This window comes from Pseudomonas sp. WS 5412 (assembly GCF_012985615.1).
Taxonomy (GTDB): domain Bacteria; phylum Pseudomonadota; class Gammaproteobacteria; order Pseudomonadales; family Pseudomonadaceae; genus Aquipseudomonas; species Aquipseudomonas shahriarae.
In genome coordinates, this window is record NZ_JAARMB010000018.1 from 1 (window position 1) to 115,343 (window position 115,343).

Below are 115,343 nucleotides of genomic sequence, written 5' to 3' on the forward strand. Positions count from 1 at the left end.
TTAAACCACGATGGCCGCAGGCAGGTATTGCGCAGTGGGCACCCCGGCATGGATGCCGGGGTAGCCGCGACACGGCCATGGATGGCCGATCGCGGCGGGCCCACGGAGCAATGCCTGACTGCGGGCACACCGAGCCTAGGCGAGGTGCCGAGTGGTGGGGCAAGAGCCCTTTTGGTTACTTTTGGGGCTCTTTTCCAAAAGTGACCCGCCGTAAGGGCGGAACCAATAGCCGCCGTGACCGCAGCAATGGATATGTACACCGACCCAAAACCATCGCAGGCAAGCCGCCCCCTACAGGATCCCCCCGGCTGACACGTCTTGTTTCATATGCAACGCCATCATCCCGCTATCAATCAATTTTCCTTCCCCACCGAACCCCTTAAGCTATTCAGCATCTGTTTAATGTCCGTTGCGTTTGGCCGAAGGCATGTCCGAACCGTAATTTCTGATCCAGCACGCGCCAGGAACGGCACGGGATTGCTCACCACAGGTTGTATTTATGCACCGCAGGAATTTGCTCAAAGCGTCCATGGCCATCGCGGCCTACACCGGGCTGTCAGCCAGTGGCCTGCTGGCCGCCCAGGCCTGGGCCGGGAATCGTGCAGCCGATGGCGACGCCAAGGCGTTCGACTTCGACTGGCTCAAGCTGCAGGCCAAGCAACTGGCCGGTAAACAGTATCAGGACACCCGCCAGGTGCTGCCGCCGACCCTGGCGACCATGACCCCGCAGAATTTCAATGCCATCGGCTACGACGGTAATCATTCGCTGTGGAAAGACCTCAAAGGCCAGCTGGACGTGCAGTTTTTCCACGTCGGCATGGGTTTCAAGACCCCGGTGCGCATGCACAGTGTCGACCCCAAGACCCGCCAGGCGCGGGAGGTGCATTTCCGTCCGTCGCTGTTCAATTATGAAAAAACCACGGTCGACACCAAGCAGCTCAAGGGCGACTTGGGTTTTTCCGGCTTCAAGCTGTTCAAGGCCCCGGAACTGGACCGCCACGACGTGGTGTCTTTCCTTGGCGCCAGCTATTTCCGTGCGGTGGATAACACCGGCCAGTATGGTCTTTCGGCACGCGGCCTGGCCATCGACACCTACGCCAATAAACGCGAAGAGTTCCCCGATTTCACCCAGTTCTGGTTCGAGACGCCGGACAAGGACAGCACCCGTTTCGTGGTCTACGCCCTGCTCGACTCGCCGAGCGCCACCGGTGCCTATCGTTTTGATATCGACTGCCAGGCCACCCAGGTGGTGATGGCCATCGACGCCCATATCAATGCGCGCACGGCAATCCAGCAGATGGGCATCGCGCCGATGACCAGCATGTTCAGTTGCGGCACCCATGAGCGGCGCATGTGCGACACCATCCACCCGCAGATCCACGACTCCGATCGCCTGGCGATGTGGCGCGGCAACGGCGAGTGGATCTGCCGCCCGCTGAACAACCCGGCCACTCTGCAGTTCAATGCCTTCGCCGATAAAGACCCGAAAGGTTTCGGCCTGGTGCAGACCGACCATGAGTTCGCCAGTTACCAGGACACCGTCGACTGGTACAGCAAGCGCCCAAGTCTGTGGGTGGAGCCGACCACCGCGTGGGGTGAAGGCTCTGTCGATCTGCTGGAAATTCCTACGACCGGCGAGACCATGGACAACATCGTCGCCTTCTGGACCCCGAAAAAACCGGTGGCCGCCGGCGACTCCCTGACCTTTGGCTACAAGCTCTACTGGAGCGCCCTGCCCCCGGTCAGCACACCGTTGGCACAAGTCAACGCCACCCGCTCCGGCATGGGCGGCTTCACCGAAGGCTGGGCGCCGGGTGAGCATTACCCGCCGGTCTGGGCCCGCCGTTTTGCCGTGGACTTCAAAGGCGGTGGCCTCGACCGCCTGCCCGCAGGTACCGGGATCGAGCCTGTGGTCACCTGCTCCCATGGCGAAGTGAAAGACTTCAGCGTGCTGGTGCTCGACGACATCAAGGGCTACCGAATTCTCTTCGACTGGTACCCGACCAGCGACAGCGTCGCGCCGGTGGAGATGCGCCTGTTCATCCGCACCAATGACCGGACCTTGAGTGAAACCTGGTTGTACCAGTACTTCCCGCCCGCACCGGACAAGCGCAAGTACAGCTGATGCCCAACGTTCCCACGCTCATTGCGGCGTGGGAACGCCCCCACCCGGTTCAAAAACGCGAAATACTCCTCATCGCACCAATCAAATAACGCATGGCAATTTGATCGTTTTCGGTCAGGGCACGGTACTGCTCAAGCAACTGCGCCTCGTCCGAGCTCAACCGGCGGCCATGCAACGACAGCTTGCGGCTGAAAAAAAGCACCAGAACCCCTGCGACACCAATGGACTTGGCCATGGACTGTTTCTCCGTGTGATAAACAACAACTCCCGATGCCCATAACCCTGTCCGCGAAGTGCAATGCCTCAGCGCGTAAACAGACTGACTTCCTGGGCCAGAAGCCGTCTTACTTCAAGCGTAGAAACTATCCTGGCGCTTGTGAGATTTTTTTAGAGCATTCACTTAAATAATTGCCTTAAGGCAAAAGGCCTTCAGAAAATCCTCACGTACTGACCGCCGTGTACGCGCCTGATGCCGGACAGATCAGGGCAGCGGGCGATACAAGTGGATGTCATTGGGTTCCCGGTGGTACAGCTCGCTGTCGGGCTGCTTGAGCAAACGACAGCCGTGATGCAGATAAAAATCCACGGTGTTGCGCGACTCGGTGGCCGAGATATACAGCGCCTGCGCACCCAGCGTTACCCCGTGCGCGCAGGCCAGCGTCAGCAAGCGCCCACCCAGCCCATGTCCTCGGCCACTGTGGCTGACATGCAGGAACTTGAGCTGATGCATACGCAGGCCCTGGTTATGGATCACCCGGTTATCCACCACCGCTGCCGCCAGCAGCGTCGGACCAGCAAACACTCCATGCAACCACCCGCCGCGCAGCCAGCAGGCATGCAACTCCAGGGCATCCTGCTCGGCTTCGCCTTCGGGCCAACCGCGCATGTCGTGGTGAGCGGCGTAGAGCACCAACTCGCCGTGTTCTAGGCGATAGCACTCATCAATCTGCTCAGTGCGGTCAATCAACGCCAGCAGGGGAATGTCGCTTTCATTCAAATCACGTTCCACCAGCATCTTGGCCTCCAGTGTCCAGGACGCTCAGGATCGCTACTCCCCCGGCGACAGGCAAGAAAAAACCCACCGTGATCAGCGGTGGGTCTGGGTGACGAATGTAAAAAATCAGTCGCGCAAGTCAGACTCATGGATCGGCTGGTCGCGGTGGGTAGCCCGCTGGTACTGCGCCGGCCAGGTCGCCTTGCGGCCGCCCAGGTCGTCATCGGCGTGCAGCGGCCAGTACGGATCACGCAGCAGTTCCCGGGCCAGGAAGATGATATCGGCCTGGCAGGTGCGCAGAATATGCTCGGCCTGGGCCGGCTCGGTAATCATCCCGACCGTGCCGGTGGCCATGCCGGATTCCTTGCGCACGCGCTCGGCAAAGCGCGTTTGATAGCCGGGGCCGATAGGGATTTCGGCATTGGCGGCGGTACCACCGGAGGACACGTCGATCAGGTCCACACCCAGGTCTTTCAGGCGGCGTGCCAGTTCCACGGTTTCGTCGGGGTTCCAGCCGTCTTCCACCCAGTCGGTGGCCGAGACGCGTACAAACAGCGGCAGCTCTTGCGGCCACACATCGCGCACCGCCTGGGTGACTTGCAACACCAGGCGGATGCGGTTTTCAAAGGATCCACCGTATTGATCCTGACGCTGATTGCTCAAGGGCGAGAGAAATTGATGCAGCAGATAACCATGGGCGGCATGGATTTCCACCACTTGGAAGCCGGCGGCCAGGGCACGCCTGGCGGCGGCCACGAAGTCGGCGATCACTTGCTGGATTTGCCCTTCGTCCAACTGCCGGGGCGCGGTGTGCTGCGGGTCGAAGGCGATGGGAGACGGACCTACCGGCACCCAGCCACCGTCTGCGGGCTTGACGCTGCCATGCTTGCCGATCCACGGCCGATGGGTGCTGGCCTTGCGCCCGGCGTGGGCCAGTTGAATGCCCGCCACCGCGCCCTGGGCGCTGATAAAGCGTGTGATGCGCTGCAGCGGCTCAATCTGGGCATCATTCCACAGGCCCAGGTCCTGGGCGGTGATGCGGCCATCGGCAGTAACGGCGGTGGCTTCGCTGAAAATCAGCCCGGCGCCGCCAACGGCGCGGCTGCCCAGGTGCACCAGGTGCCAGTCGTTGGCCAGGCCATCGACGGCGGAGTACTGGCACATCGGCGATACGGCAATGCGGTTGAGCAGGGTCAATTGGCGCAGGGTGTAGGGTTCAAGCAACAGACTCATGGGGCACCTCTTCTCGTATCCGGTGGGCATTGGCTCCAGGGTTCTGTCTGACCGGTACGCGTGACGAGAAGATGAAAGGCCCGTCCCCTTCGGGCTAAAAAACAGACAAGGTCACAAGACCAATCACACAGTGCTTAGAGACTAGTCGACAACCGGGGATTGCACAGGGTTCAGCGCGGTTCGATGTGGGCAATCATCAATTGCACGGTTTCCTGGCCGCGGAACTCATTGACGTCGAGCTTGTAGGCCAACTCCACCCAGCGAATGGTCGGGTTCGGCCACACTTCGCGGTCGATGCCAAAGGCAATGCCATCGAGCTTCACCGCGCCGCACTCACTCTTGAGCACTACCTTGAGGTGCCGCTCGCCCACCACCCGCTGCTCCACCAGTTGAAACACCCCATGAAACAAAGGCTCGGGAAAGTGCTGGCCCCAGGGCCCGGCGTTGCGCAGGGCACGGGCCAGTTCCAGGTGGAACTCTTCCACCGCCAGGGTGCCATCGGACAACAGGCGCCCCGTCAGGTCTTCTTCACGCAGTTGCCGGCGTACTTCGGCGTCGAAGGCTTCGGCGAACAACGGGAAGTTGGCTTCAGGCAAGGTCAGGCCCGCCGCCATGGCGTGGCCGCCGTACTTGGCGATCAGGTTCGGGTGCTGGCTGGCCACCACTGCCAGGGCATCACGGATATGAAAGCCCGGCACCGAACGCCCGGAGCCCTTGAGCAGGCCATCACCGGCATCGGCAAAGGCAATGGTCGGGCGGAAATAGCGCTCTTTCATACGCGAGGCGAGAATCCCGATCACACCCTGGTGCCATTCCGGGTCGAACAGGCACAGGCCAAATGGCATCGACTCCACCGGCAAGTCCTTGAGCTGGGCCAGGGCCTCGCGCTGCATACCATGCTCGATGGCTTTGCGGTCTTGGTTCATGCCGTCCAACTGCGCGGCCATTTCCCGGGCCTGGGCGAAGTCGCTGGTGAGCAGGCATTCGATGCCCAGGCTCATGTCATCCAGGCGCCCGGCCGCATTCAGCCGTGGGCCGAGGATAAAACCCAGGTCGGTTGAGGTGATGCGTGCGTGGTCGCGCTTGGCCACTTCCAGGATCGCCTTGATCCCCGGCCGCGCACGCCCGGCGCGGATCCGCTCCAGGCCTTGATGGACCAGGATGCGGTTGTTGGCATCCAGCGGCACCACGTCGGCCACGCTGCCCAGGGCCACCAGATCGAGCAACTCGCCGATATTGGGCTGCGGCTGCTTGTCGTACCAGCCCAGGCTGCGCAGGCGCGCACGCAGGGCCATCAGCACGTAGAAAATCACCCCGACGCCCGCCAGGGCCTTGCTGGGGAACCCGCAACCGGGCTGGTTCGGGTTGACGATGGCATCGGCCGCCGGCAGTTCATCGCCGGGCAAGTGGTGGTCGGTGACCAGCACCTTGAGGCCCGCCGCCTTCGCCGCCGCCACACCCTCGACACTGGAGATGCCGTTGTCCACGGTAATCAGCAAGTGCGGCTCGCGCTGCAAGGCCACGGCGACGATTTCCGGGGTCAGGCCGTAGCCGTATTCGAAGCGGTTGGGCACCAGGTAATCCACATGGGCCGCCCCGAGCAGGCGCAGGCCGAGGGTGCCCACGGTGCTGGCGGTGGCGCCATCGGCGTCGAAGTCGCCGACGATCAGGATGCGCTGGCGCTGCTCCAGGGCCGTCACCAGCAAATCCACGGCAGCCTCAATCCCTTTGAGCTGCTGATAGGGAATCAGCCGCGCCAGGCTTTTATCCAGCTCATCCTGCGAGGTCACGCCACGGGCGGCGTAGAGACGGGTCAGCAACGGTGGCAATTCACCGAGGAACGGCAGGACAGCGGGCAATGGGCGGGGATCGATGCGCATGGGGTGATGGGGGCTTCTGTGCAATACAACGGTTAAAAAACACTATGAGTAACGACAAACATCAAATGTGGGAGCGGGCGTGTGTGGGAGCGGGCTTGCTCGCGAAAGCAGTGGGTCAGTCAACATCAATGCTTGCTGGGCCGACGTCTTCGCGAGCAAGCCCGCTCCCACATGTGATCTTCGCTGCTTTGAAGATTGCCTTCGCTTAACTGGCCAAGCCAGCTCCCACACAAACCCGTCCTGACAGGATCAGCCGCGTTCGCCGACCAGCCACTGCAGTTGCACTTCGTGCTGGCCGCGGTCATCGGTGACGAAAATTGTGCCTTCGCTGATCATCACATCCCACTTGATCACCCGTGGCATGTCCTTGGCCAGGGTTTCCAGGATTTCCTGGGGCACGGCGGCGATATGCACGTTTTTCAGGTTGTTGGCCACCGGCACCACCTTGCCTTCCCACACCCGCAGGCTGCCGTAGGCCAGCAAGCTGGTACGTTCGGTACGGCGCGAACACCAGGTCAGGCGGTCGGCATCGGGCTGGCCGACTTCGATCCAGTGCAAAACCCGATCATCCAGGCTTTTTTCCCACAGGGCTGGTTCGTCTACATCTGACAGTCCGCGACCAAACGACAACTGCTCGTTGTACCAAAGGGCGTAGGCCAGCAAACGCACGGTCATGCGTTCTTCGGTTTCCGAGGGGTGACGGGCGATGGTTTGCTTGACGCTCTCGTACACCGAACGATCGAGGTCGGTCAGGTTGAGTTCAAACTTGTAGGTCGTGGACGGCTGGGCCATGAACGGACTTCTAGAGACAGGGAAAGGCGGCCAGTCTAACCGATGGCGGGGTCATTCAACGAATCCTGCGCTGCATCATCCTTATCCCTGCAGCACTCGCCTATGTTAAAAGGCAATACATACCTTCCTGCGTTAGTAAGGATCCTCATGTCGTTTACCGCCAAACCGCTCGCCGGCCTGAAAGTCATCGAACTGGGCACCCTGATCGCCGGCCCGTTCGCCTCGCGCATATGCGCCGAGTTCGGTGCCCAAGTGATCAAGGTCGAATCCCCCGACGGCGGCGACCCGCTGCGCAAATGGCGCAAGCTGTATGAAGGCACGTCGCTGTGGTGGTTTGTCCAGGCGCGCAATAAACAGTCCCTGACCCTCAACCTCAAGCATCCCGAGGGGCTGGCGATCCTCAAGCAGTTGCTGGCAGACGCCGACATCCTGATCGAGAATTTCCGCCCCGGCGTCCTGGAAAAACTCGGCCTGAGCTGGGACACCCTGCACGCCCTCAACCCCAAGCTGGTAATGGTACGGCTCTCGGGCTTTGGCCAGACCGGGCCGATGAAGGATCAACCGGGCTTCGGCGCGGTCGGTGAATCCATGGGTGGCCTGCGCTACATCACCGGCTTCGAAGACCGCCCGCCGGTGCGCACCGGGATTTCCATCGGCGACTCCATCGCCGCGCTGTGGGCGGTGATTGGCGCGCTCATGGCCCTGCGCCATCGCGAGGTCAACGGCGGCCTCGGTCAAGTGGTGGATGTGGCGCTGTATGAAGCGATCTTCGCGATGATGGAAAGCATGATCCCCGAGTTCGATGTGTTCGGGTTTATCCGCGAGCGCACCGGCAACATCATGCCGGGCATTACCCCGTCATCAATCCATACCACCGCCGATGGCAAGCATGTGCAGATTGGCGCCAATGGCGATGCAATCTTCAAGCGCTTCATGCTGACCATTGGCCGTGAAGACCTGGCCAATGACCCACAACTGGCCAGCAATGATGGCCGCGATAGCCGGCGCGACGAGCTGTACGGCGTAATCGACCGCTGGGTCAACAGCTTGCCACTGGCCCAGGTGGTGGAGCAGCTGAACCAGGCCGAAGTGCCTGCCAGCCGGATCTACAGCGCCGAAGATATGCTGGGCGACCCGCAATACCTCGCCCGGGAAATGTTCCTCAAGGCCCAGTTGCCCGACGGCAAGGATTTCAAGATGCCCGGCATCGTGCCCAAGCTCTCGGACACCCCAGGCAGTTGCGAGTGGGTCGGGCCAGAGCTGGGCGAACACAATGCCGTGGTTCTGCAATCCCTGGGCTACGACAGCGACGCCGTGGCCCGTTTGCGCAAGGATGGCGCGATCTGATGCCCCGTGGAGCACTCTCAAGATAATGGCCGGCCGTTTTATCAGGGCGTTGCGGCGCCTATGGCTCATCGCCCCGCTGCTGGGGATGCTGCCGCTCTCGAGCCAGGCACAGGACACCCTGACCTGGCTGGTGCGTGACCTGCCGCCGATGACCATTTTCGAGGGCCCGCAAAAGGGCCAGGGCAGCGTCGATAAACTGCTGCCGCTGTTGATCGAGCGCCTGCCGCAGTATCGTCACCAGATCCTGCACGTCAATCGCGCCCGAGGCCTGCAAATGCTCAACACGCCCTCCTTCACCTGCGATCCATCGTTGGTATGGACCCCCGTGAGGGCCAGGAACATTGTGTTTTCCGCGCCGGCGTTCGCCGTGCTGAGCAATGGCATCGCGATTCGCCGCAACCAGCAGGGCGCCCTGGCAAGCTATGTGGTGGATGGCCAGTTCGATCTGGTGAGGTTTCTCGACCTGCAGCAGATGCGTCTTGGGATCGTCGCCGAGCGTAGCTACGGACCTGGGGTGGACGAACAGTTGAATCACGCCGATCCACTCAAGCTGGCCCCACATTACGGTAACGACGCACTGGGCAGTTTGCTGCAGATGCAGCGCCTGGGGCGGCTGGAAGCCGTGTTGGGCTACTGGACGGAAATCCGATACCAGGCAGCGCAACAGGGTATTGATCCGCAAGACCTGGTGTTCTATCCGATCAAGGGCACGGCGCGCTATCAGCGGATTCATATCGGTTGCTCGGACACCCCGATGGGGCGCGAGGCCATTACCCATATCAATCGCGAGTTGCAGAATATTCCCCAGGAGACATTGCGCCAGTCCTACGCCAACGGGCTGGACCCGCTGATGCGCGAGCAATACCTCAAGGACAACCCGAGGTTTTTCAGCGAAACGCCGCTGCCCTGATAAATCCAGGGCAAAAAGAAACCCCGAGCAGTGGGGAGACAACTCGGGGTTAAACGTGGCCTACAAAGACCAGTACAACAAGCTACAAGCACCGGAGCACAATGCTTGATCCTGCTGTTACATGGTCTGACTGGCCTTCCTGTAGGAAGGTTCCGAAGATAAAAATTTCTTCACGCCTGGACGCTGATGCGCGTCTGGGCTGCGTTGCGCAAGGCCGCGATTACCGAAGGTTCCAGGCGCCCTTCGGCGATTTTCAGGTCGCGGAGCAGGCAGTCCACCACGTCCACCAAGGCGCGTTTGTCGGTCAATTGCGCACGATCCACTTCGCGTTCGACCACGATTGCGCCCGTGGGGCTCTTCACTGTCACCAGGCTCTCGCCGTGTACACCCGAGGTAGTCAGCGTGACCTGATAAGGGCTCAGCGCTTCACCGAGCAATAGGCTGATACTTTCCATCTCGATCACCACTCAATCATGAGAAAAATAAATAACCAGTGTAGGCGCGAGCTTGCTTGCGAAAAACCTGAGAGCGCCACGTTCGTTCAGGATGCCCTACATTATCGTTGACGTTTTTCGCGAGCAAGCTCGCGCCTACAGATAAGTGACCTACTCCAAAAGCACAAAGTTCGCCTTTGAGCTGAGCTTATCGAGCATGCATGGCAAATATGACAGAGAGAAAACAGCCGCCGACAGGCTAGAATCTCCTGATTATTGCCGGAGTCCACCGTGAGAGACGCGTCTGAACAGCCCTTGCGTATTGTCATCGCCGACGATCATCCGATTTTCCTGATCGGTTTGCGGGCAGTGCTGGAGCGCGACGAGCAGGTGCGCATCGTCGGTGAGGCCACCTCACCCCAGGCCCTGGCCGCCCTGCTGCAACACTGCCCCTGCGATGTACTGGTCACCGATTTCATGATGCCCGCCGAACCCCAGGCCGATGGCCTGCGCCTGATCGAACACCTGCGCCGGCATTACCCGGACCTGCCGATTGTGGTGGTGACCATGCTCAACAACGCCGGCCTGTTCCACTCGATCCTGGAACTGGGGGTCATGGGTCTGTTGAGCAAGGCCAGCCTGGCCGACGAGTTGCCCGAAGCCATCGACAAGGTGCGCCAGCAGCGGCCCTATGTGGCCCGCACCATTGAACAGGCGCTCGCCCTGGCCGGTGCAGTGGGGGCTGATCGCCTGCACTCACAGCACCAGTTGTCACCCCGGGAACTGGAGGTGATCCGCTTGCTGGCAGGTGGCAAGACGGTGGGCGAGATTGCCGCGCACCTCAATCGCAGCAAGCAGACCGTCAGCGCGCAGAAAGTCAGTGCCATGCGCAAGCTGGGGCTGATCAGCGATGCCGCGTTGTTCATCTATGTGCAGGAACACGGGTTGGCCTAGGTTTGTGCAGCGCCCGGCTTGCCGGCTCCTACAAGGCAATCGCCGTAGATTTCGCCAGCCAGTGTTGCAGCGCCTGGGCACTCATCGGATGAGCGATCAGGCAACCCTGCAGCCAGGCCGGCCCCAGCGCGCGCACCGCGTCACGGTCGGCGGGGGTTTCAATTCCGGTCACGACCACGCCAACCCCCAGGTGCTGGGCCATGCTCATGGCCCCGGCGACCACCGCACACTTGCGTTCGTCACCCGCCATCCCGCTGGCAAACGCCGGGGGAATCTTCAGCTCGGTGAACGGCAGCTCCAGCAACCGTTGCAGGCTGGTACCGCCGATGCCGAAATCGCCAATGGACAGCTTGCAACCGATCATCCGCAAGCGCAGCAAACCGGTGACATGGGCGCTGTCGGTCTTCAGGCGCGAGGTTTCCACCAGTTCCAGGGTGAGGTTGCGCGCCGGGACGGCAAAGCGCTGCAGCAGGCCTTGCAGCGTGAGCGCGAAGTGTTCCTGATCCAGCAACCGCCCGGGAATGTTGACTGACACCGGCAGTTCCAGGCCCGTGTCCCGGGTCACCTGGGCGCATAGGCGCAACACCTGGTCCAGCACGTACCAGGTAAAGGCCTGCTCCAGGCCCGCCAACTCCAGCAGCGGCAGAAACTCGCTGGGCATCAACTGGCCATGCTCCGGGTCTTGCCAGCGCGCCAACGCCTCTACGCCTTGCAGATCACCGGCCTGGCTGACGATGGGCTGGTAGCAGACACGGGCGTAACGCTCAATGGCGGCCTCGCCGACCTCAGCGCAAAGTTTCTCGGTCGCGAATTCACTCACTCCCAGCATCTGGTGCACACGGTCCCAGGACAGCGCTTGCGGGCTCGGCCGCAAGCGTTGCCGGCAGGCATCGAGCATCTGCCCGATGGAAGTGGCGGAAGCCGGCTTGGGCATGCACCCCAATACGTTCAACCCCGCCTGACGCGCCATGCTCGCCACGCCTTCCAGTACATCCGGTTCGGCGTCGCTCAACAGGACCAGGACCTGGGCCTGGCTGTGCTCAGCCATTTCGCGGATCAGCCCCAGTGAGTCGCCATGCTCCAGGTACAGATCGCAGATGGCGATATCCACCGGCCCCTTGCTCGCCAGCGACTGGCGGGCGACCTCGACGCTGTCGGCCGTAAGCACGTTGAACACGCCGTTGGCGTTGAGCATCTGGTGCAGGGCCATCAGCTGGAACGGGTGATCTTCGAGAATCAGGACTTTGAGTGAGCGCATGGAAAACTCTGGGGCTGCGTGCAGGATGGCCCACATTAGCCAAAACCCGGACGCGACCACATAGGACGCGTCCTATTCTTGCTCCAGATAAGGCTGAATCTCCTCTCGCAGTGCCAACAATGCCTGCGACAAGGCTTGCCAGCGCACCGGCAGCTCAGCGTCGCGGTGTTCCCGCGCACTGCTTTCAAGGGCGATGCAGGCCTTGGCCAACGGCAGCGCATCCACCAGGCAACAAATGCCCTTGAGGCGATGCAGGCTGGCCCGCACCTGCACCAGGTCGTGCTCGGCCATGGCGCTGCCCAACAGGTGGTGCTCGTGCTCCAAATTGTTCGCCAACTCCTGCAACATGCTTTGCAGAATCGGCCCGTCGGCCTGGGTCATCTTGCGCAGGGCCTGCAGGTCGAAGGCCGGTACCGCCGTGACCCGGGCCAGCACCTGGGCCCACTGCTCCAGGGTCACCGGCTTGACCAGCAGCACATCCATACCCGCCTGCTGGCCGCGCTGGCTCTCGTCCTCCTGGGCCGCAGCGGTGCAGCCAATCAACGCGCAGCGCGGGCGCAGCTCCTGGGTTTCGATCTGGCGAATGGCCTCGGCCAGGGCATAACCGGACATGCCCGGCATATGACAATCAGTCACCAGCACGTCGAACGCCTCGCTGCGCCAACGCTGCAATGCGGCCTCGGCACTATTGAGGGCCACCACCTGGTGCCCGAGGAATTGCAACTGCTGGACCAGCACCAAGCGGTTGGCCGGCAGGTCGTCGACAATCAGCACCGACAGCACCCGGCCCCCAGCCAGCACCGGCGCGGCGGCCACCGGCGCCGGCAGGTCGTCACTGCCGACCCGGTCCAGGCGCAGGTCGATACACACGGTGGTGCCTTCGCCCAGGGCGCTGTGCAGGGTGATTTGCCCGCCCATCAGGTCCACCAGTTGCTGGCAGATACTCAAACCCAAGCCGGTGCCGCCATGTTCGGCAGCCGTCAGCGGGCTGCCCTGGATAAACGGCCGGAACACTCGTGCCTGCTGTTCGACGCTGATGCCGGGGCCAGTATCTTCGACGCACAGGTGCAAGTATTCATGCCCCTCACCATCCACCTGGCAGGCGACACGCATACGCACATCTCCGCGTTGCGTGAACTTCAGCGCATTGCCCAAAAGGTTATGCATGACCTGGCGCAGGCGCAGCGGGTCGAACCAGTAAAAGCCTTGGGCCTGGGGATCGAACGCCAGGGTCAGGTGCAGGCCCTTTTTCTGCGCAGTGGCTTCAAACAGGCGCTGGATGCCTTCGAAGAAACCTTTCAGGTCAGTGGTCTGTGGCGCCAATTGCAGATGGCCGGCTTCGATCTTCGCCAGATCAAGGCTATCGCCCATCAGGGCAATCAACTCCCGTGCCGAGCGATGGGCCACCTGCAACGCCTCGGAAACAGGGGCGCCCGAGGCCAGGGCGCGCTCCTGCTCCAGCTCCAGCAGGCCGATAATCGCCGTCATCGGTGTACGAATCTCATGACTGAGGTTCGACACAAAGGCACTCTTGGCGTAGTTCGCTTCATCGGCAGCGCGACGCGCGTCCATCAGTTGGGTTTCCAGGACCTTGCGCTCGTTGATATCGACCCAGCCCCCGAGCAAACCCCGCAACTGGCCCTGGGCATCGTAAAACGGCACGGTCCATTGATAGACATGGGCGATACCGCCGTTGAACTCCAGTTGGCGGTCGATAAACAACGACTGCTGCGTCTCCAGTTGCTCCATGTGCCCCACATGCAGGCGCAAGGCGGTGGCGGCCGGCAAAATTCCACTCTCCGGCAGGGTCAGGCCCTGGATCAGTTCAAGCCGGGTGGCCAACTGCTGTTCATAGCTTTTGTTGCAGGTGACCAAACGGCCAGCGAGGTCACGCACAAACACCGGGTTGGGCATGCCGTCGAGCAGGGCGCGCTTGAACGCCAGTTGGTCATTGAGCCGTCGCTCGGCCTCCACACGCTGGCGGATCTGACGCTTGAGCCGACTGTTCCAGACCAGGGATACCAGCACAAACAGCAGCGCCGTGGCGACCGTCCAATAGGCCCATGGCGGCACACGCTGCCAGGCGGGTACCGGGACCGCCACCGCGCCCATCCAGCGCAGGCGCAAAGCGCTCAGCTCGGCTACCGGCAAAGCTTCCAGGGCCTTGTTCAAAATACTCAGCAGCTCGGGATGGTCCTTGCGCACTGACAGGTTGTCACTGGACCACTTGCCATCGACACTGCGACCGACCCGCAACTCATCGGTCGGATAACTCTGCACCTCGACTTCACTCTGGATGGTCGCTGCCGCGTCTCCCCGGGCTACCAGGGCCCGAGCCTCGGTGTAGTTGGCCACCGAGCGCAGGCGGATCTGCGGGTATTCACGCCGGATGTAGCCTTCGAGCACATGCCGCGCCGGCAGCGCCAACACCTCGCCCGAAAGCTGGCTGAGGCTGGTCAGCGGTGGCGTATCAAGACGCTCGACAAACACCCAGCCGGCACCGCCAAACCCGTGGCTGAAATCCAGAAACCTTCGGCGTTCGGTGTTTTCCACCAGGGTAGTGCTCATATCCGCACTGCCATTTTCCAGGATTGCCAGGGTCTGCGCGGTGGAAAACACTTCCTCCATGACGAACTGCAAACCGGTCATGCGCGACAGGCGGTTGAGCAGATCGACATTCAACCCGACCCAGCGCCCGTCCTTGTCTTTGAACACATAGGGCGAGTATTGCTGGGACGCCACCACCACATGGGGATGCTGCAGCACCCAGGCCTGCTCGGCGGCCGACAGGGGAATACGCTCACCGACGACGTCCACCCCCAGCCCGGTGGTCCAACGGGCCAGGATCTCACGGCGCACCGAGTCATCAATGCTCTGCAACGCCCGGTCCATCATCTTGCCCAGCAAGGGATCGGCCTGGCGCGTGGCGAAGGCAAAACCAATCGGCGCCAGGCGGCTTTGCTCCTTGATCTGCATGCTCAGGTAAGGACGCAGGGACTTGTAGGCGCGCACGATCACTTCATTGCCGATAAACGCATCCACATCACCCTGCTCCAGGGCTTCGAGGCCGCTATAGAGATTGGGCGCCAGCATGATGTGGCTTTGCGGGTAGGCGGCATGCACGTTCTTGACGTTGGCGTAGCCATCGAGCAACACCACCTTCTTGTCCTGGAGTGCGTCGTTTGGCGTGGCGTCGGCACCGCGGGTCACCACCACCGAACGGTCGGGCATATAGTCCGCCGTAAAGGCCAGGCCGGGCACGTCACGTTCATAGCCGTTGGCGCTGGTGAGGATATCAATCGTCCCGGCGCGCAGGGCCTCCACGGCCTGGGCCCGCTCGGCGAAGCCCATCACCTGCATCGACACGCCGAGTCGCGCCCCCACCAGGCTCAAGTAGTCGGCACTGATGCCCTGGTAGCGATTGCGATCGCGGGTGATGTCGATGGGTTGGTAGTCATCAATGGAAATCCCCACCCTCAGGGTTCGGTGTTGCGCCAGCCACTGCCGCTCGGCGGGTGCCAGGGGGATGGGCGCCAGGGTGATAAACGCCGGCACCAGATTGAACGGCAGGCTGACGGCGGCCAGGCTTGCAGGCAGGTGGCCGAGCAGCAGCGCGCTCAGTAGGCACAGGTGCCATCGGGTCGTGAACCGCACCGTGGGGGTTTCCTTGTGGGTTATTTTTGGTTCGGTGGACATATCCGTTGCAGGGGTAACGGGGCGCCCTGGATCAAAAACAGGGCGCGATACCCGCCAAGAAAAACGGCGCTTCCCCATCTCTGGACAAGCGCCGTTTGCCTTATTCGTGCAGCCTTTCAGAACTCAGAGCGGCTTACCACGATTGCCATGCTGGCTGACGAACGCCTGAATAGCCTTCAGGTCATTAGGCAATACCGTGCAACGCTCTTCCCGCTCAAACAGGTCAGCCAGGTGCGGCGGCAGTTCCAGAGCCTTGCCGACACCGGCCTTCTGCACCGCCTCAGGGAATTTCACCGGGTGGGCCGTGCCGAGGATGACCATCGGAATGTCCAGGCTGCGCCGGCATTCGCGCGCGGCCTTGACGCCAATGGCGGTGTGCGGGTCCAGCAGCTCGCCGGTCTGGGCATAGACTTCAGCGATGGTCTCGCAGGTCTGGGCATCGTCCACGGCCAGGGAGTCGAACAGCTTGCGGGTCTCGGTCCAGCGCTCCTGATCGACGCTGAAACCACCACCCTGCTTGAAGCTGTCCATCAGGCCGGCCAGGGCCGCGCCGTTACGACCGTGCATGTCGAACAGCAGGCGCTCGAAGTTCGACGAGACCATGATGTCCATCGACGGCGACAGGGTCGCGTGCAGGGTTTCCTTGACGTACTGGTTGCCGCTCATGAAGCGGTGCAGGATGTCGTTGCGGTTGGTGGCGACGATCAACTGGTTGATCGGCAGGCCCATGTTGCGTGCCAGGTAACCGGCGAAGATATCGCCGAAGTTGCCGGTCGGCACCGAGAACGACACCGAACGCGCCGGCCCGCCCAACTGCAGCGAGGCGTGGAAGTAGTAGACGATCTGGGCCATGATCCGCGCCCAGTTGATCGAGTTCACCGCAACCAGACGCGTGCCTTTGAGGAAGCTCTGGTCAGCAAAGCTGGCCTTGACCATTTCCTGGCAGTCGTCGAAGTTGCCTTCGACCGCGATATTGTGGATGTTCTCGCCGAAGATGGTGGTCATCTGCCGGCGCTGCACATCCGATACGCGGTTGTGCGGGTGCAGGATGAAGATGTCGACGTTTTCGCAGTGCTTGCAGCCTTCGATGGCTGCCGAGCCGGTATCACCGGAGGTGGCACCGATGATCACCACGCGCTCGCCGCGTTTCTCCAGCACGTAATCCAGCAGGCGACCGAGCAGTTGCAGGGCGAAATCCTTGAACGCCAGGGTCGGGCCGTGGAACAGCTCCAGCACCCATTCGTTGCCGTTCAGCTGACGCAGCGGGGCGATGGCGTTGTGCGAGAACACGCCGTAGGTTTCTTCGAGGATCTTCTTGAAATCGGCATCGGGGATGCTGCCGGTAACGAACGGGCGCATGACCCGGAACGCCAGCTCGTGGTACGGCAGGCCGGCCCAGGAGGTGATTTCTTCCTGGGTGAAGCGTGGCAGGTTTTCCGGCACGTACAGGCCGCCGTCAGTGGCGAGGCCTGCGAGCAGGACGTCTTCGAAATTCAGGGCCGGTGCCTGGCCGCGGGTGCTGATGTAACGCATGACTGGCTCCTCTACAACATTCTTGAACAGAGGCCGCCGAACCTGCGGGGCCTCTGCAACCTATCGTTAGTTCAGGTGTTCGACGCGGATCCGCACCACCGGCCCGACCACGCCCTGCAGGGCTTCCAGCGCGGCAATGGCATCGTTCATATGCTGTTCCAGCACACGGTGGGTCAGCAGGATCATGGGCACCAGGCCGTCGTGTTCTTCGACTTCCTTCTGCATGATCGACTCAATGTTGATGCCGCGCTCCGAGAGGATGCTGGCCACCTGGGCCAACACGCCCGGGTGGTCCTTGGCCTGGATCCGCAGGTAGTAGGAGCTTTCGCAGGCTTCGATCGGCAGGATCGGGTGGGCCGACAGCGAATCCGGCTGGAAGGCCAGGTGCGGCACGCGGTTTTCCGGGTCGCTGGTCATGGCGCGGACCACGTCCACCAGGTCGGCGATCACCGACGAAGCGGTCGGTTCCATGCCGGCACCGGCGCCGTAGAACAGAGTCGAACCGGCCGCATCACCATTGACCATCACCGCGTTCATCACGCCATTGACGTTGGCGATCAGGCGGTCGGCCGGAATCAGGGTCGGGTGTACGCGCAGTTCGATACCGGCAGCGGTGCTGCGCGCCACGCCCAGGTGCTTGATGCGGTAGCCCAGGGCTTCGGCGTAGTTCACGTCGGCGGTGGTCAGCTTGGTGATGCCTTCGGTGTAGGCCTTGTCGAACTGCAGCGGGATACCAAAAGCGATAGACGCCAGGATGGTCAGCTTGTGCGCCGCGTCGATACCTTCTACGTCAAACGTCGGGTCGGCTTCGGCATAACCCAGGGCCTGGGCTTCGGCCAGTACGTCTTCGAAGGTACGGCCCTTCTCGCGCATTTCGGTAAGGATGAAGTTACCGGTGCCGTTGATGATGCCCGCAACCCAGTTGATACGGTTGGCCGACAGGCCTTCGCGGATCGCCTTGATCACCGGGATACCGCCAGCGACTGCGGCTTCGAACGCCACGATCACGCCCTTCTCGCGGGCCTTGGCGAAGATTTCGTTGCCGTGCACGGCAATCAGCGCCTTGTTGGCGGTAACCACGTGCTTGCCGTTTTCGATGGCCTTGAGCACCAACTCACGGGCGACGGTGTAGCCGCCGACCAACTCGATGACGATGTCGATTTCAGGGTTCGTGGCCACATCGAAGACATCGTTGGTAATCGCAATACCGGTCGTTTGGTACTGAGGCTTTGGCGTACGCATGGCAATTTGTGCCACTTCAATCCCGCGCCCTGCACGGCGGGAAATCTCCTCAGCGTTACGCTGAAGTACGTTCAAGGTGCCGCCACCGACGGTCCCTAACCCACAGATGCCTACTTTGACCGGTTTCACTGAAGAACTCCCCATGAAACGGCCGACTCAAGGTCGGCCGTGAAAAACAGCCGCACAACTGCGGCTCTCTGTTAATGACCCGTCGACGTGTCGGCGGGCCCGATCGTCAAAGGCTCGACAATACTGTTTATTTGGCACCCAGTGCCAGTTTGGCGACTTGTGGCGCAGGCTGGTAGCCCGGAATCACCTGGCCGTCGGCCAAGACGATGGCCGGCGTACCGTTCACCCCGATGGACTGACCCAGAGCGTACTGCTTGGAAACCGGATTGGCACACTTGGCGGACTTGATTTCTTTGCCATCGACCATCTTGTCCATGGCTGCTTTCTTGTCGGTTGCGCACCATACCGCTTGCAGTTGCTCGTCGCCCGGCGAACCGAGGCCCTGGCGCGGGAACGCTACGTAACGCACTTCGACACCCATCTTGTTCAGCGCAGGTATCTCGGCGTGCAGCTTGTGGCAGTACGGGCAAGTGGTGTCGGTGAACACAGTGATGTGGGTCTTGGTTTCGCCAATCGCGGGGTAGACCACGGTCTCGGCCACCGGGATACCGTTGATCAGCTTGGAGATCCCAACGCGCTCGGCCTTCTCGGTGAGGTTGACCGGCTTGCCGTCTTTCAACTGGAACAGGTAGCCCTGAACGATGTACTGACCGTCGGCGCTGGCATACAGCACGCGGCTGCCCTTGAGCTTGACTTCATACAGGCCGGCCATCGGGCTGGCGCTGATGCTTTCGACCGGAGTTTCGAGCTGGAGGCTTTCCAGACTCTTACGGATTGTCTTCTCGGCGGCGTCATCGGCGACGGCAAAGGTTGAAACCAACGCAATGGCTGCGGCGGCAAAAATCTGGGTCAAGCGCATGGGAACTCCTGAAGGCAGATGCAGGGACGAAGGCCAGGACGCCGATCTGGAAACACGGCTCGGGACCGTCCCCTTTGCAAACCGGCAAAGCCTACCACAATTGGGCGCCAGGGCAGACGCTGGCGGCCAAATTGGGGCCTGTCAGCCCCTTGGGTGATGTTTGGCATGCAGGTCCTGCAACCTTGCCCGCGCCACATGGGTATAAATCTGCGTGGTGGACAGGTCGCTATGGCCCAGCAGCATCTGCACCACGCGCAAATCCGCGCCATGGTTGAGCAGATGGGTGGCAAATGCATGGCGCAGGGTGTGGGGGGACAGCGACTTACCGATCCCGGCGACCTTGGCCTGGTGCTTGATGCGATGCCAGAAGGTCTGGCGGGTCATCTGCTCGCCGCGCAGGCTGGGGAACAGCACGTCACTGGGGCGCCCGCCGAGCAGCTCGCTGCGGGCATCGCGCATATAGCGCTCGACCCACACGATTGCCTCTTCGCCCATGGGCACCAGGCGCTCCTTGCTGCCCTTGCCCATCACCCGCAACACACCCTGGCGCAGATTTACCTGCTCCAGGGTCAGGCTGATCAGCTCGGTGACGCGCAGGCCGCAGGCATACAAGACTTCCAGCATCGCGCGGTCGCGCTGACCGATGGCTTCGCTCAGGTTGGGCGCAGCCAGCAGGGCTTCGACGTCGGCTTCTGACAGGGACTTGGGCAAGGGCCTGCCGAGTTGCGGCATATCGACTTGCAGGGTCGGGTCAACAGCAATCAGCTTTTCCCGCAGCAAATAGCGATAAAACCCACGCACTCCCGAGAGGAATCGCGCAGTGGAGCGCGGCTTGTAGTTCTGCTCAAGGCGCCAGGCCAGGTGATCGAGGATCAACTCACGCCCGGCGTGGCTCAGCTCAAGGTTTCTCTCCAGCAACCAGCCATTGAACAGGGCCAGGTCGCTGCGGTAGGACTGGCGCGTGTTGTCCGACAGGCCTTTTTCCAGCCAGAGGGCGTCGAGGAAGCGGTCGATCAGGGGATGGTCAATGGCGGGCATGGGGGCTCAGGCTGAGTACTTTAGTGTCTGGTAGATCCTATCGCAGGCAAGCCCGCGCCCCCTGGGAAATGCATGGCTAATGTGGGAGATGGCTGGCCTGCGATAGCGGCGACGCGGTCTCGGATCAGTCTACAAACCCAGGCAGCACTGGCACCGGGCGCTTATCGTCATCAATTGCGACAAAGCTGAACACACCCTGGATCGCCTTCTCGCGGCCATCGGCACTCATGCTTTCGACAAACACCTCCACTTCCACCTTGAGGCTGGTGTTACCGACTTTGATCACGCGGCCAATCAGCTCGACGATGGAACCGGCCGGGATCGCGTGATTGAAGTCGATACGGTCGGTAGACACCGTCACCAGCGGCAAACGGCAAAACCGTGTGGCGGTGATGAACGACACTTCATCCATCCAGGCCAATGCAGTACCGCCAAACAGCGTGTTGTGGTGGTTGGTGGTCGGCGGAAATACGGCTTTGGTTACATGGGTCACGGACAGGTCGGTGCGGCGCTGGATTTCTTCGAGGCGGGTGGTCATGAACGGGTTCCGGGCAAGGGGCAAATTTCAGGCACAAAAAAGCAGCCCGTAGGCTGCTTTTTTCTGCATCGGGAAGCTGGACTTAAGCCAGTTTTTCCTTGATGCGAGCTGCTTTACCGGACAGGTCACGCAGGTAGTACAGCTTGGCTTTACGTACGTCACCGCGACGCTTAACGGCCATGCTGTCGATTTGCGGGCTGTAGGTCTGGAAAGTACGCTCTACGCCAACACCGTTGGAGATTTTACGAACAGTGAAAGCACTGTTCACACCACGGTTACGCTTGGCGATTACGACGCCTTCGAACGCTTGCAGACGCGAACGGTCGCCTTCCTTCACTTTCACCTGAACGACAATAGTGTCGCCCGGGGCAAAGGTAGGGATCTCTTTGGTCATCTGCTCTGCTTCGAGTGCAAGGATGATTTTGTTAGTCATGCTGTGCTCCTAAGGTAGATCGTCGGATCTACCATCGATACGTTGTTAACTATCGTCCCGCGCGAGGATGTATTCCTCGAGCAGCTTCTTCTCTTCTCCAGAAAGCGAGCGGCTTTCCAGAAGATCGGCGCGTCGTTCATAGGTCCGACCAAGGGACTGCTGTAAACGCCAACGCCGGATGTGTGCGTGATTGCCACTTAGCAACACGTCGGGAACACGCTGATCCGCATACACCTCCGGTCGGGTGTAGTGCGGGCAATCCAGCAAACCATCCGTGAAGGAATCTTCCTCCGCGGAGTCCGCATGCCCTAAAGCTCCAGGCAGCAGTCGTGTAACCGCATCTATCAGGACCATCGCCGGCAGCTCACCGCCAGACAGGACATAGTCCCCAATCGACCACTCTTCATCGACATGAGCTTCAATAAAACGCTCGTCAATGCCTTCATAGCGACCGGCAATCAGGATCAGTGCTTCCTCATTCGCCAGTTCGCGTACCGCCGCCTGTTTCAGCTGACGGCCTTGAGGGGACAGGTAAATTACCTTCGCCTTCTCCCCTGCTGCTGCCTTGGCCTGAACCAGGGCGTCTTCCAGGGGCTTGATCTTCATCACCATGCCCGGGCCACCGCCAAATGGGCGATCGTCCACAGTGTGATGTCGATCCGTCGTGTAGTCTCGCGGGTTCCAACAAGTGAGCTGCAAGAGCCCTTGTTTCACCGCCCGACTGGTGATGCCGTACTCGCTGATGGCAGAAAACATCTCGGGAAACAAACTGATCACTTCAATGCGCAAATTAGCCACGCTTAGAAGTCCGCGTCCCATTCCACCTTCATCTCGCCCGCTGCCAGGTCGACGGCCAACACGCATTGCTCGGTATAGGGCAACAGGCGTTCGCGATCATCCAGGCTGCCAGCGCAAGGCTTGACCACCATTACATCATTGGCGCCGGTTTCCAGAAGATGGTCGATTTTCCCGAGCAATTGCCCGAGTTGATCAATAACCTTCAGACCTTCCAGCTGGTACCAGTAGTACTCGCCGTCGGTCAATTCAGGGAACAGGTTGCGCGGCACGCAGATCTCATAACCGGCCAGAAGACGCGCTTCTTCACGATCATCGAGACCCTTGAGCTTTGCGACCAGGAACTTATCGTTCCCACGTCCACTGACCAGCTCGACCTGTTTCACACTACCTTCGCGCTTGAGCGTCCAGGTCTTGTACTGCAACAGGTTTTCAGTCGGATCAGTAAAGGAATACACCTTCACTTCGCCGCGAACGCCATGAACAGAGTAAATCTTGCCGATAACGATCAAATCATCAGCAACAGCTGGCGTCGCGTTCATATTGCTCAGGCTGCGGCCTTAGCCGAGTCCTTCAACAACTTGGCAACACGCTCGGAAGGCTGTGCACCAACGCTCAGCCAGTAGGCTACGCGCTCTTGGTTCACGGACAGACGAACTTCTTGACCACGAGCAACAGGGTTGAAGAAACCAACCTGTTCCTTGTGCGAACCGTCGCGCGGGTTGCGGCTGTCGGTTACGGTCAAGTGGTAAAACGGGCGCTTTTTGGAGCCGCCAAGGGCAAGACGGATTGTTAGCATGTGAACATCGTTCCTGTAGTCGGTGCTGCAAATCTAAATGCACAGCGGGCATGGGTGCCCGAAAGGCCGCATATTCTAAGGAATATCCGGACTTTTGCAAATGTCTTTTTCCGGCGCCTGACCGCGGGCCATTCAGATCTGCTATAGAGCCGTCGGTTAAAACGGCGAGTCAGCTCCCGCCAACGGCGGGTTTGCTGGAGATCCCACATCCTTGTGGGTCTGCGCAAGAGCAAGCCCTTGCGCGAATTCTTTACATCTTCGGCATGCCACGGCCGGGCATCATACCGCCCATGCCGCGCATCATTTTGGCCATGCCGCCTTTGGCGGAGAATTTCTTCATCATCTTTTGCATCTGCTTGTGCTGCTTGATCAAGCGACCAATGTCCTGCACCTGGGTGCCGGAACCCATGGCGATCCGACGTTTGCGCGAACCGCTGATCAGCTCAGGGTCGCGGCGCTCGGCCGGGGTCATGGAGTTGATGATGGCTTCCATCTGCTTGAACTGCTTCTCTGCCGCACCCTGGGCATTGCCCATTTGCGCCAGGTTCACACCGCCGATGTTCGGCAGCTTGTCCATCAGGCCGCCGAGGCCGCCCATGTTCTTCATCTGTTGCAGCTGATCGCGGAAGTCTTCGAGGTCGAAGCCCTTGCCCTTTTTCAGCTTCTTGGCCAGTTTGTCGGCCTTGTCCTTGTCGAGGGTCTGCTCGGCCTGCTCGATCAGGCTGAGCACGTCGCCCATGCCGAGGATCCGCGAGGCGATCCGCTCAGGGTGGAACGGCTCGAGCGCTTCGGTCTTCTCGCCCATACCGATGAACTTGATCGGCTTACCGGTGATTGCGCGCACCGACAGTGCGGCACCGCCACGGGCATCACCGTCGACCTTGGTCAGGATCACGCCGGTCAGCGGCAGGGCATCACCAAAGGCCTTGGCGGTGTTCGCCGCGTCCTGGCCGGTCATGGCATCGACCACGAACAGGGTTTCTACCGGGTTGATCGCGGCATGCAGCGCCTTGATCTCGCCCATCATCTCTTCGTCGATGTGCAGGCGACCGGCGGTATCGACGATCACCACGTCGATGAACTTGAGCTTGGCTTCTTTAATGGCAGCGTTGGCGATGTCGACCGGCTTCTGGCTCAGATCGGACGGGAAAAAGGTCACGCCGATTTCACCGGCGAGCATTTCCAGCTGCTTGATCGCGGCCGGACGGTACACGTCCGCCGACACCACCATCACGGATTTTTTCTTGCGCTCTTTAAGGAAGCGCGCCAGCTTGGCAGCGGTGGTGGTCTTGCCCGCCCCCTGCAAACCGGCCATCAACACCACGGCCGGCGGCACGGCGCTGAGGTTCAGGTCTTCGTTGGCCGCACCCATCAGGCTTTCGAGCTCGGCCTGGACGACCTTCACAAAGGCCTGGCCCGGCGTCAGGCTGCGGGACACTTCAGTGCCGACCGCACGCTCCTTGACCGAGTTGACGAAATCCTTGACCACAGGCAAGGCAACGTCGGCTTCGAGCAACGCCATGCGCACTTCGCGCAGGGTGTCTTTAATATTGTCCTCGGTCAGCTTGGCCTTGCCGGTGACATGGCGCAGCGTCTGCGAGAGACGGTCAGTCAAGTTTTCAAACATGCGCGATCCTTTCAGGCCCTATTCATCGAAGTGCATCGGTAGACCGAGGTAATGGCGGCCCAGGCTGTGTAAATCGCTATTAAAAACAGCGCTTGGCGAGCCTGCGGCGTGGGCAGGTCGCGGATTATAGCGAAGACTGCCGTCATGCACACCCGCTGTCTGGCCCGCTGGTCTTTCGTGGAACGCAGGTGTGTGCCAAACTCATCGGCTTTCGGGCTTGCCTAACAGGATTTATGCTCCCTTTGTCACCCAGTTTGCTACCCAGTCTCGCCGCCGCACTCTTGTATGCCGCTGCGACCCTCTACCAGGGCACCCGTCTGGCCCAACGCGCCAGGGCGGACAAACGCCTGCTGGCCGGCCTCGGCGTGTTCGCCTTGCTGGCCCACGCTGCCAGCCTGTTCACCCACCTGATGACACCAGTGGGCCTGGGCCTGGATTTTTTCAGCGCCGCCAGCCTGATTGCCGCTGCGGTCATTGCCTTGACGCTGCTGGCCTGCGCGCGGATCCCGGTGGAGAACCTGCTGTTGCTGCTCTTCCCCCTGGGGATGCTGACAGTGCTGCTGGCGCAATTTGCCCCTACCGGCACGGTGCAGGTGATCGACGAGGAGCCGGGCATCCTCGCGCATATCCTGCTGTCGATCCTGGCCTACGGCATGTTCACCATCGCCGTGTTCCAGGCGTTGCTGCTGCTCTTGCAGGACCACCAGCTCAAGCACAAGCACCCTTCCGGGCTGATCAAGAACTTCCCGCCGCTGCAGACCATGGAAAGCCTGCTGTTCGGTTTCCTCTGGGCCGGCTGGACGCTGCTGTCGCTGTCGCTGATTTCCGGCTGGCTGTTCGTCGAGAACCTGTTCGCCCAGCACCTAGTGCACAAAACCCTGCTGGCGTGCCTGGCCTGGGTGGTGTTCAGCGTGCTGCTGTGGGGCCGCAATCGCCTGGGCTGGCGCGGGCACAAGGCGATCCGCTGGACCCTGGCCGGTTTCTGCCTGCTGATGCTGGCGTATTTCGGCAGCAAGCTGGTTCGCGAATTCATCCTGCATATCTGACGGGCGGCAATCATGCACAACTTGCCCCTTGAGCCGATGCTCGCGGTAGTCGCGCTGCTGGTCTTGTGGTCGGCGCTGTTTACCGCCATCGAGGCGGCCCAGCTCCATTTGCTGGCCCTGCGCCCCGGTACGCGCCAGGGCGACAAGGCCGCCGCCCGCCTCAACTTCCCGCGCAACAGCCTGATCCTGTGCAACACCCTGTGCCGCGCGGTGGTGGTGATTCTGTGCACCCTGCTGGCGATCTATGCCTGGGCCGAAAACGGTCCCTGGCTGGGTTGGCTGGTCTCCAGCGGGCTGTTGCTGGTGCTGGCCGACTACCTGCCGCGCACCCTCGCCACCCGCTATCCGCACGCGGTGCTGGGGTTTGGCAATACGCTGCTGGGTGTGCCGCTGAAAATCCTCTATCCCCTGGCCTGGCTGCTCAATGGCCTCAGCCTGCTGTTGCTGCGCCCTTTCGAACGCAAGTCGGGGATCGTCAAGAAAAGCGACGAGCCACAGAGCGACCCGTCCGACGAGCAAGCCTCTGACGCGAACGACGACCCTCGGCCGGGCATGCCGGGTATCCACGCCCTGGACAACATTACCGTCAATGACATCCTGGTGCCGCGCAGCGAAGTCGATGGCATCAACCTCGACGACCCTATCGAGGAGATCATCGAACAACTGCGCAGCTCCAAGCGCACGCGGCTGCCGGTGTTCCACAGCGATATCAACCAGGTCGAGGCGGTGCTCAACACCCGGCAGATCCAGCACCTGCTGCCCGATGCCAGCCTGACCAAGGAAGCCCTGCTCGCAGCCTGCCACGAGCCGTACTTCGTCCCGGAAAGCACGCCGCTGCAACTGCAATTGCTCAACTTCCACAAGCAGCAACGCCGCCTGGGCATGGTGGTGGACGAGTACGGTGAAGTGCTGGGTATCGTCACCCTGGAAGACATTCTGGAGGAGATCGTCGGCGAATTCGAAAGCGAGCAGAGCCTGGACAACCCGCTGATCCAGCCCCAGCCTGACGGCCGCTATGTGATCGACGGTGCCGTGTCGATCCGCGAGCTGAACAAGTGCCTGGGCTGGCACCTGCCTAGCGACGGTCCCAAGACCCTCAACGGCCTGGTGACCGAAGCGCTGGAGACCATTCCCGATTGCTCGGTGTGCGTGAAGATCGGCCGTTATCGCCTGGAAATCCTCGAAACTGAAGACAATCGGGTGAGCAAGGTGTTGATCTGGCATATCGGCTCAGCGCCGATTGCCACCTGACTCACGGTGGACAAGCCCGTGTGGGAGCGGGCTTGCCCGCGATAGCCTCACCTCAGTGTCACTGATACACCGAGGCGCCCGCTTCTCCCACATTTGATGTTTTCAGCCGCTAAGACCGCGCTCCAGCCCTTGTTTGCAGCGCAACCCCCTTCCTATAATCAATCGCGCTTACCCAAGCCCCGCCCGACCGCGTGCTATCCGCACTGAGCGTGTCCAGGCACCGCAACCCCGTGTCTGACCGGTACCCGCTCCCATCCCGAGCCAACGCCGCGCACTGCCCTGATCCATGGGTGCAAGACCAATAACAATCCGCGCCAAGCGCGCAATGACCATCAGGGATACCTCAATGAGCACCACCTATAACGAGGCCGCTCCCGCCGCCCCGACCAACTCGACCAGCCGGGTCGCCACCGCGAGCATCATCGGCACCGCCATCGAGTTCTACGACTTCTATATCTACGCCACGGCCGCCGCGCTGGTGATCGGCCCGGTGTTCTTCCCGCAGAGTTCCGGCACCGCGCAGATGCTGGCGGCGTTCCTGACCTTCGGTATCGCCTTTATCGCGCGGCCACTGGGTTCGGCGCTGTTCGGCCACTTCGGTGACCGCATCGGGCGCAAGTCGACGCTGGTGGCCTCCTTGCTGTTGATGGGCGTGTGTACCACCCTGATCGGCCTGTTGCCGGGTTACGACACCATTGGTGCCTGGGCCCCGATCCTGTTGTGCGTGCTGCGTTTCGGCCAGGGCCTGGGGCTGGGCGGGGAATGGGGCGGCGCCGCGCTGCTGGCCACCGAAAACGCGCCCAAGGGCAAGCGTGCCTGGTTCGGCATGTTCCCGCAGTTGGGGCCTTCCATTGGCTTTTTGGCGGCCAATGGGCTGTTCCTGATCCTGGCGATGAACCTGGACGATGAACAATTCCGTAGCTGGGGCTGGCGCATTCCGTTCCTGCTCAGTGCTGCGCTGGTGATGGTGGGCCTGTATGCGCGCCTCAAACTGCATGAAACCCCGGTGTTCGCCAACGCCGTGGCCAAGGAAAAACCGGTGAAAGTGCCGCTGGTGGAGCTGTTCAGCCAGCATTGGTTGCAGGTGCTGCTGGGCGCGGCCGCGATGGTGGTGTGCTATGCGCTGTTCTATATCACCACGGCGTTTTCCCTGAGCTATGGCGTGAGCACCCTGGGCTACAGCCGCGAAACCTTCCTCGCCCTGCTGTGCTTTGCCGTGTTGTTCATGGGCGCGGCCACGCCGCTGGCAGCCCTGGCGAGTGACCGCTATGGGCGCAAGCCGGTGTTGATCGTCGGTGCGGTGCTGGCGATTCTTTCGGGCTTCACCATGGAACCATTGCTGACCCACGGCTCGACCTGGGCGGTGGCGCTGTTCCTGTGCCTGGAACTGTTCCTGATGGGCGTGACCTTTGCGCCGATGGGGGCGTTGTTGCCGGAACTGTTTCCGACACGCGTGCGTTATACCGCGGCGTCGGCGGCGTATAACCTGGGCGGGATTGTCGGGGCTTCGGCCGCACCGTTTTTCGCGACCAAACTGGTGGCGATGGGTGGGCTGAGTTATGTCGGCGGGTATGTGTCGGCGGCAGCGTTGCTCAGTTTGATTGCGGTGCTGTGCCTGAAAGAGACGCGGGATAACGATTTGAACAAGGTCGCCTGATAGAGCGCTATCGCGGGCAAGCCCGCTCCCACACTGGAACGCCTTCCACATGTGGGAGCGGGCTTGCCCGCGATGCTTTTACAGCTCTACAACCACCGCTTGAGAAGCACGGGTCGCCTTGGCCCGGGCAGCCTCGATCGACTCATCCCGCGCCAACGCCACGCCCATGCGGCGCTGGCCATTCACTTCTGGCTTGCCGAACAGACGCAGTGCGGTATCCGGCTCGCTCAGGGCCGCGCCGAGGTTGGCGAACGCCGTCTGGGTCGATTGCCCTTCCACCAGAATCACCGCCGAAGCCGAAGGCCCGAACTGGCGGATCAATGGGATCGGCAGGCCAAGAATCGCCCGCGCGTGCAGGGCAAACTGCGACAAGTCCTGGGAAATCAAGGTCACCAGCCCGGTGTCGTGAGGGCGCGGCGAGACTTCGCTGAACCACACCTGGTCGCCCTTGATAAACAGCTCGACCCCAAACAGACCACGACCACCCAGGGCCTCGGTCACGGCTTTGGCGACGCGCTCGGATTCGGCCAGGGCCGCCGGGCTCATGGCCTGGGGCTGCCAGGATTCCTGGTAGTCGCCCTTCTCCTGACGATGGCCGACAGGCGCGCAGAAGGTGGTGCCACCGACGTGACGCACGGTCAGCAGGGTGATTTCGTAGTCGAAGTCGATAAACCCTTCGATGATCACCCGACCTTTACCTGCACGCCCGCCTTCCTGGGCGTAGTCCCAGGCTTTCTGCACGTCATCGGCGCTACGCAACAGGCTCTGGCCCTTGCCTGACGAACTCATCACCGGCTTGACCACGCAGGGGAAGCCGAGGTCTTCGACGGCCTTGCGGTAGTCTTCCACGGTGTCGGCAAAATGGTACGGCGAGGTCGGCAGATCCAGCTCTTCAGCGGCCAGGCGGCGGATGCCTTCACGGTTCATGGTCAACAGCGCCGCACGGGCGGTGGGGATCACGGTAAAGCCTTCAGCCTCCAGTTCCACCAGGGTGCCGGTGGCAATGGCTTCGATTTCCGGGACGATGAAGTGCGGCTTTTCCGCCTCGATCACCGCACGCAGGGCTGCGCCGTCGAGCATGTTGATCACGTGGCTGCGATGCGCCACCTGCATGGCCGGCGCGTTGGCGTAGCGATCCACGGCAATCACTTCAACGCCCAGGCGCTGCAGCTCAATTACCACTTCCTTGCCCAGCTCACCGCAGCCACACATCAATACGCGGGTCGCGGTTGGCGACAATGGAGTTCCGATTCGGGTCATCTCAGGTCCTCAGGGGAGCGGATCAGGGGGAGAAAGGCCGGCATTTTACATGAACGGCGGGCATTGGCCTCAGTTGGCGACACGCTGGCGCCGCAAACGCCAGGCCATGGCCAGCCAAACCACGGTGACCCCGGCAAATTTCGAGGCCAGGGCGGTACCGACCACCGCCGGCGTCAACGCGCCGATCAGGCCAAAAAAGATAAAGGTATCGAGGGGAATGCTCAGCGCCGAGCTGATCCACAGCCGGTCATGCAACGGGCGCTTGGTGATGCTGAAGACCAGCCAGTCGATGCACTCGGAGACCGCGAACGCCGTGGCGCTGGCCAGGGCGATGGATGGATCGGAGGTGATGTAGGACAGCACCAGCGCCGCGAGCATGGCGATAATCGCCCCGTGGCCGAAGCGCGTTTGCACCATGTCCCGCAGGATAAACACCAGGCCACCCCAGGCGGACCAGATGACATCCAGGTGCGGGGCGGTGGAAAAGGCGAAGTTGATCAGCACGACGCTGCTGATATAGGCGATCAGGAAGAGCATGGGGCGAGGGACCTGTGGGTAATGCGCACAGGGTACACAATTAAAGGGATGTCGTCTGGAGGGGCCTCATCGCAGGCAAGCCAGCCCCCACATTGGAATGCATTTCAAAATGAGGGAGCTGGCTTGCCTGCGATAGCGCCCTGTCAGGCGCCAGATTTCCCAGGAATCATCCACAACACCCCACTGGCCTTAGCCCGCTCATGACATAACCCCAGCACCACCCGGCGCTCGGCGTTGTCCATGCGGCTCCAACGGGTGATTTCGTCGACATTGCGCTGGCAACCGGTGCAGATATCGTCGTCATCCAGCGCACAAATGCTCACGCAGGGCGAGGCGACGGGGCGTTCAACCGGGTTCATTCCGGCTGCTCGACCAGGTCACGGGCGTAGCGCTGAGAGTTATGCACATAGTGCGCAGCACTGGCCTCCAGCATGTTCTTCTGTTGCTCGGTCAATTCCCGCACCACCTTGCCGGGGGAGCCCATTACCAGCGAGCCATCAGGGATTTCCTTGCCTTCGCCGATCAACGAATTGGCGCCGATGATGCAGTGCCGGCCAATCTTGGCGCCGTTGAGGATCACCGCATTGATGCCAATCAGGCTGTAGTCGCCGACGGTACAGCCATGCAGCATGGCGTTATGCCCCACCGTCACACCTGTGCCCAGGGTCAGCGGGTAGCCCATGTCGGTGTGCATCACGCTGCCGTCCTGCACGTTGCTGTTCTTGCCGATCAGGATCAGTTCGTTGTCGCCGCGCAACACCGCGTTGAACCAGACGTTGGCGCCCTCCTCCAGCTTGACCTTGCCCACCAGCGTGGCATTGGGGGCTACCCAGCTATCTGGATGTGTCTCGACGCGGGCATCGCCCAGGCGGTATTTCATGGTCTTCCCTCACGGCTTGCCATTCAAACGATGGCTTAAGTATTGATAAAGCTTTTCGGCGGACGGTGCAGGCTGATATCGGCATCGTCATAGAGCAGGTTAATCAACTCGACGATCATGATCGCCGTCAGGCCCCAGATCTTGTATTCACCAAAGCGATAGCTGGGCACGTACCAACTGCGGCCCTGGTAGTCGATACGGTGGGTGTGCTCACGCGGGTCCTGGCGGAAAAACTCCAGGGGCACGCTGAATACGGCGGCAATCTCGGCATCGTTGGCCAGGTATTCGACATAGTCGGGGATCACGCCCACATACGGGGTCACGCGGATGCCGTGCAGGGAGATCAGGGGGCTCAAGGGCCCGATCACTTCCACCAGGCCCGGTGGCAGGCCGATTTCCTCTTCGGCCTCGCGCAGCGCGGTGAACACCAGGTCCGGGTCTTCGGGGTCGCGGCGCCCACCCGGAAACGCCACTTCGCCGCCATGGGTCGACAGGCCGCTGGCACGCAGGGTCAGGATCAGCTCGGGTTCGTCACTGCGGGTAATCGGCACCAGCACGGCGGCCTCGGGGAAACGGCTGTCAGTTTCCAGCGTGCGTGGCGTGTGATTGGTTACCCGGCGAAGTAGCTCGTCCAGCATGAGTCATCTCGATCTGTTGGCTACCTTGCATCATGCACCAAAGCGTACGGGTGCCCAACCCCAAAACCCCGGCGGTGTCGCTAAACGACAACTTGCAGGCCACTGCCCTGCACGCCAAGATAGGCGCAGTCCCCAGGAACCCAAGCATGAACTTCTGCAGCCAGTGCGGTAAACCGGTCATCCAGCGCATTCCCGAAGGCGACGCGCGCCTGCGTTATGTATGTGACCACTGTCAGACCATTCACTATCAGAATCCCAATATCGTCGCCGGCACCCTGCCCGTCTGGGGCAACCAAGTGCTGCTGTGCCGGCGCGCCATCGAGCCGCGCCTGGGCTACTGGACCCTGCCGGCAGGTTTTATGGAAAACGGCGAGACCGTGGAACAGGGCGCAATGCGCGAAACCCTCGAAGAAGCCTGCGCCAGGGTGCGCAACCTGACGATCTACACGCTGATCGACGTACCGCACATCAGCCAGGTGCATATCTTCTACCGCGCCGAACTGATCGACCTGGACTTTGCCGCCGGCCCCGAGAGCCTGGAAGTCAAACTGTTCGATGAAGCGGACATCCCTTGGTCCGACCTGGCTTTCCGCACGGTACGGCGTACCCTAGAATGCTTTTTCGCCGACCGTCGGCAACAGGTGTTTCCCGTGCGCAGCGAATCGGTGCCACCCTTGACTCACCCTGCACAATAACAATCGAAGGTCACCGTCAAAGGGATACCGCTGCAATGCGTTGGTTGCTTGCTCTGCTCTGCCTGTCGTTCGTCACCCTGTCGTCAGCCACCACCCTGCAAACCCTGGGCGGTAAAACCGTCGATAAGATCCTGGTGCTCAAGTCCGCCCATCAGTTGCAACTGATCCACGACGGCAAACCGCTGAAGACCTACCGCATCTCCCTGGGCAAGAACCCCAAGGGCCACAAGCTGATCGAAGGCGACCGCCGCACCCCGGAAGGCTTCTACTGGATCGACTGGCGCAAGACCAGCGACCGTTTCAACCTGTCCATGCATATCTCCTACCCCAATATCAGCGATGCCGCCCGCGCCCGCCGCGAAGGGGTCAAGCCCGGCAGCATGATCATGATCCACGGCACGCCAGACAGTGAGGAGTACCCGGAACAGTGGTTCCACACCCTGGACTGGACCGACGGCTGCATCGGCATGCGCAATGTCGACATGCGCGAAGTGTGGAACCTGGTCAAGGACGGCACGATGATCGAGATCCGTCCGTAACTTCGACCGTTGGTAAAATAATTCAAAAAAAACCTGCCTCTGCCACAGCCCCTGCCGGTGAATACCATTTCATCGGCGGGGGCTGTGCGTTTCTGCGCGCGACAAAGACCTCTCTAATACCACTTGATACCACCCCCTGAAAAAGTGCCCTGCAAGCCGGTTCCGCACGCTTTTGGCGGAATTGACATGGTATTTAAGTGGTATTAATTTCCGGCCATTACCGGGCGACAACACTCCAATAACGCATCGGAAACCCTACAGATGAATCCCATCCAGACCCTGCGTCCAGACGACCGACAATCCACGCCGTTGTACCTGCAACTGGCCCGCAACCTCGAAGCGGCGATCCATGCTGGCCAGTGGAAATCCGAGCAGGCCTTGCCCTCGGAGCGTGTGCTCAGCGAGCAGTTGGGTATTTCCCGGGTCACCGCCCGTAAAGCGCTGGAAGTGTTGTTTGCCCAAGGCCTGATCCGCCGCAGCCAGGGCTCTGGCACGTTTATTACGCCACGCCTGGAACAGCCGCTGTCGCGCCTCTCGGGGTTCAGCGAAATGCTGCGGCTCAAGGGGTTTGCACCCAGTTCCCAGTGGCTGGTGCGCGAGATCACCCCGCCGACCCACGAAGAGCTGATCCGCCTGTGCCTGTCGCCCACCGACAAAGTGGCGCGGCTCAAGCGCCTGCGCAAGGCAGATGACACCGTGATGGCCATTGAAATGAGCGCCCTGCCCGCCTCGATCGTGCCCACCCCCCAGGCCATCGGCAGCTCGCTCTACGAATACCTGGAAGGCATCGGCAAACCGGTGGTGCGGGCCCTGCAACACATCCAGGCCATCAACGCCTCGGATGAGTTCGCCGCCCTGGTGGGCATCGCCCCCGGCACCGCCATGCTGCTGATGACCCGGGTCGGCTACACCGCCGACAACACGCCGATCGAAATCACCGACACCTACTGCCGCAACGACTACTACGACTTTGTCGCTGAGCTGCGTAGGTACGACTTTTCCGCCGAACTGCGGCCTTAGAGAACTGCCATGTCCGAAGATAATATCCTCACGCCCCACGGCTGGATGCGCGGCCGCCTGGTGCACCACGAAGGCCGGGTCAGCGCCGTCGAAGGTGTGCCTTGCGACCCGGCCGACAACGACCTGCCCTACCTGCTGCCGGGTTTTATCGACCTGCATGTACACGGCGGCGGCGGCAAGGACATCATGGAAGGCCGCAGTGCCTTCGAGACCATCACCCGCACCCATGTGCGCTTCGGCACCACTTCGCTGCTGGCCACCACCATGACTGCACCGGTCGAGGAAATCTCCCGCGTGCTCGGCGAACTCGGCCAGTTCTGCGAAAACCGTCCAACCGGCAGCGCCCGGGTGCTGGGGGTGCATCTCGAAGGCCCCTACATCAACCCAGGAAAACTCGGCGCACAGCCCAACTTTGCCCACACGGCATTGATGGCCGAGGTCGAGGAGTACCTGCGCCTGGCACCGATCCGGGTCATCACCATTGCCCCGGAAATCGCTGGGCATGACGGCCTGATCCGCACCCTCAGCCAACGCGGCGTGCGTATGCAGATCGGCCACACCCTGGGCAGCTATGAAGAAGGCGTCGCAGCGCTGGCCGCCGGCGCCACCAGCTTCACCCACCTGTACAACGCCATGAGCCCGCTGCATCACCGCGAGCCGGGCATCGTCGGTGCCGCACTGGCCCACGCGCAATACGCCGAACTGATCCCGGACCTGTTGCACGTACACCCCGGGGCCATGCGCGTGGCCCTGCGTTCGATCCCCTGCCTGTACTGCGTCACCGACTCCACCGCCGCCGCCGGCATGCCCGACGGCGAATACAAGCTGGGCAGCCACACCGTGACCAAATGCCTGGGCGGCGTACGCCTGGCCGACGGCACCCTGGCCGGCAGCACCCTGACCATGGATCAGGCGCTGCGCAACCTGGTGAAGATCGGCCTGCCCATCAGCGAAGCCTCACAGCGCCTGTCGCAATTTCCTGCGGATTACCTGGGCCTGGAACAACGCGGCCGCCTGCAACCCGGCAGCTTTGCCGACTGCGTGCGCCTGGACCGCTCCCTGCACCTCACCGACGTAATGGTCGAAGGAGAAACCATTGACTTCAAAAATGCTTGAAGAGGCCCTGTCCTCCTGTGAGGCCGTCGCGGCCCAACTGCAATGCCTCGACCCGCTGCTGGCCGAGGTCGCCCGCCGCCTGCGCCGCCAGCCGCCGCAAGTGGCGATGACCGTCGCCCGTGGCAGTTCGGACCACGCCGCCAGTTACTTCGCCTACCTGACCATGCAGCATGTGGGCGTTCCCGTGGCGTCGCTGCCGATGTCGGTGGTGACCCTGGCGCAGGCGCCGCTGAAAGTCAGCGGCCAGGCGGCCTTCGGCTTCTCTCAGTCGGGGCAGAGCCCGGACCTGGTCAACAGCCTGCGCCTGCTGCGCAAGCGCGGGGCCTTGAGTGTGTCGATGGTCAACGCCGAAGACTCGCCCCTGGAAGCCGCCTGCGAATTCCATGTGCCGCTGTGCGCCGGCCCCGAGCGTAGCGTGGCCGCGACCAAGAGTTTTATCGCCACCTTGAGCGCCAGCGCCCAGTTGGTCGGGCACTGGAACCAGGAAGACGGCCTGCTCGAAGCTTGCCACGCCCTGCCTGCCGGCCTGCGCGAAGCGGCGACCCAGGATTGGAGCCTGGCCATCGACGCCCTGCGCGACTGCCAGCGCCTGATGGTCATCGGCCGTGGCGCCGGGTTTGCCATCGCCCAGGAAGCCGCGCTCAAGCTCAAGGAAACCTCGGCGATCCAGGCCGAAGCCTTCAGCAGCGCCGAAGTGCGCCACGGGCCGATGGCCTTGATCGACGATAACTACCCGTTGCTGGTGTTCGCCCCACGCGGCGCCGAACAGCCGGGACTGCTGAGCCTGGCCACGGAAATGCGCCAGCGCGGGGCTCGGGTGCTGCTGGCCGCGCCCGACGATATCGCCGAACGCGACCTGACCCTCAGCCGCGCCGAACACCCGGCCCTGGACCCGATCCTGGCAATCCAGAGCTTCTACGTGATGGCCGCCGGCCTGGCGCAGGCCCGGGGCATGGACCCGGACCAGCCCCGCCACCTGAGCAAAGTCACTCGCACCCACTGAGTTGATTTCTGTCGTTTCCTGATGAGTACCGTGCCCATGCCCGACAATAATAATGACCTCACCCTCAGCGCCCCCCTCAGCGGGCCAGTGCTGACCCTGGGCAATGTGCCTGACGACGTGTTCGCCAGTGGCGCCATGGGCGACGGGATTGCCATCGACCCCCTCAACGATTGCCTGCATGCGCCGTGTGCCGGGGTCGTGATCCACGTTGCCCGTACCGGCCACGCCCTGACCATCCGCGCCGACAATGGCGCCGAGGTGCTGCTGCATGTGGGCATCGACACCGTCGAACTGCAAGGCGAAGGCTTTGCCTTGCTGGTCCAGCAAGGCGCATGGGTCAGCAATGGGCAGCCCCTGGTGCGCTTTGACCTGGATCGCATCGCCCGCCAGTGCAAAAGCCTGGTCAGCCTGATCATCCTCACTAACAGTGAGCAGTTCGAACTGCGCCCCGTGGCCGTGAACGCCGTCAAGGTCGGCGAAGCCCTGCTGCGCATCGTTGCGCGTCAGGCTGGCGTCGTGCAGCCCGTGATGGCCGACACCGCCCAGGCGCATGCCAGTGCCAGCGTGCGCATCACCCACCGGGGCGGTTTGCATGCGCGGCCCGCCGCGCTGATCCGCAAGACCGCCCAGGGTTTCAGCAGCCTGTCGCAGCTGCATTTCGCCGGCAAATCGGCGTCGTGCGCCAGCCTGATCGGCTTGATGGGGCTGGGCATTGGTGAACAGGATGAAGTGCAGGTCACGTGCCGTGGCCAGGATTGCGACGCGGCGCTGCAGGCACTGGTCGCCGCCCTTTCGCTCACCACTGCCGAAGCCGTACAGGCCCCGGTGATAGCCGCTGCGCGTCCAGTCAACCGTGAAGCAGGCGTATTGCAAGGGGTGTGCGCCGCGCCGGGCCTGGTCTGCGGGCCGTTGTTCCGGCTCAACAGCATCGAGTTGCCAGAAGACCCACGTAACCATGCGCGCCATGAGCAGTTGCAGCACCTGGACAGCGCCCTGGAACAGGTGCGCGGCGAAATCCGCAATACCCTGGAGCACGCCCGCCAGCGCCAGGCCGTCGAGGAAGAAGAGATCTTCGCCGCCCACCTGGCGCTGCTGGAAGACCCGACCCTGCTGGAGGCCGCCACCGCTGCCATCGAGCACGGCAGCGCCGCCACCCATGCCTGGCGCGATGCGATCCAGGCCCAATGCGCGGTGTTGCTGGGCTTGGGCAAGCCGTTGTTTGCCGAACGTGCCAACGACCTGCGGGACTTGCAGCAACGGGTGCTGCGCGCGCTTTTGGGTGAGGCGTGGCAGTTCGAATTGCCCGCCGGCGCGATTGTTGTCGCCCACGAGCTGACACCTTCGGACCTGCTGCAACTGAGCGCGCAAAACGCGGCCGGTATCTGCATGGCCGAAGGCGGCGCCACGTCCCATGTGGCGATCCTGGCCAGGGGCAAAGACTTGCCCTGCGTGGTGGCGCTGGGCAGTGAAGTATTGGCAATAACCCAAGGGCAACGGGTGGTGCTGGACGCCGCCAATGGGCGCCTGGAACTCAACCCGGACGATGCCCGCCACGCCCAGGTCCACCAGATCCGCGATGCGCAGAAACAGCGGCGCCAGCTGCAACAGGCCCAGGCCCATGCTGCCGCCAGCACCCTGGATGGCGTGGGCATTGAAGTGGCCGCCAATGTCGCCTCCAGCAGCGAGGCGCAGATCGCCTATGACAACGGCGCCGATGGCGTGGGTCTGTTGCGCACCGAGTTTCTGTTTGTCGACCGCCGCACCGCGCCCGATGAACAGGAACAGCGCCAGGCCTATCAAGCGGTAATGGACGCCATGGGCGACAAATCGGTGATCATCCGCACCATTGATGTCGGCGGCGACAAGCAACTCGACTACCTGCCCTTGCCCGCCGAAGCCAATCCGGTACTGGGCCTGCGCGGTATTCGCATGGCCCAGGTGCGCCCGGAACTGCTCGACCAGCAACTGCGTGCCCTGCTGCAGGTCAGCCCGTTGCAACGTTGCCGGATCCTGTTGCCGATGGTCAGTGAAGTCGACGAGTTGCTGCACATTCGCCAGCGCCTCGATGAACTGTGCGCCGAACTGCAACTGACCCAGCGCCCGGAACTGGGGGTGATGATCGAAGTCCCGGCCGCCGCGCTGATGGCTGAGCAACTGGCCGAGCACGCGGACTTTTTGTCGATCGGCACCAATGACCTGTCCCAGTACACCCTGGCCATGGACCGCGACCATGCCGGCCTGGCCGCACGGGTCGACGCCCTGCACCCGGCGCTGCTGCGCCTGATCGCCCAGACCTGCAGCGGCGCCGCCAAACACGGGCGCTGGGTCGGCGTGTGCGGCGCCCTGGCCTCTGACCCGCTGGCCACCCCCGTGCTGGTGGGCCTGGGGGTGCGGGAACTGTCCGTCAGCCCGCCGCAGATTGCCGCCATCAAAGACCGCGTGCGTCACCTCGACGCCGCGCAATGCCGGCAACTGAGCCAGGCCCTGCTCAACCTGAGCAGCGCCGGCGCCGTGCGCCAAGCCTGCCAACACCACTGGCCGTTGAGCTGACAACAACAAGAAAAAGGAGACTCGCCATGTACCAATTGTTTATCGAAGGCCTGCAACGCCTGGGCCGTGCGCTGATGCTACCCATCGCCATCCTGCCGATTGCCGGCCTGCTGCTGCGCCTGGGTGACACCGACCTGTTGAACATCGCGGTGATGCACGACGCCGGGCAAGCGATCTTTGCCAACCTGGCGCTGATCTTCGCCATCGGCATCGCCGTGGGCTTTGCCCGCGACAACAACGGCACCGCCGGACTGGCCGGGGCCATTGGCTACCTGGTGATGGTCTCCACCCTCAAGGTCATGGACAGCACCATCAACATGGGCATGCTCGCCGGGATCGTCAGCGGGCTGATGGCCGGGGCCCTGTACAACCGCTTCAAGGACATCAAGCTGCCGGAGTACCTGGCGTTCTTTGGCGGGCGACGCTTTGTGCCGATTGTCACCGGGTTTTCGGCGGTGGGCCTGGGGGTGATCTTCGGCCTGATCTGGCCGCCGGTGCAGCACGGCATCAACAGTTTTGGCGTGCTGCTGATGGAAAGCGGCAGCCTCGGCGCCTTTGTGTTCGGCGTGTTCAACCGCTTGCTGATCGTCACCGGGCTGCACCATATCCTCAACAACATGGCCTGGTTTGTGTTTGGCAGCTTCACTGATCCGGCCACCGGCGCAGTGGTCACCGGCGACCTGACCCGCTACTTTGCCGGCGACCCCAAAGGCGGCCAGTTCATGACCGGCATGTTCCCGGTGATGCTCTTCGGCCTGCCCGCCGCGTGCCTGGCGATGTACCGCAACGCCCTGCCGGAGCGGCGCAAGATCATGGGCGGGATCTTCCTGTCGATGGCCCTGACCTCATTCCTCACCGGGGTCACCGAGCCGATCGAATTCGCCTTTATGTTCCTCGCGCCGTTCCTGTACCTGCTGCATGCGCTGCTCACCGGCCTGTCGATGGCGGTCACCAACCTGCTGGATATTCACCTGGGCTTTACCTTCTCCGGTGGGTTCATCGACATGGTTTTGGGCTGGGGCAAGTCCACCAATGGCTGGCTGGTGATCCCGGTGGGCCTGGCCTACGCGGTGATCTACTACAGCGTGTTCAACTACTGCATCCGTCGCTTCAACCTGAAGACCCCTGGCCGTGAAGATATCCAGGTGGCACAGGCCGAAGCGATGAGTGATAACCAGCGGGCCAGTGCCTATATCCGCGCCCTGGGCGGTGCCGACAACCTGCTCAGCGTCGGCGCCTGCACCACCCGTCTGCGTCTGGACATGGTCGACCGCAACAAGGCCGTGGACGCCGAGCTCAAGGCCCTGGGGGCGATGGCCGTGGTGCGCCCTGGCAATGGCGGCAGCTTGCAGGTGGTGGTGGGGCCGATGGCCGACAGCATTGCCGATGAGATTCGCTTGGCCATGCCGACAGCCGGCCAGCTCTCACCCTCATCCCCCAGCCCTCAGCCCGCGGTGGCCGTCGTTGCCCCGCCCCAGGCCGAACAATGGCTGAACGCACTGGGCGGCGGCGACAATGTGCTGCAGCTCGATTGCGTCGCCATGACCCGCCTGCGCCTGCGCCTGGCCGATGATCGGGCGCTGTCGGAATCCCAGCTCAAGACCCTTGGTTGCCAGGGCATCAGCCGGCTCGACGGCGGTATCTGGCACCTGCTGGTGGGCGAGTCGGCCCAAGGCTTGAGCACTGCCCTCAAGGCCCTTGCCAGCCGCGACCCGGTGCGTACCGGGGCCTGAGCCCGCTACTTATCTACCGCCCTGCCCAGGGCACGGCTGCCCATGCTGAGGGTTCTTATCCTCAGCATGGAGAGCGTGCCTGTGAGCACCACATCCCCAACCTTTGAAGGCATCAAAAGCCACCTCAATCAGATCGGTCATCACCTGCTTCAAGTCGATGTGCCGCTAGTGCCCGAACACAAACCCTCTGCTGCACTGGCCTATCTGGAAAAACTCAACGGCATGCTGATGTCCTATCGGCAGCTGTATCTGAACAAGAGCCGGCCGCTCTACCGAGGGCTTACCCAGAGCAACCTGGCCAGCCGCGTGGCAACGCTCAAGACCACGCTCAACGCCCATCTGCAGCACCTCGACCGCTATGAGCAGATAGATGGCAAGCCACGCAAATCCTTTATGACCTTTGAAGCCGGGTACGTCGCCCTGGCCCATGCAACAACCCTCAGTGCCGAGGACCGCCTGTTGCACCCGCAACAGCAGGCCTTGCTTGGGCGTATAGCGCAGGGCATAACGCTGCGCCCGGGACTGTATGCGCTGACCTTGCGTTATCAGGAACAGAGCGTCGAGCTGGCGGGGGCCTTCGTGGTGACCGAGAAATCCAGCCCGGTGCCCAGCGATCTGAGCTCTGCCCTGCCCCTGGGTGAAGTGATGCTGTTTACCCCCACCCGCGGGATCGAGTGCCTGGGCTCCCTGGCGCACTTGAATACGCACTTGCGCCAAGGCATGGACGATGCCGAGCAACGGCGCGACTTCATGCAACTGCTGCCCGTGCGTTATCGCGATATAACACCGGCCGCGATCTGGCCACTGGAATTGACGCTGATCGACAAGACCCCGCTGTTTGAACACACCGACGCCGCCCTGATCGCCAAGCGCACCCAGGACATCGAGCGGGCGCTGAGCCTAGTCGACAATCCGCAGCCGTCAGCCGCTCAACTGATCAGTGACCTGGACCAAGCCATTAGCGCCTCTGTGCCGGACATCAGCCCACGCCTGGCATGGCGCGCCCGCCGCTTGCTGGAGCGCTACCTGCGCCAGAGCGCACCGGACTGGTACCGCAGCGCCAGTGCAGACCGTCGGGCCACACTCGCCACCCACTTGGCGAGCTACAACGAGGCACGCCAGCACCTGCTCGACCTGCTGAGCCCGGTCACCAGCCCCGAGGCACTGGCCCGCTACCAACTGCTCGAACGCCTGAGCGATGAGCTGGACATCCACGACCTGATACCCGAGCACCTAGTGATCAACACCCGGCGCTACGTGGACCCCATCGGCGAGTACGAACATGACCGCAACCTGATCGACCTGGCCCTGCGCGGCCTGCAAACCGGCGATGCACTGGCGGGCTCGGACTTCCTCAACAAAACCACACTCACCTACCGGGATGGCGCGCTACCCAAGGCCTATCGGGACCTGACACCCGCCTGGCTGGCGCAGACGCTGAGCACCCTGCAGCCACGTATCGACTTTGCCGACGCCCAGCAGCAGATGCACGGCAAACCCGCCGTCAGCCGGGCAATCGAACAGATGCTCGACCAGCGGATCAACGCGCTGGCCTACACCGCCTCGCTTCAGGGGCACCTCACTGAAGAGGACTTCCAGTTGGTGCAGAGCCTGCGCCAAGGCACCGACCCGCGCCTGAGCGCCGCCACCCTGTCGCTGCACGAAGCCCAGTTGCAGGATATGTGGGTGCTGCGCCAGACCGATGCCAACGGCAGCGTGATCCGTGTGCTGTTATGCACCCCCGAGGCACCGCGCGAGCAGCAGTTTCAGGCATTCGACAGTGAGATCGCGTGCCAGAACCATATCCTCGGCTGGAGCCAGGACAGCGGCGGCCTCACCGACTACCTGATCAAGCGGGTTGCCCTGCGTTTTCGCGATGCAATGAAACAGGTATTGACGGGCCTGAGCTTCAAGTTTCACGCCCGGGAATACACACAGATCCGCTTTGGCAATATCGGCAAGCATGCCGACTGCCTCCAGGCCATGTCGGCCCATGTCCTGGCAACCCGGGTAGATGACTATGAATTCGGCACCCCGAACTGGTATCGCTCCACCAGCGTCGACAACCGCCAGAAACTGCTGAAACTGGCGCAAGACAGCGAAGGTGCACTGCAGGCCTACAACGACTTCCCGTTGTCCGATGCACACGTTCCCGGCTTCTCCACCTACGTGCACGAACGGGCCAGAAAACGCCTGAACGAACTGCTCGGACGCCGTCAGAACGACATCGACCCCGATACGGTCTGGGCCTTCTCGCCCCCGGCGCTGCTCGCCTCATGGACCCCTGCCCCCCTGACCTACACCCAGCTGTACCGCGATGGCTACGCCGACGGCGTAGGCTTTCTTGACGAGAAATTTTCGCGCGCAGCTCGCTTCAAAGGCCCGGCCGGTGTTGACCTGAGCCCGCTGACCGCTGAAAAGGTCGCCCGCTCGATCACCGGCACCTGGGTTGGCCAACACTACATCAACGAAGTCAAACGCCGGCTGCTCAACGCCGGCAGTGCCGACTATGCCTTGCGGCGCAATGCCACCCTGAGCATTACCCAACGGCAGATGCAGAACGCCGCCCTGGAATGCCGCCTGCAAGGGCATATCGCCGGGGTCGATGGCGACTGGCTGGAACGCAGCATTGCCAGCATGGGCGATACCCGCACCGAGGTCCGTGGCACCTACGCCCTCCACCGCTTGCTGGTAGACGGCGAATGGGTGATCGATAACTTCCTCTTCAGCCACGCCGGTTTCCCGACGTTGCTTTACACCCCAAACGCCCCCGACGGCATCAGCTTTCGTGAGGCGCGACAGTTCAACTATCTGCTGAAAAAGACTCCCGGCATGGTCGGCTATTTCACCCTGCGGGTCGGTGCTCAATCCCAGGCGCGCGTACGCAACTTCCTGGAAGAGGCCAAGGCGCAATTACCCGAGGACTTGAACAAAACCTCCGTGAGTCCGCCGCGCTATGACTCGACCCACGGGCAAACCCCATTACTGGATCTGCGCCAGGCGCTGTACGACATGAAGCAGCAGCGCAAGATTGACGACGTTGAAGGCTCCACGGCGAATCGCAGCCAGATGATCAGCAGTATTCTGTGGACCTGCGTGGAGTGGGTCAGCGGTATCGCTACCGCGCCGTTCCCCACCCTCAGCCTGAGCCTGGGCATGCTGTTGGCATTCAAGGACGGCATGCTGGCCCTGCACGCCTATCAGCAGCGCGATACGGGGGCGGCCGTGGAACACTTGATCGGTTACGTACTCAACAGCGCCGGGGCGGCTTTTACCGATCTGCGCCCGGCCCTGGTGTCGCTCAAACAACTGGTAAAACCGGCCGTGCACCCGGCCACCGAGGCTGCGGCGGCGCTGAACGAGGTCTTGAAGCTGATCCAGCCACTAGAGCCCAAGCCGCTGGCGCTTGAGGACATGCAAGCCGTGCTGTTCGGTGGCGAAGGCCTGTGGGCAAAAAAGACCCCCGACCCGATCGGCCGCTATTTGCTGTACCGCCTGGACCCGGCGACCGGCAGACTGGTTTCCACTACCCGCCTCGCCGCCCCCGATGCGCAAGGCGTCTGGCGGCGTACCGGGGTGACTGGCGGCGCGCCGAAATATGAAAAGCTGCCCGCCCCACCCGAGCCATTGAAGAACTATGAAATCCCGGCGAAGTACGCGGGCAAACTGGAGCTGGCCCTGAACCCGGATGTACGGGCCGGGATAGTGCAGCGAACCGAATGGGAGTTCGGCTCCCGGGACGTCGCACTGGAGAATGCTGCCCGAGACTTGAAAGCGGTGCGCGCCGCCTACTTGCAACAGGCCGAGCAACTGACAGCCGACGCCCGCCACTTTTTCAAACATCTCGCCCCACTACCAGCCCGCACCGATGTGCCGGCCATCGGCGCCGACACGTCCTTCTCGCAATGGATCGCCAGCAATGCCTTTGCCGGGAACAAGCCCCTGGTCATCGGCGCGATACCCGGCTCCATTGCCGCTAAACAACTGCTGATCACGCAGATGGACAGCTTGCTCAACCAAGGCTTCAAACACCTGTACATCGAGCACCTGCCGGCCGATATATTCCGGGCGAAACTGGAGAAGCTGAACAGCGGGAAATCCTGGCAAAATATCCAACGGCACCTGAAAACCATCGATACCGCCTGGGGTTTTGCCGAGAATGCCGAATACTCCTACGTGGCCCTGGTGCGCAAGGCCCAGGAAAAGGGCATGAAGATCAGGGCCCTCGACGCGTCCACCTCCTATCTACTGGATGACGTGCTGCAAATGGCCGACACCCCGACCACCACGCCCCGGGACAACGGGATCAGGAACTTCTACTCCCACAAAGCCCTCGAGACCGACGCCATCGACACACCCGGTGAGCGCTGGGTGGCCCTGGTGGATTCATCGCGCCTGCGCACTTTCGATGACACCCCCGGCCTGGCCGACTTGCAAGGTGCCGTTGCCCTGCGGGTGGACGACGTGGCCCCGGGCCAACCCGTGGGGATCTGGCTCGACACCGCCGGTGCCATTGCGGGCGATCCCTTGGCCAAGGGCGATTACCGCCTGGCCCTGCAGACCGCGTACAAGGCACCCGAACCCGCAGCGTCGTCCAGCGCGGCGACTGCCGCGGTCGTGACGCATTACAGCGACTACGACATTCCCCTACCGCTCAGGGACAACCTTGCGCAACAGATCGTCACCCACCGCGGGTTGGACAGCCGCTACTTTGCGCTGAATCCGCACGAGCGCGAAGCATTCCAGGCCTTCCAGAGCGCCAGGGATCGCCTGAGTAGCGATGCCCAGGCCTACCTGGCCAGCCAGGTACCGCCGGCAAGGCCAGACCCGGCCGAACTGGCCGCCCACACGACCCCGGAGGCATTTCTGGAAAAACTGCGTCAAAGCGAGTTCCCGGGGCTGATCCTTGGTGAAGGGCACCAGGAGCAATCCAGCAAGCGCTGGCTGCGCGACCACATGAAAAAACTCAAGGAACTGGAGTTCAAGACGCTGTACGTCGAACACCTGCTGACCGATATGCATCAGGCGGACCTGGACATGTTCCTCAGCACGCAACGGCTGCCGGACACACTCAAGCGCTACCTCACACGGCTGGATCGCGGCCATATGCCAGGCTACAACGGCAACGATACCTACACCGAAGTCATCCAGATGGCGGCCAGGCATGGCCTGCGCATCCGGGCCCTGGACTGCACGGCCAGTTACCACGTCAAGGGGCTGCGGGACACGGTGCAGTCGCGCAACCAGATGTTCAGCTACTTCGCATCGCAGGTGATCAAGGCCGACCAGGCGGCCCACGGGCCGCATAAATGGCTGGCCTTCATCGGCAGCGCCCACACCAACATCAACCTGGGGGTGCCCGGCCTGGCGGAGCTGCAAGGCGCCGTCAGCCTGCAAATCCGGGACACGGCCCCGGCACTGGCGCAGAACATTCGCCCCGGCACCTGGGAGACGTTTGCCGAAGGCCTGACGCCTTACACCCGAGCCCTGCGCAGCGATTTCATCCTGGACGCCGGCGTAGAAGGCATCAAGGCCCCCTCCCCCTTTGTCCCAGCGGACAGGACACGCCTGAACCGTCCCGGCCTGTTCCTGATCGAACGCCCGTCGCCGGCGCAGAGCAACCTGCTGCATCGTTCCCGCAGCGGGGAAATCGTCTCGACACCGATCAAGGTCGACCACAACGGCCTGTTTTATGTCGAGCGCTGGGAGCCGATGCAGGGCAAGCGGTTCAGCTACGAAAACCTGTTGATCAGCGCCTTGAAGGCTGAAGTGGGGCTGGTGCCCGCACCGTGAGTGATTGAGGCTTGCCCATGGCGGCATGATCGCCCACAAAAAAACCCGCTGGCCAAGTCGGCCCAGCGGGTTTTCTGTCTACAGCCGGCCGATCAGAAATCCGCCAGCTGCCACACCTCATAAGCCGGTGTTTCATAGGGGTGGCTGAGCTTCAACGCAGCGACAACTGCCTTGATCAACTCATCCGCCACCACCAGCTCAACCTTCCATTCTTCAACCACTTCGACCTGGCCCACCTGCCCGATAAACGGCTGGCTGCCGTCCATCGGGCGGAATTGGCCCTGGCCCAGCACTTGCCAGGCACAGCTGTCGTAGTCGCCGATGCGCCCGCCACCGGCCGCGAAGACGGCGCTTTTCACCGCCTCCACATGGCTGTCGGGCACAAAGAAGCTGAGCTTGTACACGGCCTTAGTTCACCCACACACGAGCGTTACGGAACATGCGCATCCACGCACCGTCTTCGTTCCACTCTTCCGGGCGCCACGAGTTCTGCACCGCGCGGAACACACGCTCCGGGTGCGGCATCATGATGGTCACACGACCGTCGCGGCTGGTCAGCCCGGTGATCCCGCGCGGCGAGCCGTTCGGGTTGGCCGGGTAGTTTTCGGTGACCTTGCCGTGGTTGTCGACAAAGCGCAGGGCCACGGTGCCGGACAGGTCGGCTTCGAGCAGCGCTTCTTCGCTGGCGAACTCGGCATGGCCTTCACCGTGGGCAATGGCGATTGGCATGCGCGAACCGGCCATGCCTTGCAGGAAGATCGAGTTCGATTCCTGCACCTGCACCATGGCCACACGGGCCTCGAACTGCTCGGAACGGTTACGCACAAAGTGCGGCCAGAACTCGCTGCCCGGGATCAGTTCGTGGAGGTTGGACATCATCTGGCAACCGTTGCACACACCCAGGGTGAAGCTGTCGTTACGCTCGAAGAACCCCTGGAACGCATCGCGGGCACGGCTGTTGAACAGGGCCGACTTGGCCCAGCCTTCACCGGCACCCAGCACGTCGCCATAGGAGAAACCGCCGCAGGCCACCAGGCCCTTGAACTCGTTGAGATCAACGCGACCGGCGAGGATATCGCTCATGTGCACGTCAATCGCATTGAAGCCGGCACGGTCGAACGCGGCCGCCATTTCCACCTGGCCGTTGACGCCCTGCTCACGCAGCACGGCAACCTGTGGGCGGATGCCTTTCTTGATGTACGGCGCGGCGATGTCCTGGTTGACGTCGAAGCTGAGCTTGGTGCTCAGGCCCGGGTTGTCTTCTTCCAGGATCACGTCGAATTCCTGCTCGGCACAGGCGACGTTATCGCGCAGGCGCTGGATCTGGTAGCTGGTCTCGGCCCACTGGCGTTGCAGCAGGCGGCGCTGGCCTTCAAACACGGTGTCGCCGTTGAACACGATGTTGATCACACCGTTGTTGATCGGCTGGCCGACCACGGCCACGCAGTCGCCCAGGCCAGCGGCGCTGAACTGTGCAAGCACGTCCGGGGTGGCGTCCTGGCGCACCTGGATGACCGCGCCCAACTCTTCGTTGAACAGGATGGCAGCGATGTCAGCGGACGTTTCCGCCAGGCCGTCGAGGTTCAGGCTCAGGCCGCAGTGACCGGCGAAGGCCATTTCCACGACGCTGGTCAGCAAACCACCGTCGGAACGGTCGTGGTAAGCCAGCAGGTGGCCATCGGCATTCAGGCCCTGGATCACGGCGAAGAAGGCTTTGAGGTCTTCGGCGTCATCGACGTCCGGCGCCTGCTTGCCGAGCTTGCCGTGGGTCTGGGCAAGGATCGAGGCGCCCATGCGGTTCTGGCCACGACCGAGGTCGATCAGGATCAGGTCGGTGGTGCCCTTGTCCATGCGCAGTTGCGGGGTCAGGGTCTGGCGGACATCGGTGACTGGCGCAAAGCCGGTGACGATCAGCGACAGCGGCGAGGTAACGCTCTTGTCGGTGCCTTCATCGTTCCAACGGGTGGCCATGGACATGGAGTCCTTGCCCACCGGAATGGTGATCCCCAGTTCCGGGCACAGCTCCATGCCGACTGCCTTGACGGTGTCGTACAGGCGCGCATCTTCACCGGGGTGGCCGGCAGCGGACATCCAGTTGGCCGACAGCTTGATATCGGACAGCTTGCCAATACGCGATGCGGCGATGTTGGTGATGGTTTCACCAATGGCCATGCGGCCCGACGCCGGGGCGTCCAGCAGGGCCAGCGGGGTACGCTCGCCCATGGCCATGGCTTCACCGGTGTACACATCAAAGCTGGTGGCGGTCACGGCAACGTCAGCCACCGGCACCTGCCAAGGGCCGACCATCTGGTCACGGGCAACCAGACCGGTGATGGTGCGGTCGCCGATGGTGATCAGGAAGCTTTTGCTCGCCACGGCCGGGTGGTGCAGCACGCGCTCGATGCTGTCGGTCAGGTCCAGGCTGCTTGGGTCGAAATCATCGCCCAGCTCGGCTTCACGTACCGCCGAACGGTGCATGCGCGGGGCCTTGCCCAGCAGCACTTCGAGGGGCATGTCCACCGGGCTGTTGCCGAAGTGGCTGTCGGTCACGGTCAGTTGCGGCTCGGCAGTGGCTTCGCCGACCACGGCAAACGGGCAACGCTCCCGTTCGCAGATGGCCTGGAAGCGCGCGAAGTCTTCAGGGCCGACCGCCAGTACGTAACGTTCCTGGGATTCGTTGCTCCAGATTTCGTGCGGGGCCATGCCCGGCTCGTCGTTTGGAATATTGCGCAGTTCGAAACGGCCGCCACGGTCGCCGTCGTTGACCAGTTCCGGGAAGGCGTTGGACAAACCGCCGGCGCCGACGTCGTGGATAAAGCTGATGGGGTTCTTGTCGCCCAACTGCCAGCAACGGTCGATGACTTCCTGGCAACGGCGTTCCATCTCAGGGTTTTCGCGCTGAACAGAAGCGAAGTCCAGGTCCGCCGAGCTGGTGCCGGTGGCCATGGAGGAAGCCGCGCCGCCGCCCAGGCCGATCAACATGGCCGGGCCGCCGAGCACGATCAGCTTCGAGCCGACGAGGATCTCGCCCTTCTGCACGTGGTCTTCACGGATGTTGCCCATGCCGCCGGCCAACATGATCGGCTTGTGGTAACCGCGCACTTCATCGCCACGGGGGGTGGTGATGGACTGCTCGAAGGTCCGGAAATAACCGGTCAGGGCCGGACGCCCGAATTCGTTGTTGAACGCGGCGCCGCCCAGCGGGCCTTCGATCATGATGTCGAGTGCGGTAACGATGCGCTCAGGCTTGCCGTATGGCACTTCCCACGGCTGTTCGAAGCCTGGGATCTGCAGGTTGGACACGGTGAAACCGGTCAGGCCCGCCTTGGGCTTGGCGCCACGGCCGGTGGCGCCCTCGTCGCGGATCTCGCCGCCCGAGCCGGTGGCTGCGCCCGGGAACGGGGCAATCGCGGTCGGGTGGTTGTGGGTTTCAACCTTCATCAGGATGTGCACCGGCTCTTGCACCGCGCCGTACTGGCGGGTTTCCGGGTCCGGGAAGAAACGGCCGGCGACAGAGCCGACGATCACCGAGGCGTTGTCTTTATAAGCCGACAGAACGCCTTCGCTGTGCATCACGTAGGTGTTCTTGATCATGCCGAACAGGCTTTTTTCCTGGCTCTGGCCGTCGATATCCCAACTGGCGTTGAAAATCTTGTGACGGCAGTGCTCGGAGTTGGCCTGGGCGAACATCATCAGTTCGATGTCGTGGGGGTTGCGCTGCAAACCGTTGAAGGCGTTGACCAGGTAGTCGATCTCGTCTTCGGCCAGGGCCAGGCCCAGCTCGGTGTTGGCCTTCTCGAGGGCGGCGCGGCCACCGCCGAGCACGTCAATCGCGGTCAGCGGCTTGGGCTCGGCATGGCTGAACAGGCCGGCAGCCTGTTCCAGCTGGCTGACGATGATCTGGGTCATGCGGTCGTGCAGGCTGCTGGCAATCAGCTCGGCTTCGGCATCGCTGAACTGGCCAGCCACGTAGAAGGCGATCCCGCGTTCCAGGCGCTGGATTTTTTCCAGGCCACAGTTGCGGGCGATATCGCTGGCCTTGCTCGACCAGGGCGAGATGGTGCCGAACCGTGGCAGAACCAGGAACAAGCGGCCAGTCGGCTCTTGAACGGGAACGCTGGGGCCGTACTTCAGAAGGCGTGCCAGCACTTGCTGTTCGTCGGCGGTCAAAACGCCGTTAACGTCGGCGAAGTGAGCAAATTCAGCATACAAGCCAGTGACAGCTGGAACCTTCTGGCTCAGTTGCTCAAGGAGTTTGCTGTGGCGAAAGGCAGAAAGGGCAGGAGCGCCGCGCAGGATCAACATCTTCGGGACAGCCTCGGGAAGGGGGTGTGCTTTGAGGCCGTGCATTCTAGCGTAAACCTGCGCCAACGGCACCCGAAACGGTGCCGCTGGCCGCTGCCGAACGTCAGTTGGCACAGATTGCACGGTATCGGGGCGTTTTCCAGGGTGGCCGACGCAGTTATTTTCACCCTTACCATTGCGCCCCAGGCCACGTTTCTGCGGGCTGCAGCACAGTTTCCCAGGCGCTAGCAGACAACTCCCATGCTGTCGAGATATGGCGCCGTGGGCCGTTTGCGTATACTGCCCAGATGTTCTCCCCAACTGCTTTGCGCCCGCGATGTGCCAAATGGCTCCTCGCCACCGGACTCTTCCTGATGCTCAGCGCCTGTGTTGATAAGCCCAGCACGCTCGAGCGAATCAAGGAGGATGGCGTATTGCGGGTGGTCACCCGAAACAGCCCGGCCACCTATTTCCAGGACCGCAACGGCGAAACCGGTTTCGAATACGAACTGGTCAAGCGCTTTGCCGACGACCTGGGGGTCAAGCTTGAAATCGAGACCGCCGACAACCTCGACGACCTGTTCGACCAGTTGGGCAAACCCAACGGTCCGGTATTGGCCGCCGCTGGCCTGGTCAGCAGCGAGCAGCGTAAACAACAGGTGCGCTTTTCCCATGCGTACCTGGAAGTCACCCCGCAGATCATCTATCGCAACGGCCAGTCCCGCCCCACCAACGCGGCCGACCTGGTGGGCAAAAAGATCATGGTGCTCAAGGGCAGCACCCATGCCGAGCAACTGGCCGAGCTGAAAAAGCAGAATCCTGCGATTGAGTACGAAGAGTCCGATGCCGTTGAAGTGGTCGACCTGCTGCGCATGGTCGATGAAGGGCAGATCGACCTGACCCTGGTCGACTCCAATGAAGTGGCGATGAACCAGGTGTACTTCCCCAACGTGCGGGTGGCCTTCGATCTGGGCAACGCCAGCAACCAGAGCTGGGCCGTGGCTGCCGGAGAAGACAACAGCCTGCTCAACGAGGTCAACAGCTACCTCGACAAGGTCGAGAAGAACGGCACCCTGCAGCGCCTCAAGGATCGTTATTACGGGCATGTCGATGTACTGGGTTACGTCGGCGCCTACACCTTTGCCCAGCACTTGCAGCAGCGCCTGCCCAAGTACGAGAAGTTCTTCAAGACCTCGGCCAAGGAAGAAAAGGTCGATTGGCGGCTACTGGCAGCCATTGGTTACCAGGAATCGCTGTGGCAACCGACCGTCACTTCCAAGACCGGCGTGCGCGGCCTGATGATGCTGACCCAGAACACCGCCCAGGCCATGGGCGTGTCCAACCGCCTGGACGCGCGGCAGAGCATCAAGGGTGGCGCCAAGTACCTGGCGATGATCAAGAGCGAACTGGACGACAAGATTCTCGAACCTGACCGCACCTGGTTTGCCCTGGCGGCCTATAACGTCGGCGGCGGTCACCTGGATGACGCGCGCAAGCTGGCGCAAAAGGAAGGCCTGAATCCGAACAAGTGGCTGGACGTGAAGAAAATGCTGCCGCGCCTGTCGCAGAAGCAGTGGTACAGCAAGACCCGCTACGGCTACGCCCGGGGCGGCGAGCCGGTGCACTTCGTGGCCAACATCCGCCGTTATTACGACATCCTGACCTGGGTGACCCAGCCGCAGCTGGAGGGCAACCAGATGGTGGAAGGCAACCTGCATGTACCGGGCGTGGACAAGACCAAGCCGCCGCAAGATACCCCCCAACTCTGACCCCTGGGAACGATCAGACAGCACAAAACCCAATGTGGGAGCGGGCTTGCCCGCGATAGCGGTGGGTCAGTTGATGAGTATTTGACTGACCCACCGCTATCGCGGGCAAGCCCGCTCCCACATTTATTTTGTGGTGTTCTACAGGCCAGTGATCAGATGCACCACCCCGCCCGCCAGCACCATCACCGCCGTGATACCCGCCGTCTTCAGCGCCGCCTCGTCCACTAGCGCCGGGTCCTGTAGCTGCACGCGGGTCCGCGTCAACGCCACCCGCTGCTGTGTCTTGAGATTCGCCGCCCCACCCAATGCACTCAGCACCGCCGGCGCCAACATGCCGCCAGCCTTCGGCTCGGCAACCAGCGTTTCCGCCACCAGGTCCGGGGTCAGGGCTTTCCAGAACGCCTGCTGCAATTTCTCGAACATATTCAGTTCTCCACAACCAATGAGGTTTCGACGGTTGCTGCGTGGTACAGGCTCAGGGCCTCGCGCACCTGGGCGGCCTCTTCCAGATTCAACACCTGGTGGGCGATCAGTTGGCAGTCCGCCAGGTCCAGGTCACGCACGGTGGCCTTGATACTCGGGATCAACGGTACGCTGACGGACAACTCGTCCACCCCCAGCCCGATCAACATCGGCACCGCCAGTGTTTCGGACGCCAGCGCGCCACACACACCCACCCACTTGCCATGGGCATGGGCGGCCTTGACCGTGGTGGCGATCAGGCGCAGCACCGCCGGGTGAAAGCTGTCGGCCTGGCTGGCCAGGCGCGGGTGGTCGCGGTCCATGGCCAGGGTGTATTGGGTCAGGTCATTGGTGCCGATCGAGAAAAAGTCCACATGGGGCGCAAACACATCCGCCATCAATGCCGCCGACGGCACCTCAATCATGATCCCCAGCTTCGGCAGCTCGGCAAGCCCCAGGGCCAGCGCTTCCTCTTCGAGGATCTGCCGGGCCTGATGCAGCTCCGACAACAGGCTGACCATCGGCAACATGATATGCAGCCGCGCCAGGCCCGCGCTGGCAAGGATTGCGCGGAACTGCTCGCGCAACAGTTGCGGGCGCTCCAGGCACAGGCGAATGCCGCGCAGGCCAAGAAAGGGGTTGGTCTCGCTGTCCATCGGCACATAGGCCAAGGGTTTGTCACCGCCCACATCCAGCGTGCGTACCACCAGATTGCGCTCGGTGCCCAGGACACCGGCAATGGCGCTGTAGGTCTGGGCCTGTTCCTGCGGGCTCGGCGCGCGGTTGCGGTCCAGGTAGAGAAACTCCGAGCGCAACAGCCCGACCCCCTCGGCCCCCAGGACCAGGGCTTGCTGCACCTCCTGCAGCGAAGCGACGTTGGCGGTCACCTCAATATGATGACCATCGCGAGTGATGGCGGCCAAGGCGGCCTGCTGCAGATCGCGCTGGTGGCGCACAACCTGCTGCTCGCGCGTGGCCCGCAGCGTCTCGATCACCGCCAGGTCCGGGTCGAGGTGCAGTTCGCCTTTGTCGGCGTCCAGCAACACGGGCTTGCCATCGGGCAACGCCAGGACCTGGGCCGACACACCGCACATCGCCGGCAAGCCCAGGGCGCGAGCAAGAATGGCGACGTGGCTGGTGGCCCCTCCGGCCACGGTGATAAACCCCAGCACCTTGCCCGGATCGAGGCTGGCGGTTTGCGAGGGGGTCAATTGCTCGGCAATCAGGATGGCCTGCTCCGGCAACTCCCAGGCGCCGTCTTGAACCCCGAGGATCAGCTTGAGCACGCGCTGGCCAACATCCGCCATGTCGGCGGCGCGTTCGGCCAGCAGGGGGCTGCCTGATTGCTCGAACAGCCCGGCGGTAGCGAGTGTGGCGCTGTTCCAGGCAAACGCGGCGCTCTTGCCTTCGGTGAGCAGGGCGTGGGCTTGTTCAAGCAGGGTCGGGTCTTCGAGCAATTCCTGATGGGCACGGAAAATCTCTACCTGGGCCCTGCCGCCGGGCTTGTCCTGCAACGCCTGCAGCGCTTGGGTTGCAGCGCGCAAGCCACGCTCCAGAGCGGCCCGTTCCAGCGCCTCGCCAGCCCCCTCTTCAGGCACATTCAGCTGCGGCTCGGCCACCTGCACCACTTGGCCAAATGCCGAACCGGGCGACGCACAGACGCCGCGCAACACGCTCGCCGACGACAGCGGCGCGACCGGTTTAACCTCCTCGGCCAGCACCGCTACGGTTTCGCCACAGCCCTCCAGCAACAGCGCGACCAGCGCCTGAATCGCAGCCTCGGCGTCCTGCCCCGCCGCGCTGACTTGCAAGGTATCGCCCTGCACCGTCTGCAACGCCATGATCGCCACCAGGGACTTGGCGTTGGCGCTCTGGGTTTGCTTGTGCAGGCAGATGCTCGCATTGAAGCCCTTCGCCGCCTGGGCCAGCACCGCCGCCGGGCGGGCATGCAAGCCGTTGGCATTGGGCAGCGTGAGGGGTTTGGAAAATAGCGCGTCGCCCTCCTCTTCCTCGTCGTTGGCCGCACGGATTACCGGGGTCACCCGCAGCAACGGTTGCCCGGCGGCGACTAGCCCGGTGTCCGTTGCCAGCAGCACAAATGGCTCGCCGCTGACCACCAGCATCAGGGTCAGCAAGCTGCGGGCATTGAGCGCGATAAAGTCGGCATCAAACTCGATCAACGGCTGACCCGCCTCGACCCGCTGGCCTTCCTCGACCAGCCGGGTGAAACCCTTGCCCGCCAGGTTCACGGTATCCAGGCCGATATGCATCAGCACCTGCACGCCGTGGTCGTCGGTGACGCTGACCGCATGCCCACTGTCCTGGACATTGCTGATCACCCCGGCCAGCGGCGCGCAGAGGGTCTGCGAAGTGGGGTCGATACACACGCCATCGCCGATCAGGCGACTGGAGAACACCCGATCCGGCACCTGGTCCAGGGGCAACAGCACACCCGCCAGGGGCGCCAGCAGTTCCAGGGGTTGAGTTGTGGTCATGACATCACCTGCTGTTTGGTTCTGTAAAAATCATCGGCCGAGTACAAATCCCGGGGTGAAATGGGCCCAGTGGGAGCTGGCTTGCCTGCGATTGCATCAATGCGGTTGCACTGGAACACCGAGCCGCCGGTATCGCGGGCAAGCCCGACTCCCACATAAAGCCGGTGTTTATTTCCACCAGTATTCGACCTGCACACCGAAGTTGGAGCCATGCCGCGCGGTGCCGTAGGAGCCGGTGTCGGACAACGCCGAACCCGCCGCCAGTTCATTGGCCGCGCGCTTGGCCGCTTCGTTCCAGGTGGCATAGGTGTAGTACAAACGCACCTCCGGCCGCGCCCAGAAATCCGGGCCTTTGGGCGACCAGGTCGGGGCGAAGGTGAATTTGCTGAGTTTGCGCGTGCCGCCGCTGGCGTCGACCTGATCATGCCCCAGTTCGGTGACCAGCTTGAACTGCTCGCTGATGGCATACGCCGGGCGCACACCGATGGACATCCAGGTCTGGTCCTGGCTGCCGGGGCGCACGTCTTTCTGGTACACCGCCTCGACCTGGCCGCCAAAACGCGGGGTCACTTGCCAGTCGAAAAACTCCACCGCGCGGTAGCTTTTGCTGCTGCGCTCCAGTGCCGTGTTGCCGGTGTAGCCAAGGCCAGTGCCCGGCCCTTCGCCGTACTGCAGGGCGAACTTGTTCTTGCCACCGAGGAACGCGGCCTGCACATGCTGCGCAGTGAGGGCCCAGCCACTGTGGGTGTCGCGCCCGCCCGCCTGTTCGATATAGCTCAGGCCCAGCTCCAGCTCGCCGCCGGGGTTGGTCTTGAAGCCTGCGACGTTGAAGTCGTGACGGGTGGCGTATTCCTTCTGGTACAGGTTGTCCTTGCGCGACAGGGCGTAGCTGTATTTCAGATCGCCGATCAGCACGTCCTCGATGCCGCCGCCGGTGGCGCTCTGGTTCCAGTAGTAGAAGTCGGAAATATGGATGTCATTACGTTTGTAGTAGCGCCGGCCGGCCCACAATGAGCCGCCATTGAGGCTAGGCATATTCGACCACTGCGCATACATCTGCGGCATGCGCGCCGATCCGTTGTTTTCGCCTTGGAACTTCAGCTCGCGGTCGTACTTGTTGTACAGCGAGGCCATGGCATCCACGCTCAGCACCGAGCCGTCATCCAGGGTGAACAGGTCCTGGCGCAACTCCAGCTCGGCATATTGTTCGCATTCGTTGCCCAGGCGGTATTTGGATTGGGCGCCCGGCAGTTGGAAACATTGCTGCGGGCCGCTGCCGGTCGAGGTGCCGGCGCCGCTGCGCAGGTAGCCGGCAAACTCCAGGGCATGCGCCGCCAGGGGCAGGGTCAGACAGGATGCAACGAGGCCCAGCTTTATTGTTGTTTTCATGAAGCGCTCCATTATTTTTTCTTATTTTTTCCCTGTCGGAGCCGGCAAGCCGGCGCCTGAAAAGGGGATGTTTCAGTCGGTCAGGTGCAGCACAAAAGACTCGTAAGGACGCAAGATGACCGTGTCCGTGGGTACCGGGCAGTCGGGGTAGTTGCTGATCAGCAGGCGTTGCTCACTCGCCGCGCTGATCAGGTTGTTGGGCAACTGGATTTCGCAGGGCTGGCCATAGAAGTTGTTCAGCACCAACAGGCGCTCGCCATGGCCTTCACGCAGGTACGCCCAGACCTTGTCGTGGTCTTGCAGCAGTTGGCGGTAGACGCCTTCTTGAATCAGCGGCTCAAGGCGCCGCAAGGCGATCAGCGCGCGGTAGTGATGCAGCACCGAATCCGGGTCATCCAGCTGGCTCTGGACATTGATCTGCGCCGCATTGGCCGGGATGCCGATCCACGGTTCAGCGCGGCTGAAACCGGCATTGGCCTGGCTATCCCACTGCATCGGGGTACGGCCGTTATCGCGGGATTTCTGCTTGATCGCGGCCATGCTCGAGGCCTCGGACTCACCGGCATCGCGCTTGAGGCGGTAGATGTTCAGGGTCTCGACATCACGGTACTGCTCGATGCTGTCGAAGCCCGGATTGGTCATGCCCAGCTCTTCGCCCTGGTACACAAACGGCGTGCCCTGGAGGAAGTGCAAGGCCGTGGCGAGCATCTTGGCCGAGACCACGCGGTGCTCGCCGTCATCGCCAAAGCGCGAGACCACCCGCGGCTGATCATGGTTGCACCAGAACAACGCGTTCCAGCCGCCCCCGGCCTGCATGCCCAGTTGCCAGTCGGAGAAAATCCGTTTGAGTTGCTGGAAGTCGAAGTCGGCGCGCACCCACTTTTGCAGGTTGGGGTAGTCGACTTTCAGGTGATGAAAGTTGAAGGTCATCGACAGCTCTTTCGACTCTGGTCGCGAGTAGCGAATGCAGTGTTCGAGGCTGGTGGAGGACATCTCGCCGACGTTGATCAGCGCGTGGCCCTCGAACACTTCGCGGTGCATTTCCTGCAGGTAGGCATGCACGTTCGGCCCATCGGTGTAGAAGCGCCGGCCGTCGCTGTTGTCTTCGGGGAAATCCGCCGGCTTGGAGATCAGGTTGATCACGTCCAGGCGGAAGCCGCCCACGCCCTTGTCACGCCAGAAGCGCATGAGTTTGTAGACTTCGGCGCGCACCTTGGGGTTGTCCCAATTGAGGTCGGCCTGGGTGTGGTCGAACAGGTGCAGGAAGTACTGGCCGGTCTGCGCCTCGTATTCCCAGGCCGAGCCGCCGAACTTGGATTCCCAGTTATTCGGCTGGTCGCGCCAGATGTAGAAGTCGCGGTACGGGTTGTCGAGGCTGCTGCGCGCCTGCTGGAACCACTCGTGCTCGATGGAGGTGTGGTTGACCACGATATCGAGCATCAGCTTGATGCCGCGCTTGGCCGCTTCGCTGATCAGCAGGTCGCAGTCGGCCATGGTCCCGTAGCTGGGGTCGATGGCGTAGTAGTCGCTGATGTCATAGCCATTGTCGCGCTGGGGCGAGCGCAGGAACGGGGTGATCCACAGGCAATCGACGCCCAGCCACTGGAGGTAGTCGAGTTTGTCCACGATGCCCAGCAGGTCACCGGTGGCGTTACCCGCATGGCTGTGGAAGCTTTTGGGGTAGATCTGGTAGATCACCGAGTGTTGCCAGTCTTGCATGGTGGGCTCCTTCAGTAGAGTGGTGTGCTGGTCTTGCGGGCCTCATCGCGGGCAAGCCCGGCTCCCACAGGGGAACGCATTCCAGATGTGGGAGCTGGCTTGCCTGCGATGGCGATCTATCAGGCGACGCGATAACCCGGCCGAACAATTTTCATGCTCAACCCACAGGTCAGAACAAACGGCACGACAATCGCGATGACCATGCCGATCACAAACATCGCGATGGATTGCGGCACGATCGAAATAAATCCGGGCAGGCCGCCCACCCCGATGGCCGAGGCCTGCACTTTGTTCAGCGAGAGGAAAATACTGCCCAGGGCCGAGCCCAGCAGGGCGGCATAGAACGGGAACTTGAAGCGCAGGTTCACCCCAAACATCGCCGGCTCAGTGATGCCGAAGTAAGCGGAAATCGCCGAGGTCGAGGCCATGCTTTTGTCCCGCGCATTGCGGCTCATGTAGAACACCCCGAGGGCCGCGCTGCCCTGGGCCAGGTTGGACATGACAATCATCGGCCAGATAAACGTGCCACCCTGGGTCGAGATCAGTTGCAGGTCCACGGCAAGGAACATGTGGTGCATGCCGGTAATCACCAGCGGCGCATACAGCAGGCCGAAAATCGCCCCGCCCACCATTGGCGCCAGGTCAAACAGAGTGACCACGCCTTCGGTGATCAGGATGCCGAGGTGCCGGGTCACCGGGCCGATGATTGCCAGGGCCAGCACGCCGGTGACGACGATGGTGGTGATCGGCACGACGAGCAATTGAATGGCATTCGGCACCCGCGCCCGCAGCCATTTTTCAATCACGCTCATAACGTAGGCGGCCATCAGAATCGGCAGGATCTGGCCTTGATAGCCGACCTTCTCGATCTGGAACCAGCCCAGAATATCGAAGTACGGCAAGCTCTGGCCGTCGAGCCCGGCCACCGCCTTGCCGTAGTTCCAGGCGTTGAGCAAGTCCGGATGAACCAGCATCAGGCCAAGCACGATGCCGAGGATTTCACTGCCGCCAAAGCGCTTGGCCGCCGACCAGCCCACCAGCGCCGGGAGGAACACAAACGAGGTGTTGGCCATCAGGTTGATCAGGCTCCACAGGCCATCCAGGTTCGGATAAGCCTCGAGCAAGGTCTGGCCCTCGATGAACATGCCCTTGGCGCCCATCAGGTTGTTGATGCCCATCAGCAGGCCGGCAATGATCAGCGCCGGCAGGATCGGCATGAACACATCGGAGAACACCCGCACCAGGCGCTGCATGGCGTTGGTCTTGTCGGCGCCCTTCTTCTTCACGTCGGCAATGGTGGCGGCGGCAAGGCCGGTCTGCTCGCGTAGGGCGGCGTAGACCTTTTCGACTTCGCCGGGGCCGATGACGATCTGGAACAGACCGCCGGTGAAGAACGAGCCCTTGACCAGGTCGACCTGGTTCAACGCACTGCCGTTGACCAGGCTCGGGTCCTTGAGGGCCAGGCGCAGGCGCGTCACGCAGTGGGCCGCCTGCTCAAGGTTATCGCTGCCCCCGAGGTTCTGGAGAATCTCGCGGGCGATGTTGAAATAGTCGTGGCTCATGCTTGTTCTTCCACTTTAGATTCTTGTTATTGGCAGCATGCCGAGGGCAAAAGTACTCGTACAGACGAGTTAAAGCAACAACTCGTCTGTACGAGTTACAAAAATAGTCGCCCACTGCTTTCCAAGGGGCCAATGGACAAAGCCCGCCTCTGCCACTAAGGTTCCTGCCTTGAACGCAAACGCGGCACAGAGCCCTCTCCATGAGTAAATACAACCAGATCTACACCGATCTGCTTGCCAGCATCACCACCGAACGCCTGCAACGCGGCACGCGCCTGCCCTCCGAAACCGAATTGATGGACACCTACCAGGCCAGCCGTGGCACCGTGCGCCGGGCCATCGAGCAATTGCAGGAGCGTGGGTTCGCGCAAAAAATCCATGGCAAGGGCACCTTCGTGCTGTCGCCCAACCCGATTGAGTTTCAACTGGGCGGCATCGTCAGCTTCCACGAAACCCACGCCGACCTGGGCGATGACGTACGCACCGAAGTGGTCGAGTTCACCCAACTCCCGCTGGAAGGCTCGCTGCTGCAACATATCGAGGCCGAGCCCGGCACCCTGATTACCCGCATCAAGCGGGTAAGGCGCATCGGCGGCAAACGGGTGATCCTCGACATCAACCACTTCGTCGCCGAACTGATCCCCGGATTGGACCAGGCGATTGCCGAGCAGTCGATCTACGCCTTCATCGAACAGACCCTGCATCTGCAGATCAGCTACGCCCAGCGCACCATCGAAGCCCTGCCCCGCAGCAAGGACGACCAGGCGCACCTGGACCTCGACGGCCAGAGCCATGTGATTGTGGTGAGCAACCAGACATTTTTGCAGGACGGGCGGCAGTTCGAGTACACCGAGTCGCGGCATACGCTGGATAAGTTTTACTTCTCGGATATCGCACGGCGCTGAAGCAGGAAAAAGGAAAAGCCCTGTGAATATTCCAAACAAATGGCGTGAACAGTTCCCCCATGCGCTGATCGAGCAGCAGGCCATCGGCGAGTCGCGGGCTGACGTCTTCCGGCTACGCAGGGACAACGGCACGGACCTGTTCCTGAAGGCCGAGCCCCTCGTAGAACACGCCGAGCTTGCCGATGAAATCGAGCGCCTTCACTGGCTGCAACAGCAGGGCCTGCCGGCGCCGGTGGTGCTGGATGAGGTGCAGGAAAACCTTCACCACTGGCTGCTGATGAGCGCCATCCCGGGACAGGACCTGGCCAGTAGCAGTGACCTTTCTGCCGCGCAGATCATCGACATCCTGGCCAACGCCCTGCGTACATTGCACAAGATCCCCGTGGCGCAATGCCCCTTCGATCACACCCTGGAACTGCGCATCACCGTCGCCCAGGCACATATCAACGCCGGGCTGATTGATGTAACGGACTTCGACGATGAGCGATTGGGACGTAGCGCCACCGATGTATTCGCCGAACTCCTGTCGACACGGCCCACCATCCATGACTTGGTGGTAACCCACGGCGACGCCTGCCTGCCGAACTTCATGGCAGCGGACGATCACTTCAGTGGTTTTATCGACTGCGGCCGCCTGGGGGTCAGTGACCGTTATCAAGATCTGGCCCTGGCGGCCCGCAGTGTCGAGCGCAACTTGGGGCAGGAATGGGTCAGGCCGTTCTTTGAGAGGTATGGTGTGGAACCTGATGAGCAGCGAATGGCTTTTTACTGCCTGTTGGATGAGTTTTTCTAGTTACTCCTGAGCAGCCCTCGACACTACCTCGACAAGCTCGCTGATACGACGCATACGATATCCGAGCCAAACCATGAGGAAGAACGCCATGCTCACGAAGAGCCTGTTGCTGAGTTTTTGCGCTGTGTTATTGATTGGCTGCACAGGCAGGGGCTTTCAACCTCCGCCGCCGGAATTTACCAATTGGAAGAAGAACGGAGTGTCTGAAGAAGGCGTCAAGAGTGCTATGACCGCCTGCGGCTATATCAACCTGACAGGGACAGGGGACAGGACGCCGATTGACCAGGTGCTCATGCAGTTTTATTGCATGAAAGACGCCGGCTTCAAGCGCACAGATAACATCGACCTGTGCAAGGAAGGCCGCATCGGCGAATCACCGGTGTGCGAAGGCCGCCGGTAACTCATTACCAAAAGCCCGCAATTAAGCGGGCTTCAGGGTACTTTTTGCTAGAGGGTGCCGGACAATGCCGGACATCCAATCATTCCCACTCAATCGTCGCCGGCGGCTTGCTCGACACGTCATACGTCACGCGCGAGATACCTTCGATTTCATTGATGATACGGCCGCTGACAGTCTCCAGCAGTTCGTACGGCAGGTGTGCCCAGCGGGCGGTCATGAAGTCGATGGTTTCTACGGCACGCAGGGCCACGACCCAGGCGTAGCGACGGCCATCGCCGACCACCCCAACCGATTTCACCGGCTGGAACACGACGAAGGCCTGGCTGACTTTGTGGTACCAGTCGGCCTTGCGCAGTTCTTCGATGAAGATGTGGTCGGCACGACGCAGCAGGTCGGCGTATTCCTTTTTCACTTCACCGAGGATGCGCACGCCCAGGCCCGGGCCTGGGAATGGGTGGCGGTAGACCATGTCGTACGGCAGGCCCAGTTCCAGGCCCAGACGACGAACTTCGTCCTTGAACAGTTCGCGCAGCGGTTCTACCAGCTTGAGGTTCATTTCCTCAGGCAGGCCACCCACGTTGTGGTGGGACTTGATCACGTGGGCCTTGCCGCTCTTGGCGCCGGCCGACTCGATCACGTCGGGGTAGATGGTGCCCTGGGCGAGGTACTTAATGTTGTCCAGTTTGTTGGACTGGGCATCGAAGACGTCGATGAAAGTGCGGCCGATGATCTTGCGCTTCTTCTCTGGGTCGGACTCGCCGGCCAGGTTGTTGAGGAACTGATCTTCGGCGTTGGCACGGATCACCTTGACGCCCATGTTCTCGGCGAACATGGCCATCACTTGCTCGCCTTCGTGCAGGCGCAGCAGGCCGTTGTCGACGAACACGCAAGTCAGTTGGTCACCGATGGCCTTGTGCAGCAGCGCAGCAACCACGGAGGAATCTACGCCGCCGGACAGGCCGAGCAGGACGTTGTCAGTACCGACCTGGGCACGCACGTTGGCGATGGCGTCTTCAGCGATCTTCGACGGGGTCCACAGGGCTTCGCACTGGCAGATGTCGAGGATGAAGCGCGACAGGATGCGGCCGCCCTGCTTGGTGTGGGTCACTTCCGGGTGGAACTGCACGCCGTAGTAGCCGCGCTCGTCGTTGAACATGCCGGCAATCGGGCAGCTCGGCGTGCTGGCCAGGATGTGGAAGTCTTCCGGCATCTTGGTGACCTTGTCACCGTGGCTCATCCAGACGTCGAGGCCGAACAGGCCGTCGGCGTCGATGTGGTCTTCGATGCCGTCCAGCAGGCGGCTCTTGCCGACCACGTCGACACGGGCGTAACCGAATTCACGCAGTTCGGAACCTTCAACCTTGCCGCCCAGTTGCTCGGCCATGGTCTGCATGCCGTAGCAGATACCGAAGACCGGCACGCCCAGGTCAAACACCGCTTGCGGGCAACGCGGGCTGTTGGCTTCGTGCACGGACTCGGGGCCACCGGCCAGGATGACACCTTTAGGGGCGAATTCGCGGATCGCTTCGTCATCCATGTCGAACGGGTGCAGTTCGCAGTACACGCCGATTTCACGCACGCGGCGGGCGATCAGCTGGGTGTACTGGGAACCGAAGTCGAGGATCAGGATGCGGTGGGCGTGAATGTCGAGGGCCATGAAGTCAGTCTCGTCTAATGAATCAGAAACAACTCGGGGCTGAAAGAACAGCCCCGGTTACTTAACGTTTTGCTGGAAGCCTCAACCTACGCGGTAGTTTGGCGCTTCCTTGGTGATCTGCACGTCGTGGACATGGGATTCAGCCATGCCGGCGCCGGTGATCCGTACGAACTCTGGCTTGGTGCGCATTTCTTCGATGTCGGCGCTGCCGGTGTAGCCCATCGAGGAACGCAGGCCGCCCATCAGCTGATGGATGATGGCGCTCAGGGTGCCCTTGTACGGCACACGGCCTTCGATGCCTTCCGGTACGAGCTTCTCGGCGCCTGCCGAGGAGTCCTGGAAGTAACGATCGGAGGAACCTTGCGCCTGGGACATGGCGCCCAGCGAACCCATGCCACGGTAAGCCTTGTAGGAACGGCCCTGGAACAGTTCGATCTCGCCTGGTGCTTCTTCGGTACCGGCGAACATCGAGCCCATCATCACGCAGGAGGCACCGGCTACGATGGCCTTGGACAGGTCACCGGAGAAACGGATGCCGCCGTCGGCGATCAACGGTACGCCAGTGCCTTCAAGGGCAGCGGCAACATTGGCGATGGCGCTGATTTGCGGCACGCCCACACCGGCGACGATCCGCGTGGTGCAGATCGAGCCAGGGCCGATACCGACCTTGACCGCGTCAGCGCCCGCTTCGGCCAGGGCCTTGGCCGCTGCGCCAGTGGCGATGTTGCCGCCGATCACCTGTACGTCAGGGAAGTTCTGCTTGACCCAGCGCACGCGGTCGATCACGCCTTTGGAGTGACCGTGGGCGGTGTCGACCACCACCACGTCAACCCCGGCAGCGACCAGGGCCGCAACGCGGTCGCCGGTGTCTTTACCGGTACCCACGGCGGCGCCAACGCGCAGACGACCTTGGTCATCCTTGCTGGCCAGCGGGTAAGCCTTGGCTTTTTCGATGTCGTTGACGGTCATCATGCCTTTGAGGGCGAATTTGTCGTCGACGATCAGCACGCGCTCGATGCGGTGCTTGTGCAGCAGTTCACGCACATCGTTCTTGTCGGCGCCTTCCTTGACCGTGACGAGGCGCTCTTTAGGCGTCATCACTTCACGGACGGTGACTTCAAGACGGTTTTCGAAGCGCACGTCACGGGAAGTGACGATGCCGACCAGGTCGCCATCATGCAGCACGGGAACACCGGAGATGTTGTGCAGGCGGGTCAGGTCGAACAGGTCGCGTACGGTGGCGTCGGCTTCGATGGTGATTGGATCTTTCACCACACCGGCTTCGTAACGCTTGACCTTGCGCACTTCGGCAGCTTGCTGCTCGATGGTCATGTTCTTGTGGATGATGCCGATGCCGCCTTCCTGAGCCATGGCGATTGCCAAACGGGCTTCGGTGACGGTGTCCATGGCAGCGGAAACCAGGGGAATATTCAGCTCGATGCCACGGGTTAGGCGGGTCTTGAGACTGACTTCGTTAGGAAGCACCTCGGAATAACCGGGCACTAAGAGAATGTCGTCGAATGTCAGAGCTTCTTGGCTGATACGCAGCATCGCGGGGGCTCCCGAGCGGGAAAATGGAAGCGCGTCATTATACTCAGACACCCCTCGGGCCTCAACGTAAAACTCTGACAAACTTGGTAATACTGATAGATGGGGAATTTCCAGGCCCTGATCGTTCCCAGGCGGAGCGTGGGAATGATCGGGGCGCTCCTAGAGTTCGACTTTGACCCAGCTGATTTTCTGATCGAGCCAGTCGGCAAACTCGTCGATAAAGCTCTGCTTGAAACCCGCTTCCGCCCAGTTGTTGAAGATGAAGCCCAGGTTGGAGAAGCCGCATTCCTGCAGGAACAGAAACCCGTTGATGTCATCTTCATGCCCACACAACGGGCAGGTGAAGTTGTCGGTGTGGCCGGGCATCCAGTCTTCCAGGCTGTCGAACAGCGCCTCGCCGACTTCTTTAAGGCATTCCGGGCAGCCGGCTTCTTCGAGAAAGCCCTTGGCCGGAGTGTAGATGCAGCGTTTGTAGATGATTTCCAGGCCATTGACCGGCTCGTTGAACGGCAGCGCCTCGGGGTGCAGCACCACGGCGCGGGCACCGTCGGCCAGGGCGTAGCCCATGCGGTTGCCGGTGCGCCCGCAGGTGGTCAGTTCTTCCTTGATGATGTTCTTGCGCACCAGCCAGCGCACGATGGCCCGGGCGCGGGGTTCGTGGACGGGCAAGGTGGAGATTTTCGGGACAAGGATGCTTTGGGAATTCATGGGAGTCCTGCGGTGTGGCGTCTGACGCCATCGCGGGCAAGCCGCTCCCACATTCGATTGCATTTCAATGTGGGAGCGGGCTCGCCCGCGATGAGGCCCTAGAGCCCGGCAGCTTAATCCCTGAAACCCACAGGTCAAGTACTCAAATACCGCCCAATCAAGGCAATGCCACTGGCCAGCACCAACCATGTCACCAAGCGCACAAACGCCTCACGGGACATGCGCAGGGTCAATCGCCGCCCCGCCCACAGCCCCAGGGCCATCGCCGGCAACAGGCACACCGCCAACATCAGCAACGGCAACTCGGCATACACCCCGGCGATCAAAAACAGACTCAGGCGCACCACGGTGCTCGCGCTGATCAGCGCGCTTTGGGTCGCCCGCGCGCCGTCCTTGGGCAGGCGGCTGTTCAGATAGATCGCATATAAAAAGCCGCCACTGCCAAACAACGCACCAAACAATCCGCCCACCACGCCCATGGGGACCGACCAGCCGGCAGCCAGGGCCGTGGGCTTGGCCCTTACCGCCAGGCTGTAGATGGCATAGGTGCTGATAAACAGGCCCATCAACAGCAGCAGCAGGTCCGAGTGCAGGTTGAGCAAGAAGATCACGCCGAGGGTGCAGCCAATCGCCATGCACGGCAGTAATCGCAACAGCTCCGGCTTGACCACATCCCGCCGCGATTGCAGCAGGTTGCCAAAGGCCGCGACGAAATCCAGCAGCACCAGCAGCGGGATGATCTTCGACAGCGGCATAAACATAATCAGGATCGGCCCGGCCACCAGCGCCGTGCCGAAGCCGGCGATGCCAAACACGATGTAGGCCAGGGCAATCCCCAGGCCGATTACCAACCAGTCCAGCGCCCCGAACGACCACTGCCCCATCAATTCAACCAGGCTCATGCAATATTCCTTGTCAGCGATGGCCCTCACTTTAGCCAAGCGGATGGGTTGCGACTAATATCTTCCAAGCCCCCCACCTATCTCGAAAAGGCATGACTCGTGATTTCCACCCGGCAACTGCGTTACTTCGTCGAAATCGCCGAGAGCGGCAGCTTCAGCGCCGCCGCCGAGCGCCTGTTTGTCGCGCAATCGGCCCTTAGCCGGCAGATCAAGGAGCTGGAAATTATCCTGCAAACCCCGCTGTTCGAGCGCACCGCCCGCCAACCCAGACTGACCGCCGCCGGCGAGGCGTTTTATCCACGGGCGCGCAACCTGCTGGGCGAGTTGCACAAGGCCAGTGAACTGGCGACCCAGGTCGGCCACGGCCAGCTCGGCACCCTGCGCCTGAGCCACTCCAGCACAGTGCCGATGAGTGGGCGGGTACTGCGCGGGATCAGCACCTGGCTGGAACAGTGCCCAGGGGTGTCGATGGATATCGTCAAACTGTCCTCCGAAGCGCAGTTGGAAGACATTGCCGATGGTCGCCTGGAGGTCGGCCTGCTGCGCCTGCCGGTACTGCGTCAGCGCGAAGGGGTGCGCATCGTGCCTTTATATAAGGAGCCACTGTTGCTGGCCGTGCCGCCAGCGCACCCTTTGGCCCGGCACACATCGGCCATTGAACTGGCACAGTTGAAGGACGAAGCGTTTATCTCGATCCCCCACCCGCAACGCGGGGGTCTGAGTTATCTGTCGGCCGAATTGTGCATGCGTGCCGGATTTTTCCCCAAGGCCGCACGGGTGATGTCGCGCAAGACCACCCAGTTGCAGCTGATCCAGGCGGGGTTTGGCATTGCCCTGCTGCCCGAGTCGATGCGCGATATTGCCCCAGCCAATATTCACTTCCTGCCCCTGGCCGACCCCGATTGCCACAGCACCGTGGCCCTGGCCTGCGCGCAGGCGCCGAGCGCGTTGGTGGCGCAGTTCTGTCAAACCTTGGGCGAATGCCTATAAACTGCCGCCCATGACTAAAGATCTCTTCCCATGATTAAAGACCCGTTTGCCCGCCTGGGCCTGGACCGCGAAGTCCTGACTGTCAGCCAGCTCAACGGCCGCGCGCGGGTGTTGCTGGAAGACGTGTTCACCAATATCTGGGTCGAAGGCGAGATCTCCAACCTCGCCCGCCCCGCCTCCGGCCATGTGTACTTCACACTCAAGGACAGCGGCGCACAGGTGCGTTGTGCACTGTTTCGCAACAATGCCGCACGGGTGCGTCAGGCACTGAAGGATGGCCTGGCGGTCAAGGTGCGGGGCAAGGTCTCGCTGTTCGAGGGCCGTGGCGACTATCAGTTGATCCTCGACACCGTGGAACCGGCCGGTGATGGCGCGTTGCGCCTGGCCTTCGACGCCTTGAAGGAAAAGCTCAGCGCCGAAGGCTTGTTCAGTGCCGAGCGCAAGGTGGCGCTACCGGCCCATCCACGCCGCATCGGGATTATCAGTTCGCCCACGGGCGCGGTGATTCGCGACATCATCAGTGTGTTCGGCCGCCGTGCGCCGAACGTGCAACTGACCCTGATCCCCACTGCCGTGCAAGGCCGCGAAGCCGTGGCGCAGATTGTCCGCGCCCTCAAGCTGGCGGATGCCCGTGGCTTCGACGCGCTGATCCTGGCCCGTGGCGGCGGCTCCCTGGAAGACCTCTGGTGCTTCAACGAAGAAGCCGTGGCGCGGGCCATTGATGCCTGTATCACGCCCATCGTCAGTGCGGTCGGCCATGAGACCGATGTGTCCATCAGTGACTTCGTGGCCGATGTGCGTGCGCCTACGCCGTCGGCGGCGGCTGAGTTGCTGGCGCCGGATGCGAGCAATCTGGTGCGCCAGGTCGAAAGCCTGCACCGGCGCCTGGTGATGCTGATGCGCAATCGCCTGACCCACGACCGCCTGCGCCTGGAAGGCATGGCCCGCCGCCTGCGTCACCCCGGTGAGCGCCTGCGCCAGCAGGCCCAGCGCCTGGATGACCTGGATATGCGCCTGCGCCGCGCGTTCGAGCGCAGCCTCAACACCCGCCGCGAACGCCTGATCCGCCTGGAAACGCGCCTCGCCGGCCAGCATCCGGGGCGGCAACTGGCCCTGCTGCGCCAGCGCCTGGACAGCCTCGCCGAGCGCCTGCCCCGGGCCATGCGCGAGGGCCTCAAGGCCCGTCGTCTGCAACTGCAAAGCCAGGTGCAGACGTTGCAGGTGGTCAGCCCGCTGGCGACCCTGGGCCGTGGCTACAGCATCCTGCTGGACGAGCGCGGCCAGGCGATTCGCAATGCCGCACAAACCCACACCGGCCAACGCCTGACCGCGCGCCTCGGTGAAGGCCAATTGCAAGTGCGGGTGGAAGATAACCACCTGACACCCGTCACCCTTTCATTACTGGATTGATTGATGCCTCGTCTATTTAGCCTGCTGATGCTGCTGTGCCTCGCCTTCAATGCCCACGCCGACAGCTACATCACCCGCACCCTGAACAAGCCGGTACCCGGCGGTGTGGCCGTGGTCGACCTGGGCCCCGCCGCCGCCGCACCGAAAGCCACCTACCAGGGCAAACCGGTGCTGGTGGTCAAGGAACAGGACAACTGGCTGGCGATTGTCGGCATCCCATTGACGGTAAAGCCCGGTAACGAGCGCATCAGCAGCGGTGGGCGCACCCTGCCGTTTATCGTCGGTTTCAAGAAGTACCCGGAACAGCGCATCACCCTGAAGAACAAAAGCCAGGTCAACCCCGCTCCGGCGCAGCTCAAGCGCATCGAAGGCGAACTGGCCGTACAACTCAAGGCTTACCGCAGCTTCAGCCCGAACCTGCCAAGCAACCTGGTGTTGGACAAACCGGTGAACGGCCCGCTGTCGAGCAAGTTCGGCGTGCGTCGCTTCTTCAACGGTGAAGAACGCAACCCGCACTCGGGCCTGGACTTCGCGGTGCCTGCCGGCACGCCGATCAAGACCCCGGCCAATGGCAAGGTGATTCTGGTGGGCAATTATTTCTTCAACGGCAATACGGTGTTTGTCGACCATGGCCAGGGCTTTATCAGCATGTTCTGCCATATGTCGAAGATTGACGTGAAGGTGGGCCAGCAATTGGTGCGTGGAACGGTGGTGGGCAAGGTCGGAGCGACGGGCCGGGCGACCGGGCCGCATATGCACTGGAATATCAGCTTGAATGATGCGCGGGTCGATCCGGCGATCTTTATTGGGGCGTTCCAGCCTTGATGTGATCGCTCGGCATACGGGCGTTATCGCGGTGCAACGATTCAACGTGCCCGCGATGACGCCAGCTCAATTCCACTGATTGCGCATCCTGAAACCCTCACGCAAACAAAACAAAGCCTTGAGCGTTTACCAACCATAAAATCTCGTTTCTTACAGAAATAGCAGAACTTCTCTCAATTTTTTTCGACTGCTTGCCATCTTTCACCCCGACGGTTAGGGTTGAGCTTATGAAAACCTCTCACACCCTCATTCAGCTCCGCCAGCACCGCAGCCTGTGCCTCGTCAGCGCACGACTGCCAGGCTGAATCGATCTGCCTCGTCCCCGGTTTGCATCCCTAATAAACGCTTTCTGGCAGGCCGCCTCTTCTCGGCCCTACAACAAGGATTCTTCTGATGAGCATGCTCAAAGACCCGTCTTCGAAATACCGCGCATTCCCGACCATTGATATCCCGGATCGCACCTGGCCGTCGAAGACCATCACCACCGCGCCGATCTGGTGCAGCTCCGACTTGCGCGACGGCAACCAGTCGCTGATCGAACCGATGGATGCGGTGAAAAAACTGCGCTTCTGGAAAACCCTGGTCGCGGTGGGCGTAAAGGAAATCGAAGCCTCGTTCCCGGCCGCTTCGCAGACCGACTTTGACTTCGTGCGCACCCTGATCGAAGACAACCACATCCCCGAGGACACCACCATCCAGGTGCTGACCCAGGGCCGTGAAGACTTGATCGCCCGCACCTTCGAATCCCTGCGCGGCGCCAAGAAAGCCATCGTGCACTTGTACAACGCCACCTCGCCGTCCTTCCGCCGTATTGTGTTCAACCAGGACAAGGACGGGATCAAGGCCATCGCGGTCGACGCGGCCAAGCTGTTCGTCAAGTACGCCGCCCAGCAGCCGGAAACCCAGTGGACCTTCGAATACTCCCCGGAGACCTTCAGCGCTACTGAACTGGAATTCGCCAAGGAAGTGTGTGACGCGGTGATCGAGGTGTGGAACCCGACGCCTGAGCACAAGATGATCCTCAACCTGCCGGCCACCGTGGAATGCGCCACGCCGAATATCTATGCCGACCAGATCGAGTGGTTCGGTCGCCATATCAACCGTCGTGACAGCGTGATCATCAGCCTGCACACCCACAACGACCGTGGCACCGGTGTCGCGGCTACCGAGTTGGGCCTGATGGCTGGCGCCGACCGTGTCGAAGGCTGCCTGTTCGGCAACGGCGAGCGCACCGGTAACGTTGACCTGGTCACTGTGGCGTTGAACCTCTACACCCAGGGTGTGGACCCTGAGCTGGACTTCTCCGACATCGACGGCGTGCGCAAAGTGGTCGAGGAATGCAACCAGATCCCGGTGCACCCACGTCACCCATATGTCGGCGACCTGGTCCACACCGCATTCTCCGGCTCCCACCAGGATGCGATCCGCAAGGGCTTCGCCCAGCAGAAACCGGATACCTTGTGGGAAGTGCCGTACCTGCCAATCGACCCGGCCGATATTGGCCGCAGCTACGAGGCGGTGATCCGCGTCAACAGCCAGTCGGGCAAGGGCGGCATCGCCTACCTGCTGGAGCAGGAATACGGCATCAGCTTGCCACGCCGCATGCAGATCGAGTTCAGCCAGGTGGTACAGGCCGAAACCGACCGTGTGGGCCTGGAAATGACCGCCGCGCAGATCCACGCGTTGTTGCAGCGTGAATACCTGCAAGCCAACACCCCGTACGCGTTGGTCAGCCATCGCCTGCAGGAAGAAAACGGCAACAGCTCGGTAGAAGTCGAAGTCTCCGGCAAGGGCCAGGGCGAAACCAACCTGCGCTGGCACGGCAAGGGCAATGGCGCACTGGAAGCACTGGTGGCCGGCCTGCCGATTGGGGTCGAGATCATGGACTACAACGAGCATGCGATCGGCGCGGGGACCAACGCCAAGGCCGCGGCTTACATCGAGCTGCGCGTGAACGGCGAACGTCCGGTGCATGGCGTGGGGATTGATGAAAACATCACCACCGCCAGCTTCAAAGCGGTGTTCAGCGCCCTGAACCGCTCGTTGAGCCAGCTGGAAGCGAAAGCAGCGTAACTGACCGCTGAAAAGCCAAAGGCCCCTGGATGCGAATCCAGGGGCCTTTTTAGTTTGGGGTTGTGGTGGTGCTGATGGCCTCATCGCGGCATAGATATCTACACAACTCTTTTATCTAGTGCTTATTGGGTTTGTGTACATATCCGTTGCTGCGGTCATGGCCACTTAGGGTTCCGCCCTGACGGCGGCTCACTTTGGAGAAGCCCCAAAGTAAGCAAAGCGCTCTTGCCCCACCACTCGGTGCCGGGGTGCCCACTGCGCAATACCTGCCTGCGACCATCGTGGTTTAACGGGGCGCCTAAGATCAAAAGCCAGATCAAAAGTCAGATCAAAAGCAGAACAACAGCAACAGCAAAGCCGGGGCGCGAAGCTGCATTCCCCCTTGTGGGAGCTGGCTTGCCTGCGAAGGCGGTGTATCAGCCAATACATTTATCGACTGATACACCGCCTTCGCAGGCAAGCCAGCTCCCACAGGTATATGCGTACATCTCGACGATCAGGTCGGCTGTCAGGCCGCCTCGCTTTGCTTTTGATCTTAGGCGCCCCGTTAAACCACGCTGGCCGTCATCCGATATTGATTTGGGGGGTAACCCGGCAGGACGCCGGGTTAGCCGCGCTGGGCCATGGATGGCCCATCGCGGCGGCCCCCCAAATCAATGTCGGATGACGGGCACACCGAGCCTGGGCGAGGTGCCGAGTGGTGGGGCAAGAGCCCTTTTGGTTACTTTTGGGGCTCTTTTCCAAAAGTGACCCGCCGTAAGGGCGGAACCAATAGCCGCCATGACCGCAGCAACGGATATGTACACAAACCTAAGAATCACTAAAAAAATCTGTAGATACCTATCCTCATCGCGGGCAAGCCCGCTCCCACATTTGGAATGCATTCCCCTGTGGGAGCGGGCTTGCCCGCGATAGCTATCCCACTGACAACAGGCCCCTGTCAGACAAACTGAAAACTATCGGCATCCAGATTTGCCGGAAACCGCGTGCGATAGTCCGCCAATTGCGCCGCCTCCAGGCACACCTGGAACACCCCGTCCGCCTCCCCTGCGCTCAGCAGGCTTTCGCCCTGAAAGTCCAGGACCTGGCTGTCACCTGTGTAGGCAAAGCCCTTGCCATCCGTGCCCACTCGGTTCACCGCCGCCACATAACACAGGTTTTCGATGGCCCGAGCCGGCAACAGGCGGTTCCAGTGCTGACGCCGTGCCCCCGGCCAGTTGGCGGTATACAGCAGCAGGTCAGTGTCCTGGGCATCACGGCTCCACACCGGGAAGCGCAGGTCATAGCAGATCAGCGGGCGAACCCGCCAACCCTTGAGCTCGAACTGCACCTGGCGCTCGCCGGGGGTGTAGTGATTGTGTTCACCGGCCATGCGAAACAGGTGGCGCTTGTCGTAGTGCAACACCTCGCCATCGGGCCGCGCCCACAACAGGCGGTTGCGGTGGCTGCCGTCAGCGGCCTGGATGATCACGCTGCCGGTAATCACCGCGTTGTACTTCCGGGCCTGGGTCTTGAGCCATTCATGGGTCGGGCCGTTTTCGGCTTCGGCCAGCAATTGGGACTCCATGGAAAAGCCGGTGGTGAACATTTCCGGCAGCACGATCAGGTCGGCGCCCCTGGCCTGCTCCAGCAGCAGCTCGAAATGCTCCAGGTTGGCCTGGCGGTCATGCCAGGCCAGGGTGGTCTGCACCAGTGCAATGTTCAGGTCAGGTAAAGCACTCAGATCACGCATAGTTTCTCGGCTGCTTGACGCAGCGTCTCCTCGCGTTTGGCAAAGCACAGGCGCACCAGGCGCTGGCCTTGGGGTGGGGTCCGATAGAACACCGAGACCGGAATTGTCGCCACGCCATGCTCGCGGGTCATCCACAGCGACATGGCCACGTCATCCAGGTCCGGGCGAATCTGTGAGTAATCCACCAGTTGAAAGTAAGTACCGGCTACCCGCGTAAAACTGAAACGCGAGGGGGCCAGCAGATCGCAGAACAGGTCACGTTTGGCCTGGTAGAAAGCGGGCAGTTCCTCGACATGCTCCGGGTGTTCGGCCATAAAGTCGGCCAGGGCGTACTGCAATGGCGTTACACCGCAGAAACTGACGTATTGATGCACCTTGCGCAGCTCCGCACTCAAGGCCGCTGGCGCCACCACGTAGCCGGTCTTCCAGCCGGTGACGTGGTAGGTCTTGCCAAAGGAGCTGACCACGAACGCGCGCTGATACAGCTCTTCGTGGGCCAGGACGCTGACGTGGGGCACGCCATCGAATACCAGATGCTCGTAGACCTCATCGCTGACCAGATAGATATCGCGATCGCGGATCAGCTCGGCCAATTGGTCGAGCTCGGCGCGAGTGATCAGGGCACCACTGGGATTGTGCGGGGTGTTGAGGACGATCATGCGTGTACGCGGGGTCAGCGCGGCCTTGATCTGTTCGAAATCCAGGCTGAAATCAGCCAGCCCCAGTTGCACATGCACACAACGCCCTCCAGCCAGCTCCACCGAAGGCTCGTAGCTGTCGTAGCACGGGTCAAAGACGATCACTTCGTCACCGCTGCGGATCACTGCCTGGATCGCACAAAAAATCGCCTGGGTGGCGCCGGGGGTGATGGTCACTTCGCTGTCGGGATTGACCGACACGCCGTAGCTGCGACCGATCTTGGCTGCCACTTGCTGACGCAGGGCCGGCAGGCCGGTCATCGGCGCGTATTGGTTATGACCACTGGCAACGTGTTTGCCCACCGCGTCGAGCAAGGCCTGGGGACCATTGAAATCAGGAAAACCCTGGGACAGGTTCAACGCGCCGGTTTCGGCAGCGAGTTGCGACATGGTGGTGAAAATGGTGGTGCCGACGTTCGGCAACTTGCTGGTGATCATGCGGTGGGCCCCTGGCGGTGAGTTACAAGTTGTAAGCTGCATGCGCCGAGGGGTCAATCGTGAGGCACAAAAAAGGGCTCATTCAGAGCCCTTTTTGGGTAACGCCTAACGTCTGTAGGAACTGGCTTGCCTGGGATGGCGCTGGGTCAGTCAGCAGGTTGGTGTCTGATCTATCGCTATCGCGGGCAAACCCACTCCCACACAAGCCCGCTCCACTGTCAGCGGCGGTCTTTACGCTTTTTGTCAGCCTTTTTGTTGTGGCTCATCAAGCGACGTTTCTTGTTCACTTGGCGGTCAGTCAGGCTGTTCTTGTTACCTTCGTACGGGTTCTCGCCACCTTTGAACTCGATGCGGATCGGTGTGCCGACCAGCTTCAAGACACGGCGGTAAGTGTTTTCCAGGTAACGCACGTAGGACTTGGGCACCTTCTCGATCTGGTTACCGTGGATCACGATAATCGGCGGGTTGGCACCACCCAAGTGGGCGTAACGCAGCTTGATCCGGCGGTTGTTGACCATCGGTGGCGCATGTTCGCCCACCGCGTCTTCAAGGATCTGGGTCAGGCGGTTGGTCGGCCAGCGGGTGACCGCCGACTTGAACGAGTTCTGTACCGAAGCGTAGAGGTTGCCCACGCCAGTACCGTGCAGCGCCGAGATAAAGTGGATATCGGCGAAGTCGACGAAGAACAACCGGCGTTGCAGCTCGACCTTGACGAAGTCACGCTCGCTTGGGGTCATGCCGTCCCATTTGTTGATCGCGATCACCAACGCCCGACCAGCCTCCAGGGCAAAGCCCAGCAGGTTGAGGTCGTGGTCGACCACGCCTTCGCGGGCGTCCATCACGAAGATCACCACGTTGGCGTCTTTGATCGCCTGCAGGGTTTTGACCACCGAGAACTTTTCAACTTCCTCGTGGATCTTGCCGCGCTTGCGCACACCGGCGGTGTCGATCAGCGTGTACTTCTCGTCGTTACGCTCGAACGGGATGTAGATGCTGTCGCGGGTGGTGCCGGGCTGGTCGTAGACGATTACCCGGTCTTCACCGAGCATGCGGTTGACCAGGGTCGACTTGCCCACGTTGGGGCGGCCGATGATAGCGATCTTGATCCCGTCTTTTTCACTCGGGCCAGGAATGCGCTTGGCTTCCTCACCTTCAGCGACGATCTCTTCTTCGCCTTCAACTTCTTCGGCGTCATCCTTGGGGAAGTCGCGCAGGGCGATTTCCAGCATCTGGGTGATACCGCGACCGTGGGCACCGGCGACAGGAATCGCGTCACCCAGACCCATCGGGCTGAATTCGGCACGGGCCGCTTCAGGATCGATGTTGTCGATCTTGTTGGCGATCAAATAGGAGCGCTTGTTACGTTTGCGCAAGTGCTCACCGATCATCTGGTCGGCGGCGGTGTAGCCCGCACGGGCGTCCACCAGGAACAACACGACATCAGCTTCTTCAATGGCCAGCAGCGACTGCTCGGCCATCTTTTCGTCCATGCCATGCTCGTCACCGGAGATACCACCGGTGTCGACAATAATATAGGAGCGCCCTTGCCACTTTGCCTCACCGTATTGGCGATCACGGGTCAGACCGGACAAGTCGCCGACGATGGCGTCGCGAGTCCTGGTCAGGCGGTTGAACAAGGTGGACTTGCCGACGTTAGGTCGGCCCACCAGGGCGATTACGGGAACCATGCGGCTCTCCACTGCGTTATTTCAGAAAATACAAAAGCCGCTGCAAGGCAGCGGCTGGTGCTCGGGGCAACACCCGAAGGTGTCGCATGCCCTGCCGAAGCAGGGCCGCCTGGGGGTTACCCCAAGCATAGTTCTTACTTGATGGTCAGGGCTTCCAGCTTGCCGCTGTTACCAAACACATAAAGCATGTTGCCTACTACCAGCGGACGCGCACGCAGGCCGTCGCTGTCGATACGTTCACGGCCGACAAAGCGACCATCTACCTGGCTCAGCAGGTGCAGGTAACCTTCCAGGTCGCCTACCGCTACATAGCTGGAGAACACTTCCGGAGCCGACAGTTGACGGCGAGCCAGCGAGTCATTGCTCCACAGGGCTGTGGTGGAACGCTCATCGACGCTTTCAACGGTGCCCGATGCCAGGCTCACGTAGACGCTACCAAAACCTTGGGCGACACCGGCGTAGCTGGAGGCATCACGCTGCCAGAGGACGCGGCCGCTTTGCAGGTCCAGCGCCGCGACACGGCCCTGGTAAGTGGCGACGTACAGGGTTTCACCCGACAGCAGCAAGCCGCCGTCGATGTCCACCACACGGTCCAGCTCGGAACGACCTTGCGGAATGGCGACCCGCGATTCCCAGGCCGGCACGCCGTTCTGGGTATCCAGGGCGACCACTTTACCGGTCGAAAGACCTGCCAGCGCCAGGTTATTGGTCACAACCGGACCACTGGTACCGCGCAACGTCAACACCGCAGGGGTGCTGTCGTACAGCCAGCGCTGCTCGCCGGTGTTGGCGTCAAGACCGATGACACGGTCATCCTGGGTCTGCACCACGACGATATCGCCGTTGGTGGCAGGCGGTGCGAGGACTTCACTGGTCACGCGAGCGCGCCATTTCTCTTCACCGGTGCTCGAATCCAGGGCCACGACTTCGCCTTTCAGCGTGCCGATCATCACCATGCCGTAACCCACGCCGACGGCGCCGGAAACAGGCAACTCGAGGTCTTTCTTCCACTTGACGTCGCCGTTCATGCGATCCATGGAGATCACCACGCCGGTCACGTCAGCGGCCACGATGTTGTCACCGTCGATTGCCGGTACCAACATGTTGTAGGTGTCGCCCTGGCCGTCACCGATAGAGCGGCTCCACTGCTTTTGCAGGACCACTTCTTCCTTGAAGCTGGTCAGCTCGGCCGGAGGCAGTTCTTTTTTGCTGTTGCTGCTGCAACCCGCGGCCAAAACGGCCAGAGCCAGCAATGCTGCATGTTTCCAACGGATCACGTCACGCATCCCCTTTGGCCAAGTCGTCCAGCTTGATTTGTAAGCCACCGACCGCTGCTTCATCAGACAGCGCAGCCTTGGCTTTTTGGTACGCAGCATTGGCTTCGTCGGTACGACCCAATTGGACCAGCAGGTCGCCCTTGAGCTCTTCGCGAGTGGCTACAAATGCCTTGTCAGCATCGCCGTCGAGCAGTTTCAGTGCTTCGTCGGCCTTGTTCTGTGCGGCCAGGACCTGGGCCAGGCGCTGACGTGCGATTTCACCCAGGGTCGGGTTGCTCGGCTTGTCGGCGATGGCTTTGAGCTCGGAGGCTGCATCATCCAGCTTGCCGGTATCGACCGCGACTTTCGCGACGAACAGGCTACCGTATTGGGCGTAGGTGCTACCGCCAAATTCGTTTTTCAGCTTGCCGGCCAGGTCCGCCACTTGGGCAGGATCAGGCTTGCCGGTAGGCGTCAGCGTGGTTTCCAGCAATTGCTGATAGAGCATCGAGGCGCCTTGCGACTGATTGCCCTGATACTTCTGGAACGCCTGCCAACCGAACACCACCACCAGCGCCAGCAGGCCGCCAGTTACCAGGGGTTTGCCGTTACGCTGCCACCAGTCTTTGAACTCGGCCAGCTGATCATCTTCAGTACTCGACACCCCAATACTCCTTAATCGCTAAATTCGGCTGTTTGACAGCTTCAACCCTGCACGATGCAGGTGGCCAAGTGCGCGGCAAGCGCATCAAAGGCAATGCTTTGTTGTTCGCCCTGGCCACGCAGGGGTTTGACACTTACCACTTGCTGGGCCAGTTCATCGTCGCCCAGGATCAGCGCGTACAACGCGCCGCTCTTGTCGGCTTTCTTGAATTGGCTCTTGAAGCTGCCAGCGCCGGCATTGACCTGCAGGCGCAGGTTCGGCAGTTGGTCGCGCAACTGTTCGCTCAAAGCCAGGCCAGCCAGTTCGGCTGCCTCGCCAAAGGCGCACAGGTACACGTCCACCTGACGGGAAATTTCTTCAGGGATCTGCTCCAGGGTTTCCAGCAGCAGGATCAGCCGCTCGATGCCCATGGCAAAACCCACGCCCGTGGTCGGCTTGCCACCCATCTGCTCGACCAGGCCGTCGTAACGACCACCGGCACACACGGTGCCCTGGGCGCCGAGCTTGTCAGTGACCCACTCAAACACGGTCTTGCTGTAGTAATCGAGGCCGCGCACCAACTTGGGGTTGATCACGTAGGGAATCCCGGCCGCATCCAGGCGTGCCTTGAGGCCCTCGAAGTGCGTGCGGGACTCGTCGTCCAGGTAGTCGGCCATTTTCGGCGCGTCGACCAGCACAGCCTGGGTCTCGGCGTTCTTGGTATCAAGGACGCGCAATGGGTTGGTCTTCAGGCGACGCTGGCTGTCTTCATCGAGCTTGTCCAGGTGAGCGGACAGGTACTCGACCAGGGCTTCACGGTAACGGCCACGGGACTCGCTGGTGCCCAGGCTGTTGAGCTCGAGCTTGACCGCGTCGCGGATGCCCAGTTGGCCCCACAGGCGCCAGGTCAGCACGATCAGCTCGGCGTCGATATCCGGGCCATCGAGGTTGAAGACTTCGCAACCGATCTGGTGAAACTGGCGATAACGGCCTTTTTGTGGGCGCTCGTGGCGGAACATCGGGCCGATGTACCACAGTTTCTGGGTCTGGCCACCACCGGTGATGCCATGCTCGAGCACAGCGCGCACGCACGCGGCGGTACCTTCCGGACGCAAGGTCAGGGAGTCGCCGTTGCGATCTTCGAAGGTGTACATCTCTTTTTCGACGATGTCAGTCACTTCACCGATGGAGCGCTTGAACAGCTCGGTGAACTCGACGATTGGCATGCGGATCTGCTTGTAACCGTAGTTATCCAGCAGGCGCGCGACCGTGCTCTCGAAATAGCGCCACAGGGGCGTCTGTTCGGGCAGGATGTCGTTCATGCCACGAATGGCTTGCAGAGACTTGCTCACATCAAATCCTTAAATTCGTTCGATCAGCCGCGAGCGATCAGCGCTGCGTCAGAGGCGACCTTCTCGGCCGCTTTCTCGCGGATCAGCCGTTCCAACTGATCCACCAGATTATCATTCGTCAATTTCTGCGACGGCTTGCCGTCGATGTAAATCAGGTTCGGGGTACCGCCGGTCAGGCCTACGTGCGCCTCCTTGGCCTCACCCGGCCCGTTGACCACACAGCCGATCACCGCAACATCCAGCGGTACCAGCAGGTCTTCCAGGCGTACTTCCAACTCGTTCATGGTTTTCACCACGTCGAAGTTCTGCCGCGAGCAACTCGGGCAGGCAATAAAATTGATGCCACGGGAGCGTAAATGCAGGGATTTGAGAATGTCGTAGCCGACTTTCACTTCCTCTACCGGGTCCGCCGCCAGGGAGATACGAATGGTATCGCCAATCCCGTCGGCCAGCAGCATACCGAGACCCACCGCAGATTTCACTGTGCCTGAACGCAAACCACCGGCTTCGGTGATGCCCAGGTGCAATGGCTGCACGATTTCCTTGGCCAGGAGGCGGTAGGCTTCTACCGCCATGAACACGTCGGAAGCCTTTACGCTGACCTTGAAATCCTGGAAGTTCAGGCGTTCAAGGTGCTCGACATGGCGCAGTGCCGACTCGACCAGGGCTGCCGGGGTAGGCTCGCCGTATTTCTTCTGCAGGTCTTTTTCCAGGGAGCCAGCGTTGACACCGATGCGGATCGGGATCCCGCGGTCACGGGCGGCGTCGACCACGGCACGCACGCGGTCTTCGCGACCGATGTTGCCCGGGTTGATCCGCAGGCAGTCGACGCCCAGTTCGGCCACGCGCAACGCGATCTTGTAGTCGAAGTGGATATCGGCGACCAACGGTACCTTGACCAATTGCTTGATGCGGCCGAAGGCTTCGGCAGCGTCCATATCCGGCACGGAAACCCGCACGATATCGACGCCAGCGGCTTCCAGGCGGTTGATCTGGGCCACGGTGGCCGCTACGTCATTGGTGTCGCTGTTGGTCATGCTCTGCACGGCGATGGGGGCATCACCACCCACCGGTACGGAGCCGACCCAGATCTTGCGCGATACGCGACGTTTGATTGGAGATTCGCCGTGCATGACTATTGTCCCAACTTCAGGCGAGCGGTCTCGCCACTGGTGAACGGCGCCACGTCTACAGGCTGGCCGTTATAGGCCACTTGCGCGCCACGGGCAAAGCCCAGACGCAGCGTCAAAGGAGGCTTGCCGACCTGCTCAAGCGTATCTCCCTTACGCTTCAAAGCACTGAACAGGACTTTGCCATTGCCATCGGTGACTTGTGTCCAGCAGTCAGCGACGTAGGTAATGTGGAGACGGCCATCCCCCGCCACGCCGGCAGGCGCCTGGGCGGCAGGTGCAGCGACTGTTGGTGCGACTGGCGCGGCCGGAGCCTGGGCCGGGACAACAGGCGTCTGGACCGTGGCAGCCGGGGCCTGGGTCACGGGAGCCGTTGGAGCCGGTGCAACGGCGGCCGGAGCTGGCTCACCGCTGGCTTCGGCAGGCTGCTGGCCCGCTTGCAGCTCAAGATTGGTTTCAGGGGCCGCCTGGCCCTGGACGACAGCCTGGTCTTCCGGCTCGTCCAAGGGGTGAATCTGGGTGGTACCGTCAGCGCTTTCGACTTCGACGTGTTCCAGGGCGTTGCTGATCAGATCCTTGCTGCGCAGCGAGGTCTGGTCCTGCCACCAGATAAAACCACCACCGATCACCGCAATCAGCAATAACAGGCTGACAATTCGCAAAATAGTATGGGAAACCCGCACCGGCTCTTCAATACGACCGAGACCGTGTACGTTACTGCCCTGGGAATCCGTACCGGTGAACTGGTCGAATTGCTGGACCAGGATGGCCTGGTCGGTGCCCAGCAGCTTGGCATAGGCGCGGATGTAACCACGGGCGAAGGTATGCCCTGGCAGTTTGTCGAACGCGCCGTTTTCCAGGTTACCCAGGGAAGTGGTGGTCAAATTGAGCTTGAGGGCCACTTCTTCCAGCGACCAACCATTGCTTTCGCGGGCCTGACGCAAGGTCTCGCCTGGGTTTACGCGATTAGCGGCTACAACTTCCGGGTGCGCGGCTTTCATCATTGCTCCGACAGGTATTGCTGATATTCCGGGGTACCGGGATAGAGTCGTTCTAATTGCTGACCAAAACGTGCGGCCTTGTCGCGTTCTTCATGAACCGTGGCGAGGCGCACACCAAGCAATAGACTACGTGCATTTTGCCCACTGAGCAGGCTAAAACGCTCGTAATAGTCACGTGCCGGCACATAATGCCTGTCTTCAAACGACAACTGGGCCATTTCGAGCAAGGCCCGTGGCTGGCGCTGATTCAGGTGCAGGGCTTTTTCCAGTTGCTGGCGGGCATCTTCACGCTGGCCGAGACGCACGGAGGTCACTCCCAGGTTCTCGAAAACCCGCGAACGTTCAGGATATAGGGTATCAGTGGCTGCTTGCTGGAAATAACCGGACGCTTGCTTATAACGCTCCTGCTGAAACAGGAAGCTACCGTAGTTGTTGAGCAGGCGTGGATCATGGGGGCGAACAGCCAGGGCCTTGCGGTAATACTGGTCGGCCAGCTCGGGCTCGGCCTGGGCCTGGAACACCAGGGCCAACGCCGCATTCGCGTCGGCATCATGGTTGTCGAGGGCCAGGGCCATTTGCAGCGGCACCTTGGCCTGCTCGCTCAGGCCCTGGCGCAGGTATCCCAGCCCCAACTGCACATAGGCAGCACGCGCTTCGTCACGGCCCTTGCCGGTTTGCAACGGACTATCAGAGCCCGATGAAACACAGCCAACCGACAGGCTGGCAACAAGCAACAGCAGCGCAAGGCGCAAGGGCATAGAGATCCTCTCTCAGGTTCGTGTCGCGGCGTTCTGCGCCAGATCGCTGTCGGCGCTCAATTCGCGCACTGCGATGTAACGCTCGCTACGACGGGTGCGATCCAGCACCTGTCCTACCAATTGGCCACAAGCGGCGTCGATGTCCTCACCACGGGTGGTGCGCACAGTGACATTGAAGCCAGCCTGGTGCAGTTGATCCTGGAAACGACGGATGGCGTTGTTGCTCGGCCGCTCGTAGCCAGAATGGGGAAACGGGTTGAACGGAATCAGGTTGATCTTGCACGGGGTGTTCTTGAGCAACTCGATCATCTCGACCGCGTGTTCAACCTTGTCATTGATATCTTTGAGCAAGGTGTACTCGATGGTCAGGACGCGCTTTTCGCCCAGGGACGACATATAACGCTGGCAAGATTCGAGGAGCATCTTAAGCGGATACTTCTTGTTGATCGGCACCAATTGGTTACGCAATGCGTCATTGGGTGCGTGCAGCGACAACGCCAGGGAGACGTCGATGTGCTTGGACAGCTCATCAATCATCGGCACCACGCCGGAGGTCGACAGGGTCACACGGCGCTTGGAGATGCCGTAGCCCAGGTCGTCCATCATCAGGTGCATGGCCGCAACCACGTTGTCGAAGTTCAGCAGCGGCTCACCCATGCCCATCATCACCACGTTGGTGATGGCACGGTCGACGGTCGCCGGGACGCTGCCAAAGGATTTGTTGGCAATCCACACCTGGCCAATGACTTCGGCGGCGGTGAGGTTGCTATTGAAGCCTTGCTTGCCGGTGGAGCAGAAACTGCAATCCAGGGCACAGCCTGCCTGGGACGAAACGCACAAGGTGCCACGTTTGCCCTGGGGAATGTAGACGGTCTCGACGCAGCTGCCGGACGCCACGCGCACCACCCACTTACGGGTGCCGTCGCTGGAGATGTCCTCGCTGACCACTTCAGGACCACGGACCTCAGCAATCGCCTTGAGCTTGTCGCGCAGGGCCTTGCTGACGTTCGTCATGGCGTCGAAATCGTCGACGCCAAAGTGGTGAATCCACTTCATTACCTGACCGGCACGGAAACGCTTCTCCCCGATTGAGTCGAAGAATTTTTCCATTTCCTGTTGAGTCAGACCCAGCAGGTTGGTTTTTACAGTCGATGTAGTCATGGATTCACCTTCACTCTTAAGCCAATGCTTAGCGAGTGGTTACTTCAGTAGCTGCGAAGAAGTACGAAATTTCGCGAGCAGCAGCGGCTTCGGAGTCCGAACCGTGTACAGCGTTGGCGTCGATGGAATCAGCGAAGTCAGCACGGATAGTGCCGGCAGCTGCTTCTTTAGGGTTGGTAGCGCCCATCAGCTCACGGTTCAGAGCGATAGCGTTTTCGCCTTCCAGAACCTGAACAACAACAGGACCGGAGATCATGAAGGCAACCAGGTCACCGAAGAAACCACGAGCGCTGTGCTCAGCGTAGAAGCCTTCAGCTTCAGCCTTGGACAGTTGCTTGAGTTTCGAAGCTACAACCTTCAGGCCGGCTTTTTCGAAACGAGTGGTGATCTCGCCGATGACGTTTTTTGCAACAGCGTCAGGCTTGATGATGGAGAAAGTACGTTGAACAGCCATGGTGTAACTCCAGAAACGGTAATTTGCGAAAAATTAAACCCGCGAATTATACGCGGGTTCTTGGGTATTGCCTAACTGCGTAAGGGAGGCTTCAGTCCTGTTCTTCTTTCCAGGCAGTCTGGATCGCTTCGAGAACCTTTTCACCACCACGATCCCGCTCGTCTTCGAACCCTGGCAAAGCCATGACCATGTCACGCAAAGCTACAAAGTTCACCGAATAGGGATCCGTATCCGGATGGCCGTCGGCCAGCAGAATAGCGATTTCTTGCACATCAACCCATTTAAGACTCATGACACTTCCTTGAATCAGTGCGGCGCTTCGGCGGCATGGTTGAGCGAATACTTCGGAATTTCGACGGTGAGGTCTTCTGTCCCCACCTTGGCCTGACAGCTCAGGCGCGAAGTCGGTTCCAGGCCCCACGCCCTATCAAGATAGTCCTCTTCCAGCTCATCAGCCTCTTCGAGACTGTTGAAACCTTCGCGGATAATGCAGTGACAGGTGGTGCAGGCGTTAACACCACCACACGCACTCTCGATCTCGATATGGTTGTCATGGGCAACTTCGAGAATGGACTTGCCGGTCTCAGCCTCCACGACCATACCGTCCGGGCAATGCTCGGCGTGTGGCAGAAAAATGACCTGTGGCATCAGTTATTCCTCGATTTCATTCAGGTTGCGTCCCGCCAGGGCGGCTTTCACCGTCTGGTTCATACGACGGGCGGCAAAGGCATCGGTTACTTGTGAAAGGCGCTTGGTCTGTTGTTCGATGGCATAGCCATCGGTGCCTTTCATCAATTGGGCCAGTTCCTGCATCTGCAGGTCGATGACCAGACGCTCTTCAGCATCCAGCAGGCGCTCGCCGTCGGCCTCAAGGGCGCCCTGCACCGCTTCAAGCAGGCGCTGGGCATCGACTTGCTGCTCACGCAACACCCGGGCGACCTTGTCATCACCGGCGTACTGGAACGAATCCTTGAGCATCTTGGCGATTTCGCCGTCAGTCAGGCCGTAGGACGGCTTGACCTGGATGCTCGCCTCAACGCCCGAACCCAGCTCGCGTGCTGCCACGCTGAGCAGGCCGTCGGCGTCAACCTGGAACGTCACGCGGATCTTCGCCGCACCCGCGACCATGGCCGGGATACCGCGCAATTCAAAACGCGCCAGGGAGCGGCAGTCGCTGATCAGCTCGCGCTCGCCTTGCAGCACATGAATCATCATGGCCGTCTGGCCATCTTTATAAGTGGTGAAGTCTTGGGCGCGGGCGACGGGAATGGTGGTGTTGCGCGGAATCACCTTCTCCATCAGGCCGCCCATGGTTTCCAGGCCCAGGGACAACGGAATCACATCAAGCAGCAACAACTCGCCGCCATCGCGCTTGTTGCCGGCCAGGGTATCGGCCTGGATCGCGGCACCGATGGCCACCACCTGATCCGGGTCGATTTCGGTCAGCGGCTGGCGGCCGAAGGCGTCGGCTACCGCTTCGCGAACCCGTGGCACACGGGTCGAACCGCCGACCATGACCACCGCGCCAACTTCTTCCAGCTCGATGCCGGAATCACGTACGGCGCGACGGCAAGCCTTCAGACTACGGGCGACCATTGGCTCGATCAGCGCATCAAAGGCTTCACGGGTCAGTTGGGCCGACCAGGAGCCGTAGGAAACTTCAACAGATGCGGCGTCAGTCAGCGCTTCCTTGGCGGCGCAGGCGGTTTGCAGCAGGTTACGCTGCTCGCCCGGATCCAGGTCGGCGGACAAACCGGCACTGGTGATCATCCAACCGGCAATGGCGTGGTCGAAGTCATCCCCACCCAGGGCACTGTCGCCACCGGTGGCCAGCACTTCAAACACACCGCCAGTCAGGCGCAGAATCGAAATATCAAAGGTGCCGCCGCCCAGGTCATAGATAGCAACCAGGCCTTCAGCGTGCTGATCCAGGCCATAGGCCACAGCTGCCGCCGTCGGCTCGTTGAGCAGGCGCAGCACGTTCAGACCGGCGAGTTTCGCCGCATCCTTGGTGGCTTGGCGCTGGGCGTCATCAAAATAAGCCGGGACCGTGATGACCGCGCCGACCAATTCGCCACCCAAGGTAGTTTCTGCACGCTGGCGCAGCACCTTGAGGATATCGGCCGACACTTCCACCGGGCTTTTCGGCCCCTGCACGGTGTCGATGAACGGCATATGGGATTCGCCGCCGACAAAGCGGTACGGCAGCTGGTCACCCAATTGCTTGACGTCGGACAGCCCACGACCCATCAAGCGCTTGACCGACAGTATGGTGTTCAGCGGGTCGGCAGACGCCGCCAGCCGAGCGGACTCGCCCACTTCGATGCGGTCGGCGTGATAGCGCACGGCGGATGGCAGGATGACCTGGCCATCAGCATCGGGCAGCGGCTCGGAGAGACCGCTGCGCAGTGCGGCGACCAGTGAATTGGTAGTACCCAAGTCGATGCCAACCGCCAGGCGACGCTGGTGCGGTTGAGGACTTTGGCCGGGTTCGGCGATCTGCAGTAGAGCCATGGTAATCAGGTCTTATCTGTCTATCAGGCGTGCAATCTGTGCAGCACTGGGTTAATCGTCGAGGCGCTCTTCTAGCTGGCGCACTTCGTAAGTGAGCTTGTCGAGGAACTGCATGCGCCGCATCAGGCGTTCGGCCTGTTCACGTTGCGCTGCATCGTCCCAACAGGCTGCGAAGCTTTCGTTGAGTTCATCCTGGGCCACTTTCAGACGCCGCTTGAAGACCGCGACGCCAGCCAGATCGGCCTCGTCCTGCAAGTCTTCAAGCTCTTCACGCCACTGCATCTGCTGCATCAGGAAATCAGGGTCATGGACCGTGACTTCCAGCGGCATTTCGCCACCACCCATGGCGAGCAGGTAGCGCGCGCGTTTGGGAGGGCTTTTGAGCGTCTGATAGGCTTCGTTGAGGCTGGCTGACTGCTCCAGCGCCAGGCGCTGCTCACGCTCGGAAGCGTCGGCAAAGCGATCCGGATGCACCCCACGCGCCAATTCACGGTAGCGCGTGGCAAGCTGCTCGAGGTCCAGCCGAAAGCTCGGCTGCAGCTCGAATAAAGCGAAATGACAAGGAGTACCCACAAATAGCCTCAGATGTTGAAGCTTTCGCCGCAGCCACACTCACCGCGTACGTTGGGGTTGTTGAACTTGAAGCCTTCGTTCAACCCTTCCTTGACGAAATCGAGTTCGGTGCCGTCCAGGTAGGTCAGGCTTTTCGGGTCGATGATCACTTTCTCGCCGTGACTTTCGAACACCTGATCTTCCGCAACCACCTCGTCGACGAACTCCAGCACGTAGGCAAGGCCGGAACAGCCTGTGGTGCGCACACCCAGACGAATCCCCTCACCTTTACCGCGCCCATCCAGGGAGCGTCGCACGTGCCGCGCAGCCGCTTCTGTCATGCTGATAGCCATCGTTGACTCCTTACTCGTCGCCAAATGCTTAGATCAAGCCTTTCTTCTGCTTGTAATCGCGAACGGCCGCCTTGATGGCGTCCTCTGCAAGTACCGAGCAGTGAATTTTCACGGGCGGCAGGGCCAGTTCTTCGGCCAACTGGGTGTTGCTGATAGTGACAGCCTCATCCAGGGTCTTGCCTTTCATCCATTCGGTCGCCAGGGAACTGGAGGCGATGGCTGAACCGCAGCCGTAGGTCTTGAACTTGGCGTCTTCAATAACGCCAGCGTCGTTGACCTTGATCTGCAGGCGCATAACGTCGCCGCACGCTGGAGCGCCGACCATGCCGGTGCCCACATCAGGATCTTCCGCGTCCATCTTGCCGACGTTGCGCGGGTTTTCGTAGTGGTCGATGACCTTTTCGCTGTAAGCCATGGTACTGAATCCTCACTCATCAGGGCCGCTCTGGAACCCTGTAGAAACGCCTGCGTTTTCCGCCACGTTCCTACAGAGCTTGGGTGGCGGCTTCTATATTTAGTGTGCCGCCCACTCGATCTTGGAAATATCGACACCGTCTTTGTACATGTCCCACAGCGGCGACAGAGTGCGCAGCTTGGTGACCGCTTCGCAGACTTTCTGCGCTGCGTAGTCGACTTCTTCTTCGGTGGTGAAACGGCCGAACGTAAAGCGGATCGAGCTGTGCGCCAACTCGTCGTTGCGGCCCAGGGCGCGCAGGACGTAGGAAGGCTCAAGGGAAGCCGAGGTGCAGGCCGAACCGGACGAAACCGCCAGATCCTTGAGCGCCATGATCAGCGACTCGCCCTCGACGTAGTTGAAGCTCAAATTCAGGTTGTGCGGTACACGGGCGGTCATGCTGCCGTTGATGTACAGCTCTTCAAGGTTCTCGACCTGCTTGTAGAAGCGATCGCTGAGAGCCTTGATGCGCACGTTTTCGGCAGCCATGTCTTCTTTGGCTACACGGAAGGCTTCGCCCATGCCGACGATCTGATGGGTCGCCAGGGTGCCCGAGCGCATGCCGCGCTCGTGACCGCCGCCGTGCATGGTGGCTTCGATACGGACGCGAGGCTTGCGGCTCACGTACAGCGCGCCAATGCCTTTAGGGCCGTAGGTCTTGTGGGCCGAGAACGACATCAGGTCGACTTTCAGCTTGGACAGGTCGATATCGACCTTGCCGGTGGACTGGGCAGCATCGACATGCAGCAACACGCCTTTGGAGCGGGTCAGCTCGCCGATGGCGGCGATGTCGTTGATGGTGCCGATTTCGTTGTTCACGTGGATCACGGAAACCAGGATGGTGTCTTCACGCATCGCGGCTTCGATCATTGCCGGGGTGACGATACCGTCGGTGGTGGGCTCGAGGTAAGTAACCTCGAAACCTTCACGCTCCAGTTGGCGCATGGTGTCGAGGACAGCCTTGTGCTCAATCTTGGTGGTGATCAGGTGCTTGCCCTTGGTCGCATAGAAATGCGCGGCGCCCTTGATTGCCAGGTTGTCGGACTCGGTGGCACCGGAGGTCCAGACGATTTCACGCGGGTCGGCATTGACCAGGTCGGCGACCTGGCGACGAGCGTTTTCCACCGCTTCCTCGGCCTTCCAGCCGAAAACGTGGGAACGAGAAGCCGGGTTGCCGAAGTTTCCGTCAACCAGCAGGCATTCGCTCATCTTTTGCGCGACACGCGGATCAACCGGGGTGGTCGCTGAGTAATCAAGGTAAATCGGCAATTTCATGGACTTTCTCCTAAATCAGGCTGGCTGGCGTGCCGTTAGCTCTTCGGCTGTCACTCGACGGCGGACGCTTCAATCTTGTCCAGACGCGGCACCTTGGTGTTGCATCGGCGCTGGTCCTGACGCTGGGCTACTTCCTGCACCTCACGGCGAGTCACAAGATCAGCCAAGCTGATACCACTCAAAAACTCATGGATCTGCAGGCTCAGGTCACACCACAAGTGGTGTGTCAGACAGGTGTCGCCGGCATGGCAATCACCCAGCCCCTGGCACTTGGTAGCATCGACGGACTCATTGACCGCGTCGATCACCTGGGCCACCTGGATGCCCTGCATATCGCGGGACAACTGATATCCGCCACCCGGGCCACGCACACTGGAAACCAGGTTGCTGCGGCGCAGCTTGGCGAACAGCTGCTCAAGGTAAGACAGGGAAATGCCTTGGCGCTCGGAGATATCGGCCAGGGACACCGGCCCGTTTTGCGCGTGCAGGGCCAGATCGAGCATGGCGGTCACCGCATATCGGCCTTTTGTAGTCAGTCTCATGGACAAGTACCAAGGTGTTTCAGAATGGGAGCAAGTATGCGATTCCCGAGTATTTAAGTCAACTATAAGACCTAGTACTTTAGTCAGGAATACCCGTAAAAAGGGCGCGCGAATCATAGCAGGATGGGGTGGGATCGAACAGCAGGAACAGGGCCAGGGCTCAATCTCAAGACCAATGGAGATCAAATGGGGGAGCTGGCTTGCCTGCGATAGGGGTGGATCAGCAGCCCAAGGGGTGACTGGCAGACTGCTATCGCAGGCACGCCAGCTCCCAAAGGGCATTTTATCGGACTTAAAACCTAACCAGCCTTGGTGGCACCGGCCTCATCCTTGATCTCGGCGAAGTCCTCTTCGCGCAACTCAGGGAGATCTTTCGCACAGTAAGGACTACCCAGATCCTTCAGCGCGCCGCACATGCCATCCAGCTTGCCATCCACCGCCTGCAGGTGGTCGAGCAACTGGCCGATGGCGCGAGCCACTGGGTCCGGCATGTCTTCGCTGACGCCATAGGCGTCGAAGCCAATCTTCTCGGCCATGGCCTTGCGCTTGGCCTCCTGCTCATCGCCGACTTCCGGCTTGACGATGATCCGCCCAGGAATGCCCACCACGGTTGCGCCCGGAGGCACCGCCTTGGTCACCACCGCATTGGAACCAACCTTGGCACCGGCACCCACGGTAAACGGCCCCAGCACCTTGGCGCCCGCCCCCACCACTACGCCGTTTTCCAGGGTTGGGTGACGCTTACCCTTGTTCCAGGTGGTACCGCCCAGCGTCACGCCTTGATACAGGGTCACGTCATCACCAATTTCGGCGGTCTCACCAATAACGATGCCCATGCCGTGATCGATGAAGAAGCGACGACCGACCTTGGCCCCTGGATGAATCTCGATCCCGGTCAGCCAGCGACCAAAGTTCGACACCAGCCGCGCCAGCCACTTCCAGCCCATGCCCCACAAGGCACCGGACAAGCGGTGAATCCAGATCGCGTGCATACCCGGGTAGCAGGTCAGCACTTCAAAGGCGTTGCGCGCCGCCGGGTCACGGTGGAAAACACTCTGGATATCTTCTCGCAAACGCTCGAACATTTTTAATCCTTCCGCTTAAGAAGCTCGCCACGGGCCGCTTTCTGGGTTTCCGTGAGGATGCCACGCAATATATTCATCTCTGCCCGGCTGACCGAGCTGCGCCCATACAGCCGGCGTAGGCGCGCCATCAAGTGCCGCGGCTTTTCCGGATCAAGGAATTCGATGGCCACCAGGGTTTGCTCCAGGTGTTCATAGAACCGCTCCAGCTCATCCATCGTGGCCAATTCACCACTTTTGGTGGATGCAACCTCATCCTTCTCCATCTTGCTCGGCTGGCCTTGTGCTGCCAGCCAGGCCATGCGCACTTCATAACTCAACACCTGCACGGCTGCCCCGAGGTTCAGCGAGCTGAATTCAGGGTCTGATGGAATGTGCACGTGATAATGACATCGCTGCAGCTCGTCATTGGTCAGGCCGGAGTCTTCACGGCCAAATACCAGAGCGATTTCAGCACCGCCAGCAGCCTCTTCGACCACTTTGGTCCCGCACTCGCGGGGATCGAGCAGCGGCCAGGGGATGCGCCGGTCACGAGCACTGGTGCCGAGCACCAGGTTGCAACCGACCAGGGCGTCTTCCAGGGTGGCGACGACCTGGGCTTTTTCCAGGATGTCATTGGCGCCTGAGGCACGAGCGTCGGCTTCGTGGTGCGGGAACACCCGTGGCTCCACCAGCACCAGGCGCGTCAGCCCCATGTTTTTCATGGCCCGCGCCACCCCGCCGATATTGCCGGGGTGACTGGTATTGACGAGGACGACACGAATGTTTTGCAGCAAGGGAGGCGCTCTCGGACATGGGAAAGGGGGGGAAATATTACAGAACAGCCTAAGGTTATGCCATGAAAGCGAACGTCGTCCTTCACCTGAAGAAAGTTTCTGCTAGAATGCCCGGCTTTCTTTAACAACCTTAGGTGACACATCCATGCAGCCCATGCTGAATATCGCGCTGCGCGCCGCCCGCAGCGCCAGTGAATTGATCTTCCGCTCCATCGAGCGCCTGGATACCATCAAGGTCGACGAAAAAGACGCCAAGGATTATGTATCCGAGGTGGATCGCGCCGCCGAACAGAAAATCATCGACGCCCTGCGCAAGGCCTACCCTACCCACGGCATCCTCGGTGAAGAAACCGGCCTGCACAAAGGTAGCGGCGAAGGCGAAGACTACCTGTGGATCATCGACCCACTGGACGGCACCACCAACTTCCTGCGCGGCATCCCACACTTTGCCGTGAGCATTGCCTGCAAATACCGTGGCCGCCTGGAACACGCCGTCGTGCTGGACCCGGTTCGCCAGGAAGAATTCACCGCCAGCCGTGGCCGTGGCGCCCAGTTGAACGGTCGTCGCCTGCGTGTCAGCGGTCGCACCAGCCTGGACGGCGCCCTGCTGGGCACCGGCTTCCCGTTCCGTGACGACCAGATGGACAACCTGGAAAACTACCTGGGCATGTTCCGCGCCCTGGTTGGCCAGACCGCCGGCATCCGCCGCGCCGGCGCCGCCAGCCTGGACCTGGCATACGTTGCCGCCGGTCGTTTTGATGCGTTCTGGGAGTCGGGCCTGTCCGAGTGGGACATGGCCGCAGGCGCCCTGCTGATTCAAGAAGCCGGCGGCCTGGTGAGCGACTTCACCGGCGGTCACGACTTCCTGGAGAAGGGTCACGTGGTAGCAGGCAACACCAAATGCTTCAAGGCAGTCCTGACGGCGATCCAGCCGCACCTGCCGGCTTCGCTGAAGCGTTAAGCGAGCGAGCACAAAAAAGCACCCCTCGGGGTGCTTTTTTTATGCCTGGGATTTGGGCATGCCTCGCTTTCAGCGACAACACAAATCAAATGTGGGAGCGGGCTTGCCCGCGATAGCGGAGTGCCTGGTTAGACACATTTGACTGATTCACCGCCATCGCGGGCAAGCCCGCTCCCACATTTTGAGCTGCGCCAGGCTTGGGATTACTGTTGATTTTGGCCCAAAATCAAACGCCCTTCTTTATCCACTGGGATCTGGCTACCCGGATCGCGCTCCATGCGCACCGATCCTTCCTTGCCATCCAGGTTGTAACGCACGTCATACCCGACAACCTTGTCGCTAATGTCGTTGACGGTATTACAGCGCGTCTGGGTGGTGGTGTAGGTATCACGGTTCTGCATGCCTTCCTGAACCTTGTTACCGGCATAACCACCACCGACTGCGCCGGCTACGGTGGCAATCTTCTTGCCTGTACCGCCACCGATCTGGTTACCCAGGAGGCCACCTGCCAGGGCGCCGACCACGGTACCGGCGATTTGATGCTGATCCTGCACCGGACGCTGCCGGGTTACGGTGACGTCCTTGCAGACCTCACGCGGGGTTTTGATCTGGGTCTTGACCGGCTGCACTGCCAGCACTTGCGCATACTCAGGGCCGCTTTTTACCAGGCTGTAGGTGGCGACAGCACCCCCGGCAGTCACACCGACAGCACCCAATACCGCACCAACCAGTAACGACTTGTTCACGTGAACCTCCTGACCATCACAAGCGGACTGAAACGTCCGCGCTATACCCAGCCTTGGAGCAAAAAAAAAGGCGCGAGTTCAATACTCGCGCCTTCTTTGTAACAGCCGATCAACAAGCACCCATCAAGGGCGGTCGTCGATCTCCTTGTCTGTCGCAACAGGAGGAATCAGGTCTTCGCTGTTGAGGTTCAGCCAGATCAGCACCACGTTGGCGATGTAGATCGACGAGTAGGTGCCTGCCAGGACGCCGATGAACAGCGCCAGGGAGAAGCCCCACAGGTTGTCGCCACCGAAGATCATCAGTGCGGCAATCGCCAGCAAGGTGGAGATCGACGTCGCCATGGTACGCAGCAGGGTCTGGGTGGTGGAGATGTTGATGTTCTCGATCAACGTCGCCTTGCGCAGCACCCGGAAGTTCTCGCGAACCCGGTCGAATACCACGATGGTGTCGTTCAAAGAGTAACCAATGATCGCCAGCACCGCCGCCAATACCGTCAGGTCGAAGGTGATCTGGAAGTACGCCAGGATACCCACGGTCACGATCACGTCGTGGATCAGCGAGACAATGGCACCGACGCCAAACTTCCACTGAAAGCGGAACGCCAGGTAGACCATGATGCCGGCCAGCGCCATCAGCATGCCGAGGCCGCCCTGGTCGCGCAGCTCTTCACCCACCTGCGGGCCGACGAACTCGACGCGCTTGACCGAAGCCGGGTTGTCGCCACCGACCTTGAGCAAGGCCTCGGCCACCTGGTGACCCAGTTGCGGGTCTTCACCGGGCATCCGCACCAGCAGGTCGGTGGTCGCACCAAAGCTCTGCACGATCGCCTCGTTATACCCGGCCTCGTTTAGCTGGGCACGCACCTTGGTGACGTCGGCCGGTTTCTCGTAGGTCAGCTCGATGAGCGTACCGCCGGTGAAGTCCAGGCCGTAGTTCAACCCCTTATGGAACCAGCTGAACAGCGCCAGGACGGTAAGGAGCACAGTGACGCCGAACGCAACGTTGCGAACGCCCATGAAGTTGATTGTACGTAACATGGCAGCCCCTTAAATCCACAACTTCTTGAAGTCACGCCCGCCAAAGATCAGGTTGACCATTGCGCGGGTCACCAAAATGGCCGTGAACATCGAGGTAAAGATACCGAGGGACATGGTCACCGCAAAACCCTTGACCGGGCCGGTGCCCATGGCAAAGAGAATCCCGCCGACCAGCAATGTGGTCAGGTTGGAGTCGAGAATCGCGGTAAATGCCCGGCCGAAGCCTTCGTTGATTGCCCGCTGCACGCTCATGCCCGCCGCGATCTCTTCACGAATCCGCGAGAAGATCAGCACGTTGGCGTCTACCGCCATACCCATGGTCAGCACGATACCGGCGATACCCGGCAGGGTCAGTGTAGCCCCCAGCAGCGACATCAGGGCCAGCAGCATCACCATGTTGCCCGCCAGGGCTACGGTGGCGATGACGCCGAAGAAGCGGTAGATGGCAATGATGAACAGCGAAACGAACAGCATGCCCCACAGCGCTGCATCGACACCCTTGGTGATGTTGTCAGCACCCAGGCTTGGGCCAATGGTGCGCTCCTCGGCGAAGTACATCGGTGCGGCCAGGCCACCGGCACGCAACAGCAGCGCCAGTTCGGAAGACTCACCCTGGCCGTTCAGGCCGGTGATGCGGAATTGAGCACCCAGAGGCGACTGGATGGTCGCCAGGCTGATGATCTTCTTCTCTTCCTTGAAGGTCTGTACCGCCACGTCTTTCTCGACGCCATTGACCATTTGCTTGGTGTAGGTGGTCACCGGGCGTTGCTCGATGAAGATCACCGCCATGCTGCGACCGACGTTGCTGCGCGTGGCGCGGTTCATCAGTTCGCCACCATGACCATCCAGACGGATGTTCACTTCAGGCGTGCCGTGCTCGCCGAAACCAGCCTTGGCATCCGTCACCTGGTCACCGGTGATGATCAGGCTACGCTCGATCTGCGCGGCCGGGCGGTTGCCCTCGCGGAACTCGAAGGTTTCGGAAGTTGCCTTGGAAGCACCCGGCTCGGCCGCCAGGCGGAACTCCAGGTTGGCAGTCTTGCCGAGGATGCGCTTGGCTTCAGCAGTATCCTGCACGCCCGGCAGCTCAACCACGATGCGGTTGGCACCCTGGCGCTGAACCAGAGGCTCGGCCACACCCAGCTCGTTGACGCGGTTACGTACCGTGGTCAAGTTCTGCTTGATGGAGTATTCACGGATTTCCGCCAGCTTGGCCGGGGTCATCGCCAGACGCAGTACCGCCTGACCATTGAGGTCGGCCGGAACAATGTCGAAATCGTTGAAGCTTTTGCGGATCAGTGCACGGGCCTGTTCGCGGCTTGCTTCGTCAGCAAAACCCAGCTGGATGGCACCATTGAGCTGCGGCAGGCTGCGATAACGCAGGCGCTCTTTACGCAGCAGGCTCTTCACATCGCCTTCGTAGACTTTCATGCGTGCGTCGAGGGCTTTGTCCATGTCCACTTCCAACAGGAAGTGCACACCACCGGACAAGTCCAGACCCAGCTTCATGGGATGCGCGCCAATGCTGCTCAACCATTTTGGCGTGGTCTGAGCCAGGTTCAGTGCAACGACGTAGTCATCACCCATGACCTTGCGCACGACATCCTTGGCCGGCAATTGGTCTTCTTGCTTGGTCAGGCGCAGCAAACCGCCCTTCGCATCAGCTGCCAATGTTGCCGCTTTAACCTGGATACCCGCGTCGATGAGCGCCTTGCTCGCACGGTCCAGGTCAGCCTGATTGACCTGCAGCGAAGTGCTGGCACCGGTGATCTGGATCGCCGGGTCATCAGGATAGAGATTGGGAGCGGAATAAATAAAGCCGATCGCCAGCACCGCCAGGATCAGTACGTATTTCCACAGAGGGTATTTGTTCAGCATCACGCCGCCCGCTTATGACGCGGGGCGCCTTGCGCGCCCCGTCGATTGGTAAAAGTTGTTACTCAGATCGCTTTGAGCGTGCCTTTTGGCAGCGTGGCGGCGATGGCGCCTTTCTGGAACTTCATTTCAACGGTGTCGGAGACTTCCAGTACCACGAAAGCATCGGAAACCTTGGTGATCTTGCCAGCGATACCGCCGGTGGTGACCACTTCGTCGCCTTTTTGCAGGCTACCCAGCAGGTTTTTCTGCTCTTTGGCGCGCTTGGCCTGTGGGCGCCAGATCATCAGGTAGAAGATGACCAGGAAGCCGACCAGGAAAATCCACTCGAAACCACCGCCCATAGGACCGGCAGCGGCCGGTGCAGCGGCGTCAGCCATAGCGTTAGAGATAAAAAAGCTCATTTAGCACTCCAGTTGCAAATAGTGAATCTTAGGGTCGGGAAACTCAGTCCAAGGGCGGCACGGGCAGCCCGCGCTTGGCATAGAAGGCATCGACAAAGGCGGCCAATGTACCCTGTTGAATAGCCTCGCGCAAACCAGCCATCAGGACTTGGTAGTGACGCAAATTGTGGATGGTATTCAACATGCTACCCAGCATTTCCCCGCATTTGTCCAGATGGTGCAGATAAGCACGGGAGAAGTTCTGGCAGGTGTAGCAATCACAGGTGGGATCCAGCGGCGAATCATCATGGCGATGGAACGCGTTACGGATCTTCAGCACGCCTGTATCAATGAACAGATGCCCATTGCGGGCATTACGGGTTGGCATCACGCAATCGAACATGTCCACACCGCGGCGCACACCCTCTACGAGATCCTCTGGTTTGCCAACGCCCATAAGGTAACGAGGTTTGTCAGAAGGCATCAGGCCTGGCAGGTAGTCCAGCACCTTGATCATTTCATGCTTGGGCTCGCCCACCGACAGACCGCCAATGGCCAGGCCGTCGAAGCCGATCTTGTCCAGGCCTTCCAGCGAGCGCTTGCGCAGGCTTTCGTGCATACCGCCCTGAACGATACCGAACAACGCCGCCGTGTTGTCGCCGTGGGCATTCTTCGAGCGCTGGGCCCAGCGCAACGACAGCTCCATGGAGATCCGCGCCACGTCTTCATCGGCCGGGTACGGCGTGCACTCGTCAAAAATCATCACAATGTCGGAGCCCAGGTCGCGCTGGACCTGCATCGACTCTTCCGGGCCCATGAACACCTTGGAACCGTCCACCGGCGAGGCAAAGGTCACGCCCTCCTCCTTGATCTTGCGCATGGCGCCCAGGCTGAACACCTGGAAACCACCGGAGTCAGTCAGGATCGGGCCTTGCCACTTCATGAAGTCATGCAGGTCGCCGTGCTTCTTGATCACTTCCGTGCCCGGGCGCAGCCACAGGTGGAAGGTGTTGCCAAGGATGATCTCGGCGCCGGTGGCGACGATGTCACGCGGCAGCATGCCCTTGACCGTGCCGTAGGTGCCGACCGGCATGAACGCCGGGGTCTCCACGGTACCGCGAGGGAAGGTCAGGCGGCCGCGACGGGCCTTGCCGTCGGTGGCCAATAATTCAAACGACATACGACTCATAGTTGTTCCTCTGGGCCGCGCGGCGCCGGATTACGGGTGATAAACATCGCATCACCGTAGCTGAAAAAGCGGTATCCATTGTCAATGGCTGCGTTATACGCGGCCATTGTTTCGGGATAACCCGCGAAGGCCGACACCAGCATCAACAGCGTGGATTCCGGCAAATGGAAGTTGGTGACCAGGCAGTCGACCACATGAAACGGCCGGCCTGGATAAATAAAGATGTCGGTGTCGCCACTGAACGGCTTGAGCACGCCATCGCGCGCCGCGCTCTCCAGGGAGCGCACGCTGGTGGTGCCCACTGCGACCACCCGCCCACCGCGCGCCTTGCAGGCGTTGACCGCGTCCACCACGGCCTGGCTGACTTCCAGCCATTCGCTGTGCATATGGTGATCTTCGATGTTCTCCACACGCACCGGCTGAAACGTCCCGGCCCCCACGTGCAGGGTCACATAGGCAGTCTCGACACCCTTGGCGGCAATCGCATCCAGCAGCGGCTGGTCAAAATGCAACCCGGCCGTCGGCGCGGCGACGGCGCCGAGGCGTTCGGAGTAAACCGTCTGATAGCGCTCGCGGTCCGAGTCTTCATCGGGACGGTCTATATAAGGAGGCAACGGCATATGGCCGACACGCTCCAGCAGCGGCAGCACTTCCTCGGCAAACTTGAGCTCGAACAGCGCGTCATGGCGCGCGACCATCTCGGCCTCGCCACCGCCATCAATCAGAATGCTCGACCCCGGTTTCGGCGACTTGCTGGAGCGCACATGGGCCAGCACACGATGGCTGTCCAGCACCCGCTCGACGAGAATTTCCAGCTTGCCGCCGGAAGCTTTCTGGCCAAACAGCCGCGCCGGAATCACCCGGGTATTGTTGAAGACCATCAAATCGCCTGGGCGCAAATGCTCAAGCAAATCAGTGAATTGACGGTGTGCAAGGGCACCGCTGACCCCGTCCAGGGTCAACAGTCGGCTGGCGCGACGCTCGGCCAAAGGGTGGCGGGCGATCAGCGAATCCGGGAGTTCAAAAGTAAAGTCAGCAACGCGCATGATGGGGTTCGTCTAGCAGGGCCGGGAAGTCTAGCGGAAATAGTGAAAATAGACCATGAAACGTGATTGACCAACGGTAATCACCTCTCTATACTTCGCCGCCATTGAGCCCTGATGGCGGAATTGGTAGACGCGGCGGATTCAAAATCCGTTTTCGAAAGGAGTGGGAGTTCGAGTCTCCCTCGGGGCACCATATAGCAGTATCTGAAAGTCTCTACCAGACTCTCAGCAGCAGAGAAACCGGCCACTTGAGCCGGTTTTTTTGTGTCTGGCTATCTACCTCTGTATCCCCTTATCCGTTGTATCCCTGTATCCCTGCTTGTATCCTGAGAAAAATACCTAACTTTGGGATACAAGGATGAAGCGCGCAGATATCAAGCGCCGCCCTCTCGCCGATACGACGCTTGCAGGGCTGGAGCCGGAGTCAAAGGAATACCGGGAGCTAGACGGAAACGGCCTCTACTTCAGGGTCAAACCTGATGGTGGTAAATCCTGGCAGCTCCGCTACAAACGTCCGGCAGGCAATTGGGCTTGGATGGGGCTCGGGGGTTACCCAGAGGTCAGTGGTGCGCTGGCAAGAGACAAAGCTGCCGATCTACGCAAAGTAGTGAGTAGCGGCGCCGATCCCCTTGAGCAGAAACGATCCGCTAAAGCTGCAATCGATGCGGCCAAGGCCCGAACGTTTAGAGCTGCTGCTGAAGCTTGGCTCAAGGCCAAGGAAGAAAAGGGCCTCGCACCCTCCACCCTTCACAAAATTCGCACCTACCTCGACAAGGACATACTCCCAGCATTGGGAGATAAGCCCCTCGACGAAATCACCCGTACCGACTGTGCAGATCTCCAGGCATCCCTCGAAGCCAGAGACGCTCACAACGTGGCAGAAAAGTGCCGCACCTGGATCAACCAAATCTTCGGCAGAGCGATTGGTTTAGGACTCACCGAAAACGATCCAGGTAGCCGCCTTCGCGATATTGCCGCCCAGGCACCCAAGACTCAGCAGCATCCACACTTGCTAGAGCCTGAACTGGCTGAGTTCCTCCAAGCACTCAAAAACACTCCGAGCAGACTGACGGCACGCACCGCCGCATGGCTTTGTATCTGGACGGCTTCCCGACCAGGCATGGTTCGCTTGGCTGAATGGAAAGAGTTCGACCTTGAGAAGGCAATTTGGACGACGCCTGCTGCCAAGATGAAGATGCGCCGGGATTTTGTATGCCCCCTTCCCCATCAAGCAGTTACAGCTTTGAGGGATCTGCACAGTTTAACGGGGCGGAGTCGTTGGCTTTTCCCCGGTGTAGGAGCGAAGAACCCAACCATCAGCGAAAACACAATCAACAAAGTCTTCGCAACCATCGGCTACAAAGGTCGTCTCGTAGGCCACGGCACTCGACACACCGCGAGCACGTTACTTAGAGAGCATGGCTGGCCGAAGGAACATGTTGAAGCGCAGCTGGCTCACAAAGAGGAAGGCATTTCGGGGGTATACAACAAGGCTCAATACTTTGAGCAACGTGTAAAAATGATGCAATGGTACGCCGATCATCTTGATTCTCTAGTGGCCGGAAATGTAGTGCAAGGCCAGTTTGGGAAGGCCGTGTGAAGGCGTTAACCCTACACCCCCTCAAAAATCGTGTTACGGGTGTTACGCGTGTTACGACTACCAATAACCCATTGTATTTATTAAACATATTGAGCGTTACACGCACTGCAAAGCTTCTGAGCACCACGTGTTACATCGAGCAGTCGTGTTACAGAAAGGCCGCACCCGCAACCCTGCTGGCATCGGCGTTTCCGTTTGCGAATCGCTGTAACAGCCTACCGGCTTCGGGGCGGCGGGGAGATTTAGATGGACTTTGAGCGGGGCATCGAGGCAGAAGAGCTCGAACTCGAAATCGCAGGTTTCGACGTAACGTGCATGGTGTGGGATCAGGACGACGTCGAGGCAGCCGTTCGCAATCTTGCTCTGTTTCCGCAGTTCAAAGAACACTTCAAAGGTGCCTTCGATCTGATCAACACCGCCACATCGTTCTGGCTTGAGGAGGGTTCCTACTCCCCAGGTGCAGAATCGATCACACGAACCCTTTACTCCGTACGTGATGCCATCTACGACCATGCCGACTCTGCGGAAGCAGGCTCATTGCCAAGCGTGATTCGAGGACTCCTTCGGCTCAGCCGTTCCGCAGCAGACTCACAGCTCGTGGCTACCTACGCCCTGGTACTTGGAACGCAGGCCGTTGAGAAGCTCGCAAATTGGCTATTCGACCTTGAACTCGCGACCTACGACATTGATGCAGACCTGATAGAGCAACTGAGACACGACTCACCCCGCCAGTACCTTGCACTGATCGAAAAAGAGCGGGACCGTAGTAGCGGAAACGAAATCCGAGCTCGAGAAGACTTCGCTACGTTGTTAGGTGAGGCGAACCAGGCGTTGTTGATGGCGAGTCTTTATCGCCAAGTGGAGCAGATTGATGTGTTTAAAAAAGGCTTCAATACATCAAGCCTGATGCATCGAATTCTCGACGATGCCTTGTCGACAAAGGCGACGAGAAGGGGCCAGGAAGCAGGTAATGGGAACCGCAATCCCAACTCAGCGATACAGACCTCCGCTACGAATAGGCGGGCAAAAATTAAGGCAGCCGCAGAGCAAATCATTAGCGGCCGGAAAAGTGAAAAACGAAGTCTGTCCGATGCTGAACTGACCAATCTGCTTTTCGACCAAGCAGGCAACGGCACGAAAAAAACCATTCGAGAGCACTTAGCCGCTCTGGGCCTTAGACCTCTGAAATAAAAAAGGGAGCGGACACAGTCCACTCCCCCTCCCCTGCGTAGCGTATGACCCGTTGTCTCAATTAACAAAGGGTTAGCTCGCTATGACTACCGTATTAAAAGCAATTCCCTCGCATGATCCCTCCATGACCCTCATCCGCATGCCCGAGGTCATTTCAATCGTAGGGCTCGCACGCCCGACTATCTACAAGCTGATGCGTCAACCAGAAAGCGGATTCCCGTTGCCGGTAAAGCTGAGTAACAGCAATGCACGAAGTGCTCCGGTTGCGTGGGTATTGGGGGAAGTTCAGGCATGGACACGGGCACGCATCGCTGCCCGCGATCAGGTGGCAGCATGAAAAATCGTGTCGCCAACAGGGCCATCTTGCAGCCCTTTTCTGTACTTAGAAAAGTCGGGTTCTCATCACGAGGTATGCAGCGTTTCGAGCGCCACCGCACAGAGCAAAAACGCCTTAACCGGGACGTAATGGTAATGCGATGGGCAGATGGCATCTGGTGCGCACTATCAGTTCCCTGCCAAGCCCCGCGAGCAATCATCGTCGACGAAGGCCAACAAATCGACGCCTACGAGGATGCACGCGCCTGCCTCGAAGGCGACCTGCTGCCCTTTGTCTCCCTTCGCTGGGAAGTCCATGCCTGAAACGAAAACGCCCCCGGCGGCAACCGGAGGCGTTGAGGTAAATCTACATGCCTAATCAATTTATGCCGCATCGAAAAAATCCGCAAGCGATCCACACAGTTGCACTTTCAAAAAACGGGCGTTACTCTCTGGCTGTCGCTGCAAATTCAGCGACCGGGTTTGGCGACCCGATCTACAATAGGCGCACAGGCGCCCCCATTACGATTGCAGGCGCTTTTTTTGTGCCCGCATTCACGCGTTATGGCGGCTGTGCGTGGGAGACCTTCGGGTCTGCCGGGTTCCTATTGTCCCGGTTCGCCAACCTGCGCACAGCTGCCACCCTAATTCGTTTGGCGACGAAGTGTGGCAGCTCCTCAACAATAGGAGTTTCGCCCCATGCACGCCCTCAATCCGTTCGGAATTCGCGCCGCCGCTCATCGAGCAATGGCTCTCGCCGCTTTACACGCCAACTCCAGCCTCGCTACACGCCTCTCCCGTTACAACGCCCATATGTCCAAGGCGCGAGCCCTAGAAGCCGCAGGGGGTGCCCAATGAGCATGCTCCCAGGCTTTTCATTACCCGAGGATCTGCTCTGCGTCAGCCCAGACGCGGAAGCCGGCCTACCTATCGACGCCATCACCTGCGCGCTCGACCGTGCCGATTCAGTTCTCATGCTTTTGGAAGATCACTTAGACGGCGATAGACCCCTACTTTCCAACCGCGTGCTGTCGTCCGTTATTTGGGACGTGCGCGGCACCTTGGGCCTAATCAAAACGCTCACCATGTACGGTGATGCCTCCTCTGTGCCAATGGGCCAGAAAGGCGGTGCCCTGTGAACACTGCCAACACTCTCGGGCGTACCGAATTTTCCTGCGCTAACAGCAGCAATCAGAAACTGTTCCGGGTCAATGCAGGCGTGCCGATCGAGGATGCGCTTGAAGCGATATCGCTGTTTCAGTACTACGCCAATCAACTGACCCTCGACGCCGCCATGAGTAACGAAGGTGAGCGGTTCAGTTGGCCAGCGTTCTACCTGGGCGAGATGGCAAAAGCGCTGATTGATGACGTGAACGATGCGCTGTATGCAACGAGGACAACGCCATGACTCAGCGCACCGGCAATACCTCAAAACGTCCCAGCTTTGCCGACGTAAAAAGCTCTGCCCTAAAGAACATCGACCGCGTCCTTACTCACTGGCTGCCGAACGGCAAACGCGTAGACGGCGGCAAGGAATACACAGCACCCAATCCGACGCGTACAGACAAGCGCGCTGGCTCGCTCAAGGTCAATTTGAGCAAAGGCACCTGGGCAGATTTTGCCACTGGCGATAAGGGCGGCGACATGATCGATCTGGTGCGCTACATCGACGGCGGCACCGACGTTGATGCCTGCAAAAAACTGGCAGATCTGCTGAGTGTTTCCGCCGGCTCTGCGACCACCAAAAGCGCACCGGCCAAGAGCGCAACGCCGGAGTGGATCGCAATTCAGCCAATCCCGGCCGAGGCCATGAACAAGTGCCCAGCTAAACACCGGCAACACGGTGTTCCGTCCAAGGTGTGGATCTATCGCGACGCACAAGGCCAGCCGGTAATGGCGCTTTATCGCTTCGACCTCGGCCCCGACGAAGACGGCAAGCTGCGAAAGGTCTTTGCGCCGTTGACCTGGTGCAAGCGCTCCGATGGGCAAACCACACAATGGCGCTGGCAAGGCTTGCCTGAACCTCGGCCCTTGCTGCGTCTGGATGAGCTGTTACAGCGTGCAGATGCGCCTGTGGTGCTGTGTGAAGGCGAAAAGGCTGCTGACGCCGCCGCCGAACTCATGCCCGACCACGTAGCCACCTGCTGGCCGAACGGCTCCAACTCTTGGCACAAGGCCGAACTGACACCACTCAAAGGGCGCACGGTGGTGCTGTGGCCGGATAACGATGCCAGCGGCAAGACCTGCATGGACGCCATCGAGCCCAAGTTGATTGAGCTGGGCGCCGCATCAGTACAACGAATCTCGCTCGACGTGTTCAAGCTCAAGCCCAGCAGCAAAGGCGGCAAGCCGACACTCGTCAAAGGCGGGCAATGGGCAGGCGGCGACGATGCAGCGGATGCATTAGCTAAAGGCTGGACCGCTGGCCACGTGGCCGAGCTGGTGCGCAACGGCGAGTTTTTCGGCACTTTCGCTGAGCCCACTGAGCCTCAAGAACCGAAGGCTAAGGCGCCAGCCAAACGACCTGCGAAATCGAAAAATGATCTGTTGACGGGCGGCTTTCGCCTGACGCCTGAAGGGGTGTTTTACTCCGGCGATGATTGCGAGGCGCGCCCCGTCTGTTCGCCTCTGGAAATCATCGCTCGCACTCGTGACGACAAGGGCCACAACTGGGGTTTGTTGGTCGAATTCGACGACCCGGATGGCGCCAAAAAACGCTGGAATATTCCGGCCCGGACCATGACTGGCGACTTCGGTAAGGACGTACTCGGTCCACTCGTCGACATGGGCCTGCGCCTCGCGGGAAGCCGATCTGGACGTAACGCACGCAATGACTTGCAGAGTTACCTCGGTGGCTTCGATAGCGCCCAGCGTGCACGTTTGGTAACGCGCTTGGGCTGGCACGACAACGCCTTCCTTTTGCCCGAACAACAGATCGGCTCGCACGCCGAACATCTGCATTTTTATGAGGCCGGTGCCCAGTTGCCACCGATCAGCGAGGCGGGCTCTCTGGAGCAATGGCAGCAGCAAATCGGCGCACTGTGCATTGGTAACCACCGCTTGGCGTTTGTCGTCTCTGTGGCCTTTGCAGGCCCGTTGCTGAACCTGCTCGGACATGAGTCGGGCGGCTTCCACCTCTACGGCGACAGCTCCGGCGGCAAGACCACCCACTTGCAGGTCGCTGCCTCGGTCTATGGCGGGCCGCGTCTGGTACGTTCGTGGCGCTCCACGGATAACGCCCTGGAGTCTATTGCCGCCGCACACTCAGACGGCCTCCTGGTGCTGGATGAAATCGGTATGTGTGACCCACGCATCATTGGGGAAACCATTTACATGCTCGGCAACGGCACCGGTAAAGCTCGGGCGAATGATCGAGGACAAGCGGGCCGACAGGTGCAGGAGTGGCGCTTGCTGTTTCTCTCGACGGGCGAGAAGACGTTGGCGCAACACATGGCGGATGCCAACAAGGAGCTGAAAGCCGGTATGGAAGTTCGCATGCTGGCTGTGCCAGCGGATGCAAGCAAAGGGCTCGGCATGTTCGATGTGCTGAACGGTTTTGAAGACGCCGCCGCCCTCTCCGATGCGCTCAAGGCCCGTGTATCCAAATACTACGGCACACCCCTCACCGCCTTCCTGCACGCACTGTGCACGCCTGGCGAAATGCTCAGATGGACGGTGATCATTCGCCGCACGGTGGAACAATTCATCACCCAAAACCTGCCCCCCTCGGCCAGTGGTCAGGCCAAGCGTGCAGCCCTTCGCTTTGGCCTCGCAGCAGCGGCCGGAGAGTTGGCGACTGCCTTCGGGGTCACCGGTTGGTCCGACGGCGCGGCCACGACCGCCGCAAGGGTGTGCCTGCATGCATGGCTGGCCGAACGTGGTGGCGCCGGTAACTTCGAGGGCGATGCGATTTTGACGCGCCTGCGCCAGGTCATCGAGCGCTTTGGAGAAAGCCGCTTCACCCGTTGGGAGTCTGCCGCCGCCAAGATCGATGAACACGGCCCACGCACGATTGATCGGTTGGGCTTTCGCAAGACGATGGAACACGGCATGGGTGATGCCCTGCACACCGCCAACACCTATTACGTGCTGCCAGAAGCCTGGAGGGCCGAGATTTTCAAGGGCATGAACATCAGTGCGGTGAACAAGGAACTGCTGCAACGGGGCGTGCTTGAACCGGGAAGCGACGGCAAAGCGTATAGCTTGATTCGCCTGCCCGGACTGGGGCCCCAGCGCTGCTATGTGGTGAAGACCGTTCCAGGAACGGATGAAAGCGAGGCCAAGGCCGCCTAACGGCATGCCCGCTGATCGAGGTAGCGCCGGCTCATTCCCGGCCTCGCCAGCCGTTCAACCATCCTTATCAACCGCAATGCCCAGAGACAATACAGATGAACACCATCCAAGAACTGAAAGACCGCCGCGACAAACTGACCCTCGAAATGGAGAGCATTCAGCGCGACTTAATGCCCTTCGAAGAGGCGCTGGAAAATCCCGAGGTTATCCAGCAGGGCCGTCAACGGGCTGTGCAAGATGAAATCAACGATCACAAAAGGCGCATCGACTCGCGAGGTCTTGAGATCTACCAACTGAATCAAAAAATTAACCGTCTCGAGGCGCTGGCGAACCGCGAGAGCTTGGCTGCCGACTACATCAGCGCCATGTCGACCTGGAAAGCCGACGAGATGGAACTTAACGAGAAGCGCAACAGCATCGAGACACGATTGCAGCAGGTCCGCCAGAGCGATCAGGAGGACATGGCAAAAGCTCGACAAGCTGAAACGGACGCAGCCACCGCTTATGCGCAGGCTGTCGCTTGGGGCGATGTAGAGGGGGAGAAAGCGGCCAACACCGAAGCTCAAAAGGCAGCAAAAAACCTCACGGCCGCGGTTGAGCATCACCGCCGGCAACAACTTCTCATCACCGCCCTGGAGCAGGAGCTGATGACGATTGATCAGCACATCACAGAGGCACAAAAAGAACACGCCAAGATCGAGCAGAAAGCAGCACATCTGGCGAACACGGTGCTGGAAGAACAGTGGAACGAGACCGCGAAAGCGCTGCTGGAAATCGGCGGTAAGTTGTGGGCTGCACGCAACCTGATAAATCGAGACCCGGTTGCATTGATGAAACTAGATATCCCTGAACAGGGCGAGCACTTCGGAAGTTGGACATGGCAAGAGCTTGTAGACCGTTCACATCAGCACAAGCTGGCAGATCTTCTACAAGTCTAAAAAGCATCTAACCTCGGCACAGCACAAGTCTCTGCTGTGCCGAACATTGAAGCTCATACCATATAAAACCTCATAGATACACACAGCAAGCTGCAAAACTGAAAGTTTAAAAAACCACCTGACCGCGTACAAACTCAGGTCAGTCAACTAAAGTACGGCATACGATTCAGAACAGCTTAAGACGGGAGCACTCAGTGAGTCACCTGTATGAAAGCCGAGGTAGGCGCCAACCATAATCGATAGCCATCAAAAGTCTTAACAACCTCCACGCAAAGGCTACTTACTTCCAAACACCAACTACAGAAGAGTGAAAACCTTGAGGAAAGAGGAAGAACCGCAAGGAAACCTACTTATGGCGACGGGTACCATCCACAAAGAAAGCCTCTGATAGCTCCAGAAGCCTTCAACGCCACGCTAACAGCCAATGCGACTTTCACTCTAACTATGCACACCTAAAAAAGCTGAAAGCAATAAAACATTTTATTTAAAAACATCATACGCAGAGACTCCAAAATCGATTACAGCCTCATACTTTGAAGAAACGTCAATCCCAAAGGAATAATCCTTATTGTACTGATGAGCATTAGCATGAACCAGACCAACAGATGGCTCTGATCTATTCAATAAATATAACGCAATTATAGAAGGCCGCGGCCCCACAGAAGTTGCGACAATATTGAAGTCTTCAAGATCAACGCTGATTAACTTATGCATGTTATCTCTCAGCTCAATGGGATCTGAATATGCATCAAGCTTTTCGACTTGTATTTCAGCTCCACCACTAAGCTGACTTACACATCTAGAATTGTTGCCTAGCTGATCACCGCCTTGAGTGATCAGGACAATTTTCCTAGGCTCAAAAAAATCTACAAAGTGCTGAGCTCTACCCAGATCAAAGCCAGAAAACAATATTAGCGAGGTAGGGAGATCTGGATACGCAATACCACTATGCCTAAATACCATCTGGGGCTTACCAGTATCTGCCGACAACCACTCCCCATACGATTCGGGAGGATAATACACACAAGTAAACTTTAACTTATTTCGTTCTAAACTATGTAAGCACGCCCAGATAAGATAGCGAGGCATTGTTGTAATATCCAAAACAACTTCCGTCTCACTTGATACATTGGCGAGAGCATTCAGAGCCACATTCCAAATACCAACATGATCATCACTGCCAAATTCAAAATAATTATGCCCAACTCCAAGATCACTTAACTTTGATGAGAGGACAGCTTTACTACATCTAGTCACATCAGAAAAAAAAGTCAAGGGCTGAAATATTACAATATGATCCGGAATATAGCTTAGAAGTATATCTTCTATACCTGCAAGAAAGCGCGGTTCCCAGCCTAACGAGGTGATCAGAATTTTACTATTCATCAAACAACCCTCTTTGTGTATCCGATTCTGCCACCGACGGAAATTTCCCGGTTAACATAGAGCCTAATAGAGCAGATGCTTTAATAGACGCTCTTCCATGCTGCCCATGCGGATCCAAGCCTCTAGCAGGCCAAAATAGTCTGTTAAGAGTATAGTAGTCTTCCTGACGCCCCGCATCCTTTGAAGGACCCGATCGTCTATACATAACCTGAGCCTTCCGCATTAGCCCTAAGATAGGCATCAACTGATTATCTGCTTCAGGCGTCCTTTCAGAAATCGTAAACGTAATAATCCTCGGCTCAGAGACGTGATTGAAAAGTCTATCGCGGAAATAGTCGCCCAAAGCGCTAACCAAATTGAAAATCAACTTAGCTTGCTCTTTTGTGCAATCTTCGAGCTCTCGATCTAGTCCATCTCGGACACGACTCCAGAGCTTTTCACTTTCCCTCATAATCACATCAGCCTGGATTGCAGGCGAGATTTTCCGCACTGGCTCCCCAGGGCATTTGGACACAGCATCATCGTACATCCAGTAGCACGGCAACAGGAGGTTACGAACAACACCACTCGACAAATGTATTAAAGTGTCAAGACCGGAATAGATAGGACGATTTGCCTTAGGAGAGCGCTTGCGAAAATACAGCGCGCGAGCTTGCTTGTACGCATAGTCATTTACTTGTTTTCTTTCAGCGCCTGGATTTGCAGCGATATAATTATCTACAACCTCTTGCCAGCAAATCTCGAGCTCAGCCTTAAACTCAGGACTTTCTTCAAAAAACTCGTCTGGAGTAGCATTCACTCCAATATTTTTTAATCTTTTCTCTATTATGCTTCTAGCAAGCATTCCAAACTGGGAATTTTCATTCTGAAAAGGTTGTTCCAAATTTATCGCAATGTAATCATGCCCTTCGATAATACTTCCACCGGTAGACGTTTTTCTATCAAAATCCACTACCGTAGCAAGTGCAACCTTAAAGCTAAAAACCGAATGATCCCTATAACTCAACCAAGAATTCAGCATCAATCGCTGATCATCATTCAAATCTTGTGCATCATCAATCATTAAAGAGAAGTGAGTTTCCCGTAGCGCAGAAGTCGTTCTCAACGCGCCCAAAAACGGGACAATTAAGGTATAAAACGTTCTTGCAAAAGTAAAATCGCTTCTATTTTCAAATGACAAAAACTGCTCTTGCGTCTTTCTCAACTCTTTCTTTAAAGCTCTTTTAATACATTTGAATATACTGAAATCCGACGGAAGCTCGTCGTCAAAAACATAAAATAGTTCATCCCTAAGCTCTTCGAGACTTAAGGGATCGAACACTTCAACAATTTGCTCACAATGCTCTGCTATCGCTACAGCAATAGAAAGAACGAAATAGTGTTCAGAGATGGCCCTAGAGAACTTCTCATCCTCAAAAAAATCATGGTCGACCCTCCTTGCCAGCGGAGTACTGCAAGAAACATATACCCCCACATGCGACAGGTCCTTCTCTATAAGAGGAGTATCCTGCTTCTTAATTTCCAGCGGCAGGGAATAGTAAAGTAAAGTCATACTTTTACCACAACCACGATGCCCTAGCAGAAGTACATTTCGCGAGGACTTCAGAAAGCGAGAATAGTTATGATCATCTATAAACCAATCAATCAACAGGCGGTCGGGGAGGTTTTTTGCGCCATCAAAATCAAAAGGATTATCGGTCATCCCATTTCCTCACTAAGCTTCTGCAACCTAGGCACCAATATATCTACACCATATTCAGGATGGATTTTTTCGACATCTTTAGAATCAACACCCGGAATAAAAAGATCATCCAACTCTATAGGAGGACCGACAGAATCAAGAGCCTCCATGCCTTTCCAGAAATTCATTATAATAGAGGTTTTCTTAAATGCCTCCAAATCCGAACTATAATGCTTACAGTATCTGCGCTCACTATCTAGCTTATGTATCCTTGAGTATATATATCTTAACAACTCACAAAAGACTTTCAAACTCTCAGAACTATTAAAATCTACGCCCTCAATATCTATATGATACGTTAAAGCGATTCTACCACCACCCAAATCAATATTGACGGATGTAATTTCTGCATACTTGTGATGAATCAGTGAGTCTTCAGAAAACATTGCAGCCGATATCATATATGAAGAGGTTCGTTGCGGCCCCTCCGCAAGCTCATCAGCGAAGCGCAAAATCGATGCTAAATTCTGAACACGAATTTTACTGCCAAATATAAAATCATCTTTTAAATCTTTTAAAGTATCACTAGTGCCATCGGTACTTTTCCCACTATGACTGCGCCCAATATTAACCACCAGCGCCATTTCTTGCCGATTAAGCCATAGCTTATTAAATATCTCTCCATACACAGCAGCAATTTTTAAGTTATGCTTCTTCCTACCAAATATATTTCCGACATCATGGAACAATATTGACTGACATAAAATATAGAGCTCTTCGGTACTAAGTCGATCAGTACCCCCTAAAAGCTGATAAGCGTTATCAAGCACGTCACGAATATGTTCTGGACCGTGATCAGTCAGATTGGCCTCGTTCGTTCGTATCCAAGGTAGAATTTGACCAACGAGTAGCGTCCGTGCAGTTACATACCTACCCCATAAGGCGTCGCCAGTACTTCCTTGGCTATCCAATCGTAGTTTGAGCTCATCTTCTATCTTGGATGATTCCCACATTCTTTAATTATCCAGGGTCATATTGACATGGTGATATGTTGAAAAACAGCCTGCGCAAGTAACGGAGGTACGGCATTACCTACTTGCTGCTGCTGAAAACCAATTGTTCCTTGAAATTCATAGCTATCTGGAAATGATTGAAGTCTTGCAGCTTCTCTAATGGACAACCCCCGGTGTTGCCACGGATGAATTAGCATATTCTTACGAAAATTCCCCACTACTATTGAGGGCCTGTCAGAATAAAGTCGATGATATATCCCCGTATGGCACCGTGACTTATCAGCATAGTTCAACATTAACTCGTCCGGTATATTCTCCCAGTTCCCACCCTGAGGCACATATGGATATCTAGACAAAATATGTTGCGCATTTCTTGTGATCAAGTGATTGGCACAACTATCTAGCCCACCTCGCATCAACTCAGAAAATTCCGAGTGCGCAGGGATTCGATATGGCAATATATTAATATTTGCACCATTCTCTAATAGAGGGAGATCGCCAATCGCCTCATCAACAGTAATAAATCTATCTTGTGTTACTGCCGGCTCATCTAGAACTACTCCTTTTCTAGAGCCTATAACAAATAGCCGCTCTCTCCTCTGCGGAACGCCATACTCTGTTGCATTCAATATAAATGTAGAGGTTTTGTACTTTAGCTTTTTAAAAGACTCTTGAATATCTCTTAAAAAAACACCACCCTCAGTTTCTTTAAGACCTTTAACATTCTCAAATACGACCCACTCTGGCTCTAACGCTTTAACAAACCGCATATACTCTAAAAATAACCAGTTATTTTCATTGCTTGCCGACCTGGTTTTTTGATTTGAAGTTGAGAACCCTTGGCAAGGGGGCCCACCGAAAAGAATTAGTGGCTCACTAGTAAGCTCTGGTAAATCTGAAAGTTGAACTTTACGGATGTCTTCATTCAGAACGACCGTATCCGGATGATTCAGGCGATAGGTGGCGGCCGCATGCGGATCATTTTCTATTGCGTATTTTACGTCAATACCTGCGAGCGCTGCTCCTACCGACATGCCCCCGGCACCCGAAAATATATCTACGGCCTGCATTTATTATCTCATTCAAAAATTGATTGACAGTACCATATTTTCTTAAAACGAGCAGTCCTTTCCTGCTGGTGCTAAGCCAATTTTGAGGAGAGAACATCGATGGCTTTCAGTACTGACGGCTAGAAAAATGGCGTCGAACTGGTGCGGAAGGACAGAGCAGGAAGGCTTGGGCGCCGCGGCTCTCGTTGCGCCAGCAACCTGGCCTTGAGGCGCCGAAGCCATAAGTCTACATACGATCACTGAGCCACGTGTAGACGGATTGGGCCCCGCCTTTCCGGAAAAGGGTTCTCACAACGTGGGGCTTCGGCCCTTATAGTCGTGGTGTTAGATACCATTTTCCCTCAACTGGCGACCCGGTTGTCGATAGATGGGCACCAGCTGGCAGGGCTTCGATCTAAATGTGGCGATTGACGTAACAACTATTGGCCTTGTAACACGCCCGTTCGACAGCCCCACACAAGCGTGTAACACATGCAAAAATCTTTAAAATCATATAGTTAGTGAATTTTGTAACACCTGTAACACCCGTAACACAACTTTTTAAAGCTCATCCCCTAGCCCCCTTATTGTCGTATCCTTCAGCGAAGAAAATCTGGCTGTGTCGGAGATAGATAATCCTGCTAGGAAACTGGCGGCTAATCTGCTGACTACGCTGTCGAAAAACCTTTAATTGTGCATACGGAAGTACCTTGCGTCGTGAATAGATGAGCGCTGTTCACAGACCATTGCACTGTTGGTCATTCGCTGAGGCCCTTGAGTATTCGGATAGACGTGAGGCAAATAGCCCGCAGGGCCTCGTTGGTGTGTTGGCTTCAATGGTAATTGACCGAGTTGCCTGGATGGACTGTTCAAAGCAACAGCACAAACGGGCACCTTTACCGTTTTTGTAACGATGTCTCTTTTTTCTTCAAATTCCTTTCAATTTCAACGTTGAAATTTCAGTAAGTTGGCATGACTGCCGCTAACGCGATCTCGCGGGTTTCATGCCCCGTGTACTACCGAATATCTCAGGGGCCCCCGCATATCTAGCGCAATGTGCCACTATACGAACGACCAACCCGCCTCAGCTGACGCTCTGTCAAACTGAATCAGGGAAATCATCAAACAGGGATGAAAAAACGATGGAAGGATTTTGGGACCGTTGGGGAAGTCTGATTCAACGCCTTGTTGCTTCAGTAGGATCGCAGGCTTCTTTGTTAGCACTTGTACTCGTCTTCATGCCGCAGCCAGTAGACCTTTCCGGATGGCCTGGTGCTCTGGCTCTTGCAGCAGGGTTGCTGGCGTTTGCCAGCATCTGCCTTGAGTTCAGGGCTGATAAAAAGGCTCACAACAACAGGAAAACGTACGAAAAGGACGATGTCATTGGTATCAAATCCTATATGCGCAGCTGGATTGGTGATAGCGGCAGAGCAATCATTTGGACTCGCGACTTAAGCTGGGCAGACGATGACTCGACTAAAAAGCTACTCAAAGAGAAGGCGCAAGAAGGGAACTTAACTGTCTGTATGCCAAAAATGACGGAGTTAGGAGAGGTACTTAGAGCGGCCGGAGCCAACGTTTGGATCTACGGAAGACCAAGCTTTCTCGCTCCAGCATCACGCTTCACCATCGCACACTTTGGGAACGGCGGTTCTCAAGTAGCGATTGGGCGTGGTGGGCGTGGTATCCATGTGATTGAAGAAATTGACTCAAGCCATCCAGCACTTCACATGGCGATTGATCTCGCTAGCCTCGCTGAGCTGCTTCATAAAGAGAACGCCGCCCATGTTTGATGTTCTGAACTCTCAACCAAAGCCTCTGGCGGACCTGACCCAGCAATGGGATCAACTGGCGAAGGAAAGAGCGCGACAACTCAGCAGCGGGCTAGACATCAGCTTCAGTAAAGTGGTCGCTCCCACAGCGTTAAAACTTCTCCAGGGCGCAGACCTTTCAGCGTTCTTGGACATTGGCTCTGGCACTGGCCACTTCGCAACCCTTGTTTCCCCACTTGCAGGCTCCGTCATAGGGGTAGAACCGTCAGGAGCAAGCGTCGAAATTGCGATGCATCTCTGTGAGAGCCGCACCAATATCAGGTTCATTCAAGCGGCTGTGGAAGACGTGACGGTCACTCAACTCAATGGTCTAGCTAGTGCTGCCACCGCAATAATGGTGATGATGGCGGCTCCGGACTTGGGACGGTTTGCTGCAGCTGTGAATGCCCTCCTTCGCAGCAATTCAACGTTTGTAGCGGTGATTCCCCATCCGTGCTTTTGGCCTGAGTACTGGGGCTATGCAAATGCCGAGTGGTATGACTACACCAAGGAGATCTTCGTAGAAGCACCTTTCAAAGTCTCCCGTGATCAAACCTCAATACGAACAACGCACATTCACCGTCCACTCAGTCAGTATCTATCTACCTTCGCAAACCATGGCTTCAAATTGGTGGCCTTTGAAGAGCCAATACCGGAAGAGAGCGTGCAGGCGATGTATCCAGAACCTTGGCATTTCCCTAGGTTCGCCGCGTTAAAATGGATTAAGGAATAGAGGCAAAC

The 115,343-nt window shown here is 60.0% G+C and carries 99 protein-coding genes and 1 tRNA gene; 35 read left to right on the plus strand and 65 right to left on the minus strand.

Annotated elements, in window-relative coordinates; genetic code table 11:
- The first annotated feature begins 499 nt into the window (after window positions 1-499).
- Window positions 500-2,125 (plus strand): glucan biosynthesis protein D, encoded by a 1,626-nt coding sequence (locus HBR94_RS21065; RefSeq protein WP_057438023.1) that lies wholly within the window; start codon window positions 500-502, stop codon window positions 2,123-2,125.
- A 49-nt stretch (window positions 2,126-2,174) separates the two neighbouring features.
- On the opposite strand, the gene HBR94_RS21070 is transcribed toward HBR94_RS21065, so the two are convergent.
- The 5 genes from HBR94_RS21070 to HBR94_RS21090 form a co-directional block, all read right to left on the minus strand.
- Window positions 2,175-2,360 (minus strand): hypothetical protein, encoded by a 186-nt coding sequence (locus HBR94_RS21070; RefSeq protein ID WP_057438021.1) that lies wholly within the window; start codon window positions 2,358-2,360, stop codon window positions 2,175-2,177.
- A 246-nt stretch (window positions 2,361-2,606) separates the two neighbouring features.
- Window positions 2,607-3,140 (minus strand): GNAT family acetyltransferase, encoded by a 534-nt coding sequence (locus HBR94_RS21075; protein ID WP_057438019.1) that lies wholly within the window; start codon window positions 3,138-3,140, stop codon window positions 2,607-2,609.
- A gap of 105 nt (window positions 3,141-3,245) precedes the next feature.
- On the minus strand, window positions 3,246-4,352 hold the full coding sequence (locus tag HBR94_RS21080; RefSeq protein ID WP_170045480.1) for an NADH:flavin oxidoreductase/NADH oxidase: 1,107 nt from the start codon (window positions 4,350-4,352) through the stop codon (window positions 3,246-3,248).
- Window positions 4,353-4,522: 170 nt separating this feature from the next.
- Complete coding sequence (gene recJ, locus HBR94_RS21085) at window positions 4,523-6,232, minus strand: single-stranded-DNA-specific exonuclease RecJ (protein ID WP_170045481.1); 1,710 nt, start codon at window positions 6,230-6,232, stop codon at window positions 4,523-4,525.
- Window positions 6,233-6,481: 249 nt separating this feature from the next.
- Entirely contained in the window at window positions 6,482-7,024 is a 543-nt protein-coding gene (locus HBR94_RS21090; protein ID WP_057438005.1) for a YaeQ family protein, read from the minus strand.
- A 147-nt stretch (window positions 7,025-7,171) separates the two neighbouring features.
- On the opposite strand from HBR94_RS21090, the gene HBR94_RS21095 reads away from it, so the two are divergent.
- Entirely contained in the window at window positions 7,172-8,371 is a 1,200-nt protein-coding gene (locus tag HBR94_RS21095) for a CaiB/BaiF CoA-transferase family protein (protein WP_057444507.1), read from the plus strand.
- A 25-nt stretch (window positions 8,372-8,396) separates the two neighbouring features.
- Window positions 8,397-9,281, plus strand: coding sequence for a TIGR02285 family protein (locus HBR94_RS21100; RefSeq protein ID WP_170045482.1), 885 nt, complete (start codon window positions 8,397-8,399; stop codon window positions 9,279-9,281).
- A gap of 170 nt (window positions 9,282-9,451) precedes the next feature.
- Here the strand turns inward: HBR94_RS21100 and HBR94_RS21105 are convergent, their stop codons facing one another.
- A complete protein-coding gene (locus HBR94_RS21105; RefSeq protein ID WP_057438042.1) occupies window positions 9,452-9,736 on the minus strand; it encodes a DUF3509 domain-containing protein in 285 nt (94 codons plus the stop codon).
- Window positions 9,737-10,006: 270 nt separating this feature from the next.
- Here HBR94_RS21105 and HBR94_RS21110 point away from each other — a divergent pair, with 270 nt between their 5' ends.
- The gene (locus HBR94_RS21110) at window positions 10,007-10,669 is read left to right on the plus strand and encodes a response regulator transcription factor (RefSeq protein ID WP_170045483.1); all 663 of its coding nucleotides are present in this window, start codon (window positions 10,007-10,009) and stop codon (window positions 10,667-10,669) included.
- 28 nt (window positions 10,670-10,697) lie between these two features.
- Here HBR94_RS21110 and HBR94_RS21115 read toward each other — a convergent pair whose 3' ends face one another.
- From HBR94_RS21115 to ffh, 12 genes are all read right to left on the minus strand, one after another.
- Window positions 10,698-11,927 (minus strand): EAL domain-containing response regulator, encoded by a 1,230-nt coding sequence (locus HBR94_RS21115; RefSeq protein ID WP_115129361.1) that lies wholly within the window; start codon window positions 11,925-11,927, stop codon window positions 10,698-10,700.
- A 72-nt stretch (window positions 11,928-11,999) separates the two neighbouring features.
- Window positions 12,000-15,581, minus strand: coding sequence for a transporter substrate-binding domain-containing protein (locus HBR94_RS21120; protein ID WP_346342849.1), 3,582 nt, complete (start codon window positions 15,579-15,581; stop codon window positions 12,000-12,002).
- A 165-nt stretch (window positions 15,582-15,746) separates the two neighbouring features.
- Window positions 15,747-17,156: a threonine synthase gene (gene thrC / locus HBR94_RS21125; RefSeq protein ID WP_115127499.1), complete on the minus strand. Its 1,410-nt coding sequence runs from the start codon at window positions 17,154-17,156 to the stop codon at window positions 15,747-15,749.
- A 66-nt stretch (window positions 17,157-17,222) separates the two neighbouring features.
- Window positions 17,223-18,527: a homoserine dehydrogenase gene (locus HBR94_RS21130; protein WP_029296281.1), complete on the minus strand. Its 1,305-nt coding sequence runs from the start codon at window positions 18,525-18,527 to the stop codon at window positions 17,223-17,225.
- Window positions 18,528-18,654: 127 nt separating this feature from the next.
- Complete coding sequence (locus HBR94_RS21135; protein WP_057437999.1) at window positions 18,655-19,386, minus strand: thioredoxin fold domain-containing protein; 732 nt, start codon at window positions 19,384-19,386, stop codon at window positions 18,655-18,657.
- Between the two features lie 141 nt (window positions 19,387-19,527).
- Entirely contained in the window at window positions 19,528-20,424 is an 897-nt protein-coding gene (xerD, locus tag HBR94_RS21140; protein ID WP_170045485.1) for a site-specific tyrosine recombinase XerD, read from the minus strand.
- Window positions 20,425-20,548: 124 nt separating this feature from the next.
- Complete coding sequence (locus tag HBR94_RS21145) at window positions 20,549-20,962, minus strand: acyl-CoA thioesterase (protein WP_057437995.1); 414 nt, start codon at window positions 20,960-20,962, stop codon at window positions 20,549-20,551.
- Between the two features lie 82 nt (window positions 20,963-21,044).
- The gene (rplS, locus tag HBR94_RS21150; RefSeq protein ID WP_003175895.1) at window positions 21,045-21,395 is read right to left on the minus strand and encodes a 50S ribosomal protein L19; all 351 of its coding nucleotides are present in this window, start codon (window positions 21,393-21,395) and stop codon (window positions 21,045-21,047) included.
- Between the two features lie 45 nt (window positions 21,396-21,440).
- Entirely contained in the window at window positions 21,441-22,214 is a 774-nt protein-coding gene (gene trmD / locus HBR94_RS21155) for a tRNA (guanosine(37)-N1)-methyltransferase TrmD (protein WP_024077235.1), read from the minus strand.
- On the minus strand, window positions 22,196-22,732 hold the full coding sequence (rimM, locus tag HBR94_RS21160) for a ribosome maturation factor RimM (protein WP_010565276.1): 537 nt from the start codon (window positions 22,730-22,732) through the stop codon (window positions 22,196-22,198). The genes trmD and rimM overlap by 19 nt, the downstream gene beginning before the upstream one ends.
- 5 nt (window positions 22,733-22,737) lie before the next feature.
- A complete protein-coding gene (rpsP, locus tag HBR94_RS21165; protein ID WP_003175899.1) occupies window positions 22,738-22,989 on the minus strand; it encodes a 30S ribosomal protein S16 in 252 nt (83 codons plus the stop codon).
- Window positions 22,990-23,239: 250 nt separating this feature from the next.
- Window positions 23,240-24,616, minus strand: coding sequence for a signal recognition particle protein (ffh, locus tag HBR94_RS21170; RefSeq protein WP_029296179.1), 1,377 nt, complete (start codon window positions 24,614-24,616; stop codon window positions 23,240-23,242).
- Between the two features lie 242 nt (window positions 24,617-24,858).
- Between ffh and ccsA the strand changes: the two genes are divergently transcribed.
- The 3 genes from ccsA to HBR94_RS21185 all read left to right on the plus strand — a co-directional run bounded on the left by ccsA (window position 24,859) and on the right by HBR94_RS21185 (window position 28,570).
- On the plus strand, window positions 24,859-25,662 hold the full coding sequence (gene ccsA / locus HBR94_RS21175) for a cytochrome c biogenesis protein CcsA (protein WP_169960791.1): 804 nt from the start codon (window positions 24,859-24,861) through the stop codon (window positions 25,660-25,662).
- Between the two features lie 12 nt (window positions 25,663-25,674).
- A complete protein-coding gene (locus HBR94_RS21180) occupies window positions 25,675-26,913 on the plus strand; it encodes a transporter associated domain-containing protein (protein WP_057959548.1) in 1,239 nt (412 codons plus the stop codon).
- Window positions 26,914-27,259: 346 nt separating this feature from the next.
- Complete coding sequence (locus tag HBR94_RS21185; protein ID WP_170045486.1) at window positions 27,260-28,570, plus strand: MFS transporter; 1,311 nt, start codon at window positions 27,260-27,262, stop codon at window positions 28,568-28,570.
- A 78-nt stretch (window positions 28,571-28,648) separates the two neighbouring features.
- On the opposite strand, the gene purT is transcribed toward HBR94_RS21185, so the two are convergent.
- The 5 genes from purT to HBR94_RS21210 form a co-directional block, all read right to left on the minus strand.
- Entirely contained in the window at window positions 28,649-29,830 is a 1,182-nt protein-coding gene (purT, locus tag HBR94_RS21190; RefSeq protein WP_057437989.1) for a formate-dependent phosphoribosylglycinamide formyltransferase, read from the minus strand.
- A 69-nt stretch (window positions 29,831-29,899) separates the two neighbouring features.
- Window positions 29,900-30,367 (minus strand): VUT family protein, encoded by a 468-nt coding sequence (locus tag HBR94_RS21195; RefSeq protein WP_029296170.1) that lies wholly within the window; start codon window positions 30,365-30,367, stop codon window positions 29,900-29,902.
- A gap of 143 nt (window positions 30,368-30,510) precedes the next feature.
- Complete coding sequence (locus HBR94_RS21200) at window positions 30,511-30,726, minus strand: DUF1289 domain-containing protein (protein WP_057437987.1); 216 nt, start codon at window positions 30,724-30,726, stop codon at window positions 30,511-30,513.
- Window positions 30,723-31,247, minus strand: a complete 525-nt coding sequence (locus tag HBR94_RS21205) for a gamma carbonic anhydrase family protein (protein ID WP_057437985.1) — start codon at window positions 31,245-31,247, stop codon at window positions 30,723-30,725. The genes HBR94_RS21200 and HBR94_RS21205 overlap by 4 nt, the downstream gene beginning before the upstream one ends.
- A 35-nt stretch (window positions 31,248-31,282) precedes the next feature.
- On the minus strand, window positions 31,283-31,885 hold the full coding sequence (locus tag HBR94_RS21210; RefSeq protein WP_057959545.1) for a CoA pyrophosphatase: 603 nt from the start codon (window positions 31,883-31,885) through the stop codon (window positions 31,283-31,285).
- Between the two features lie 146 nt (window positions 31,886-32,031).
- On the opposite strand from HBR94_RS21210, the gene HBR94_RS21215 reads away from it, so the two are divergent.
- The 8 genes from HBR94_RS21215 (at window position 32,032) to HBR94_RS21250 (ending at window position 46,334) form a co-directional block, all read left to right on the plus strand.
- Window positions 32,032-32,580, plus strand: coding sequence for an NUDIX hydrolase (locus HBR94_RS21215; protein ID WP_057959544.1), 549 nt, complete (start codon window positions 32,032-32,034; stop codon window positions 32,578-32,580).
- Window positions 32,581-32,615: 35 nt separating this feature from the next.
- Window positions 32,616-33,119: a L,D-transpeptidase family protein gene (locus tag HBR94_RS21220; RefSeq protein WP_057437979.1), complete on the plus strand. Its 504-nt coding sequence runs from the start codon at window positions 32,616-32,618 to the stop codon at window positions 33,117-33,119.
- 261 nt (window positions 33,120-33,380) lie between these two features.
- Complete coding sequence (locus tag HBR94_RS21225; protein WP_057959542.1) at window positions 33,381-34,139, plus strand: GntR family transcriptional regulator; 759 nt, start codon at window positions 33,381-33,383, stop codon at window positions 34,137-34,139.
- A 9-nt stretch (window positions 34,140-34,148) separates the two neighbouring features.
- Complete coding sequence (gene nagA, locus HBR94_RS21230; protein ID WP_057437977.1) at window positions 34,149-35,255, plus strand: N-acetylglucosamine-6-phosphate deacetylase; 1,107 nt, start codon at window positions 34,149-34,151, stop codon at window positions 35,253-35,255.
- Complete coding sequence (locus HBR94_RS21235; RefSeq protein ID WP_170045487.1) at window positions 35,236-36,258, plus strand: SIS domain-containing protein; 1,023 nt, start codon at window positions 35,236-35,238, stop codon at window positions 36,256-36,258. Before nagA ends, HBR94_RS21235 begins: the two co-directional genes overlap by 20 nt.
- A gap of 36 nt (window positions 36,259-36,294) precedes the next feature.
- A complete protein-coding gene (ptsP, locus tag HBR94_RS21240) occupies window positions 36,295-38,808 on the plus strand; it encodes a phosphoenolpyruvate--protein phosphotransferase (RefSeq protein WP_170045488.1) in 2,514 nt (837 codons plus the stop codon).
- A gap of 26 nt (window positions 38,809-38,834) precedes the next feature.
- Window positions 38,835-40,541, plus strand: coding sequence for an N-acetylglucosamine-specific PTS transporter subunit IIBC (nagE, locus tag HBR94_RS21245; RefSeq protein ID WP_115127491.1), 1,707 nt, complete (start codon window positions 38,835-38,837; stop codon window positions 40,539-40,541).
- Window positions 40,542-40,622: 81 nt separating this feature from the next.
- A complete protein-coding gene (locus tag HBR94_RS21250; RefSeq protein WP_170045489.1) occupies window positions 40,623-46,334 on the plus strand; it encodes a membrane-targeted effector domain-containing toxin in 5,712 nt (1,903 codons plus the stop codon).
- A gap of 92 nt (window positions 46,335-46,426) precedes the next feature.
- Here the strand turns inward: HBR94_RS21250 and HBR94_RS21255 are convergent, their stop codons facing one another.
- Both HBR94_RS21255 and purL read right to left on the minus strand, forming a co-directional pair.
- The gene (locus tag HBR94_RS21255; protein ID WP_057437975.1) at window positions 46,427-46,738 is read right to left on the minus strand and encodes a hypothetical protein; all 312 of its coding nucleotides are present in this window, start codon (window positions 46,736-46,738) and stop codon (window positions 46,427-46,429) included.
- 4 nt (window positions 46,739-46,742) lie between these two features.
- Window positions 46,743-50,639, minus strand: a complete 3,897-nt coding sequence (gene purL / locus HBR94_RS21260; RefSeq protein WP_115127489.1) for a phosphoribosylformylglycinamidine synthase — start codon at window positions 50,637-50,639, stop codon at window positions 46,743-46,745.
- A 287-nt stretch (window positions 50,640-50,926) separates the two neighbouring features.
- Between purL and mltF the strand changes: the two genes are divergently transcribed.
- Window positions 50,927-52,387: a membrane-bound lytic murein transglycosylase MltF gene (mltF, locus tag HBR94_RS21265; protein ID WP_115127488.1), complete on the plus strand. Its 1,461-nt coding sequence runs from the start codon at window positions 50,927-50,929 to the stop codon at window positions 52,385-52,387.
- 138 nt (window positions 52,388-52,525) lie between these two features.
- On the opposite strand, the gene HBR94_RS21270 is transcribed toward mltF, so the two are convergent.
- The 5 genes from HBR94_RS21270 to treP all read right to left on the minus strand — a co-directional run bounded on the left by HBR94_RS21270 (window position 52,526) and on the right by treP (window position 60,014).
- On the minus strand, window positions 52,526-52,810 hold the full coding sequence (locus HBR94_RS21270) for a PTS transporter subunit EIIB (protein WP_170045490.1): 285 nt from the start codon (window positions 52,808-52,810) through the stop codon (window positions 52,526-52,528).
- Between the two features lie 2 nt (window positions 52,811-52,812).
- On the minus strand, window positions 52,813-55,344 hold the full coding sequence (gene ptsP, locus HBR94_RS21275) for a phosphoenolpyruvate--protein phosphotransferase (protein ID WP_170045491.1): 2,532 nt from the start codon (window positions 55,342-55,344) through the stop codon (window positions 52,813-52,815).
- 168 nt (window positions 55,345-55,512) lie between these two features.
- On the minus strand, window positions 55,513-56,733 hold the full coding sequence (locus HBR94_RS21280; RefSeq protein WP_057444517.1) for a carbohydrate porin: 1,221 nt from the start codon (window positions 56,731-56,733) through the stop codon (window positions 55,513-55,515).
- A 72-nt stretch (window positions 56,734-56,805) separates the two neighbouring features.
- On the minus strand, window positions 56,806-58,452 hold the full coding sequence (gene treC / locus HBR94_RS21285; protein ID WP_169990400.1) for an alpha,alpha-phosphotrehalase: 1,647 nt from the start codon (window positions 58,450-58,452) through the stop codon (window positions 56,806-56,808).
- Between the two features lie 119 nt (window positions 58,453-58,571).
- On the minus strand, window positions 58,572-60,014 hold the full coding sequence (treP, locus tag HBR94_RS21290) for a PTS system trehalose-specific EIIBC component (protein ID WP_170045492.1): 1,443 nt from the start codon (window positions 60,012-60,014) through the stop codon (window positions 58,572-58,574).
- A 200-nt stretch (window positions 60,015-60,214) separates the two neighbouring features.
- Here treP and treR point away from each other — a divergent pair, with 200 nt between their 5' ends.
- The 3 genes from treR to HBR94_RS21305 all read left to right on the plus strand — a co-directional run bounded on the left by treR (window position 60,215) and on the right by HBR94_RS21305 (window position 62,112).
- Entirely contained in the window at window positions 60,215-60,919 is a 705-nt protein-coding gene (gene treR / locus HBR94_RS21295; RefSeq protein WP_057960558.1) for a trehalose operon repressor, read from the plus strand.
- 22 nt (window positions 60,920-60,941) lie between these two features.
- Entirely contained in the window at window positions 60,942-61,712 is a 771-nt protein-coding gene (locus tag HBR94_RS21300) for an APH(3')-II family aminoglycoside O-phosphotransferase (protein WP_170045493.1), read from the plus strand.
- A gap of 88 nt (window positions 61,713-61,800) precedes the next feature.
- Window positions 61,801-62,112: a hypothetical protein gene (locus HBR94_RS21305; RefSeq protein ID WP_170045494.1), complete on the plus strand. Its 312-nt coding sequence runs from the start codon at window positions 61,801-61,803 to the stop codon at window positions 62,110-62,112.
- Between the two features lie 79 nt (window positions 62,113-62,191).
- On the opposite strand, the gene guaA is transcribed toward HBR94_RS21305, so the two are convergent.
- From guaA to HBR94_RS21325, 4 genes are all read right to left on the minus strand, one after another.
- On the minus strand, window positions 62,192-63,769 hold the full coding sequence (guaA, locus tag HBR94_RS21310) for a glutamine-hydrolyzing GMP synthase (protein WP_017134673.1): 1,578 nt from the start codon (window positions 63,767-63,769) through the stop codon (window positions 62,192-62,194).
- A gap of 81 nt (window positions 63,770-63,850) precedes the next feature.
- Entirely contained in the window at window positions 63,851-65,320 is a 1,470-nt protein-coding gene (gene guaB, locus HBR94_RS21315) for an IMP dehydrogenase (protein ID WP_003209646.1), read from the minus strand.
- Between the two features lie 159 nt (window positions 65,321-65,479).
- Window positions 65,480-66,028 (minus strand): hypothetical protein, encoded by a 549-nt coding sequence (locus tag HBR94_RS21320; protein ID WP_057437964.1) that lies wholly within the window; start codon window positions 66,026-66,028, stop codon window positions 65,480-65,482.
- 134 nt (window positions 66,029-66,162) lie between these two features.
- Window positions 66,163-66,930: a sulfite exporter TauE/SafE family protein gene (locus HBR94_RS21325; RefSeq protein ID WP_057437962.1), complete on the minus strand. Its 768-nt coding sequence runs from the start codon at window positions 66,928-66,930 to the stop codon at window positions 66,163-66,165.
- Window positions 66,931-67,029: 99 nt separating this feature from the next.
- Between HBR94_RS21325 and HBR94_RS21330 the strand changes: the two genes are divergently transcribed.
- From HBR94_RS21330 to leuA, 4 genes are all read left to right on the plus strand, one after another.
- Window positions 67,030-67,920: a LysR family transcriptional regulator gene (locus HBR94_RS21330; protein ID WP_057960562.1), complete on the plus strand. Its 891-nt coding sequence runs from the start codon at window positions 67,030-67,032 to the stop codon at window positions 67,918-67,920.
- A gap of 30 nt (window positions 67,921-67,950) precedes the next feature.
- Complete coding sequence (gene xseA, locus HBR94_RS21335; protein WP_057960563.1) at window positions 67,951-69,330, plus strand: exodeoxyribonuclease VII large subunit; 1,380 nt, start codon at window positions 67,951-67,953, stop codon at window positions 69,328-69,330.
- Between the two features lie 3 nt (window positions 69,331-69,333).
- Complete coding sequence (locus tag HBR94_RS21340; RefSeq protein ID WP_128593883.1) at window positions 69,334-70,155, plus strand: M23 family metallopeptidase; 822 nt, start codon at window positions 69,334-69,336, stop codon at window positions 70,153-70,155.
- Window positions 70,156-70,548: 393 nt separating this feature from the next.
- Window positions 70,549-72,228, plus strand: a complete 1,680-nt coding sequence (leuA, locus tag HBR94_RS21345; protein WP_057960565.1) for a 2-isopropylmalate synthase — start codon at window positions 70,549-70,551, stop codon at window positions 72,226-72,228.
- A 940-nt stretch (window positions 72,229-73,168) separates the two neighbouring features.
- Here the strand turns inward: leuA and HBR94_RS21350 are convergent.
- The 21 genes from HBR94_RS21350 to trmJ all read right to left on the minus strand — a co-directional run bounded on the left by HBR94_RS21350 (window position 73,169) and on the right by trmJ (window position 92,087).
- Window positions 73,169-73,960, minus strand: coding sequence for an amidohydrolase (locus HBR94_RS21350; protein WP_057438035.1), 792 nt, complete (start codon window positions 73,958-73,960; stop codon window positions 73,169-73,171).
- Window positions 73,948-75,096 carry a pyridoxal phosphate-dependent aminotransferase gene (locus HBR94_RS21355; protein WP_170045495.1) on the minus strand — a complete coding sequence of 383 codons (1,149 nt, stop codon included), beginning with the start codon at window positions 75,094-75,096 and terminating at the stop codon, window positions 73,948-73,950. Before HBR94_RS21355 ends, HBR94_RS21350 begins: the two co-directional genes overlap by 13 nt.
- A gap of 218 nt (window positions 75,097-75,314) precedes the next feature.
- Window positions 75,315-76,784: a ribosome biogenesis GTPase Der gene (gene der / locus HBR94_RS21360; RefSeq protein WP_057437955.1), complete on the minus strand. Its 1,470-nt coding sequence runs from the start codon at window positions 76,782-76,784 to the stop codon at window positions 75,315-75,317.
- A 134-nt stretch (window positions 76,785-76,918) separates the two neighbouring features.
- On the minus strand, window positions 76,919-78,070 hold the full coding sequence (gene bamB, locus HBR94_RS21365) for an outer membrane protein assembly factor BamB (protein WP_057437953.1): 1,152 nt from the start codon (window positions 78,068-78,070) through the stop codon (window positions 76,919-76,921).
- On the minus strand, window positions 78,063-78,704 hold the full coding sequence (locus tag HBR94_RS21370; RefSeq protein WP_057437951.1) for a tetratricopeptide repeat protein: 642 nt from the start codon (window positions 78,702-78,704) through the stop codon (window positions 78,063-78,065). The genes bamB and HBR94_RS21370 overlap by 8 nt, the downstream gene beginning before the upstream one ends.
- Before the next feature lie 41 nt (window positions 78,705-78,745).
- Window positions 78,746-80,035: a histidine--tRNA ligase gene (gene hisS, locus HBR94_RS21375; RefSeq protein ID WP_057437949.1), complete on the minus strand. Its 1,290-nt coding sequence runs from the start codon at window positions 80,033-80,035 to the stop codon at window positions 78,746-78,748.
- A gap of 23 nt (window positions 80,036-80,058) precedes the next feature.
- Window positions 80,059-81,168 carry a flavodoxin-dependent (E)-4-hydroxy-3-methylbut-2-enyl-diphosphate synthase gene (gene ispG / locus HBR94_RS21380; RefSeq protein WP_057437947.1) on the minus strand — a complete coding sequence of 370 codons (1,110 nt, stop codon included), beginning with the start codon at window positions 81,166-81,168 and terminating at the stop codon, window positions 80,059-80,061.
- A gap of 2 nt (window positions 81,169-81,170) precedes the next feature.
- Window positions 81,171-82,166 carry a RodZ family helix-turn-helix domain-containing protein gene (locus HBR94_RS21385; RefSeq protein ID WP_057437945.1) on the minus strand — a complete coding sequence of 332 codons (996 nt, stop codon included), beginning with the start codon at window positions 82,164-82,166 and terminating at the stop codon, window positions 81,171-81,173.
- Window positions 82,166-82,924, minus strand: coding sequence for a type IV pilus biogenesis/stability protein PilW (gene pilW / locus HBR94_RS21390; protein ID WP_057437943.1), 759 nt, complete (start codon window positions 82,922-82,924; stop codon window positions 82,166-82,168). The genes HBR94_RS21385 and pilW overlap by 1 nt, the downstream gene beginning before the upstream one ends.
- 12 nt (window positions 82,925-82,936) lie before the next feature.
- The gene (gene rlmN / locus HBR94_RS21395; RefSeq protein ID WP_057437941.1) at window positions 82,937-84,085 is read right to left on the minus strand and encodes a 23S rRNA (adenine(2503)-C(2))-methyltransferase RlmN; all 1,149 of its coding nucleotides are present in this window, start codon (window positions 84,083-84,085) and stop codon (window positions 82,937-82,939) included.
- 28 nt (window positions 84,086-84,113) lie between these two features.
- Window positions 84,114-84,539, minus strand: a complete 426-nt coding sequence (gene ndk, locus HBR94_RS21400) for a nucleoside-diphosphate kinase (RefSeq protein WP_017846179.1) — start codon at window positions 84,537-84,539, stop codon at window positions 84,114-84,116.
- Window positions 84,540-84,630: 91 nt separating this feature from the next.
- Window positions 84,631-84,831 carry a Fe-S cluster assembly protein IscX gene (gene iscX, locus HBR94_RS21405; RefSeq protein WP_057437937.1) on the minus strand — a complete coding sequence of 67 codons (201 nt, stop codon included), beginning with the start codon at window positions 84,829-84,831 and terminating at the stop codon, window positions 84,631-84,633.
- A 14-nt stretch (window positions 84,832-84,845) separates the two neighbouring features.
- On the minus strand, window positions 84,846-85,187 hold the full coding sequence (gene fdx, locus HBR94_RS21410; protein ID WP_016977666.1) for an ISC system 2Fe-2S type ferredoxin: 342 nt from the start codon (window positions 85,185-85,187) through the stop codon (window positions 84,846-84,848).
- 3 nt (window positions 85,188-85,190) lie between these two features.
- Window positions 85,191-87,053, minus strand: a complete 1,863-nt coding sequence (gene hscA, locus HBR94_RS21415) for a Fe-S protein assembly chaperone HscA (protein WP_057960568.1) — start codon at window positions 87,051-87,053, stop codon at window positions 85,191-85,193.
- A 51-nt stretch (window positions 87,054-87,104) separates the two neighbouring features.
- A complete protein-coding gene (gene hscB, locus HBR94_RS21420) occupies window positions 87,105-87,626 on the minus strand; it encodes a co-chaperone HscB (RefSeq protein WP_057437935.1) in 522 nt (173 codons plus the stop codon).
- 8 nt (window positions 87,627-87,634) lie between these two features.
- On the minus strand, window positions 87,635-87,958 hold the full coding sequence (gene iscA / locus HBR94_RS21425; protein ID WP_010565230.1) for an iron-sulfur cluster assembly protein IscA: 324 nt from the start codon (window positions 87,956-87,958) through the stop codon (window positions 87,635-87,637).
- Window positions 87,959-87,986: 28 nt separating this feature from the next.
- On the minus strand, window positions 87,987-88,373 hold the full coding sequence (gene iscU, locus HBR94_RS21430) for a Fe-S cluster assembly scaffold IscU (RefSeq protein WP_028617851.1): 387 nt from the start codon (window positions 88,371-88,373) through the stop codon (window positions 87,987-87,989).
- A 99-nt stretch (window positions 88,374-88,472) separates the two neighbouring features.
- Window positions 88,473-89,687 carry an IscS subfamily cysteine desulfurase gene (locus tag HBR94_RS21435; protein WP_057437931.1) on the minus strand — a complete coding sequence of 405 codons (1,215 nt, stop codon included), beginning with the start codon at window positions 89,685-89,687 and terminating at the stop codon, window positions 88,473-88,475.
- A gap of 50 nt (window positions 89,688-89,737) precedes the next feature.
- Entirely contained in the window at window positions 89,738-90,229 is a 492-nt protein-coding gene (gene iscR, locus HBR94_RS21440; protein ID WP_038446306.1) for a Fe-S cluster assembly transcriptional regulator IscR, read from the minus strand.
- A 299-nt stretch (window positions 90,230-90,528) separates the two neighbouring features.
- The gene (gene cysE, locus HBR94_RS21445; protein ID WP_057960569.1) at window positions 90,529-91,314 is read right to left on the minus strand and encodes a serine O-acetyltransferase; all 786 of its coding nucleotides are present in this window, start codon (window positions 91,312-91,314) and stop codon (window positions 90,529-90,531) included.
- Window positions 91,315-91,316: 2 nt separating this feature from the next.
- On the minus strand, window positions 91,317-92,087 hold the full coding sequence (gene trmJ, locus HBR94_RS21450) for a tRNA (cytosine(32)/uridine(32)-2'-O)-methyltransferase TrmJ (RefSeq protein WP_057437929.1): 771 nt from the start codon (window positions 92,085-92,087) through the stop codon (window positions 91,317-91,319).
- 145 nt (window positions 92,088-92,232) lie between these two features.
- Between trmJ and suhB the strand changes: the two genes are divergently transcribed.
- Window positions 92,233-93,048 carry an inositol-phosphate phosphatase gene (gene suhB, locus HBR94_RS21455; protein WP_003175971.1) on the plus strand — a complete coding sequence of 272 codons (816 nt, stop codon included), beginning with the start codon at window positions 92,233-92,235 and terminating at the stop codon, window positions 93,046-93,048.
- A gap of 203 nt (window positions 93,049-93,251) precedes the next feature.
- Here the strand turns inward: suhB and HBR94_RS21460 are convergent, their stop codons facing one another.
- The 6 genes from HBR94_RS21460 to queA all read right to left on the minus strand — a co-directional run bounded on the left by HBR94_RS21460 (window position 93,252) and on the right by queA (window position 99,325).
- Window positions 93,252-93,794, minus strand: a complete 543-nt coding sequence (locus HBR94_RS21460) for a glycine zipper 2TM domain-containing protein (RefSeq protein ID WP_029298576.1) — start codon at window positions 93,792-93,794, stop codon at window positions 93,252-93,254.
- A gap of 123 nt (window positions 93,795-93,917) precedes the next feature.
- Entirely contained in the window at window positions 93,918-94,832 is a 915-nt protein-coding gene (gene secF, locus HBR94_RS21465; protein ID WP_057437925.1) for a protein translocase subunit SecF, read from the minus strand.
- 9 nt (window positions 94,833-94,841) lie between these two features.
- A complete protein-coding gene (gene secD, locus HBR94_RS21470; protein WP_057437923.1) occupies window positions 94,842-96,710 on the minus strand; it encodes a protein translocase subunit SecD in 1,869 nt (622 codons plus the stop codon).
- Between the two features lie 62 nt (window positions 96,711-96,772).
- Entirely contained in the window at window positions 96,773-97,111 is a 339-nt protein-coding gene (yajC, locus tag HBR94_RS21475; RefSeq protein ID WP_003175975.1) for a preprotein translocase subunit YajC, read from the minus strand.
- Between the two features lie 43 nt (window positions 97,112-97,154).
- Window positions 97,155-98,270: a tRNA guanosine(34) transglycosylase Tgt gene (tgt, locus tag HBR94_RS21480; RefSeq protein WP_032858353.1), complete on the minus strand. Its 1,116-nt coding sequence runs from the start codon at window positions 98,268-98,270 to the stop codon at window positions 97,155-97,157.
- Window positions 98,271-98,275: 5 nt separating this feature from the next.
- Window positions 98,276-99,325 (minus strand): tRNA preQ1(34) S-adenosylmethionine ribosyltransferase-isomerase QueA, encoded by a 1,050-nt coding sequence (gene queA, locus HBR94_RS21485; RefSeq protein ID WP_057437921.1) that lies wholly within the window; start codon window positions 99,323-99,325, stop codon window positions 98,276-98,278.
- Between the two features lie 108 nt (window positions 99,326-99,433).
- Between queA and HBR94_RS21490 the strand changes: the two genes are divergently transcribed.
- The 9 genes from HBR94_RS21490 to HBR94_RS21530 all read left to right on the plus strand — a co-directional run bounded on the left by HBR94_RS21490 (window position 99,434) and on the right by HBR94_RS21530 (window position 107,662).
- Window positions 99,434-99,518, plus strand: a tRNA-Leu gene (locus tag HBR94_RS21490).
- 165 nt (window positions 99,519-99,683) lie between these two features.
- Window positions 99,684-100,925: a tyrosine-type recombinase/integrase gene (locus HBR94_RS21495; protein WP_170045496.1), complete on the plus strand. Its 1,242-nt coding sequence runs from the start codon at window positions 99,684-99,686 to the stop codon at window positions 100,923-100,925.
- Window positions 100,926-101,171: 246 nt separating this feature from the next.
- Window positions 101,172-102,116, plus strand: a complete 945-nt coding sequence (locus HBR94_RS21500; RefSeq protein WP_170045497.1) for a hypothetical protein — start codon at window positions 101,172-101,174, stop codon at window positions 102,114-102,116.
- A gap of 82 nt (window positions 102,117-102,198) precedes the next feature.
- Window positions 102,199-102,453 (plus strand): AlpA family phage regulatory protein, encoded by a 255-nt coding sequence (locus tag HBR94_RS21505; protein WP_026078127.1) that lies wholly within the window; start codon window positions 102,199-102,201, stop codon window positions 102,451-102,453.
- The gene (locus tag HBR94_RS21510) at window positions 102,450-102,755 is read left to right on the plus strand and encodes a hypothetical protein (protein ID WP_170045498.1); all 306 of its coding nucleotides are present in this window, start codon (window positions 102,450-102,452) and stop codon (window positions 102,753-102,755) included. The genes HBR94_RS21505 and HBR94_RS21510 overlap by 4 nt, the downstream gene beginning before the upstream one ends.
- 530 nt (window positions 102,756-103,285) lie before the next feature.
- Window positions 103,286-103,570 (plus strand): hypothetical protein, encoded by a 285-nt coding sequence (locus HBR94_RS21515; RefSeq protein WP_170045499.1) that lies wholly within the window; start codon window positions 103,286-103,288, stop codon window positions 103,568-103,570.
- On the plus strand, window positions 103,567-103,839 hold the full coding sequence (locus tag HBR94_RS21520) for a DUF3077 domain-containing protein (RefSeq protein ID WP_170045500.1): 273 nt from the start codon (window positions 103,567-103,569) through the stop codon (window positions 103,837-103,839). Before HBR94_RS21515 ends, HBR94_RS21520 begins: the two co-directional genes overlap by 4 nt.
- Window positions 103,836-106,724, plus strand: coding sequence for a DUF927 domain-containing protein (locus tag HBR94_RS21525; protein ID WP_170045501.1), 2,889 nt, complete (start codon window positions 103,836-103,838; stop codon window positions 106,722-106,724). Before HBR94_RS21520 ends, HBR94_RS21525 begins: the two co-directional genes overlap by 4 nt.
- A 95-nt stretch (window positions 106,725-106,819) precedes the next feature.
- On the plus strand, window positions 106,820-107,662 hold the full coding sequence (locus HBR94_RS21530; protein ID WP_170045502.1) for a chromosome segregation protein SMC: 843 nt from the start codon (window positions 106,820-106,822) through the stop codon (window positions 107,660-107,662).
- A 480-nt stretch (window positions 107,663-108,142) separates the two neighbouring features.
- Here the strand turns inward: HBR94_RS21530 and HBR94_RS21535 are convergent, their stop codons facing one another.
- The 4 genes from HBR94_RS21535 to HBR94_RS21550 are packed head-to-tail and all read right to left on the minus strand — an operon-like array spanning window position 108,143 to window position 112,812.
- A complete protein-coding gene (locus HBR94_RS21535; protein WP_170045503.1) occupies window positions 108,143-109,048 on the minus strand; it encodes a hypothetical protein in 906 nt (301 codons plus the stop codon).
- Window positions 109,041-110,750: a hypothetical protein gene (locus tag HBR94_RS21540; protein WP_170045504.1), complete on the minus strand. Its 1,710-nt coding sequence runs from the start codon at window positions 110,748-110,750 to the stop codon at window positions 109,041-109,043. The genes HBR94_RS21535 and HBR94_RS21540 overlap by 8 nt, the downstream gene beginning before the upstream one ends.
- The gene (locus HBR94_RS21545; RefSeq protein ID WP_170045505.1) at window positions 110,747-111,742 is read right to left on the minus strand and encodes a hypothetical protein; all 996 of its coding nucleotides are present in this window, start codon (window positions 111,740-111,742) and stop codon (window positions 110,747-110,749) included. The genes HBR94_RS21540 and HBR94_RS21545 overlap by 4 nt, the downstream gene beginning before the upstream one ends.
- 17 nt (window positions 111,743-111,759) lie before the next feature.
- Window positions 111,760-112,812, minus strand: a complete 1,053-nt coding sequence (locus HBR94_RS21550) for a DNA cytosine methyltransferase (RefSeq protein ID WP_082636744.1) — start codon at window positions 112,810-112,812, stop codon at window positions 111,760-111,762.
- Between the two features lie 1,121 nt (window positions 112,813-113,933).
- Here HBR94_RS21550 and HBR94_RS21555 point away from each other — a divergent pair.
- Together HBR94_RS21555 and HBR94_RS21560 are read left to right on the plus strand one after the other, a co-directional pair.
- Window positions 113,934-114,584 (plus strand): hypothetical protein, encoded by a 651-nt coding sequence (locus HBR94_RS21555; RefSeq protein WP_057025656.1) that lies wholly within the window; start codon window positions 113,934-113,936, stop codon window positions 114,582-114,584.
- Entirely contained in the window at window positions 114,577-115,335 is a 759-nt protein-coding gene (locus tag HBR94_RS21560) for a class I SAM-dependent methyltransferase (protein ID WP_170045506.1), read from the plus strand. Before HBR94_RS21555 ends, HBR94_RS21560 begins: the two co-directional genes overlap by 8 nt.
- Window positions 115,336-115,343: the final 8 nt, after the last annotated feature.

What these genes read in the sequence shown, in the direction of transcription:
- HBR94_RS21065 (WP_057438023.1), top strand. Translation starts at nt 500, where the DNA reads ATGCACCGCAGGAATTTGCTCAAAGCGTCCATGGCCATCGCGGCCTAC.
- HBR94_RS21070 (WP_057438021.1), bottom strand. Translation starts at nt 2,360, where the DNA reads ATGGCCAAGTCCATTGGTGTCGCAGGGGTTCTGGTGCTTTTTTTCAGC.
- HBR94_RS21075 (WP_057438019.1), bottom strand. Translation starts at nt 3,140, where the DNA reads ATGCTGGTGGAACGTGATTTGAATGAAAGCGACATTCCCCTGCTGGCG.
- HBR94_RS21080 (WP_170045480.1), bottom strand. Translation starts at nt 4,352, where the DNA reads ATGAGTCTGTTGCTTGAACCCTACACCCTGCGCCAATTGACCCTGCTC.
- recJ (WP_170045481.1), bottom strand. Translation starts at nt 6,232, where the DNA reads ATGCGCATCGATCCCCGCCCATTGCCCGCTGTCCTGCCGTTCCTCGGT.
- HBR94_RS21090 (WP_057438005.1), bottom strand. Translation starts at nt 7,024, where the DNA reads ATGGCCCAGCCGTCCACGACCTACAAGTTTGAACTCAACCTGACCGAC.
- HBR94_RS21095 (WP_057444507.1), top strand. Translation starts at nt 7,172, where the DNA reads ATGTCGTTTACCGCCAAACCGCTCGCCGGCCTGAAAGTCATCGAACTG.
- HBR94_RS21100 (WP_170045482.1), top strand. Translation starts at nt 8,397, where the DNA reads ATGGCCGGCCGTTTTATCAGGGCGTTGCGGCGCCTATGGCTCATCGCC.
- HBR94_RS21105 (WP_057438042.1), bottom strand. Translation starts at nt 9,736, where the DNA reads ATGGAAAGTATCAGCCTATTGCTCGGTGAAGCGCTGAGCCCTTATCAG.
- HBR94_RS21115 (WP_115129361.1), bottom strand. Translation starts at nt 11,927, where the DNA reads ATGCGCTCACTCAAAGTCCTGATTCTCGAAGATCACCCGTTCCAGCTG.
- thrC (WP_115127499.1), bottom strand. Translation starts at nt 17,156, where the DNA reads ATGCGTTACATCAGCACCCGCGGCCAGGCACCGGCCCTGAATTTCGAA.
- HBR94_RS21135 (WP_057437999.1), bottom strand. Translation starts at nt 19,386, where the DNA reads ATGCGCTTGACCCAGATTTTTGCCGCCGCAGCCATTGCGTTGGTTTCA.
- xerD (WP_170045485.1), bottom strand. Translation starts at nt 20,424, where the DNA reads ATGCCCGCCATTGACCATCCCCTGATCGACCGCTTCCTCGACGCCCTC.
- HBR94_RS21145 (WP_057437995.1), bottom strand. Translation starts at nt 20,962, where the DNA reads ATGACCACCCGCCTCGAAGAAATCCAGCGCCGCACCGACCTGTCCGTG.
- rplS (WP_003175895.1), bottom strand. Translation starts at nt 21,395, where the DNA reads ATGACTAACAAAATCATCCTTGCACTCGAAGCAGAGCAGATGACCAAA.
- trmD (WP_024077235.1), bottom strand. Translation starts at nt 22,214, where the DNA reads ATGGGACGCGGACTTCTAAGCGTGGCTAATTTGCGCATTGAAGTGATC.
- rimM (WP_010565276.1), bottom strand. Translation starts at nt 22,732, where the DNA reads ATGAACGCGACGCCAGCTGTTGCTGATGATTTGATCGTTATCGGCAAG.
- rpsP (WP_003175899.1), bottom strand. Translation starts at nt 22,989, where the DNA reads ATGCTAACAATCCGTCTTGCCCTTGGCGGCTCCAAAAAGCGCCCGTTT.
- ffh (WP_029296179.1), bottom strand. Translation starts at nt 24,616, where the DNA reads ATGTTTGAAAACTTGACTGACCGTCTCTCGCAGACGCTGCGCCATGTC.
- HBR94_RS21180 (WP_057959548.1), top strand. Translation starts at nt 25,675, where the DNA reads ATGCACAACTTGCCCCTTGAGCCGATGCTCGCGGTAGTCGCGCTGCTG.
- HBR94_RS21185 (WP_170045486.1), top strand. Translation starts at nt 27,260, where the DNA reads ATGAGCACCACCTATAACGAGGCCGCTCCCGCCGCCCCGACCAACTCG.
- purT (WP_057437989.1), bottom strand. Translation starts at nt 29,830, where the DNA reads ATGACCCGAATCGGAACTCCATTGTCGCCAACCGCGACCCGCGTATTG.
- HBR94_RS21195 (WP_029296170.1), bottom strand. Translation starts at nt 30,367, where the DNA reads ATGCTCTTCCTGATCGCCTATATCAGCAGCGTCGTGCTGATCAACTTC.
- HBR94_RS21200 (WP_057437987.1), bottom strand. Translation starts at nt 30,726, where the DNA reads ATGAACCCGGTTGAACGCCCCGTCGCCTCGCCCTGCGTGAGCATTTGT.
- HBR94_RS21205 (WP_057437985.1), bottom strand. Translation starts at nt 31,247, where the DNA reads ATGAAATACCGCCTGGGCGATGCCCGCGTCGAGACACATCCAGATAGC.
- HBR94_RS21210 (WP_057959545.1), bottom strand. Translation starts at nt 31,885, where the DNA reads ATGCTGGACGAGCTACTTCGCCGGGTAACCAATCACACGCCACGCACG.
- HBR94_RS21215 (WP_057959544.1), top strand. Translation starts at nt 32,032, where the DNA reads ATGAACTTCTGCAGCCAGTGCGGTAAACCGGTCATCCAGCGCATTCCC.
- HBR94_RS21220 (WP_057437979.1), top strand. Translation starts at nt 32,616, where the DNA reads ATGCGTTGGTTGCTTGCTCTGCTCTGCCTGTCGTTCGTCACCCTGTCG.
- HBR94_RS21225 (WP_057959542.1), top strand. Translation starts at nt 33,381, where the DNA reads ATGAATCCCATCCAGACCCTGCGTCCAGACGACCGACAATCCACGCCG.
- nagA (WP_057437977.1), top strand. Translation starts at nt 34,149, where the DNA reads ATGTCCGAAGATAATATCCTCACGCCCCACGGCTGGATGCGCGGCCGC.
- ptsP (WP_170045488.1), top strand. Translation starts at nt 36,295, where the DNA reads ATGCCCGACAATAATAATGACCTCACCCTCAGCGCCCCCCTCAGCGGG.
- nagE (WP_115127491.1), top strand. Translation starts at nt 38,835, where the DNA reads ATGTACCAATTGTTTATCGAAGGCCTGCAACGCCTGGGCCGTGCGCTG.
- purL (WP_115127489.1), bottom strand. Translation starts at nt 50,639, where the DNA reads ATGTTGATCCTGCGCGGCGCTCCTGCCCTTTCTGCCTTTCGCCACAGC.
- mltF (WP_115127488.1), top strand. Translation starts at nt 50,927, where the DNA reads ATGTTCTCCCCAACTGCTTTGCGCCCGCGATGTGCCAAATGGCTCCTC.
- HBR94_RS21270 (WP_170045490.1), bottom strand. Translation starts at nt 52,810, where the DNA reads ATGTTCGAGAAATTGCAGCAGGCGTTCTGGAAAGCCCTGACCCCGGAC.
- ptsP (WP_170045491.1), bottom strand. Translation starts at nt 55,344, where the DNA reads ATGACCACAACTCAACCCCTGGAACTGCTGGCGCCCCTGGCGGGTGTG.
- HBR94_RS21280 (WP_057444517.1), bottom strand. Translation starts at nt 56,733, where the DNA reads ATGAAAACAACAATAAAGCTGGGCCTCGTTGCATCCTGTCTGACCCTG.
- treC (WP_169990400.1), bottom strand. Translation starts at nt 58,452, where the DNA reads ATGCAAGACTGGCAACACTCGGTGATCTACCAGATCTACCCCAAAAGC.
- treP (WP_170045492.1), bottom strand. Translation starts at nt 60,014, where the DNA reads ATGAGCCACGACTATTTCAACATCGCCCGCGAGATTCTCCAGAACCTC.
- treR (WP_057960558.1), top strand. Translation starts at nt 60,215, where the DNA reads ATGAGTAAATACAACCAGATCTACACCGATCTGCTTGCCAGCATCACC.
- HBR94_RS21305 (WP_170045494.1), top strand. Translation starts at nt 61,801, where the DNA reads ATGCTCACGAAGAGCCTGTTGCTGAGTTTTTGCGCTGTGTTATTGATT.
- guaA (WP_017134673.1), bottom strand. Translation starts at nt 63,769, where the DNA reads ATGGCCCTCGACATTCACGCCCACCGCATCCTGATCCTCGACTTCGGT.
- guaB (WP_003209646.1), bottom strand. Translation starts at nt 65,320, where the DNA reads ATGCTGCGTATCAGCCAAGAAGCTCTGACATTCGACGACATTCTCTTA.
- HBR94_RS21320 (WP_057437964.1), bottom strand. Translation starts at nt 66,028, where the DNA reads ATGAATTCCCAAAGCATCCTTGTCCCGAAAATCTCCACCTTGCCCGTC.
- HBR94_RS21325 (WP_057437962.1), bottom strand. Translation starts at nt 66,930, where the DNA reads ATGAGCCTGGTTGAATTGATGGGGCAGTGGTCGTTCGGGGCGCTGGAC.
- xseA (WP_057960563.1), top strand. Translation starts at nt 67,951, where the DNA reads ATGATTAAAGACCCGTTTGCCCGCCTGGGCCTGGACCGCGAAGTCCTG.
- HBR94_RS21340 (WP_128593883.1), top strand. Translation starts at nt 69,334, where the DNA reads ATGCCTCGTCTATTTAGCCTGCTGATGCTGCTGTGCCTCGCCTTCAAT.
- leuA (WP_057960565.1), top strand. Translation starts at nt 70,549, where the DNA reads ATGAGCATGCTCAAAGACCCGTCTTCGAAATACCGCGCATTCCCGACC.
- HBR94_RS21350 (WP_057438035.1), bottom strand. Translation starts at nt 73,960, where the DNA reads ATGCGTGATCTGAGTGCTTTACCTGACCTGAACATTGCACTGGTGCAG.
- HBR94_RS21355 (WP_170045495.1), bottom strand. Translation starts at nt 75,096, where the DNA reads ATGATCACCAGCAAGTTGCCGAACGTCGGCACCACCATTTTCACCACC.
- der (WP_057437955.1), bottom strand. Translation starts at nt 76,784, where the DNA reads ATGGTTCCCGTAATCGCCCTGGTGGGCCGACCTAACGTCGGCAAGTCC.
- bamB (WP_057437953.1), bottom strand. Translation starts at nt 78,070, where the DNA reads ATGCGTGACGTGATCCGTTGGAAACATGCAGCATTGCTGGCTCTGGCC.
- ispG (WP_057437947.1), bottom strand. Translation starts at nt 81,168, where the DNA reads ATGCACGGCGAATCTCCAATCAAACGTCGCGTATCGCGCAAGATCTGG.
- HBR94_RS21385 (WP_057437945.1), bottom strand. Translation starts at nt 82,166, where the DNA reads ATGAAAGCCGCGCACCCGGAAGTTGTAGCCGCTAATCGCGTAAACCCA.
- pilW (WP_057437943.1), bottom strand. Translation starts at nt 82,924, where the DNA reads ATGCCCTTGCGCCTTGCGCTGCTGTTGCTTGTTGCCAGCCTGTCGGTT.
- rlmN (WP_057437941.1), bottom strand. Translation starts at nt 84,085, where the DNA reads ATGACTACATCGACTGTAAAAACCAACCTGCTGGGTCTGACTCAACAG.
- ndk (WP_017846179.1), bottom strand. Translation starts at nt 84,539, where the DNA reads ATGGCTGTTCAACGTACTTTCTCCATCATCAAGCCTGACGCTGTTGCA.
- iscX (WP_057437937.1), bottom strand. Translation starts at nt 84,831, where the DNA reads ATGAGTCTTAAATGGGTTGATGTGCAAGAAATCGCTATTCTGCTGGCC.
- fdx (WP_016977666.1), bottom strand. Translation starts at nt 85,187, where the DNA reads ATGCCACAGGTCATTTTTCTGCCACACGCCGAGCATTGCCCGGACGGT.
- hscA (WP_057960568.1), bottom strand. Translation starts at nt 87,053, where the DNA reads ATGGCTCTACTGCAGATCGCCGAACCCGGCCAAAGTCCTCAACCGCAC.
- iscA (WP_010565230.1), bottom strand. Translation starts at nt 87,958, where the DNA reads ATGGCTATCAGCATGACAGAAGCGGCTGCGCGGCACGTGCGACGCTCC.
- iscU (WP_028617851.1), bottom strand. Translation starts at nt 88,373, where the DNA reads ATGGCTTACAGCGAAAAGGTCATCGACCACTACGAAAACCCGCGCAAC.
- HBR94_RS21435 (WP_057437931.1), bottom strand. Translation starts at nt 89,687, where the DNA reads ATGAAATTGCCGATTTACCTTGATTACTCAGCGACCACCCCGGTTGAT.
- iscR (WP_038446306.1), bottom strand. Translation starts at nt 90,229, where the DNA reads ATGAGACTGACTACAAAAGGCCGATATGCGGTGACCGCCATGCTCGAT.
- cysE (WP_057960569.1), bottom strand. Translation starts at nt 91,314, where the DNA reads ATGTTCGAGCGTTTGCGAGAAGATATCCAGAGTGTTTTCCACCGTGAC.
- suhB (WP_003175971.1), top strand. Translation starts at nt 92,233, where the DNA reads ATGCAGCCCATGCTGAATATCGCGCTGCGCGCCGCCCGCAGCGCCAGT.
- secF (WP_057437925.1), bottom strand. Translation starts at nt 94,832, where the DNA reads ATGTTACGTACAATCAACTTCATGGGCGTTCGCAACGTTGCGTTCGGC.
- secD (WP_057437923.1), bottom strand. Translation starts at nt 96,710, where the DNA reads ATGCTGAACAAATACCCTCTGTGGAAATACGTACTGATCCTGGCGGTG.
- yajC (WP_003175975.1), bottom strand. Translation starts at nt 97,111, where the DNA reads ATGAGCTTTTTTATCTCTAACGCTATGGCTGACGCCGCTGCACCGGCC.
- tgt (WP_032858353.1), bottom strand. Translation starts at nt 98,270, where the DNA reads ATGTCGTTTGAATTATTGGCCACCGACGGCAAGGCCCGTCGCGGCCGC.
- queA (WP_057437921.1), bottom strand. Translation starts at nt 99,325, where the DNA reads ATGCGCGTTGCTGACTTTACTTTTGAACTCCCGGATTCGCTGATCGCC.
- HBR94_RS21495 (WP_170045496.1), top strand. Translation starts at nt 99,684, where the DNA reads ATGAAGCGCGCAGATATCAAGCGCCGCCCTCTCGCCGATACGACGCTT.
- HBR94_RS21500 (WP_170045497.1), top strand. Translation starts at nt 101,172, where the DNA reads ATGGACTTTGAGCGGGGCATCGAGGCAGAAGAGCTCGAACTCGAAATC.
- HBR94_RS21505 (WP_026078127.1), top strand. Translation starts at nt 102,199, where the DNA reads ATGACTACCGTATTAAAAGCAATTCCCTCGCATGATCCCTCCATGACC.
- HBR94_RS21510 (WP_170045498.1), top strand. Translation starts at nt 102,450, where the DNA reads ATGAAAAATCGTGTCGCCAACAGGGCCATCTTGCAGCCCTTTTCTGTA.
- HBR94_RS21515 (WP_170045499.1), top strand. Translation starts at nt 103,286, where the DNA reads ATGAGCATGCTCCCAGGCTTTTCATTACCCGAGGATCTGCTCTGCGTC.
- HBR94_RS21525 (WP_170045501.1), top strand. Translation starts at nt 103,836, where the DNA reads ATGACTCAGCGCACCGGCAATACCTCAAAACGTCCCAGCTTTGCCGAC.
- HBR94_RS21530 (WP_170045502.1), top strand. Translation starts at nt 106,820, where the DNA reads ATGAACACCATCCAAGAACTGAAAGACCGCCGCGACAAACTGACCCTC.
- HBR94_RS21535 (WP_170045503.1), bottom strand. Translation starts at nt 109,048, where the DNA reads ATGAATAGTAAAATTCTGATCACCTCGTTAGGCTGGGAACCGCGCTTT.
- HBR94_RS21540 (WP_170045504.1), bottom strand. Translation starts at nt 110,750, where the DNA reads ATGACCGATAATCCTTTTGATTTTGATGGCGCAAAAAACCTCCCCGAC.
- HBR94_RS21545 (WP_170045505.1), bottom strand. Translation starts at nt 111,742, where the DNA reads ATGTGGGAATCATCCAAGATAGAAGATGAGCTCAAACTACGATTGGAT.
- HBR94_RS21550 (WP_082636744.1), bottom strand. Translation starts at nt 112,812, where the DNA reads ATGCAGGCCGTAGATATATTTTCGGGTGCCGGGGGCATGTCGGTAGGA.
- HBR94_RS21555 (WP_057025656.1), top strand. Translation starts at nt 113,934, where the DNA reads ATGGAAGGATTTTGGGACCGTTGGGGAAGTCTGATTCAACGCCTTGTT.
- HBR94_RS21560 (WP_170045506.1), top strand. Translation starts at nt 114,577, where the DNA reads ATGTTTGATGTTCTGAACTCTCAACCAAAGCCTCTGGCGGACCTGACC.